90 protein-coding genes and 9 pseudogenes (1 of these 99 running past the window's edge) are annotated in these 108224 nt (G+C 65.9%); 46 read left to right on the plus strand and 53 right to left on the minus strand.

Features of this window, described 5'->3' with window-relative positions; translation table 11 throughout:
* Positions 1-665: the 3' portion of an Acg family FMN-binding oxidoreductase gene (locus ACLMAL_RS21180; protein WP_412000658.1), read on the plus strand. 337 nt of this gene lie to the left of the window's left edge; the window shows 665 of its 1002 coding nt (coding positions 338-1002); its start codon lies beyond the left edge, outside the window; its stop codon occupies positions 663-665.
* A 39-nt stretch (positions 666-704) separates the two neighbouring features.
* Here ACLMAL_RS21180 and ACLMAL_RS21185 read toward each other — a convergent pair whose 3' ends face one another.
* A complete protein-coding gene (locus ACLMAL_RS21185) occupies positions 705-1088 on the minus strand; it encodes a hypothetical protein (protein ID WP_412000659.1) in 384 nt (127 codons plus the stop codon).
* Positions 1089-1198: 110 nt separating this feature from the next.
* Positions 1199-1753 carry a CBS domain-containing protein gene (locus ACLMAL_RS21190; protein ID WP_412000660.1) on the minus strand — a complete coding sequence of 185 codons (555 nt, stop codon included), beginning with the start codon at positions 1751-1753 and terminating at the stop codon, positions 1199-1201.
* Between the two features lie 440 nt (positions 1754-2193).
* Here ACLMAL_RS21190 and ACLMAL_RS21195 point away from each other — a divergent pair, with 440 nt between their 5' ends.
* Positions 2194-3072, plus strand: coding sequence for a slipin family protein (locus ACLMAL_RS21195; protein ID WP_412000661.1), 879 nt, complete (start codon positions 2194-2196; stop codon positions 3070-3072).
* 176 nt (positions 3073-3248) lie between these two features.
* Positions 3249-4190 (plus strand): universal stress protein, encoded by a 942-nt coding sequence (locus tag ACLMAL_RS21200; RefSeq protein ID WP_412000662.1) that lies wholly within the window; start codon positions 3249-3251, stop codon positions 4188-4190.
* A 23-nt stretch (positions 4191-4213) separates the two neighbouring features.
* Here the strand turns inward: ACLMAL_RS21200 and ACLMAL_RS21205 are convergent, their stop codons facing one another.
* The 3 genes from ACLMAL_RS21205 to ACLMAL_RS21215 all read right to left on the minus strand — a co-directional run bounded on the left by ACLMAL_RS21205 (position 4214) and on the right by ACLMAL_RS21215 (position 10433).
* On the minus strand, positions 4214-6052 hold the full coding sequence (locus ACLMAL_RS21205) for an AMP-dependent synthetase/ligase (protein ID WP_412000663.1): 1839 nt from the start codon (positions 6050-6052) through the stop codon (positions 4214-4216).
* Positions 6053-6450: 398 nt separating this feature from the next.
* Positions 6451-8778 (minus strand): heavy metal translocating P-type ATPase, encoded by a 2328-nt coding sequence (locus ACLMAL_RS21210; RefSeq protein WP_412000664.1) that lies wholly within the window; start codon positions 8776-8778, stop codon positions 6451-6453.
* 296 nt (positions 8779-9074) lie between these two features.
* Positions 9075-10433 (minus strand): phosphoribosyltransferase family protein, encoded by a 1359-nt coding sequence (locus ACLMAL_RS21215; protein WP_412000665.1) that lies wholly within the window; start codon positions 10431-10433, stop codon positions 9075-9077.
* 396 nt (positions 10434-10829) lie between these two features.
* Between ACLMAL_RS21215 and ACLMAL_RS21220 the strand changes: the two genes are divergently transcribed.
* The 3 genes from ACLMAL_RS21220 to ACLMAL_RS21230 all read left to right on the plus strand — a co-directional run bounded on the left by ACLMAL_RS21220 (position 10830) and on the right by ACLMAL_RS21230 (position 13641).
* A complete protein-coding gene (locus tag ACLMAL_RS21220; protein WP_412000666.1) occupies positions 10830-11063 on the plus strand; it encodes a hypothetical protein in 234 nt (77 codons plus the stop codon).
* A gap of 55 nt (positions 11064-11118) precedes the next feature.
* Positions 11119-12543 (plus strand): wax ester/triacylglycerol synthase domain-containing protein, encoded by a 1425-nt coding sequence (locus tag ACLMAL_RS21225; RefSeq protein ID WP_412000667.1) that lies wholly within the window; start codon positions 11119-11121, stop codon positions 12541-12543.
* A gap of 183 nt (positions 12544-12726) precedes the next feature.
* The gene (locus tag ACLMAL_RS21230; protein ID WP_412000668.1) at positions 12727-13641 is read left to right on the plus strand and encodes a universal stress protein; all 915 of its coding nucleotides are present in this window, start codon (positions 12727-12729) and stop codon (positions 13639-13641) included.
* Between the two features lie 325 nt (positions 13642-13966).
* Here the strand turns inward: ACLMAL_RS21230 and ACLMAL_RS21235 are convergent, their stop codons facing one another.
* The 5 genes from ACLMAL_RS21235 to ACLMAL_RS21255 form a co-directional block, all read right to left on the minus strand.
* Complete coding sequence (locus ACLMAL_RS21235; protein ID WP_412000669.1) at positions 13967-14926, minus strand: acyl-ACP desaturase; 960 nt, start codon at positions 14924-14926, stop codon at positions 13967-13969.
* Between the two features lie 122 nt (positions 14927-15048).
* Positions 15049-15213, minus strand: a complete 165-nt coding sequence (locus ACLMAL_RS21240) for a hypothetical protein (RefSeq protein WP_412000670.1) — start codon at positions 15211-15213, stop codon at positions 15049-15051.
* Between the two features lie 161 nt (positions 15214-15374).
* Positions 15375-15578 (minus strand): DUF1918 domain-containing protein, encoded by a 204-nt coding sequence (locus ACLMAL_RS21245; protein WP_412000671.1) that lies wholly within the window; start codon positions 15576-15578, stop codon positions 15375-15377.
* Positions 15562-16287 (minus strand): hypothetical protein, encoded by a 726-nt coding sequence (locus ACLMAL_RS21250; RefSeq protein WP_412000673.1) that lies wholly within the window; start codon positions 16285-16287, stop codon positions 15562-15564. The genes ACLMAL_RS21245 and ACLMAL_RS21250 overlap by 17 nt, the downstream gene beginning before the upstream one ends.
* The gene (locus ACLMAL_RS21255) at positions 16284-16655 is read right to left on the minus strand and encodes a hypothetical protein (RefSeq protein WP_412000674.1); all 372 of its coding nucleotides are present in this window, start codon (positions 16653-16655) and stop codon (positions 16284-16286) included. Before ACLMAL_RS21255 ends, ACLMAL_RS21250 begins: the two co-directional genes overlap by 4 nt.
* A 586-nt stretch (positions 16656-17241) precedes the next feature.
* Between ACLMAL_RS21255 and ACLMAL_RS21260 the strand changes: the two genes are divergently transcribed.
* Positions 17242-17535, plus strand: coding sequence for a hypothetical protein (locus ACLMAL_RS21260; RefSeq protein WP_412000675.1), 294 nt, complete (start codon positions 17242-17244; stop codon positions 17533-17535).
* Between the two features lie 215 nt (positions 17536-17750).
* On the opposite strand, the gene ACLMAL_RS21265 is transcribed toward ACLMAL_RS21260, so the two are convergent.
* The 3 genes from ACLMAL_RS21265 to ACLMAL_RS21275 all read right to left on the minus strand — a co-directional run bounded on the left by ACLMAL_RS21265 (position 17751) and on the right by ACLMAL_RS21275 (position 20591).
* Positions 17751-18224, minus strand: a complete 474-nt coding sequence (locus ACLMAL_RS21265; RefSeq protein ID WP_406230394.1) for a DUF2267 domain-containing protein — start codon at positions 18222-18224, stop codon at positions 17751-17753.
* A gap of 9 nt (positions 18225-18233) precedes the next feature.
* Positions 18234-19184, minus strand: coding sequence for a universal stress protein (locus ACLMAL_RS21270; protein ID WP_412000676.1), 951 nt, complete (start codon positions 19182-19184; stop codon positions 18234-18236).
* Positions 19185-19247: 63 nt separating this feature from the next.
* On the minus strand, positions 19248-20591 hold the full coding sequence (locus ACLMAL_RS21275) for a phosphoribosyltransferase family protein (protein WP_412000677.1): 1344 nt from the start codon (positions 20589-20591) through the stop codon (positions 19248-19250).
* A 391-nt stretch (positions 20592-20982) separates the two neighbouring features.
* Here ACLMAL_RS21275 and ACLMAL_RS21280 point away from each other — a divergent pair, with 391 nt between their 5' ends.
* Entirely contained in the window at positions 20983-21330 is a 348-nt protein-coding gene (locus tag ACLMAL_RS21280) for a universal stress protein (RefSeq protein WP_412000678.1), read from the plus strand.
* Here the strand turns inward: ACLMAL_RS21280 and ACLMAL_RS21285 are convergent.
* Positions 21246-21902 (minus strand): annotated as a pseudogene (locus ACLMAL_RS21285) (DUF4389 domain-containing protein); the annotation flags it as partial. The gene ACLMAL_RS21280 and the pseudogene ACLMAL_RS21285 overlap by 85 nt on opposite strands.
* Positions 21903-22219: 317 nt before the next feature.
* Between ACLMAL_RS21285 and ACLMAL_RS21290 the strand changes: the two are divergent.
* Positions 22220-22774: a flavodoxin domain-containing protein gene (locus tag ACLMAL_RS21290; RefSeq protein ID WP_412000679.1), complete on the plus strand. Its 555-nt coding sequence runs from the start codon at positions 22220-22222 to the stop codon at positions 22772-22774.
* Between the two features lie 116 nt (positions 22775-22890).
* Positions 22891-25188, plus strand: a complete 2298-nt coding sequence (gene ppsA, locus ACLMAL_RS21295) for a phosphoenolpyruvate synthase (RefSeq protein ID WP_412000680.1) — start codon at positions 22891-22893, stop codon at positions 25186-25188.
* A 241-nt stretch (positions 25189-25429) separates the two neighbouring features.
* Here ppsA and ACLMAL_RS21300 read toward each other — a convergent pair whose 3' ends face one another.
* The 3 genes from ACLMAL_RS21300 to ACLMAL_RS21310 all read right to left on the minus strand — a co-directional run bounded on the left by ACLMAL_RS21300 (position 25430) and on the right by ACLMAL_RS21310 (position 27785).
* On the minus strand, positions 25430-26317 hold the full coding sequence (locus ACLMAL_RS21300; protein WP_412000681.1) for a universal stress protein: 888 nt from the start codon (positions 26315-26317) through the stop codon (positions 25430-25432).
* Between the two features lie 55 nt (positions 26318-26372).
* Positions 26373-26975: a hypothetical protein gene (locus tag ACLMAL_RS21305; RefSeq protein WP_412000682.1), complete on the minus strand. Its 603-nt coding sequence runs from the start codon at positions 26973-26975 to the stop codon at positions 26373-26375.
* Between the two features lie 96 nt (positions 26976-27071).
* On the minus strand, positions 27072-27785 hold the full coding sequence (locus tag ACLMAL_RS21310) for a SulP family inorganic anion transporter (RefSeq protein WP_412000683.1): 714 nt from the start codon (positions 27783-27785) through the stop codon (positions 27072-27074).
* A gap of 147 nt (positions 27786-27932) precedes the next feature.
* Here ACLMAL_RS21310 and ACLMAL_RS21315 point away from each other — a divergent pair, with 147 nt between their 5' ends.
* On the plus strand, positions 27933-28460 hold the full coding sequence (locus ACLMAL_RS21315) for a flavodoxin family protein (protein WP_412000684.1): 528 nt from the start codon (positions 27933-27935) through the stop codon (positions 28458-28460).
* A gap of 17 nt (positions 28461-28477) precedes the next feature.
* Positions 28478-29368, plus strand: coding sequence for a DUF302 domain-containing protein (locus ACLMAL_RS21320; RefSeq protein WP_412000685.1), 891 nt, complete (start codon positions 28478-28480; stop codon positions 29366-29368).
* 216 nt (positions 29369-29584) lie between these two features.
* On the opposite strand, the gene ACLMAL_RS21325 is transcribed toward ACLMAL_RS21320, so the two are convergent.
* Positions 29585-30481, minus strand: coding sequence for an NAD(P)H nitroreductase (locus ACLMAL_RS21325; RefSeq protein WP_328413096.1), 897 nt, complete (start codon positions 30479-30481; stop codon positions 29585-29587).
* 218 nt (positions 30482-30699) lie between these two features.
* Here ACLMAL_RS21325 and ACLMAL_RS21330 point away from each other — a divergent pair, with 218 nt between their 5' ends.
* From ACLMAL_RS21330 to ACLMAL_RS21355, 6 genes are all read left to right on the plus strand, one after another.
* A complete protein-coding gene (locus ACLMAL_RS21330) occupies positions 30700-31464 on the plus strand; it encodes an SDR family NAD(P)-dependent oxidoreductase (protein WP_412000686.1) in 765 nt (254 codons plus the stop codon).
* Positions 31461-32990, plus strand: a complete 1530-nt coding sequence (locus ACLMAL_RS21335; RefSeq protein WP_412000687.1) for an AAA family ATPase — start codon at positions 31461-31463, stop codon at positions 32988-32990. The genes ACLMAL_RS21330 and ACLMAL_RS21335 overlap by 4 nt, the downstream gene beginning before the upstream one ends.
* A 26-nt stretch (positions 32991-33016) precedes the next feature.
* The gene (locus tag ACLMAL_RS21340) at positions 33017-33667 is read left to right on the plus strand and encodes a response regulator (protein ID WP_406230407.1); all 651 of its coding nucleotides are present in this window, start codon (positions 33017-33019) and stop codon (positions 33665-33667) included.
* A 60-nt stretch (positions 33668-33727) separates the two neighbouring features.
* On the plus strand, positions 33728-35482 hold the full coding sequence (locus ACLMAL_RS21345; RefSeq protein ID WP_412000688.1) for a GAF domain-containing protein: 1755 nt from the start codon (positions 33728-33730) through the stop codon (positions 35480-35482).
* Positions 35483-35610: 128 nt separating this feature from the next.
* On the plus strand, positions 35611-36528 hold the full coding sequence (locus ACLMAL_RS21350) for a universal stress protein (RefSeq protein WP_412000689.1): 918 nt from the start codon (positions 35611-35613) through the stop codon (positions 36526-36528).
* Positions 36529-36557: 29 nt separating this feature from the next.
* The gene (locus tag ACLMAL_RS21355; RefSeq protein ID WP_412000690.1) at positions 36558-37436 is read left to right on the plus strand and encodes a universal stress protein; all 879 of its coding nucleotides are present in this window, start codon (positions 36558-36560) and stop codon (positions 37434-37436) included.
* 43 nt (positions 37437-37479) lie between these two features.
* Here the strand turns inward: ACLMAL_RS21355 and ACLMAL_RS21360 are convergent.
* The 3 genes and pseudogenes from ACLMAL_RS21360 to ACLMAL_RS21370 form a co-directional block, all read right to left on the minus strand.
* Positions 37480-37671: pseudogene (locus ACLMAL_RS21360) on the minus strand (alcohol dehydrogenase catalytic domain-containing protein); the annotation flags it as partial.
* Positions 37672-37700: 29 nt separating this feature from the next.
* Positions 37701-38708, minus strand: a complete 1008-nt coding sequence (locus ACLMAL_RS21365) for a 1-phosphofructokinase family hexose kinase (RefSeq protein ID WP_412000691.1) — start codon at positions 38706-38708, stop codon at positions 37701-37703.
* A 160-nt stretch (positions 38709-38868) separates the two neighbouring features.
* The gene (locus ACLMAL_RS21370; protein ID WP_406230412.1) at positions 38869-39327 is read right to left on the minus strand and encodes a DUF2267 domain-containing protein; all 459 of its coding nucleotides are present in this window, start codon (positions 39325-39327) and stop codon (positions 38869-38871) included.
* Positions 39328-39739: 412 nt separating this feature from the next.
* On the opposite strand from ACLMAL_RS21370, the pseudogene ACLMAL_RS21375 reads away from it, so the two are divergent.
* A pseudogene (locus tag ACLMAL_RS21375) lies at positions 39740-39880 on the plus strand (potassium channel protein); the annotation flags it as partial.
* A 29-nt stretch (positions 39881-39909) separates the two neighbouring features.
* On the opposite strand, the gene otsB reads toward ACLMAL_RS21375, so the two are convergent.
* Positions 39910-43899: a trehalose-phosphatase gene (otsB, locus tag ACLMAL_RS21380; protein WP_412000692.1), complete on the minus strand. Its 3990-nt coding sequence runs from the start codon at positions 43897-43899 to the stop codon at positions 39910-39912.
* Between the two features lie 141 nt (positions 43900-44040).
* On the opposite strand from otsB, the gene ACLMAL_RS21385 reads away from it, so the two are divergent.
* From ACLMAL_RS21385 to ACLMAL_RS21395, 3 genes are all read left to right on the plus strand, one after another.
* Complete coding sequence (locus tag ACLMAL_RS21385) at positions 44041-44304, plus strand: hypothetical protein (RefSeq protein WP_412000693.1); 264 nt, start codon at positions 44041-44043, stop codon at positions 44302-44304.
* Between the two features lie 215 nt (positions 44305-44519).
* Complete coding sequence (locus tag ACLMAL_RS21390) at positions 44520-45932, plus strand: wax ester/triacylglycerol synthase family O-acyltransferase (protein ID WP_412000694.1); 1413 nt, start codon at positions 44520-44522, stop codon at positions 45930-45932.
* 506 nt (positions 45933-46438) lie between these two features.
* Entirely contained in the window at positions 46439-47350 is a 912-nt protein-coding gene (locus ACLMAL_RS21395) for an alpha/beta fold hydrolase (RefSeq protein ID WP_412000695.1), read from the plus strand.
* A gap of 312 nt (positions 47351-47662) precedes the next feature.
* Here ACLMAL_RS21395 and ACLMAL_RS21400 read toward each other — a convergent pair whose 3' ends face one another.
* The 4 genes from ACLMAL_RS21400 to ACLMAL_RS21415 all read right to left on the minus strand — a co-directional run bounded on the left by ACLMAL_RS21400 (position 47663) and on the right by ACLMAL_RS21415 (position 50799).
* Positions 47663-47989 (minus strand): DUF1918 domain-containing protein, encoded by a 327-nt coding sequence (locus ACLMAL_RS21400; RefSeq protein WP_328401661.1) that lies wholly within the window; start codon positions 47987-47989, stop codon positions 47663-47665.
* A 407-nt stretch (positions 47990-48396) separates the two neighbouring features.
* On the minus strand, positions 48397-48537 hold the full coding sequence (locus ACLMAL_RS21405) for a hypothetical protein (protein ID WP_412000696.1): 141 nt from the start codon (positions 48535-48537) through the stop codon (positions 48397-48399).
* 75 nt (positions 48538-48612) lie between these two features.
* Complete coding sequence (locus ACLMAL_RS21410) at positions 48613-49503, minus strand: universal stress protein (protein ID WP_412000697.1); 891 nt, start codon at positions 49501-49503, stop codon at positions 48613-48615.
* 324 nt (positions 49504-49827) lie between these two features.
* A complete protein-coding gene (locus ACLMAL_RS21415; RefSeq protein WP_412000698.1) occupies positions 49828-50799 on the minus strand; it encodes an Acg family FMN-binding oxidoreductase in 972 nt (323 codons plus the stop codon).
* 25 nt (positions 50800-50824) lie between these two features.
* Here ACLMAL_RS21415 and ACLMAL_RS21420 point away from each other — a divergent pair, with 25 nt between their 5' ends.
* A complete protein-coding gene (locus tag ACLMAL_RS21420) occupies positions 50825-51175 on the plus strand; it encodes a hypothetical protein (RefSeq protein ID WP_412000699.1) in 351 nt (116 codons plus the stop codon).
* A gap of 13 nt (positions 51176-51188) precedes the next feature.
* Here ACLMAL_RS21420 and ACLMAL_RS21425 read toward each other — a convergent pair whose 3' ends face one another.
* Positions 51189-51401, minus strand: a complete 213-nt coding sequence (locus ACLMAL_RS21425; RefSeq protein WP_412000700.1) for a hypothetical protein — start codon at positions 51399-51401, stop codon at positions 51189-51191.
* Between the two features lie 372 nt (positions 51402-51773).
* Here ACLMAL_RS21425 and ACLMAL_RS21430 point away from each other — a divergent pair, with 372 nt between their 5' ends.
* Positions 51774-52229, plus strand: coding sequence for a CBS domain-containing protein (locus tag ACLMAL_RS21430; RefSeq protein WP_412000701.1), 456 nt, complete (start codon positions 51774-51776; stop codon positions 52227-52229).
* Positions 52230-52911: 682 nt separating this feature from the next.
* Here the strand turns inward: ACLMAL_RS21430 and ACLMAL_RS21435 are convergent.
* From ACLMAL_RS21435 to ACLMAL_RS21465, 7 genes and pseudogenes are all read right to left on the minus strand, one after another.
* Positions 52912-53820 carry a DUF5995 family protein gene (locus ACLMAL_RS21435; protein ID WP_412000703.1) on the minus strand — a complete coding sequence of 303 codons (909 nt, stop codon included), beginning with the start codon at positions 53818-53820 and terminating at the stop codon, positions 52912-52914.
* Positions 53821-54033: 213 nt separating this feature from the next.
* Positions 54034-54338, minus strand: a pseudogene (locus ACLMAL_RS21440) (SDR family NAD(P)-dependent oxidoreductase); the annotation flags it as partial.
* On the minus strand, positions 54266-55480 hold the full coding sequence (locus tag ACLMAL_RS21445; RefSeq protein WP_412000704.1) for an NADH:flavin oxidoreductase: 1215 nt from the start codon (positions 55478-55480) through the stop codon (positions 54266-54268). The gene ACLMAL_RS21445 and the pseudogene ACLMAL_RS21440, both read right to left, overlap by 73 nt.
* Entirely contained in the window at positions 55477-56055 is a 579-nt protein-coding gene (locus ACLMAL_RS21450) for a TetR family transcriptional regulator (RefSeq protein ID WP_412000705.1), read from the minus strand. Before ACLMAL_RS21450 ends, ACLMAL_RS21445 begins: the two co-directional genes overlap by 4 nt.
* 337 nt (positions 56056-56392) lie before the next feature.
* Positions 56393-58387 carry a prolyl oligopeptidase family serine peptidase gene (locus ACLMAL_RS21455; protein WP_412000706.1) on the minus strand — a complete coding sequence of 665 codons (1995 nt, stop codon included), beginning with the start codon at positions 58385-58387 and terminating at the stop codon, positions 56393-56395.
* 686 nt (positions 58388-59073) lie between these two features.
* A complete protein-coding gene (locus ACLMAL_RS21460) occupies positions 59074-60465 on the minus strand; it encodes an ATP-binding protein (RefSeq protein WP_412000707.1) in 1392 nt (463 codons plus the stop codon).
* On the minus strand, positions 60462-61133 hold the full coding sequence (locus ACLMAL_RS21465) for a response regulator transcription factor (protein ID WP_412000708.1): 672 nt from the start codon (positions 61131-61133) through the stop codon (positions 60462-60464). The genes ACLMAL_RS21460 and ACLMAL_RS21465 overlap by 4 nt, the downstream gene beginning before the upstream one ends.
* Before the next feature lie 76 nt (positions 61134-61209).
* On the opposite strand from ACLMAL_RS21465, the gene ACLMAL_RS21470 reads away from it, so the two are divergent.
* Both ACLMAL_RS21470 and ACLMAL_RS21475 read left to right on the plus strand, forming a co-directional pair.
* Positions 61210-63192, plus strand: a complete 1983-nt coding sequence (locus ACLMAL_RS21470; RefSeq protein ID WP_412000709.1) for a glycoside hydrolase — start codon at positions 61210-61212, stop codon at positions 63190-63192.
* A gap of 4 nt (positions 63193-63196) precedes the next feature.
* A complete protein-coding gene (locus ACLMAL_RS21475; protein ID WP_412000710.1) occupies positions 63197-64150 on the plus strand; it encodes an endonuclease/exonuclease/phosphatase family protein in 954 nt (317 codons plus the stop codon).
* A gap of 577 nt (positions 64151-64727) precedes the next feature.
* On the opposite strand, the gene ACLMAL_RS21480 is transcribed toward ACLMAL_RS21475, so the two are convergent.
* From ACLMAL_RS21480 to ACLMAL_RS21490, 3 genes are all read right to left on the minus strand, one after another.
* Positions 64728-65783 carry a DUF4185 domain-containing protein gene (locus ACLMAL_RS21480; protein ID WP_412000711.1) on the minus strand — a complete coding sequence of 352 codons (1056 nt, stop codon included), beginning with the start codon at positions 65781-65783 and terminating at the stop codon, positions 64728-64730.
* Positions 65784-66713: 930 nt separating this feature from the next.
* Positions 66714-67916: a lipid-transfer protein gene (locus tag ACLMAL_RS21485; RefSeq protein WP_412000712.1), complete on the minus strand. Its 1203-nt coding sequence runs from the start codon at positions 67914-67916 to the stop codon at positions 66714-66716.
* Positions 67909-68331, minus strand: a complete 423-nt coding sequence (locus ACLMAL_RS21490; protein ID WP_412000743.1) for a Zn-ribbon domain-containing OB-fold protein — start codon at positions 68329-68331, stop codon at positions 67909-67911. Before ACLMAL_RS21490 ends, ACLMAL_RS21485 begins: the two co-directional genes overlap by 8 nt.
* 156 nt (positions 68332-68487) lie before the next feature.
* Between ACLMAL_RS21490 and ACLMAL_RS21495 the strand changes: the two genes are divergently transcribed.
* Both ACLMAL_RS21495 and ACLMAL_RS21500 read left to right on the plus strand, forming a co-directional pair.
* Positions 68488-69279 carry a GTP-binding protein gene (locus tag ACLMAL_RS21495; protein WP_412000713.1) on the plus strand — a complete coding sequence of 264 codons (792 nt, stop codon included), beginning with the start codon at positions 68488-68490 and terminating at the stop codon, positions 69277-69279.
* 300 nt (positions 69280-69579) lie between these two features.
* Positions 69580-69930: pseudogene (locus ACLMAL_RS21500) on the plus strand (ATP-binding protein); the annotation flags it as partial.
* Between the two features lie 49 nt (positions 69931-69979).
* Here the strand turns inward: ACLMAL_RS21500 and ACLMAL_RS21505 are convergent.
* The 4 genes from ACLMAL_RS21505 to ACLMAL_RS21520 form a co-directional block, all read right to left on the minus strand.
* The gene (locus ACLMAL_RS21505; protein WP_412000714.1) at positions 69980-71011 is read right to left on the minus strand and encodes a hypothetical protein; all 1032 of its coding nucleotides are present in this window, start codon (positions 71009-71011) and stop codon (positions 69980-69982) included.
* A gap of 864 nt (positions 71012-71875) precedes the next feature.
* Positions 71876-72730: a haloalkane dehalogenase gene (locus ACLMAL_RS21510; RefSeq protein ID WP_412000715.1), complete on the minus strand. Its 855-nt coding sequence runs from the start codon at positions 72728-72730 to the stop codon at positions 71876-71878.
* Positions 72731-72740: 10 nt separating this feature from the next.
* Complete coding sequence (locus tag ACLMAL_RS21515; protein ID WP_412000716.1) at positions 72741-73115, minus strand: pyridoxamine 5'-phosphate oxidase family protein; 375 nt, start codon at positions 73113-73115, stop codon at positions 72741-72743.
* Positions 73112-73927: an NAD(P)H-binding protein gene (locus ACLMAL_RS21520; protein WP_412000717.1), complete on the minus strand. Its 816-nt coding sequence runs from the start codon at positions 73925-73927 to the stop codon at positions 73112-73114. Before ACLMAL_RS21520 ends, ACLMAL_RS21515 begins: the two co-directional genes overlap by 4 nt.
* Before the next feature lie 308 nt (positions 73928-74235).
* Here ACLMAL_RS21520 and ACLMAL_RS21525 point away from each other — a divergent pair, with 308 nt between their 5' ends.
* The 6 genes and pseudogenes from ACLMAL_RS21525 (at position 74236) to ACLMAL_RS21550 (ending at position 81187) form a co-directional block, all read left to right on the plus strand.
* Positions 74236-75123: an LLM class flavin-dependent oxidoreductase gene (locus ACLMAL_RS21525; RefSeq protein WP_412000718.1), complete on the plus strand. Its 888-nt coding sequence runs from the start codon at positions 74236-74238 to the stop codon at positions 75121-75123.
* A gap of 340 nt (positions 75124-75463) precedes the next feature.
* A pseudogene (locus ACLMAL_RS21530) lies at positions 75464-76030 on the plus strand (DUF4158 domain-containing protein); the annotation flags it as partial.
* Between the two features lie 328 nt (positions 76031-76358).
* Positions 76359-77195 (plus strand): SDR family oxidoreductase, encoded by an 837-nt coding sequence (locus ACLMAL_RS21535; protein WP_412000719.1) that lies wholly within the window; start codon positions 76359-76361, stop codon positions 77193-77195.
* Positions 77192-78097, plus strand: coding sequence for an alpha/beta fold hydrolase (locus tag ACLMAL_RS21540; RefSeq protein ID WP_412000720.1), 906 nt, complete (start codon positions 77192-77194; stop codon positions 78095-78097). Before ACLMAL_RS21535 ends, ACLMAL_RS21540 begins: the two co-directional genes overlap by 4 nt.
* Entirely contained in the window at positions 78094-78657 is a 564-nt protein-coding gene (locus ACLMAL_RS21545; protein WP_412000721.1) for a YbhB/YbcL family Raf kinase inhibitor-like protein, read from the plus strand. The genes ACLMAL_RS21540 and ACLMAL_RS21545 overlap by 4 nt, the downstream gene beginning before the upstream one ends.
* A gap of 523 nt (positions 78658-79180) precedes the next feature.
* The gene (locus ACLMAL_RS21550) at positions 79181-81187 is read left to right on the plus strand and encodes a polyprenyl synthetase family protein (protein WP_412000722.1); all 2007 of its coding nucleotides are present in this window, start codon (positions 79181-79183) and stop codon (positions 81185-81187) included.
* 68 nt (positions 81188-81255) lie between these two features.
* Here the strand turns inward: ACLMAL_RS21550 and ACLMAL_RS21555 are convergent, their stop codons facing one another.
* The 3 genes from ACLMAL_RS21555 to ACLMAL_RS21565 form a co-directional block, all read right to left on the minus strand.
* Positions 81256-82074, minus strand: a complete 819-nt coding sequence (locus ACLMAL_RS21555) for a hypothetical protein (RefSeq protein WP_412000723.1) — start codon at positions 82072-82074, stop codon at positions 81256-81258.
* Complete coding sequence (locus ACLMAL_RS21560) at positions 82071-82676, minus strand: ABC transporter ATP-binding protein (RefSeq protein ID WP_328401724.1); 606 nt, start codon at positions 82674-82676, stop codon at positions 82071-82073. The genes ACLMAL_RS21555 and ACLMAL_RS21560 overlap by 4 nt, the downstream gene beginning before the upstream one ends.
* A gap of 1158 nt (positions 82677-83834) precedes the next feature.
* Positions 83835-85067: an alpha/beta hydrolase fold domain-containing protein gene (locus ACLMAL_RS21565; protein ID WP_412000724.1), complete on the minus strand. Its 1233-nt coding sequence runs from the start codon at positions 85065-85067 to the stop codon at positions 83835-83837.
* Between the two features lie 110 nt (positions 85068-85177).
* Between ACLMAL_RS21565 and ACLMAL_RS21570 the strand changes: the two genes are divergently transcribed.
* The 3 genes and pseudogenes from ACLMAL_RS21570 to ACLMAL_RS21580 all read left to right on the plus strand — a co-directional run.
* Positions 85178-85627, plus strand: a complete 450-nt coding sequence (locus ACLMAL_RS21570) for an alpha/beta hydrolase (protein ID WP_412000725.1) — start codon at positions 85178-85180, stop codon at positions 85625-85627.
* Positions 85624-86883 carry an FAD-dependent monooxygenase gene (locus ACLMAL_RS21575; RefSeq protein ID WP_412000726.1) on the plus strand — a complete coding sequence of 420 codons (1260 nt, stop codon included), beginning with the start codon at positions 85624-85626 and terminating at the stop codon, positions 86881-86883. The genes ACLMAL_RS21570 and ACLMAL_RS21575 overlap by 4 nt, the downstream gene beginning before the upstream one ends.
* Positions 86884-87629: 746 nt before the next feature.
* A pseudogene (locus ACLMAL_RS21580) lies at positions 87630-87931 on the plus strand (HD domain-containing protein); the annotation flags it as partial.
* Between the two features lie 35 nt (positions 87932-87966).
* Here ACLMAL_RS21580 and ACLMAL_RS21585 read toward each other — a convergent pair.
* The 3 genes and pseudogenes from ACLMAL_RS21585 to ACLMAL_RS21595 all read right to left on the minus strand — a co-directional run bounded on the left by ACLMAL_RS21585 (position 87967) and on the right by ACLMAL_RS21595 (position 90286).
* Positions 87967-89052: a sulfite oxidase gene (locus ACLMAL_RS21585; protein ID WP_412000744.1), complete on the minus strand. Its 1086-nt coding sequence runs from the start codon at positions 89050-89052 to the stop codon at positions 87967-87969.
* Between the two features lie 368 nt (positions 89053-89420).
* A pseudogene (locus ACLMAL_RS21590) lies at positions 89421-89924 on the minus strand (L-asparagine permease); the annotation flags it as partial.
* A 200-nt stretch (positions 89925-90124) separates the two neighbouring features.
* A complete protein-coding gene (locus ACLMAL_RS21595; RefSeq protein ID WP_412000727.1) occupies positions 90125-90286 on the minus strand; it encodes a DUF3224 domain-containing protein in 162 nt (53 codons plus the stop codon).
* A 250-nt stretch (positions 90287-90536) separates the two neighbouring features.
* Here ACLMAL_RS21595 and ACLMAL_RS21600 point away from each other — a divergent pair, with 250 nt between their 5' ends.
* The 6 genes from ACLMAL_RS21600 (at position 90537) to ACLMAL_RS21625 (ending at position 98161) form a co-directional block, all read left to right on the plus strand.
* Positions 90537-93800 carry an AfsR/SARP family transcriptional regulator gene (locus tag ACLMAL_RS21600; protein ID WP_412000728.1) on the plus strand — a complete coding sequence of 1088 codons (3264 nt, stop codon included), beginning with the start codon at positions 90537-90539 and terminating at the stop codon, positions 93798-93800.
* 73 nt (positions 93801-93873) lie between these two features.
* Entirely contained in the window at positions 93874-94311 is a 438-nt protein-coding gene (locus tag ACLMAL_RS21605) for a DUF4267 domain-containing protein (RefSeq protein WP_412000729.1), read from the plus strand.
* 7 nt (positions 94312-94318) lie between these two features.
* Positions 94319-94771 (plus strand): DUF2871 domain-containing protein, encoded by a 453-nt coding sequence (locus ACLMAL_RS21610; protein WP_412000730.1) that lies wholly within the window; start codon positions 94319-94321, stop codon positions 94769-94771.
* Positions 94768-96231: an amidase gene (locus ACLMAL_RS21615; RefSeq protein ID WP_412000731.1), complete on the plus strand. Its 1464-nt coding sequence runs from the start codon at positions 94768-94770 to the stop codon at positions 96229-96231. The genes ACLMAL_RS21610 and ACLMAL_RS21615 overlap by 4 nt, the downstream gene beginning before the upstream one ends.
* A gap of 54 nt (positions 96232-96285) precedes the next feature.
* On the plus strand, positions 96286-96645 hold the full coding sequence (locus tag ACLMAL_RS21620) for an FAD-binding oxidoreductase (protein WP_412000732.1): 360 nt from the start codon (positions 96286-96288) through the stop codon (positions 96643-96645).
* Between the two features lie 34 nt (positions 96646-96679).
* The gene (locus ACLMAL_RS21625) at positions 96680-98161 is read left to right on the plus strand and encodes an NF041680 family putative transposase (RefSeq protein WP_412000733.1); all 1482 of its coding nucleotides are present in this window, start codon (positions 96680-96682) and stop codon (positions 98159-98161) included.
* 670 nt (positions 98162-98831) lie between these two features.
* Here the strand turns inward: ACLMAL_RS21625 and ACLMAL_RS21630 are convergent.
* The gene (locus tag ACLMAL_RS21630) at positions 98832-99848 is read right to left on the minus strand and encodes a glycoside hydrolase family 3 N-terminal domain-containing protein (protein ID WP_412000734.1); all 1017 of its coding nucleotides are present in this window, start codon (positions 99846-99848) and stop codon (positions 98832-98834) included.
* A gap of 143 nt (positions 99849-99991) precedes the next feature.
* Here ACLMAL_RS21630 and ACLMAL_RS21635 point away from each other — a divergent pair, with 143 nt between their 5' ends.
* Complete coding sequence (locus ACLMAL_RS21635; protein ID WP_412000735.1) at positions 99992-100756, plus strand: DeoR/GlpR family DNA-binding transcription regulator; 765 nt, start codon at positions 99992-99994, stop codon at positions 100754-100756.
* On the plus strand, positions 100753-101373 hold the full coding sequence (locus ACLMAL_RS21640) for an HAD family hydrolase (RefSeq protein ID WP_412000736.1): 621 nt from the start codon (positions 100753-100755) through the stop codon (positions 101371-101373). The genes ACLMAL_RS21635 and ACLMAL_RS21640 overlap by 4 nt, the downstream gene beginning before the upstream one ends.
* 202 nt (positions 101374-101575) lie before the next feature.
* On the opposite strand, the gene ACLMAL_RS21645 is transcribed toward ACLMAL_RS21640, so the two are convergent.
* Together ACLMAL_RS21645 and ACLMAL_RS21650 are read right to left on the minus strand one after the other, a co-directional pair.
* On the minus strand, positions 101576-101854 hold the full coding sequence (locus tag ACLMAL_RS21645) for a hypothetical protein (protein WP_412000737.1): 279 nt from the start codon (positions 101852-101854) through the stop codon (positions 101576-101578).
* Positions 101855-101992: 138 nt separating this feature from the next.
* Positions 101993-102559, minus strand: a complete 567-nt coding sequence (locus ACLMAL_RS21650; RefSeq protein ID WP_412000738.1) for a hypothetical protein — start codon at positions 102557-102559, stop codon at positions 101993-101995.
* Positions 102560-103038: 479 nt separating this feature from the next.
* Here ACLMAL_RS21650 and ACLMAL_RS21655 point away from each other — a divergent pair, with 479 nt between their 5' ends.
* Complete coding sequence (locus ACLMAL_RS21655) at positions 103039-103650, plus strand: hypothetical protein (protein ID WP_412000739.1); 612 nt, start codon at positions 103039-103041, stop codon at positions 103648-103650.
* 13 nt (positions 103651-103663) lie between these two features.
* Here the strand turns inward: ACLMAL_RS21655 and ltrA are convergent, their stop codons facing one another.
* The 3 genes and pseudogenes from ltrA to ACLMAL_RS21670 all read right to left on the minus strand — a co-directional run bounded on the left by ltrA (position 103664) and on the right by ACLMAL_RS21670 (position 107546).
* Complete coding sequence (ltrA, locus tag ACLMAL_RS21660) at positions 103664-105088, minus strand: group II intron reverse transcriptase/maturase (protein ID WP_412000740.1); 1425 nt, start codon at positions 105086-105088, stop codon at positions 103664-103666.
* Between the two features lie 692 nt (positions 105089-105780).
* Positions 105781-105895 (minus strand): annotated as a pseudogene (locus ACLMAL_RS21665) (SDR family mycofactocin-dependent oxidoreductase); the annotation flags it as partial.
* 94 nt (positions 105896-105989) lie between these two features.
* Positions 105990-107546 carry an APC family permease gene (locus tag ACLMAL_RS21670; RefSeq protein ID WP_412000741.1) on the minus strand — a complete coding sequence of 519 codons (1557 nt, stop codon included), beginning with the start codon at positions 107544-107546 and terminating at the stop codon, positions 105990-105992.
* Positions 107547-108224 lie beyond the last annotated feature (678 nt).

The raw sequence follows: 108224 nt of genomic DNA on the forward strand, positions 1-108224 counted from the left end.
CCGCCGAAATACGCGCCTGCAGCAACGCCATCCATCACCGGCACACCGACCGGCTGCCGATGCTCGAACCGGACAGCTGGGCCGAAATCGTGCCCGCGCTGCGAAACCTGGTGTCGGCGTGCGATATCCAGCTCGACGTGCTCGACGAGAGTGCCCGGCCGCAGCTGGCGACGGCCTCGGAGCATGCCTCGGCGCTGCATCGGTACGACATGTCGTACCAGACCGAATTGCATTGGTGGACAGGGCATTCCCAGCTGTCTGAGGGTATTCCGCGCTCAGCCATGATCTCCGATGCCGAGGCTGCCCGGGTCGGCGTCGCGCGCGCGTTTCCGTCCGTCGCGCACTCGATGCGCCGGGCCGACCTCCGAGACCGCGCCCGGCTGGTGGTGCTCAGCTCACCCGGTGAGACCGTGGGGGAATGGCTGCATGCCGGAGAAGCGCTCTCAGCGGTCCTGTTGGAATGCACGGTGGTCGGGCTGACCACGTGCGCGCTCACTCACATCACCGAAACCACGACGGGCCGAAAAGTTATGGCACGTCTAATCGCTCACCCGTCCGTGCCGCAGGTCCTCATCCGCATCGGGACCGCACCGGACGAGCCGGAGCCACCGCCCACCCCGCGACGGCCCCTACTCGACATGTTCACAATTCGTCGAGCTGGTTGACCGCGAGCCACGCCGATAACCGATCTCCGCCGCGGGCGATCAGGTCAACTGGATCATGTGCCGGTGCGCATCGATGGCATGCCCCAGCTCGGTTCGTGACAGTTCGTGCATACCGCACTCGCAGTTGGCGGGAACGAGGTCATCGCTGAAGCGGTCGCCACGCAAGATATCGGTGTAGCGGGTGCCGTGCCGACCCGCGTGGTGTGCCTCGTCGATGAAATCGCGCTGCCCATGGGCGTGCGGGGCGACCAACGACTCGTACACCGCACCCAGAGCTGTATCGAAAACCGTTGCGACGTGGTGACTACGACCGCAGCGAACCTGCAGCAGGATGTGGTCGTCTCGGTCCGAGCCGAGGTCGTCCACGGCCTTCCCGGCAACGAGCTGACGTTCAGTCGGGCTGAGATCAGAGAGGCTGCTCATTGTTCCTCCAAAGATGGGCTACTCGAATAACGACCGGGACGTACCCTGCACCGCACGGTAGTGAAATGGCTACTGCTACAACCATTCCGGGAGCGGCACAGCGGTGCCTCCTAGTCGAGCACCTTGACGTGGTCGACGCCGGGTACGGTGCGAGCAAGGGTGATGATGACGCGTTCTTCGGTGGGATCGATGCGGTTGCCGCGGATGGTGACTCGGCCGGATGCCACGTCGATGGTCCAATCTTTGCGGCTGCCCGCATAGTCATCGAGCAGGGCTCGGATCTTGGCTTCGATCGTGGCGTCGTCATTGATCAAGGTGCGCAGCAGATCTCGTCGGGAGACGATGCCGACCAGAATGCCCGCCTCGACCACCGGCATCGAACGCAGCCGTCCGGCGAGCATCTCGGTGGCGACGGTGGCGATATCGGTACCCGGGTGGACCACCTGCACCGGCACTGTCATCACCGCCTCGACCACCGCAGACTGTACGGCGGACTTCGCGGCTAGCGCATCGGATTCAGAGAGCAGGCCGATCACCCGGAAACACTCGTCGACGACCGGGAGTGCGGCGAATCCATGCTCGGTGAGCAGCCCGATGGCCGCGGTCAGAGGTGTTTCCGGCCGGACCGTGACGACCGGGCGGCTGAGGATGTCGCGTGCATGCATTCGAAGTCACCTCGCAGGTGGATGATGTCGACGGTGTTTCGGTGCCTGTCAGCATCATGTGCCGATGCGGCCTGGCACACGATGCAACGGACCTCTACTCGGGTGACCTTGGGCCCGAATGAAAGCCGGTCCGCACAACTCTGCGACAGCCGGCGATGGCGTGCGTGTGATGGGCCCGTGACCTCGGCTGCGGGGTCACAGACCTGACAGAAGGCTTGCCGGGCTTCTTCGCGCACGGCGACGAAGTACCCAGCGGGCGGTGCCGTTCGGCACTGTGAAATCGGTGTACGCGGGCTGCATTCTGAAGATGGCGAGCCGCGATCGTCGCGGGTATCCGCGTCGAGCCGGCCGCTGGTGATCGCCATGTCGGCATGGTCGGCGCCACCGTCAACCACCCCGTTTCAGATGCCGACGCGAATTCGCGTCGATAAGGAGAAGTTGTGAATGCACTCGTGATTGCTTTCGCAGTGCTCATCGTGGCACTGATCGTGGTGTGGCTGTCGATTCGGGTGGTGACCCAGTATGAGAAGGGAGTGTTGTTCCGCCTCGGACGCGTGATCGCAGTCCGAGAACCTGGGCTGAGATTCATCATCCCGGTCGTCGATCGACTGCGGAAGGTGACGATGCGCATCATCACCATGCCGATTCAATCCCAAGGCATCATCACCCGAGACAACGTCAGCGTAGACATCTCCGCCGTCGCCTACTTCCGCGTCGTTGACGCCGAGAAATCGGTCGTCGCCATCGAAAATGTCTACGCCGCCATCGACCAGATCGCCCAAACCACGCTCCGCAAAGTCGTCGGACAGCACACCCTCGACCAAGCACTCGCCGAGACCGACACCATCAACGCCGACATCCGGCAGATCCTCGACACCACCACTCTGGAGTGGGGTGTCGAGGTCACCCTGGTCGAGCTGAAGGACATCCAACTGCCCGACACCATGAAACGGGCCATGGCCCGCCAAGCCGAAGCCGAACGGGAGAAGCGAGCCAAAATCATTGCCGCCGAAGGCGAATCCATGGCCGCCGCAGCACTCGGCGACGCCTCCGACACCATGATGGCCCACCCACTCGCCCTCCAACTACGCAACCTGCAGACCCTCCTCGAACTGGGCGTCGACAAGAACACCACCGTCGTGTTCCCGGCACCACTGATGAGCGCGATCAGCGACATCGGCGCCTTCTTCGCCCGCGAAACCACCGCCTCCACGACCCTGACCCCCACCGTCCAGACGCCGCCGATGACAGCGCCGGTGTCGACACCGATACACAACGGGACGGCGAGCACCGCGGTCAAAGCGCACACGCCGGACTGACCCGCCGCAGATCCACCAGACCTTGCGGCTCCGGCGGTATGGAACACACCGGATATCAACGGCGCGCCAAGGATTTTCGACCGATGACATTCGCGAAAACACCGACCGCGTGGGGCGCAGGTGGTCGAATGACCGCTGCGATCACCGGCCGAGGGGACTGTGCCGAGGAGACGCGCATGAGCGCACACAAGAATGCGGGAATCGTGGTCACCGTCGACCAACCCCCGATCGGGCACGACGCGGCCCTGTGGTCGGCCGCTCTCGCCGAACGCCTGCACTGTTCCCTTCGCATCGTCTACATCGCACCCGAGGCCCATCCCATGGTTGCGGAGATCGTCCGGCCCCACCACGTCCCGATCCTCGTGTCGGCGCACGCGCGCGCGACAGCGGTCCTCGACGCAGCAATCGCGGCGGTCCGTCGAGGTTCCCCCGATCTCGAACTGATCGGTGAGCTGATCGAGGGACCGGCCACCCAGGTGTTGGCCACCGTCGGGAGGGGTGCCCGGATGCTCGTACTCGGGCACCCCGATGCCGGAACCACTGATGTCCTCGCGGCCACCTCGCGGGCCAGCACCGTCACCGAACACACCACATGTCCGGTCACCGTTTGGCGGGGAGAATCCGGGCAGCTACCAGATCGGCGGCCCGTGGTCCTCGGTGTCGACGAAGACGCCGACAGCGCCGAAGCCACCGGCATGGCGTTCGAGTACGCGCACCTGTTCGCCGCACCACTCGTCGCGGTGCACTCCCGCCCCGCCCGACCGCCACCAGACCTGACGACAGTCCCCGACCTGCACCCCGAGCAGGACACCCTCGACGAAACCCTGTCCGCGGCACGACAGGCGTTCCCCGACGTCGCCGTCACCGCTACCGTCGTATCCGAGCCACCACCTCAAGCGCTGATCGAACGCGCCGCGGACGCACAACTGGTTGTTATCGGAACCCATGGCCGAAGGCGCATGCCCGCTGGTGCCGGCGCGTCGGTAAGCCCGTACCTGTTTCGCCACAGCCCCTGCCCGACCATGGTCTGCCCGCCCTGCCGCCGACCGAGACCGGACGACGATATCGCGCGGCCACCGCGCATATCGGCACGCCCAGGGCAGCGGACGACACCGTGATCGCCGACATCACCCTCCGCTCCTCAGTCATAGAGGGCGTCGATGCGGTCCGCGAGATTGTCGACGACTATCCTGCGGCGCAGCTTCATACTCGGTGTGAGATCACCTGCCTCGACGGACAGTTCGCGGTCGATGATGCCGAATCTCTTGATCTGTTCCCAGCGATTGAGTTGGGCGTTCAGGTCATCGATGTAACCGGCGATCACGTCGTGGGTCTTCTTGTCCCGCGCGATTTCGGCGAGCGGCATGTCAGCCAAGTCGTGCTTGTCGGCCCATTCGGTAATGGCCGGGGCATCGAGACCGACCAAGGCGACGCAATAGGGTCGGGTCTCTCCGTAGACGATGAATTCTCCGGCGTACGGACAGAGTCCCTTGAACGTCGCGGCAATCGCGGAGGGTGCGACGTACTTGCCTTGTGAGGTCTTGAACAAGTCTTTCTTGCGGTCGGTGATGTGGAGGAAGCCGTCGGCGTCGATCTCGCCGATGTCGCCGGTGCGGAACCAACCGTCCGCGTCGAAAGCCTCGGCGGTGGCGTCGGGGCGGTCGTGATAGCCGCTCATCACCCCCGGGCTTTTGAGCAGGATCTCGCTGTCCTCGGCGATCTTGACCTCGGTGCCGGGGAACGGTTTGCCGACGGTACCGAACCGGTAAGCACCTGGGCGGTTGATGAACGAGGCGGCGGCGGTCTCGGTCAGGCCGTAGCCCTCGAGCACGATGATGCCGATCGCGTCGAACCACTGCGCGACATCACGGTCCAAAGGGGCTGCTGCCGAAACGAAGTACCGCAGCCGACCACCGAAGCGTTCACGGATGGTGGACAGCACCAGCCTGTCCGCAACTTTGTGCTGCAATGAAACGAGCAGCGGCGGATTCTCGCCGGCCTGTCTGGCACGCGAGACTTTCAGGCCCACCCCGATCGCCCAGTCGAAGATCTTCTTCTTGATCCCGCCTTCTTCGGCCACCATGCCCTCGATACGCGCATGCGCCTTCTCGAAAATGCGAGGAGCGGCCCCCACGATGGTGGGGTGCAGTATCGCAAGGTTCTCCACGATCTTGTCCACCCGGCCGTCGATTGCCGTCGGAAAGCCGATCAGCGGTGACAGTGCCAACATCACCTTGCCGAACGCGTGAGACAGCGGCAGCCACAGAAAGTTCAGGTCTTCCGGGCCGAGAACGTTCACGGCATCGATCGCGGCGGCGCTGTAGGTCCATGCGGAATGCGGTAGCCGAACCCCCTTCGGGGTGCCGGTCGTCCCGGAGGTGTACATGATGCTGCCCAGGTGCTCGGGCCGGATCTCGCGGATGCGGTCGACCACCGCATCGGGGGATCCGGCGAGCAGTTTCCGTCCCTGCTCTTCGAGGTCGTCGAGAGTGATCACCCAGTTTCCGTCGCCCTCGCCGTCGAAGATCACTACCTGTTGCACGTCAGGCAGTTCGGCGCGGTGCTCGATCAGTTTGTCGACCTGGGTCTGATTCTCGGCAACAACGACACGGCTGCCCGAGTTGGCGACGATGAACGTGACGCCAGTGGCGTTGGTGGTGGGGTAAACGGTGGTGGTGGCCGCACCGGCGCACATCACCGCGAAATCGACGAGCACCCATTCATACCGTGTGGACGACACGAGCGCGATCCGGTCCTGAGCGTCGATTCCCAGCGCGATCAATCCGGCGGCGAGGATGTTGATTCGGTCACCGACCTGCTGCCAGGACACACTGGTCCAACCCTCGCCGTCGGGGAATCGGAATGCCTCTACGTCCGGAGTTGCGGCGACGCGGTCGACCAGTATCTGGGCGACCGACGGTGCCCGATTCTCGATCTTGCCGAGGTCGGGAGGTTCCTCGGATTCCTGGAGGAACGTCATCATTCGATCCTACGAGTCCCCGGCCGATCGCCGGGGCGTTCGGATGAGAAACATGTGCGCAAAGACAGCCACTCCGCAGGTGAAGAGCGGGAGCAGTGAAAGTGGCCGGACGTGCACCGTAGATCGGGATGGCGTGCTGAGCTGGCGGCCTGGGTGAGGCGGGCGGCGAGTGACGAATTCACTCCCGTCGGCTCTTTCGGATTGCTCGGTTGGTACTTCCCGCTTGCGGGAGTATCTCGGCCGTTAGATGGGCCACCCGTGTATGTAGGCGAGAGAAATCCCCCTTCGAGGGGATGAGATCGTGTGGCTACCGGCCTGCGGTCGGGACCGCCAGGATCGGTTCCGGACGTTGTGCGAGACGCACGAGGCGGGTACGTGGTCGTCCTCGATGTCCACTCTCAGGCTGGACTCGTCGCGGAGTTGTCGGCTGGGTTGCGCGCCAGCGTGAACAGTGCCTCGTCCTCCTGCGCGAAGTGCAGGGTGAGGACCGCGTCGAGTCCGTAGAGGGTGGCTCGCAGATCATCGATCTGGTCGGCGCGGATTCCGTGTGGTGAGTCGTCGAGGTGGCGGCGGATCCGGTCGACGAGCCGTTCGATCTCGGTGTGCTCGCGGCTCATCGTCACCATCGCCTCCGGGTCGCGCAAATAGTCGGCCAGCGCTGGATACAACTGCGACTCCTCGGCATGTTCGTGCGGCAGTATGTGCTCGACGAGAAGATCGAATGCGCGGCGGACTGCCGCATCGGCGCTCGGGCCAGGGCCACGGGACAGCGCGTCGGCCGCTTGCCGAACCGAGGCGCGTGCAGTCTGCAGCCGGTCGTGCTCCCGCGCGAAACGAGCGACCAGAGGGTCGATCTCTGCGGTGCGACGCCCACGATGAATCCGTAAGGCCCGCAACGCGTTCAGGATCACCACGATGTCGATCCCCTCCTGTACCAGCGCGCCGGCAGCGGGCACGAGCAGCCCGAAGGCGGCAGCGATCATCGCCGCCAGTGACAGCGTCATACCCGCGACCGCGCTCTGCACGGCCAGCCGATGCGCCCGCTGGGCGACCTCGACCGCGTCTGCGAGGCGATCGATGCGGTCGTCTACGATCACCGCGTCGGCGGCCTGTACGGCGGCCGTGGACCCACGAGATCCGAGGGCGACGCCCACATCCGCCACTGCGAGTGCCGGTGCGTCGTTCACACCATCACCGACCATGACGGTCACGCCGTCGCCGCGTTCCGCGCGGATGGCCGCGATCTTGTCGGCGGGGTCGGCGTCGGCGACGACTTCGGTGAGCCCCAGTAAATGTGCCACCTCGGCGGCGTTATCGACCCGGTCGCCGGTGAGCAGGAGCAGCCGCCGCAGGCCCGCGGATCGCAGGCGACGCATAGTGCGTGCGGCGTCGGCGCGAATGCGGTCACGCACCAGCAGTGCTGCCATGGGCACATCATCGACGCACACCCACACGAGGACGGCCAGATCCAGCCGGGCCCGCCGCTGGGCGGCTTGTGCCCAGGGCGCGGGCTCGGTTCGCGACGGCAGCCGCCCGACCCGAACCCTATGACCGTCCACGGTCCCCGTGGCACCCAGGCCGGGTTGCTCCGAAACATCCTGCGCGGCATCGGGCTCCAGCCCGCGAGCCGTGGCCGCGGCGGTGACGGCGTTGGCGAGCACATGCGGTGAGAACCGTTCGACCGCGGCGGCCTGTCGCAGCACCCGGTCGGCATCGGCACCGGGCGCGGTGACGATGTCGATCACCGCTGGTCTGCCTACAGTGACGGTACCGGTCTTGTCCATCGCCAGACACCGTGCGTGCCCAAGGGTTTCGAGCGCTGCGCCGTCCTTCACCACCACACCCGCTCGCGCAGCCCGCGACATTCCGGCCGTGATCGCGACCGGCACCGCCAGCAGTAGCGGACAGGGCGTGGCGGTGACCACCACAGCAACAGCCCGCACCGGATCCCACGTGAGTGTCCAGGCTAGACCGGCGATCACGAGCGCGAGCGGCAGGAACCATACCGCAACTCGATCGGCCAGCCGCGCCGTCGGCGCCACCGTGGCGGCAGCCTGCCGCGCCAGCGTGACGATTCCGGCATAGGTACTCTCCTCCACGGTTGCGGAGGCCCGAATATCAACGGCTGCACCGGCATTAACCACACCGCTGCGTACCTCGGTGCTCACGCGGCGCACTACGGGGACCGACTCCCCGGTCAGTGCCGATTCGTCGAAAACCCCCGCCATGGCGAGCACTCCGTCGACGGGCACCGTCTCACCGGGCAGAACGACCACGACATCGCCCGGAGAAATCTCGGTGGCCGCAACGGTTTCGATGCCGCCGGCACGCCGCTGATGCGCCTGCATCGGCGCCCGCCCCAATAACGCGGATAGGTCGCGCCCCGCCCGGCGGCTCGCATATGCCTCCAATACCCGGCCGGTGGCCACCATCAACGCGATCAGCGCGCCCGCGAAATACTCGCCGACCGTGGCGGCACCCACCAGCGCCACCAGCGCGAGCAGATCGGCGCCGTAGCGTCCGCGCCGAAGATCCTGGCAAACCCACACTGCTGCGGGCACGAGCGCGACCACTGTGGCCGCGAGCCACAACATGTCGGCGACCGCCCCACTGAACGGACGTTCGACCAGCCCGGCCGCACCCAACACGCCGATCACGGCGACGAGGACCGCCTCACGAAGCACCCTCCGCGCCGGTGTCTTCGACGTGGTCTCTGCAGTTTTCATGGAGTCTCCTCGATCTCGAACCGCGGTGCCCAAGCACCGATCCGGGCACTGCCCGCCCGCGAGAAGGGACTACTCGGCCACGGAGCTGCGATCGACCGTGCCGTAAGTGGCTTGTGTTGCGGCTGCGCTGTGGAGACGAACGATGGCATTCGTCCGCAGCGCGCCGATCGAGCAGACCTCGATCGGCGGGGTCGCGTCCTGGTATGCGAGGGTGTCGCCCACCACGACACGACGCAGGCCGAGATCACGCAGTCAGCGGCCCGTGCGTGGCGGCCACGACGATGTCGCTGGCGTGGTCATGACCGTGTGTCCGTCGTCGAGCCGCTCCGGTCGTCGGCCGCAGGCGCGGGCGCCAGCTGGTTGACCAACCAGTCGCGGGCGAGTTCGGCGACTTTCTCCAATCCGCCCGGCTCGGCGAACAGGTGGGTGGCGCCGGGCACCACCGTCAGTGCGGTCTCACACAACATCGCCTGCGCCGCGAGACGGTTCAGCTCCAGCACGACATGGTCGTGCCCGCCGACGATCAGCAGAGTCGGCGCGCGCACCGCCGCAAGGGCCGTACCTGCCAGATCCGGCCGGCCGCCACGTGACACCACTGCGGCGATGTCCACGCCGGGGTCGGCCGCCGCCCGAAGCGCCGCGGCGGCACCCGTGCTGGCCCCGAAGTACCCGATCCGCAGGCCGGTGACGTCGTCTTGACGGGTCAGCCAGCCGGTCGCGTCGACCAGTCGTCGCGACAGCAGCTCGATATCGAAGACCAGTGCCCGATGGATCTCCTCTTCCGGAGTGAGCAGGTCGAAAAGCAGGGTGCCCAACCCGGCTCGGTTCAGCACCGCGGCCACATAGCGATTGCGCGGGCTGTGGCGGCTGCTGCCGCTGCCGTGCGCGAACATCACCATCCCGATCGGGTTCTCCGGAACGGTGAGATGCCCGGCCAGTTCGACCTTCCCAGCCCGGACTCGCACCTCGTCGTCACGCAGCGGTGGATCAACCGCAGGATCCGCCTGTGGCTCCCGCACGTCTCCGGCGGCCCGGCGCAGCAGCTCGGTGACCTCTGCATCGGAGACCTGGCCGAACCGCCGATACCAGCAGCCGACAGCGCCGAACCACGTCGGCAGCTCCAGACAGACCACCTCGTCGGCTTCGTCTTTGAGCATCGCCAGCGTGTCCCGAGGCGCCACCGGAACGGCAAGTACGACGCGCTGTGCGCCGTGTGCCCACGCGACCTGGCAGGCCGCACGGGCGGTCGCGCCGGTGGCGATGCCGTCGTCGACGACCACCACCGTGCGGCCCGACAGCGGGATACGCGGATGTGTGCGCCGCAGCCGCTCGGCCCGCCGCGAAAGTTCCTCTCGTTCGCGGCGCTCCACGGTCCCCATATCCGCACTGGTGAGTTGCGTGTACGCGACCACGACGTTGTTGATCACCTGGACGTCGTCCTCGCCGATCGCGCCGAAAGCCAGCTCCGGCTGATATGGGACACCGAGTTTGCGCACCACGATCACATCCAATGGCGCTTCCAGCGCCCGCGCGACCTCGTACGCGACCGGAACACCGCCGCGCGGTAGGCCGACCACGACAACATCCTCGTCCCGGAGATATTCCAGCCGCCCCGCCAGTCGGCGTCCGGCGTCGCGGCGATCGTCGAATAGCATCGCAGGCCTCCTCACAGATCTTCTCCAGCGTGGACATCGACGGAGCGCGGCGACAGGTCCGATCGTCGCCGAGTGGAGAGCCGTTGGTCCCGGATGCCTGCACCGGTGTCGCCGTCGTCGACGCACACTCGGCCTGCGACCAGCAGTTCGTTCAGGCACATGCTGTGCCGCGCTCAGTGGGCCCGACTGGGCCGGATGGTCGACACCGATAGCGGATGATCAACGCCCGTGCCGCGAGTGAGCAGTTGCGCGCTGGCCGAGGCACACGGCGAAACAGTGTAACCCGGACCGTCGGCGATTCCCGGCCCGCCAGGGCCAGCGGAGAGGACGAAAGGCCTCGTCATAAGGGTCTTCGTGATCGGTTGCCCGCGGTCGGGATCGAGCAGGCTTAGTGGTATGGATACCGCCGAGCATGCCGCCGTTCGGGCACGCGCGATCGAGCGAAGGCTGGTCGGCATGGTATGCGATGTCCGTTGGTCGCCACGGGATTCTGCCTATATCGCGTTCAGCGCCGAGTTCCCGGGACTGACCTGCGCCGATGCCTGGTCATCGCGGGCGGCGATCGATGGTCTGGAAGACAAGATCCGCGCGGCACTCTCGGCAGAACCGAGCCGGAAAGTGGAGGTCTGAGGAAGCAGAAGCGAAGCGGTACAACGTACAACGGCGAAGACGAAGGCAGCAGGCTATGGACCCCCGCGAATTCCACATGTCGCAATCGGACCTGTTCTCGTGGAACATGGAGCGTGATCCGATCCTGCGTTCGACCATCGTCTCGGTTCTGATCCTCGATACCGATCCGGACTGGGATCGCCTGGTGGAGACGATCGATCGCGGCACCTGCCTGGTGCCGAGGTTGCGGCATCGGCTGGTCACCGCGCCATTCGGTCTCGCCCCGCCCAGGTGGGCGCTCGATCCGGATTTCGACCTGTCCTGGCACCTGCGACGGGCCGCGCTGCCGGAACCCGCGACCATGTCCGCGGTACTCGAATTCGCGCGCACCGAGGCGATGACCGCTTTCGATCCGGCTCGTGCACTGTGGCGCTCGACGTTGCTCAGCGATTTGTCGGGTGGGAGGTCCGCACTGGTGATGACAGTGCACCACAGCCTCACCGATGGTATCGGCGGCATTCAGATCGCCACAGCGCTGCTCGATTTCGACCGTGCGGGCACTGATCATGGCCATCCGCCCCAGCCGCCGTACGACCATGACGGCGCGCTGCGCGATATCGTGGCATGGAACTGGTCAGTCGGCTCGGATCTCCTGCGCGACGGCATCCGGGCGACGCCGCAAACCGCGTGGCGAGCTGTCACTCATCCCGCGCGGACGGTACGCGACAGCGCCGCGCTCGCGACCTCGCTGGTCCGCCTGGCCAAGCCCGTTACCGCAACGCTGTCGCCAGTGATGATCGAACGCAGTCTCGGCCGCCGACTGGCGGTGCTGGATGCACCCGTCGAGCAAATGCGCCGCGCCGCGCGGGCTGCGGGCTGCACAATGAACGATGCCTTTCTGACCGCGGTGGTCATCGGACTGCGCAGGTATCACGACCGGCACGGGGCGAAGGTCGACCAGCTGCGACTGACCATGCCGATCAGTCTTCGGACGGCCGATGATCCACTCGGCGGCAACCGGATCACGCTCGCTCGTTTCGTATTGCCGGTCGGCATCGCCGAGACCACAGAGTTGATGCGCGCCGTGGACGCCGCGGTCGGCGGTTGGCGCCGCGAGCCGGCCATACCGCTGTCCGGTGCTGTCGCGGCAGCGTTCAATCGGTTGCCGGTCGGAGTGGTCACCGAGATGCTCAAGCATGTCGACTTCGTCGCCTCCAACGTCCCGGGTTCCCCGGTGCCCCTCTATATCGCCGGGGCGCGCATCGACCGTATGTACGCTTTCGGCCCTACCATCGGCACAGCCGTCAACGTGACATTGACCTCGCACGCCGGAACCTGCTACGTCGCGATCAACGCAGACACCGCCGCGATCCCCGACCTGGAGACCCTGACCGAATGCCTCGCCGCAGGCTTCGCCACCGTGCTCGGCCTCGGCGGCGAGTGCGCACCGCAAGCCGCCACCGACGGCACAGCCGAAGCATCTCGGTCGACACCGGTCTGATCGGTTCCCGAGCGATCAGAACACCCCCGCTTCTTGCGATCGTCCGACCAGGCATCGTCACATGCTCTTGGTCATCGCGGCCGATGACGTTCGGCACCTCACAGCCGAGTCGGTCGGGCGAGATGCTGTGTTCGACACACCGATACACACCGACTCGAACATCGCGACCTAAGGGGCAGCGGAATGAGCACCCGACATGATGCGGATCGACACCAGCTTGCCTCGGCTGCGGTGGTGGTGGGGACCGATGGGTCCGCGACCGCCGATGCCGCCGTCCGATGGGCGGCTGAAACGGCGGCTCGGAAGGGACGGCACTTGCTGATCGTGCACGGCCTCGACCTCGCGGTCACTCGCGCGGTCCTCGGGAGCCACCTCCCCATGATGTCCTCGGTCATCGCGGCGATGCACGGCCAGGGCGATCACATCCTCGCCGAGGCCCGTGCCCTTGCATGCGACATCGCTCCCGATCGCACCGTAGCCACCGAACTCTCCGAAGCGAACCCGGCGAAGTCGCTGATCGCGCTCTCGGAAAGTGCGCACCTCGTTGTCATCGGCGCGACCAGAGGCGACGGCATGCTCGCGCACCTCGGATCGACATTGCTCGCGGTGGCCGGGCACGGCCACGGCACCACCGTGGTCGTGCCGGGCACCGGAGAACCGAATCATCGCAGCGGTCCGGTCGTAGTGGGCGCGGACGGCAGCCCGGTCGGTGAAGCCGCCCTCGGCGCGGCATTCGCCGAGGCATCCGAGCGCAATGCCGAACTCGTCACCATGCACGCCTGGAGCGACCTGACTTTCGGCGCGTACGCCGGAAATTCATATCTCGAAATCCCTATCGTCGACCTCGAGATCGCCGAACACGCACTGCTGGCCGAGCGTCTCGCGGGTTGGCAGGAGAAATACCCTGACGTCACCGTGACCCGTAAGGTCTCCGTTACCGGGCCGCGCGAGCAATTAGCGAACTGGTCGAAGTCCGCGCAGCTGCTTGTGGTCGGCAGCCGCGGCCGCGGCGGATTCCGCGGTCTACTCCTCGGCTCGACCAGCAGTTGGCTCGTGCAGCATGCGGACTGTCCGGTCATGGTCGTGCACCCGAACTAGTTCGCACTCCCACAGCGGCGAAACAAACCGCCGCCGTCGCCATCGCGCTGATCATCGCGATCATGTGCTGGTCCCCCATGCCCTGTATCACCGAATTGCCCACGGGGCCGACAGGTCCTCGCGAGCCTGCTCGGCCATCCCGGCGTGCCGCAGGTCGTGATCCGCATCGGCACGCGCCCGACAACGAAACCGAAGCCCCGCCGGCGCTGGTCGATATCCTCACCACCTACCGGTGACCCGCGCCGTCTTCACGATGCGAGCCGACGACTACGAGACGACACCGCGGGATGCGGCGCTCGCGACCGACCCCGTCGTCGCGGTCTGATCAGGCACGGGCGCGGTCGCGAGCCAGAGCGCGGTCGCGCTGTTCCTCGAAGCGCGGGATCTTCACCTTCTCCATATCCTCTAGGAACGCGGCGAGCCGCTCTCGGATCTGTTCGCCGCGTGCACTGAAGTCGGTGCGGCCGAACAGATTCCACTGCCGCAATACCGGCTGCAGCACCTCTTCGAGGTGCTGACGCAGGTCGTAGACACCGTGTTTGGCCATGAGTACACCGTTGCGGCGGAAGTGCGGCATCCCGGCGCCGGGCATCCGGAAATTCTGTACGATGTTGGCGACAGCCTCGATCGCCTGATCCGGCACCAGATCCAGCGCCGCGCCGCACATAGTGCGATAAAAGATCATGTGCAGGTTCTCGTCGGCGGCGATGCGTTGCAACATCTTGTCGGCAATCGGGTCATTGCACACCCGGCCGGTATTGCGGTGGGTGACCCGAGTGGCCAATTCCTGAAAGCTCACGTAAGCAACCGAATGCAGGAAGCCCGCGCCGCTGTCGACCTCGGCTTCGCTGACTCCCGAGGAGAAGCCATTGGTCATATGCACCATCCTGGCCTCTTCCAACGCGACCGGGTCGACCGTGCGGGTCACCACCAGATAGTCGCGAATTACGGTGCTGTGCCGCATTTCTTCGGCGGTCCACCGCCCCACCCAGGTGCCCCAAGCACCGTCACGGGAGAAGTTCTCGGCGATCTCGCGGTGGTAGGAGGGCAGATTATCCTCGGTCAGGAGGTTCGTGACCATCGCCGCCTTGGCGACCTCGCTGAGCCCGGATTGTTCGGCCTCCCAGTCGATTCCGCCGAGGGCGGCGAAGTTGCGGCCTTCGTCCCATGGTATGTAGTCGTGCGGATGCCAATCCTTGGTCATCGATAAGTGCCGATGCACGCACTCCTCCGCCATCGGCTCCAACTCGGCGAGTATTTCGCGTTGGGTCAGCTCACGCGTCAATGATGTTGCCTACCTTCCTTCTGATCGGCGTCCATGTCACCACCGAGTTCCGGCGGCCCCCAGGGCCGAAGGTCCCGCAGAGTTCGGGACCGACTGCCTTTATCTCGAGGCCGCGAAATGGATCACACTCCCGCGATGTCGCGGCGGTCGAAGACCGGCAGGGCGGCCACAGCGCCACCGCACCCGCCGGCACCAGCCGGCAGTATGCCGCGGGCACCCCGCAGCCGGAACTTCACCACCAACACGCAGAGGTCGGGGCGGGACAGGACGGTCGATGCGCGTTTCACGGAAGACGTATGCTGTGCCCTCATCAGCTGAACGGGAGAACCCCACCGACAACCGGGTGCGGCACCCGCCGCACAGGTCGCGGGTGAGGGCACTCGGCGCGGCCTGGACGAGAAGTGATCTGCCACAGCGTTTTCCCGTGCGTGCAACTCCTCGGCGGTGATCACATGGGAGTCCGGCCCGGGGAAATCAGCGCGCGGTGCCCTTTGCCGGTCCAGTGCACGAGATACGGTGGCGATCCGTGGGCCGAAGGCACCTCCTCGATCAGTCCGCACCGAGGAGTGTCATCAATCTGACTCCCCTCGACGATCAGCCAGTTCCCGGGTTCGGGGTGCATGATCCAGTCCTCCTCAGCCGACCGACTCATCGACGTCGCGGTACTGGGTCGGTCCGGCGGCGGGACCCCGATGTGCCCTCAACTGCTCGGCGAACCACATGGCCGCCACATAGGCGGCCCGCTGCGATGTTTGTGGATCGGCCGACCCGAGACCGTGCCCGGCCAGCACGGTGACCCGGTGCTCGCACCGCATTGCCGCAGCCGCACGACGATTGACGGTATGCACGCGGATGTCGAGGCCACCGAGAACGAAAAGCGTCGGTGCCATGACATTGCCCAGCCGCGCACCAGCCAGGTCGGGCCGGGCGCCCCGCACAACCACGGCGCGGATGTTGTCGCGCGGTTCCGCCGCTGCCCAGAGCGCGGCGGGTGCTTCGGAGCCGGCACCGAAGTATCCGACCGGAAGCTCCCGGCAGATCGGTGAACTCCGCAAACATCGGCGCGCGATGGCGAGGCGACTGCCCAGCAGTCCGACGTCGAAGACCTTGGCGCCATCGATCGCCTCGGCCGATGTCAGCAGATCGATCGACAACGTCCCCAGGCGATGCCCGGCGAATACCTCGACCACGAAGGTATTACGTGGGTTGTGCCGGTTGCTTCCGCTGCCGTGCGCGAAGACGACAATGCCGATGGGGTGATCCGGTATCCGCAGATGTGCGGAGAGTTCGACCGCGCCGACGGGGATCGCCACCTCTTGGTCGCACACCGAGTGCAGTGCGGCGATATCGACTGTTGTCATGACGAGCCAACCTCTCTGTGCCGCTGCGCATTCGGCGCCGGATCGCACTCGCGGGCCAATGCGAGCAGGCGGGTACGGTATTCGAACCGGCCGATCCGGCCCGCCGGCAGTTCGGCCGGTAACGCGTTCTCCACCTCCAGCGCCCACCAAAGCTGTCCCGGATCTGCCCATTCGACGGTCAGTCGCGCGGGGAGCCGCGGCGGCGAATCATCGACCTCGGCCGATGTGCCCGGACCGGCGCTGCGGACAGCTATCCGCCCCGACCGGCCGCCGGGACCACGCTGCTCACCGCTGCCTGAACCGACAGCCCACCACAGCGCCAGCAACACCGTCGGAAACCCGATCATGGTTACGACACCTGCGATCATCATGAACCTCCCGGTCCTGCCCACCGTTCCTATGCCCCGTGCGGGAGCCATTGGGCGGACATCACCTGACTGTCGATTCCACCTGCTGGCCGAGCACCCGAGTAGGGCATCCCGTAGTCGTCTGCATCGACTGTCGGCCTGTCTCGAGTGACCAAAGTCCCTTGGCTGCGCAAAGTTCCGGCGAGGTGGCCAAGGACCTCCCATCGCGTGGGCAATGCCCGTCGCGGCAGGTATCCACGCGCTGCACACTCGGCGGTGTGAACGCAGGCGCTGGTGCGGACGCACCCCATCTCCAGATTGTGCGGGCGGGCTTGCGGCTGTCCTGCCGACCGAACTCGCCGCGGGCCGATCGGTGATCGCCGAGCTGATAACCACCCCGACGTCGCACCGGTGGTAGTCCGGATCGGTACCGCCCCGGACGAGGTCGGGCCCATCGCGCGAGCAGACGCCGATCGGGTGGTCGTCGTCGACCCGCACACGGACACGGACACGGACACGGACACGGACACACTGGAGCCGATACTTCCCGACCTGTCGAGGTGCTGACCGCCGTGCCGCTGCTGTCGGATGCGGTGACCACGGCGCGGTGGGGCGAACCGTGGTTGTCGCGCCGGATCTGGGTGCGGCGAAACTCGCAGAACGATATGCGGCGTCGCTCCAAAACTCGGTCGCGATCGTGCGCAAATTCCGGGAAAGCGCCACCGCGGTGGCAATGATCGGCGATGTCGGCGGCCGTCCGGTGGTGATCGTCGACGACACTGTCGTACAACAGGATTCGGCCGCCCCGATCGAGGTGTATTCGATCGCGCCGCTCCTGGCCGATGCGATTGCGCGCATGCATCACCATCAGCCTCTGCACGTATTGCTTCCCCAGGTGTGACGCCACGAGACAGCGACCCGGTGGACCTGGCGCCACCCCGATCGCCGACCTCGGCGATCACATTCCCGATCGGGGTGGTAGCGAGACCCGGAGCCCGCCCACACATCCCGGGATCGCGGCACGCCGCGTCGGCGGACTTCGAGCGGATAGCCGCGAAGTACCCGGTGTTCCACATCGAATCCGAGCCGGTACCGGGCTGACCGAGTGGGCGGCGGTCACACCTTGCCGACCGCGTCCTCGTCGTCTTGCTCATCGAACGGTCCCCTGTTGATACCGAACAGCAGGTTACGGAGATCGGTCGGGAATACCGCGGCGACTCGGTCCAACTGGCCCGGAGAGCAGAGGTCGCGCAGTGCGTCCGTCACCAGCCAGGCCAGACCCACGGCCTCGTCCTCGGTGACTCCGGCTTCGGCCGCGAACTGCTCCAGGAATGCCGAGACACTACGTGAGACCGGCACTTTGGCGGGTATCCAGCCCGCGAAGAAGATGCCGCGCAGTAATTCGGGCAGTTGCGCGCTCAGATGCGCGGCATCGCCAACCTCGAGCCGATCGCGCACGGTGTGCAGCCAGGCGCGTGTCACCTGGTAGGCGAAGGCACGATCTTCGGTCGCCAGGTCGTCAGTGATGCGGCGCAGCCACACATGTGCGGTGTGCACGGCGTGGGCGAAGGGATCGTCGGAGTTCGACATTGTCACCACCTAATCGGGATGTACGACCATGACCGGGCACAGTGCGTGCTGCACAAGCGAATTGCTGGTGGAACCGAACAGCAGGCCGCGGAATCCCCCGCGGCCGCGGCTGCCGACTACGATCAGCTGCGCGGTCTTCGACCACTCCATAAGGTGCGTGCGAGCATCAGAGGGATAGACCTCGCGGGTCACCCCTACATCCGGGAACTTCTCGTGCCATCCGGCAAGTCGCTGAGTAAGCAGTGCCATCTCGGCGGCCGTCATCTCCTCGTCGGGAATGTCGAGGAAGTCGTATCCGGCGAATTCGCCGAAATCGAGGTCGCTCCATGCGTGTACCGCCACCAAATCGGTTGCGCGGTCGGCCGCTTCGGCAAAGGCCGCCCCGACGGCGGCCTCGCCCGCCGCGCTGCCATCGACGCCGACGACGACCGGACCGGCACGATGCGGCCGTGTCGGACCAGCGGCTCGCGCGACCACAACGGCACCGCGGCCGTGGGCAACCACGGCCAGCAAGGTCGAGCCGAGATGACGTAGGGTGCCGACACCGGGCCTCACCCCGAGCACCACCAGATGCGCTGTGCGTGAGTGCCGTACCAGCAGTTCGGCCGGATTCGCCTCCGACACCTCGGTAGTGATGGTCAGTTCCGGGGACATCTCGTGCGCGAGCCGCCGCGCCGCGTCGACGAGATCGGTGCCACGCACACGAAATTCGTCGATCAGCGGCGACAACGCAACCCCGTGTCCGTGCACCGCCGAGGGCATCGCTCTCAGGTCCAGGCCGTGTGTTATGTGCAGGCCACGCCCCCGCCGCGCCGCGGTTTCGGCGGCCCAGCGCACAGCGAGGTCCGCGGCCTCGGTGCCATCGATACCGACGACCACCACGGCCGAGGTCAGCCGGTGCGGGTCGGCGGCGGGTAGACCGTCCGGGTCGGGACCAATTGGACTATTGCTGTCGGACATGGGATTTCGTGCCTCTCTACCGCTGATGGGCCACTGTGGGAGCGGCGGCTCCGGGGGCCGTTACTACGGCGCGCCGCCCTCGGAGTGGTCCGGGACAATCGGACCCAGTTGGGCGACGAACCAGTCACGAGCCAGCGCCGCAACCTTCTCCAGCGCACCCGGTTCAGCGAACAGGTGAGTGGCGCCGGGTACTACCGCCAGCACGGTCTCGCACGACATTGCCGCTTGCGCAAGTTGATTGAGCTCCAGCACGACATTGTCGTGACCGCCGACGATGAGCAGTGTCGGCGCCTGGACATCGGCGAGCCGGTCGCCCGCCAGATCGGGTCGGCCGCCACGGGACACCACCGCGGCGATCTCGACCTGCGAATCGGCCGCCGCCGACAATGCCGCACCGGCCCCGGTGCTGGCCCCGAAGTAGCCGATCCGCAAACCGGCGATGTGTTGTTGGCGCGTAAGCCATTCGGTGACCTCCACCAGTCGCCGCGCCAGCAGGTCGATATCGAAGACCCGCGCCCGGTGGATTTCCTCCTCGACCGTGAGCAGATCGAACAACAGTGTTCCCAGACCCGCCCGATTCAGCACGCTCGCCACGTAGCGATTGCGCGGACTGTACCTGCTGCTGCCGCTGCCGTGCGCGAATACGACCAGCCCGATCGGCCGCTCCGGAATGGTGAGATGTCCGGCGAGTTCGACCTTTTCGGCGATCACCCGCACTTCGTCGTCACGCAGTGGCGGAACACCCGTAGGAACCGTCAACGGCGCGGCCACCTGCTCGGCGGCGCGGCGCAGCAGCTCGGTCACCTCGCTATCGGAGGTCTGACCGAAGCGGTAGTACCACTGACCGACCGCGTGGAACCGTGACGGCTGTTCGAGGCAGATCACCTCGTCGGCCTCCTTCGACAGGCCGGCCAGCGCATCCGGGGCGCCGACCGGCACCGCCAGCACGATCCGAGCCGCGCCCTGTGCCCGCACCATTTGGCAGGCCGCACGAGCTGTGGCCCCGGTGGCGACACCATCGTCGACGATGATCACGGTCCGTCCCGCCAACGGAATGCGCGGGCGCTCGCGCCGGTATCGTTCGCCCCGGCTTCGAAGTTCTTCGCGTTCACGGTCTTCCACGGCCGACATCTCCGCGGTGGTGACCCCTGCCCCCTCGATGACGGGTTCGTTGAGTACCTGGACACCCGCTTCACCGATGGCGCCGAACGCCAACTCCGGCTGATGCGGAACCCCGAGCTTGCGCACCACAATCACATCCAGCGGCGCACCCAGGACGCGCGCGACTTCGAACGCGACCGGCACACCGCCGCGCGGCAAGCCGAGCACGACGGCATCCGTATCGTGTAGTTGCCGCAGGCGCGCCGCGAGTCGTCGGCCAGCGTCGTGTCGATCGAGAAATACCATCGGAACCTCCTTGCCGGACCACTCCAGATTCGCGAACCAGCACGCCACCCGAAAGGTCCCGACGTCGCCCACACAAGGGTCGTTGGTCCCTTCGGCCGACCGCCACCCTCGCAGTCGGTACTCGGGCCATCCGTCGCCTGTCCTGAGCCGCTCCGACGAATGACATTGGTCAATGCCGCCACTACCCGGTGGCCCTACCCCGCGGACACGGCTCGGCGGACAGTGAAAGGTATACGGCTACCGGCAACCACAGAACGCACGGTGCTGGTCGTGTACGCCACCGCACGGGATCTACCGCTGAGTCGACGAGTGTTGCGGCACGGATGCGTCCGCGCCGGCGCACCTCCGACGAACGCCGAGCGGCCGAGTGGGCTGCCGAGGAAGAGGACCGATGGGTACCAGGGCCGACCGCAACACCATCGTCGTCGGCGTGGACGATTCCGCGACGGCGTCGAATGTGGCGCGCTGGGCGGCCTACCTCGCCAGCGCTCTGCACGCGCCATTGCTGGTCGCCCACGCGCTGCCGCGCTCGCGCACGGCCGCGAAGCAGCTGGCCGACCGTGTCCATGCACGCCACTGCGGCGATCAATACCGCCTCGCTGAACATGCAAAGCTGCCACACTCTTTCGAAGATCACCCAGCAGCTTCATCAGGTCACGCCAGAGCTGAGTCGGAGGATTCGCGTGGGCCTTGGTCGAGGCGGAACGGCGGGTACTCGTCACGCATCAGCGCGGCGTAGGCCAGCACGCGATAGGACCAGCGGTTGATGCCGACGATGAAGTCGAACATCGCGCGCGGGTATCGGGCGGTGAACAGCAGCGTCACCATGGAGACCAGGACGAGTAGTCCGAGCAGAGAGATCCCAGCAGAACCATTGTCACCGTCGCCCCAACTCATGGTCGCCCCCGCGCTGGTCATCGCGGCGACGATCAAGTAGTGCGGGATCGCCAGTAGCCACCACTTCACCAGCACCTGGCCACGGGACAGCTTTTCCGGGTAGTCGACCTGCAAGTCCGCCGGATAGACGGTGGGGCGCAGCGTGAACGGCGGGTACTTATCGGTGCCGATCGGGGAGAACGCGTAGAACTGGACGCGCCACATCCAGCGCAGCACGCCGACGTTGAAGTCGAATATTCCCCGCGGGTAGCGGCCGGTGAACAGGATCGCGAAGCCCGCGACGACGGTGAGCACCACGAAGGCGATCCAGAGGAAGAACAGGACGACGTAGTGCGGTATCGCGAGGATCCATTTCACGAGCCAGAGCCAACGTGACAGCGGTTCGTCGAGATCACCGCGGAAGTTCACAGGGTAGACGGGGGTCTTGTCGGGGTTCATGATCGGCGCTCCTGACGGGGTGCAGCGTTATGCTCCGCGCCGGCGCCGTGCAGCGCGCACGCGGTTCGTATCCAGCGTTGCCGGATTCGATGCGACCTCCGAGGCCGAAATGTCATTCATCGGGAGGACGTTGGACCTCAGGTTCGGCTGCTGTATTGCCACAATGCCCACGATGCCGAGGCGGGGATGGCGACCCTCCTCTGATATCGGAGCCGACGCCGAGGGCCCTTGGTCCCGGCGCAACGGGCATCACGCCTCTGCCCGCCAGGTACGCGACGCGCGAGGCTGTTCACATGGAAGCGAACAAGACCCGCATCGCCGTCATCTACGCGACGGCACAAGGATCGACCCGCGATATCGCCGAGTTCATCGGCGAAACACTCACCGCTCGCGGCGTTGCCGTCGAATTGAGCGATATCGAACACGCACCGGAGCTGTCCGGCTTCGACGCGGTGATCCTGGGCAGCGCGGTGCACGACAGAGCCCTGTTGCCCGCGGTGACATCGTTTGTCAGCACACACCGCGACGCATTGGCGGACACCGACGTCTGGCTGTTCAGCGTCGGCCTCGGGCCGGCGCTGCGCGGCCCGATCGGTCGGCGCATCGGCCGCACCGTCCCGAAGAAGATCGCCGCACTGCGTGATTCGATATCACCGCGCGACTATCGTGCCTTCGCGGGACACTACGAACGCGCGGGCATCTCGTTGCAGGCGCGGGCGCTCTACCGGCTCATGGGCGGCACCCGCTACGGCGATCTGCGCGACTGGACCGCGATCCGCACATGGGCCACCGACATCGCCGTTTCGCTCGGCCTGCCGAAAGCGAAATCGACGCCGATCCACCCCTAGCCGATATCCGGCCGCGGGCCCAAGGCCGCCGGGACCTGCGGTAGTAGTGGTCGCCCCGTGGTCGGAGTGACGCTGAGATCCGAGTCCATTCCAGGTGCTAACGATGGGAAATCGACATGGGCGACTACGTAGCCGAGCTCGGCGAGCTGCGACTCACCGACGCGAATCAGGCAGGTGGCAAGGGCGCGAACCTGGGCGAGCTGGTGGCAACCGGAGTACCGGTACCCCCGGGTTTCGTCATCCTGCGCTCCTGCTACGAGCAGGTGATCACGGACGGACCGAATGGCGCGGAGCTCGATCGCCTACACAGCGAAGCGCTGCGGTCGAGCACCGATGGACCTCGGGTGGTCGAACTATGTCGCAGAATGCGGGAACTCGTGCATCAAAGCATGCTGGACGCGCCAATGCGCGAGATGATCCTGGCGGCCTATCAGGCACTCGGCGATGATGTTTCGGTGGCCGTTCGCTCGTCGGCGGTCGGCGAAGACAGCGCCACCTCTTCGTTCGCCGGAATGAACCTCTCACGGACCAACGTGCACGGCGACGAGAAGCTGCTCGCCGCCGTGATCGACTGCTGGGCTTCACTGTTCACCCCGCGCGTTGTCACCTATCGGTCGCGACGCGGAATGGATCAGCGGCCGGTGATGGCCGTGGTCGTGCAGCGCATGGTCAGCGCGCTATGTTCCGGGGTCGCGTTCACCGCCGACCCGACGACCGGGCGCCGCGACCGGGTGGTGATCGACGCCGCACGCGGGCAGGGCGAGGTCGTGGTATCCGGGGCCACCGAACCCGACACTTATCTACTCGACGCCGAGGGGCCCACCCTGCTGGAGACCCGCAACGGCCACCAGAGTTTCGCCATCGTGGCAGGCCCTGACGGCGACCGGCGAGTCGAATTGACCGGAGCCGAATCGGACGCACCGGCGCTGAGCGAGGAGCAGGCCGTCGAGGTTGCTCGGCTCGCGTTGACGGTGCAGAAACATCACGGCTGTCCGCAGGACGTCGAGTGGGCCTTCGACACGGACATGCTGTGGTTGGTGCAAGCCCGCCCGATCACCACACTGCCGGACTATCCGGCCAGACCGACCATGGCGGGCACGATGCCCCGGACTGTGCTGGTGCGTGGTCTCGCCGCGGCACCGGGTCGCGCGAGCGGACCGGTCCGCGTCCTTACCTCCCCCACCCAGGGCCAGAAGTTGCGCGACGGCGAGGTCCTGGTGGCGCCGATGACCAACCCGGACTGGCTGCCGACCATCACACGGGCAGCGGCCGTTGTCACCGACAGCGGCGGCATGACCTGTCACGCCGCCATCGTCGCACGCGAATTGGGTGTCCCGTGTGTGGTCGGCACCCGCACGGCCACAACCGCGCTGGCCGATGGAACGTCGGTGACCGTCGATGGCTCGACAGGCGAAATCCAAGCGGGGCAAGTGCCTTCGAGCACCAGTGCCGTCATCCCCACGCCCACGGTGGCCGCGGCAGAGCCGACGGCCACCCGAATCTACGTCAACCTCGCGCTGCCCGAGGCGGCCGAGCGCGTCGCGGCGAGCGACGTGGACGGCGTCGGCTTGCTGCGTGCGGAAACGCTGCTCACCGAAGCGCTCGGCGGTCGACATCCGCGGGATATGATCGCCCGCGGCGAGGGGCACACCTTCGTAGATCGGATGACGGAGTCGCTGCACCGCATCACGGCCGCCTTCCAGCCTCGACCCGTGGTGTATCGAGCCATCGATATGCGCAGCAACGAGTTTCGCGCACTGGAGGGCGGCGCCCGATACGAGCCCGTCGAGCACAACCCGATGATCGGCTATCGGGGCTGCTACCGCTATGTCCACGAACCCGAACTGTTCGGACTGGAGCTCGCCGCACTCGCCCAGGTGCGTGAACGAACCCCGAACCTGCACTTGATGATTCCGTTCGTCCGCACCCGCTGGGAGCTGGAGGCGTGTCTGGAACTCGTCGATACAAGCCCACTCGGGCGGCAGCGTGGCCTGCACCGCTGGGTGATGGCAGAGGTGCCCTCGGTGGTGCATTGGCTGCCAGAGTACGTCGGTCTCGGTATCGACGGGGTGTCCATCGGCACCAACGATCTCACCCAGCTGATGCTCGGTGTCGACCGCGATTCCGAGCAGTGCGCCGAGTTGTTCGACGAATCCGATCCCGCGGTACTGGACGCCATCGGCCGTATCGTCTCGACCGCGCGCCGTCTCGGGATCACCTCCTCACTGTGCGGGCAGGCACCATCGAATAGACCGGAGTTCGCCGAACACCTTGTGCGCATGGGTATCACTTCGATTTCGGTGACACCGGACGCGGTATCGGCAACCCGACGAGCGGTCGCCACAGCCGAGCGGCGCCTGTTGCTCGACCGAGCGTTTGCAGACGGCCAGCGGAAATCGACCGCATCGCACTGACAATCGCGACCGTGGCCCTGTGCTGGAGCGTGGGGCCACAAGTGGGTCGCTGTTGCGCGAACAGTGACGACAGTCAACGCTATTTCGCTGAGAACGAATGCTTCCCACCCGAGTTCACAGCACTCCAAAGTCCGCCGGATGCCCATCGGCTGCCCGGCGTTCGGCAAATCCGGTGGCGCGGGGTCCGATTCCGGACACCGCGCCATCGACAGATCGAATCAGCTCTTGCGGGCAGATCGAATCAGGTCTTGCGCACCACGACCATCGGGCACTCCACCGAATGCAGCAGCGCGTTGCTCGTGGAGCCGAGGACCATGCTCTCGAAACCTCCGCGTCCGTGACTTCCTACCACAAGCAGCTGAGCGTTGGCCGATTCCTCGAGGAGAGCACGAACAGGCCTGTCGCACTTCAGGATTCGCTTCAAAGATACTTCGGGGTAGCGGTCGCAGAAGCCGGCCAGCTGCTCGGCCAATCGTGCCTGTTCCGATTCGCGTTGCGCTTCCCACCCGGAATACGGCAGCTCGATCCCGCTGGCATCGCTCCAGGTGTGCAGTGCGGTCACGCCGACCTTGCGCCGCGATGCCTCCTCGAATGCGAGCTCGATGGCGGGCATGCTGTTGGCGGTCCCGTCGACGCCGACCAGAACAGCCATACTCGCCGACACCGGATCGATCGCCGCGATACCGTGGATCACGGCGACCGGGCAGTGCGCGTGGTGAGTCACCGCGGTGCTGACCGAACCGAGCAGCCCGCGGTGGAACGCTCCGATGCCGCGACTGCCCACAACGAGCATCTTGGCGCGCGCTGAGCGCTCGATCATGGTCGGGATGATCTCGACGAAGGTCAGTTCCGTCGTGAGGTCCAGCTCCTCGGCCGGTGCGGCCTGACGCGCCACCCGCGCGGCCTCGGTCAGGATCCGCTCACCGTCGCTTCGCAGCCACTCCACGGCGGCCTTGCCCAACGACATCCCGGACCCGAAGCCGGTGGAGATCGCCATCGAGGTGAGGATATGCAGCGAGTGGTGGTGCAGCGTAGCGTCGACCGCCGCCCAGGCGACCGCTTGGTACGAGCTCGCCGAACCGTCGACGGCTGCCACGATCGGCGGCAGCGGCGTGGAGGGGTTGGGCATGATTGTTCCTTTCGGTGCCACAGATGTCACGGACGCCGCAGCGGTGTCGGCGGACTCATTGAGTGTCTTCTCTGATCGGGCGATTCAGCTGCCGCCACTGCCGGGCGCATTGGGCGTCATGATGGCGTTCGAGCAGCCACCCTGAGCCTTTGACCAGCGACCACGCGGCGAACCAGGTGGCGACCAGCACCACGACCCCGACACCGATCCCGGTCATCGCGGCCACGCCGGGCGGGTGCGGTGGCGTCGTCGGAAGGACGTCGGAGTCGAGCCATACGACGACCTGATCACCAAGAGACGCTTTGCTCGACACCCGCACCGTGGCGGTGCCGGGTCGGCCATCGCGGGTCCACTGCACAGGCGCTTCGAACAAATGCGCCTTCAGCTGCCCGGGTTCAGCGGTAATTGTCGCGCTGACAGCGGTTTTCGCCGCGTCCTCGGTGCGGATCCGTGCGGCGTCGGAGGTGTAGGCGGTCGTTGCCAGCGCACCGGCAACCGGTATCGCGACGAGTACCACAAGCGTTGCGATGATCCGCAATACGGCCTCGAGCCGATCCGACGGGCGCAGCAGCGGATTGGGATTCCATGGCCGCATCCACCACAGGCGCGCCACGGGTGACCATGCTCCGCGGATCGGGAACGCCGAGTACTCGGACATCGCCGGTCACCTTCTTTCGGTGGCATCTCTCTCGACTTCGAGCATCTCGCGTCGGCGCGCGGGCAGGCAGAGACGAAAGTCATTGCTCGTGGGGGTCTACGGGCCCTGCTTTGCGGCACGCCCGGTACGCCGCGATGCCGTAGCGCCGCAACGAAAAGATCGCCACCACGCCGGTGGCGAGCAGCACCGCGAGCAACGGCCTGGCACGCGCGGCGCATACCAAGCCCCCAACAGCAGACCGGTCAGCACGAGCACGGCAAGGACCACGGTCTGCCAGCGCCACTGATCAGCATGCGCGACGAACGAACGGAGCTGCGCGAAAATCGATTCCCCATCGACCGGCACTCCGGACACCCGCCCGAGCTGGCCGACGATCATGATCACGGCGGTACCTGTCAGATAGCCGACCAGGACCGGCTTCGACAGTAGATCGGCAAGGACACCGAGCCGCCCCGCCGCTCCCACCAGGCACAGCGCACCGACCAGCAGTGCCAGCACCGCCGCCAAGGCTGCATATCGGTCAGGATCACCGAGCGCCAACGGCGCGAGTGCCACCGCCGTCAGCAAAGCCGTTGTCGATTCCGGCCCGACCGACAGCTGTCGCGAGGTGCCGAACAGTACGTACACCGCGAGCGGCCCGATCGCCGCCCACAACCCCACCACCGGTGGCAGACCAGCGACGGTCGCATATGCCATCACCTGCGGCACCAGATAGGCCGAGACCGTGACGCCCGCGAGTGCATCCGATCGGAGCCGAACTCGGTCGTAACCCTCGAATTGCCGTAGCCCCGGAAACAGAAGCACCCGCATCCCGTCAGCATGACGTGCTTCGTTACCCGATGTGACTGTCTTAGGTCCCTCGGCAAACGTCGGTTCGGCACTGTGCCGCCGCCATCGCTGGTGCGTAGCGTCGAGATCGACAAGATCTTCGCAGGTCGAGGCGCATAGGAGACCGAGATGCGTGCCCGGGTCGTCTACGAATCCATGTTCGGCAATACCGCCGCCATCGCCGAAGCCATCGCACAGGGGTTGGGCGAACACGCCGCGGTGGAAGTGCTCGATGTGGCAGCCGCCGCCGAGGTACCTGCCCCCGTGCTGGACTTGCTGGTTGTCGGCGGTCCGACGCATGCCTTCGGTCTGAGCAGAACCCGGACCCGACTCGACGCCGCGAATCGGACCGACACGCCGGTCGTCGTCGACATCGGTATCCGCGAATGGCTCGACGCGGCATTCCCAGTGGCACCGGGGTCCAGGGCCGCAGCCTTCGGCACCCGGACCGCCAAACCGTCCTGGCTGCCGGGGTCGGCCGCCCGTGGCGTCGGAAAGCGGTTGCGACGCTTGGGCTATGAGCTTGTCGAGGACCCCATGGACTTCCTGGTCGACGGCATCCTCGGACCGATCACGAAGGGCGAGCTGGAGCGCGCCCATGCCTGGGCCGAACGGTTGGCCCGCACCGAGACCGACCGCATCGCGCGCCGGGCGTGACGGTGAAGGAGCCGCCGATGGCATATCGGGTCGACGTCGTCGAATCGACGCCGCAAACGGTGCTCGAGCTGCGCCGCACGGTGCGCGCCGACCATGCGGGCGATGATATCGGCGCGGGAATGCGGGCGCTGTACGACGTGGCCGACCGCATCGGGCTCGTGCCCGAAGGACCGCCGTCGACCACCTACCGAGGCAACTTCGTTCCCGACTGCGCCACCCAGGTCGACTTCGGTCTTCCCGTCGCTGCGGGACCGCTCGACGGCACCGCCGAACACGTCACGGTCCGGCGCACTGAGCCTGCGCTGTTCGCGCGCATCACCCACCAAGGCGACTACCACCGGATCCGTGCGGCCTACCAAGCACTCGACGACGGCATCCTCGCCTTGAACCTGCGACCCGTCGGCCCGCCGACCGAGGTGTATCTCATCGCACCCGACGACGCGATCAACCCGCGAGATCTGTTGACCGAGATACGGATACCGGTGATCGCCGCCGAACAATTGGCCATCAGAGTGCAGACGATGTTCGCCGACACCGTGTCCGAACTTCGAAACGCATTGGCCGACCAGGGCTTCGGCATCATTACCGAGATCGACCTGCGCGCGGTACTGCAAACGAAGCTCGGCGTGCGAATGGACAATTACCTCATCCTAGGGGCCTGCAACCCGGTCCTCGCGCAGCGAGCACTCGCGGCCGACCCTCGCGTCGGCCTGCTGCTGCCCTGCAACATTGTCGTACGTACAGACGGCGCTGCGACCGTCGTCGAGGCGGTCGACCCGAACATGCTGCTGAACGGCGATATCCTGCACGACACCGACCGACCTCAACTCCGCGCGGTCGCCCGAGAAGCCAGAGCCGCGCTCGCGGCCGCGCTGGAGACCGTCGAGAAACGTGTGCTCCCCTCATAGGGACCTCCTTCCGGCATAGGGGCCCTCTTCCGGGCGAGAGATCGTCCCTCCAGCTCCGACTCACCTCCGACGAAAGGCGGGGAGCGGGCCTTCGGACGCGCCGCAGACTGCAGTGAGATTCAGTGAAACCGAACATCCCTGCAGTCTTGCCTCTGTTCCCAGGCCCGCCTCCGGCTCTACCGAAGGTCGATGTTCGGGTTCAGCACGCCACCATGCTCAGCACGCCCTCACCTCGATCGGGTCAAAAGGGTCCAGCATGTCCTCGATCAGGCGGCGCGGTGTGACCGGCCTCGACGCGGCGCTGGTCGGGGCCCAACCGATTCTGACGACGGCCTGCGGGTAGGCAAAATCGTCGAGTACTCCGCCGCGAACCGAGCGGCGCAACGAGGGAATCTCGAGCGGCTCGGTCAGCGTGCAGGTGGCCAAGCCGATGTTCGTCGCGGTCAGCAGCACGGCGCTCAACGCCTCTCCCGCGCGTAAGCGCGAGAGTCGATCGTCGGCCGTGGTGCCGATTACCAGCAGCTCGGCGAAGTCGGGCTCGATGGCAGTGTCCGCGTGCCGCTCGGCCGGTTCGAACCGATCGCCCGGGTCCCCTGCATGCCGTTCGGCGGCGGCACGCATCGCTATGGCCAGCCGGTCGCGTGCGTGGTCGGTCGCCAGCCGCAGGATCGCCCCCTGAGCGGCGGCGCGCTCGGTGACAAGCCCGAGATAGCCGGGCGGAACCGGCCACGACGTGTAGGGCCTGCGATCGGTCGACCTGCGCGAGATCGCCGCACATAGCGCGATGTCGAGCGGAGACGGCCGATGGCGCACCAATCCCACCGTCGCCAGATGATTCGGATTCGCCGGATTCGGCAGCCGCCGCACTACGGCCGACCAGCCCAGCGCCGCGAACGTGATACGCAGGTGATGAAGGACCGCACCACAGCTCAGCACGAGGTCTCGTGCCTCGGAATCGGTCGACGAGACCGCCCGCGACGGGTCGAGGTCGAGCCGCACACTGCGGTCCTCGATCCGCCACCGCCACGGTTGGATATTGTCGATCGACGGGGCCCGCACCGCGAGCGCCAGCGCTGTCTTCACGGTGCGGTCGTCAGGTAGTCCGCGGTCCATCACCTATGCCCTTCCTCTCGTCACGACCCACGTTCGCACCGGCGGGCTTGACGGATAAAGAGCAGGAGGACCCCAACTGGCAGGACTTCAGGCGCCGGTGCGCCAGGACGATCCCTAAGACCTTCGATATCGATGACCTTCGGCCATCACCTCACGGTCTCCGTTGCGAAATTCTGAATGTGTCAGCAGGAGCCGGAGCATATCGAAAGGTCGGCATCATGCCCGAATTCCATGGCCGTAGCGCCGTCGTCACCGGCGGCGCACGTGGCATCGGTGCGGCAATCGCGCGCACGCTCGTCAAATCCGGCCTCGGCGTCGTCGTGGCGGACCTGCTTGCCCCGGAAGGTCGGGCCGTCGCCGAATCCCTCGGCGCGACCGCGATGTTCCGACGCCTCGATGTCACCGACGAGCGCGAGTGGCGGCAGGTACTCGACGACGCGGAAGCGAACTTCGGTCCGCTGACCGTGCTGATCAACAATGCAGGCATCGTCGATTTCGGCGGCATCGAGACCGAGTCGCCGGCGATGTTCCGACACGTCCTCGACGTCAATTTGGTGGGTGCCTGGCTCGGCATGCACCTGGCCGCGCCACGACTGCGTGCCGCGGGCGATGGCGTGATCGTCAATATCTCCTCAACCGCCGGCTTGACCGGTTACCCCGGGATCGCCGGCTACGTGGCCAGCAAATGGGGCCTGCGTGGATTGACCAAGGCAGCCGCGATCGAACTCGGCGGTTCCGGAGTCCGGGTCTGTTCGGTACATCCCGGCCCGATCCATACACCGATGACGGCTGGTTTCGATGCGAGTATGACCGCGGGTCAACCGCTTCCACGCTTCGGTGAACCAGAAGAGGTCGCGGCAATGGTCGGCTTCATCGTCGACAAAGCAACCTTCTCGACCGGGTCGGAGTTCGTCATCGACGGCGGTGCGACGGCGGGCCAGGCCCTCGTCGAGCCTGTTCGAGCCCACGATTCCCAGCGATGATCGGGTCGAGGCCCGCACAGCTGCGGGAAACCCATACCGGGATCGTGGTGCTGTGCGGGGAACGAGCGTACAAACTGAAGAAGCCGATCGCCACCGATTTCCTCGACTTCAGCACACCGGAACGTCGGGAACGCGCATGTGCGCGCGAATTCGAGTTGAATCGACGGCTCGCTCCGGACGTATATCTCGGCATCGCACACCTGACCGATCCCGAAGGCGGACCCGATGAACCGGTCGTGGTCATGCGCAGGATGCCCGAGGAACGGCGCCTGTCGAACATTCTGGCCGACCCGGCAGTGCGCAGATCGGAACTGTCAGCGCTCGTGCAGGTGTTGACCCACTTTCACCACACGGCGCGCCGCGGACCCGACATCGATCGAGCGGGCACACCGGACGAACTGCGCAGCCGCTGGCGGATACTGCTGCACAGCCTCGGCGAACAGCAGGCCGACCTTGTCGACCCAGCGCAGCTGGCGCGAATCGCTGCGCTCTCGATGCGCTATATCGACGGCCGAAAACCGTTGCTGGCGACCAGGGTGGCCGAGGGCCGAATTGTCGACGGACACGGCGATCTGCTCGCGGAGGACATCTTCGATCTCGCCGATGGATTCCGGGTACTGGACTGTCTCGACTTCGACGATCGGCTGCGCTACGTCGACTGCCTCGACGACATCGCCTTTCTGGCAATGGATCTCGAATTCGTGGGACATCGCGAGCTGGGTGATCGGCTGCTCGACGACTACCTGCATACCGCCGCAGACCCGGCGCCGAGGACGCTACGCGACCACTACGTCGCTTACCGTGCGCTGGTCCGCGCGAAGGTGGACACCATCAGGTTCGGACAGGGCGAGGCGGCCGCGCGCGACTGCGCGTACCGACACCTGGAGATCGCGGCTCGCCACCTCGAACGGGGCGCTGTGCGTCTCGTGCTCGTCGGAGGCTTGCCCGGCACCGGGAAATCTACGGTGGCCGAAACCCTGGCGGCGACCACAGGCGCGGTGGTGATCTCCAGCGATCGTGTACGCAGCGAACTGCGTGCCGGTCACGAGATCACCGGCGCCATCGGAACCTTCGGCGTCGGAGCGTACGCGCCCGCCGACAAAGCCCTTGTCTACACCGAAATACTGGTCAGGGCCCGAACGCTCTTGGAGTCCGGTGTGTCGGTGATCCTCGACGCGAGCTGGATAGACGCGGCACAGCGGCGCCGTGCCGCCGCGCTCGCCGACGAAACAGCTGCCGAGCTGGTCGCCCTGTGGTGCGAATGTTCACGTGCTCTGGCGAACCGACGCATCCGGCAACGCGCAGCCTGCGAATCCGACGCGACACCGCATATCGCTGACGCCATGGCAGTCACGGCATCGTCATGGCCGGAAGCGGTCGTTCTCGATACCGCCTTGCCACTCGACCAGACGGTGGCTGCCGCCGTTCGGGCCTGGCAGCGAGCCGAGAGCGATCAATCAAAGGACTTTCGTCACCAAACCGGGGTCGATCTACGACGTGCCGAGCTCGATCGGTCAGTAATCTGAATGCACAGTTCAGGGAGGTGTATCAGGTGATCACAGTGTTTCTGGTCGATGACCATCAAATTGTGCGGCGCGGTGTGCGTGACCTGATCGACAGCGAATCCGATCTCGAGGTGATCGGTGAGGCGGGCAACGTGTCGCAAGCCTTGGCACGCATCCCGGCATTGCGCCCCGATGTAGTGGTCCTGGATGTGCGACTCCCGGACGGCAATGGCATCGAACTCTGCCGCGACCTACTGAACCAGCACCCCGACATACGCTGCTTGATCCTCACCTCCTTCACCGATGAGCAGGCCATGCTCGATGCGATCCTGGCCGGGGCCAGCGGCTATGTGGTCAAGGACATCGGAACGCTGGAACTGATCGACGCCATTCGAGACGTCGGGGCGGGCAAATCGCTGCTCGACAATCGAGCCGCCGCCGCCCTCATGGCGAAACTACGTGAGGAGGCCGAGACCAAGACCGGCCCGCTGTCGACTCTCACCGAGCAGGAACGGACCTTGCTCGATCTGCTGGGCGAGGGGCTGACGAATCGGCAGATCGCGGGCCGGATGTTCCTGGCGGAGAAAACCGTGAAGAACTATGTTTCCCGGCTATTGACCAAACTGGGAGTGGAGCGCCGTACCCAGGCGGCTGTGCTCGCCTCGAAGCTCAATACGCCCACGAAACGAGAAGGCTGACCTGCGCCGAGCAGGTAGTGCACGCCGTGGCGCTGCTCTGAACTCGGCTTTCGTGCGAAAATGTCATATATGGATCGCACATCCTCCGAGTCGGCTGTGCCCGGCCCGGCGCCGGTGTTGGAGACCTTGGCGCAGCTGCGCTTGCGCGAGTTGCTCGGCCAGGTCCAGGACCGAATCGCGGAGATCGTCGGCGTTCGCGATCAGATGGACCGCCTGATCGAGGCCATGCTGGTCGTCACCGCGGGATTGGATCTGGACAATACGCTGCGCACGATCGTGCACACCGCCATCGAATTGGTCGACGCCGAGTACGGAGCCCTCGGTGTCCGGGAAACCGACAAGACGAGCAACCAGCTCGCCGAATTCGTCTACGAGGGCATCGACGATCGGACCCGGGTCATGATCGGCGACCTGCCCCGCGGCCACGGGGTGCTCGGCCTACTCATCGAGGAGCCGAAACCCATTCGGCTGACTAATCTTTCGACCCATCCCTCGTCCGTCGGCTTCCCCCCGAATCATCCGCCGATGCACACCTTCCTCGGCGTTCCGGTGAAAGTCCGCGACGAGGTCTTCGGCAATCTGTACCTCACCGAAAAATCCGGCGGCCAGGAATTCACCGAGGACGACGAAGTAGTGGTCCAAGCGCTGGCGGCCGCGGCGGGCATCGCCATCGCAAATGCCAGGCTCTACGAGCAGTCCAGGGTCCGCCAGCAGTGGCTGGAAGCGACCGGCGATGTGGCAACTCAACTACTTGTGGGTGGGGAACCCGGGGCAGCCCTCGACCTTGTCGCCGACCGGGCTTTGACACTCACGCAATCCACGTGCGCCTTCCTCGCGCTACCCGACGACCCCGACATCCCGCACGACGAGGTCACCGAGCTGGTCGTGGCCGCCGCGGCCGGCGTCGGCGCCGACGAGATCATCGGTGAGCGAATCCCGGTGCGCGAATCCCATTCCGGTAGCGCGTTCCAGCACGGCCGGGTTGTTGCGGTCGACGAACTGAACTTCAACCCGCTGTTCCACAATCCGTCCAAGTTCGGTCCGGCACTGATCCTGCCCTTGCGGGCTGAGCATTCCGTGATCGGCGTCCTCGCCACCGTCCGGCCCCCCGGCGCACAACCACTGGACGCCGCCCTGCAAGCGATGATGGCATCGTTCTCCGATCAAGCCGCACTGGCCCTGCAGCTGGCCCACACACAGCGGCGGATGCGGGAACTCGACGTGCTATCCGACCGCGACCGGATTGCCCGAGACCTGCACGACCACGTCATCCAGCGGCTCTTCGCCGTCGGTCTCTCCCTCCAGGGCACCGCGCAACGGGCCCGGGTACCCGAGATCAAGTCCCGGCTCGGCGACACAATCCTCGATATCCAGGGGATTGTGCAGGACATTCGGCACTCCATCTTCGACCTGCACAGCAGCACGACCACAGATTCACCGACGCTGCGCAAGCGGCTGCACGGCGTGATCGCCGACATGGTCGGCGAAAGCGGCCTACGCACCACCATTCGACTTGCCGGTCCGGTCTCGGTGCTCGCGCCGCCACTGTCGGACGATGTCGAGGCGGTGCTGCGCGAGACAGTGAGCAACGTGGTGCGCCACGCGGACGCGACCAAGGTGTCGGTCTATCTGCGGGTGGATGACGATGTCACTATCGAGGTGACCGATGACGGTAAGGGCGTGCCCGATGACCTCACGCAGATGAGTGGGTTGGTGAACCTGTCGAAACGAGCCGAGCTGTCAGGTGGCAGCTTCAGTGTGGCGAAGGGCCAAGAAGGGGGCACCGTGGTGCGCTGGTCGGTGCCGCTGCCCTAGGCAATATCGCCGAGCACATGAGCGGTCTTTGGGCCCTGCGGTTCATGACCAACGATAGGCGTGCCGGACCCCCTCGAATTCCTAACCTACGGGTAACCGAAATATCGGAACCTGAAGGGACGCCGCTCATGACCGCACAGCACAACGATGACCCGCACCGACTGGCGTCGGCCGCGGTCGTGGTCGGCGTCGACGGCTCGGAAGCCGCCGACCTGGCTGTCCGCTGGGCGGCCGAAACGGCGTCACAGCGACACCGCCGACTGCACATAGTAGAAGGCATCGACCTCACCGCGGCCGCGTCCGCCTTCGGCGCGTACGACGTCATCGAGCCCTCCGTGATCGATGCGATTCGCCGACTCGGCGCCGACCGCGTGAGCGCGGCTCGCAGGCTCGCCCTCGAGGTCGACCCGAATCTGGACGTGGAAACCGAAGTCTCCGAAGCGAATCCGGCCAGGCTGCTGATCGACCGGTCCAGGACGGCGCATCTCCTCGCGATCGGCGCGGCGGGCGAGGGTGGCACGCTCAGCCATCTCGGTTCCACCCTGCTTGCGGTGGCCGCGCACGGCCACGGCGCCGTCGTGGTAGTCCGCGACACCGGTACCGAGCAGCAGACCCGACGCACGGGTCCGGTCGTGCTCGGCGTCGATGGCAGCCAGGTCTCCGACGCCGCGGCGGCGGCCGCGTTCGCCGAGTCGAGCGAACGCGGTACCCAACTCGTCGCCGTCCACGCGTGGAACGATCTGTATCTCGACCGCGTCGCCGGGGTCCCGTACACCATCCCGGACCGCGACGCGGAGGCTGCCGGCGAGGCGATCATCGCCGAACAGCTTGCCGGCTGGCAGGAGAAATATCCGAACGTCGAGGTCATCCGCAGGGTGTACCTGACAGGGCCGCGGCAGCCGCTGCTCGAGTTGTCGAAGTCGGCCCAGCTCGTCGTTGTCGGCAGCCGGGGACGGGGTGGATTCCGCGGATTACTGCTGGGCTCCACCAGCAATTTCCTGGTCCAACGCGCTCACTGCCCGGTCATGGTCGTCCACCCCAACTAACGCCCAGTCACAGAAGGGGACGAGATCACATGTCCGCCAACGCCGCCAATCCACCCGTCATCGTCGGTATCGACGGCTCCTCCGCCGCCACCGAAGCCTTGCGTTGGGCAGCCGTCGACGCCGTCCGTCACCATGCGCCCTTGCATATCGTGTACGGCATCGGAGCCCCTGCCGACTTCGGCCCGGGGATCGCTTTCAATCAAATCGACTACGACGCCTACCGAGAGGCCGGGGCAAAGGCCGTCGCCGCGGCCAGTGAATTCGCCACGGCCGCCGCCGCACCCCTCGATGATCTCGAGATCGCCACCTTCGTCGTCGAAGCACCACCGATCCCGGTACTGCTCGATCGCTCGAAGGACGCCCGCATGCTGGTTGTCGGCACGCGCGGCATGGGCGCATTCCGCCGGGGCCTGCTCGGCTCGGTGAGCACCGCCGTAGCCCGGCACGCGCACTGCCCGGTTGCCGTCGTCCCCGAGCCCCCGAAATTCGATCCGCGTCGGGTGCTCGGTCCCGTTCTCGTCGGCGTCGACGGCTCGCCGAGCAGCACCCGTGCCATCGATATCGCCTTCGACGAAGCCTGCCGTCGTGACGTCGCCGTGCGCGCAGTACTCACCTGGTCGGAATTCAACCGCTACATCCCCCGCGCCGACATGCAGAAGGAGGCCGAGGAACTACTGTCGGAAAGCCTGGCAGGCCGCGCGGAGAAGTACCCCGACGTGGAGGTGCAGCGGATCGTCGCCGAGGACCGGCCCGCCAAGCGACTGCTCGCGGAAGCCGAAACGGCCCAGCTCATCGTCGTGGGCAGCCACGGCCGTGGCGGCTTCGCCGGCATGACCCTCGGCTCGGTCAGCCAAGCCGTCATCCACAGCGCGGACTGCCCGGTCATCGTCATCCGACCACAAAGCTGATGCGCTCGGTGATGACCATCGCTGTGCGGTGGTCATGATCGATACCGACCGCTTCGTGCCCGAGTATTCGACCAGGAGCCACCTCGGGCACGTCACCTTTGCGGGTGTGCAGGTCCGTGCCGCAGATCGTGACCGCGTCCACGCGCACGATCGCATCGGCGCTTTCCAGGAGCACCGGGTCGGGTACCTGCTCCCATGAACTCACGCCCGGCCCGTGAAAAACCATGGCATACATGACGACTCCCTCTCAGACCGCGAGCACGATCAGTTCTGCTGGAAACTGTCAGCCGACGCGGCCGCCGGAGTGACGGTGCGATCGACCGTGTGGGTGCGCACCTCGCACAACAGCGTCTCCACGGTCGAGCGTTCGAATATGTCGGTGCCCGGTCTCATCACGGTCGCCGCGGCCGCGGCGACGCCGTACTCGCATGCATGCAGGCAATCTGCTCCCGCAGCGAGCTGATAGGTGAACGCACCGACCAGGCTGTCGCCCGCGCATGCGTCGCTGCTGCACGGCAGGTGCGGCAGCCGTGGCGCGGAAAGTCTGTGGTGCGAAATGGAATTCGAGCAGACCGCGCCCAGGGCGCCGACCGTGGTGATCGCGTTGGCAACCGAGCCTTTGCCGAGCACGAGTTCGTTGGCGTCTTGGGCGTCGGCGAATCGCTCGATCGGTCTACCGAGTAGTCCCGCGGCCTCGCGGCGGTCGAGCCGGATCGCGAAAGCGGTTTTCTCGAGCACCGCACGTAATTGGGCGCCGGCGATATCGAGTACGGTCCGAGTCTCGGTCGGGTCGATGCGGCGCAGGATCTCGGCGCAGAAGTCGTCGGGTAGCCCCGGAGGCACGCTACCGGTCAGTACCAGATACGGAAACTGTTGCGCGGCAGTGACAATCGTCTCCGCGCACCGTTGCCACTCGGAAATGGTCAGTTCAGCGCCCGGTGGCACGATGTGGTAGCTGTGTCCCGAGTGCGCTTCTGCGACAACAACTGCCTCTCGGGTGTCGGAACCGATTTCGATACCGCGATGCGCTAAACCCTCCTCATCGAGCAGCCGATCCAGTCGCCGACCGACCTCGAGCCCACACGTGTGCAGCGCGACCGCCGAACCGCCGAGCGTGCGCACGCAACGCGCGACATTGATCCCGCCACCGCCCCCTTGCACCGACCGCACCCGAGCGCGGTTCTTGCCTTCACCGATCAGTCGGTCCACTTCGAGGGAGATGTCGACGGTCGGGTTCAGCGTTACTGTCAAGATCGTTGGAAGCACAGGCATCGAGTCCTCCTCGAACAGGTGGGCACATTCAGATTCCCGCGCCGACGGCGCGTCACCACAGTGCCGAAAGGCCCGCACCCGAGGACATTGGTCCAGACCGGACCATAACCCCGGTTGCGCCGCAGGCGGCCCCGGCGATACCCACCACAGACCCGAGCGCTTACACAGCGACGATTGCTTCGCCCGATGGACCCGTGGACATACCGAGCAAGAGAGCGCGAAGATCGATCGGCAGCACAGCGAACACCTGCTCCAGCGCGCCAGGAGAGAACTGCTCCCGTAGCCCGTCGGTGACCAGCCACGCCAAGTCGGCCGCCTCGTCCTCGGTCACCCCGGCCGCTTCGGCGAACTCGGTGATGAACACCGAGGTTCGATGCGAGACAGGCACTTTCGCAGGCTCCCACCCTTCGAAGAAGACGCCACGAAGCAATAGGGGCAATTGCGCGCTCAGACGCGCGGCTGCGGTGACCTCGAGCCGGTCGCGGACACTGTGCAACCAGGCGCGGGCCACCCGGTAGGCGAAGGCGCGGTCCCGGGTAGCCAGGTCGTCGGTAGTCCAGCGCAACCAGACGTGTGCGGTGTGCTCGGCGTGGGCAAAGGGATCATCACGATACGACATAGTCGTAACGGTATGGACGAAGTCCACGAAGCCGCTGTTGGATATCGTCACCCGTTTTGGGGCCAAAGGACCATATCCGCCTGTCGGCCATGGCGACCGACCGCACCGAGCACGTCAGCGATGACGGGCTCGGGCAGCGGCAAGATGTGGTACCCCGAGACCGCCGCGGGCCTGACCCGTCACAGCTGCCGAGCGCTTCCATGGCGGCGGACTCCGCAACTCGCTGGAGGTCCGCTCTGCCCGCAATCGGCTTGTTCATCGATCCTTGTCCGGTCATGCGCCCCAAGTGAGCTCGGAATCCCGCCTTGCCTCGAACCATAGCCACCGACAATCGGTGGGGAGGGCAGGTCGTCGGGCGGCAGGACGTGGCGTTGTCCGGTGCTGGTGGTCGATACTGGTGCACAATCCTCGCGTGTACCCGTTGCGTCGTATCAGCCGCGTATTGCTGGCGTTCTTGCTGGTGGTGCTGGGCGGTACCGTCGGCTACCTGATCCTTGGATTCGGGGTGCTCGACGCGCTCTACCAGACGGTGACGACGATCACCACGGTCGGCGAAGACGCGAATCAGCGCATCGGCCGTCGTCACTCTCCGGGTCGGGGTGTCGAGTTCATCGGCAGGCGAACCATGTCCCCAGCCGAGAGCCGTGCGATCTGGCCTCGGCAGTCGATCTCGATCGGCGGCGACGTACCGGGATCCGAGCCGATCTCGACACTGTCGCCGCTGACGCGCACGGTAAGACCGTGACCTCGGTAGAGGATCGGAAACGATAGCACCCCGAGCGATTTCGGCAAGGACGGGCAGAAGATCAGACGGTCGCTGCGGATCTCCAGCCCGGTGAAGCAGCGCTGCAGCAGGTCGATGCTGCCGGCCATCGCGCCGAGGTGAATCCCCTCCGCGGTGGTGCCGCCCTGGATGTCGGCGACGTCGGATTGGAGCACAAGGTCGTAGAACTCCATGGCGCGGTCGCGGTTGGCCCGGGCCAGCACCCACGAATGCACCAGGGCGCTCAGCGTCGAACCGTGCGAGGTGCGGGCCAGGTAGTACTCGATGGTGCGTGGGATCATCTCCGGGGGCAGCTCGTAGCCGAGCCGCTCCATTAGTTCCCGCAGTTCGTCGGCCGACAGCAGGTAGAACAGCATCAGCGCATCGGCCTGCTTGGCAGCGCGGTATCGGTTCACGTCGTCGCCCTCGGCCTCCAGGATCCGGTCCAGCCGCTGGATGTCGCCGTAACGCTGCCGATAGCGGTGCCAATCCAGTTCCGCGAGTTGGTCGTAGCCCTCGAATTGGCTGATCACGCCGTCGTGGAAGGGCACGAACATGCGGACGGTGACATCGGCCCAGTGCACCGGCTCCGACGGCGCCACTGCCAGCGATTCCAGCAGCTGAGCCCGGGAACTCGGGGCGAGCAGCTCGAGTGCGTCGAGCGCACGCAGGATCGTCCACACGGCCATAACGTTCGTGTAAGCGTTGCTATCGATGCCGGCGCGGGGTGTGTGCGGGTATCCGGTGTGGAATTCGTCGGGACCGATCACACCACGGATGGTGTAGCGGTCCCGCGCAGCGTCGTAGGTGGCCAGGCTCGACCAGAAGCGCGCGATCTCCACAAGCAGCTCGGCACCGCAATCGCTCAGGAACTCGAGATCGCCGGTCACCTGGTAGTACTGCCACACGTTGTAGGCGATCGCGGTGCCGATGTGGTAGGCGCGTCGACTGACATCTGGATTCCAGCGCCCCGACAGTGGATTGAGATGCAGCCGCTGGCTCTCCTCGCGGCCGTCGGAGCCGGACTGCCACGGGAACATCGCTCCGGCCAGGCCGGCTTCCTCGGCCGCTTGGCGGGCCTCGGGCAGGCGGCGGTGGCGGTACCGCAGCAGCGATCGGGTCAGGGCCGGAAAGCGCAGATTGAGCACCGGAGACACGAACAGCTCGTCCCAGAACACGTGGCCGCGATACGCCTCACCGTGTAGTCCGCGCGCGGGCACACCCACGTCGAGATCCACCGTGTTCGGTGACAGGGTCTGAGCCAGGTGCAGCAGATGTAGCCGCATGATTCGCACCGCGTGTTCGCTGTGGTCGAGGTCGATCCGCAGCCGTGCCCATAGATGCTCCCAGGCCACCACATGCCCCTTGAAAAGCCCCAGGTAACCATCGACGGCACCCAGCTGACGGGCGGCTTCCTCATCGGGTCCCGCTGTCGCGTGGTCGCGTCCGGTGAAAACGGTGACGATCTTCTCCAGCGTCACCGAGTCTCCAGCGGCCATATCGACAGTGAGATCGTGCCCGATCAGTCCGTCTCGGTCGACCAGTTCGCGCGTCGTGTCGACGGTGTCTCTGCCGCGCCGCAGCGTGCTGCGAGTTGCCACCGCCACCGGAATTCCGGACGTGCTGGTCTGCACCGCGAGTAGCACCGAATCGGCGGACAGTTGCTCGGCGCGCACGGTCCTCAGGTGCGTGTTCGACAGGTCGCGGTAGCGCTCCACTCCACGATTCCGTACGGATGCGTCGATGACCGACCGAAGCCCCAGGCTCCCCGACCAGTTCTCGGCGGTGATCGTCGTCTCCAGCGCGCCCAGATGCGGCCGGTGCATGGCGACGAACCGGCGCTGAGTCACCGCGGTGATTCGTCCCGTGGTGTCGCGGAAGCGAAACTGCCGCACGAGTTCGGCGCGGCGCAGATCCAGGTGCTGCCGGTAGCACAGCAGTTCCGCGGAATCGGGGTCGAACCAGTCACCGCCGTTGATCCGGAAGGTCACTGGCAGCCAGTTCGGCAGATTCACCAGGCTCTCGTTGTCGATGGTGGCGCCGGCGAGCTCGTCGGAGAGCCGGTTGTACACCCCGGCGACATAGGTGCCGGGGTAGTGAACCGCCCCGGCCGGGCATTCCGGTGCCGCACCCCGGGTGGCGAAGTAGCCGTTGCCGACCGTGCACAGTGCCTCGCGCAGTTTCTCCCGCGCCGGATCGTAGCCATCGAAGGTGAGTGTCCAGGTATCCCGGACAGCCGTAACGGTTCCGGTGTGCAGCAGCGCCGCGACCCGATCGAGGAAGTCACCGACCTGGCGTGGCCCCGCGACCGCGTATCGAGCGGCGGTGTACCTGTCGCCGTTCTCGTTGTGGCGCACCACGATGGCGAGTCCGTCGGATTCGACGGCGTCGAAGGCATCCTCGTCGGTCAGATCGTCGCCGAGATAGACCGGCATCAGCGGGGCAGTGAGGTGTTCGAGGATCCAGCGCAGTGCGGTGCCCTTGTCCCAGTCCACATCCGGGCGCAGTTCGGTAACCCGGCGGCCGTGAGTCACACGCAGTCCGGCCGCGTGCCCGGTTTCGTGCACCGCGGCGACCACCCGGCTGACTTTTCCGGCCGCCACATTGCGGTGGTGGACGGCGACCGCGAATCGCTTGTGCTCGACCAGGACGCCTGGGATATCACGCAACCGGTGCCGCAGTTCATCGGCGGTCCGAGTGAGTGCGTGTTCGGCACCCGGTGCGGCGTCGTGCACGTATCGGGTGCCGTCGGGTGCCATCAGCTCGAAGCCGTGGCTGCCCGCGTACCAGATTCCCTGGACACCTACACGGTCGCACAGATCGGTCAGGTCACGACCGCTGATGACCGCGACGGTGCATTCCGTGGCCAGTTTCGCCAGCACCGTCGTCGCTGTGTCGATCGGCTTCGCGGCGGCCGGATCGGCGACTATCTCGGCCAGGGTGCCGTCGAAATCCATCAGCACCGCGGCTCTCTCGGTGTTCAGGAGATTCTCGATGCGCGGCCAGAACTCGAAGACATCCGGAACCTCCGACATCCGGCGGAAGCCGCCGCGCAATAGCACCCGGGCGAGGTCACCGACTACGACATCGGCGCCCTGTGCCCGCAACTGGTCGGCGTGTGCGTTCCGGTCGACGCCGACGACCAGTGCGAAACCGCCGCTTCGACCGGCCGCCACTCCTGCCTCGGCATCCTCGACGACCACGGTGCGTTCAGGTTCGGCGCCGAGCCGCCGTGTGGCCTCCAGCAGCATCGCAGGATCGGGTTTCCCCGCCAGACCCAGTTCTTCGGCGTCGATACCATCGACCCGCACCGCGAACAGGTCGGCGATACCGGCGGCCGCGAGGACCTGTGCGCAGTGGCGGCTGGCGGAGAACACCGCGGTGCGGATTCCCGCAGCGCCGAGCCGCCGGACCAACGTGACCGTCGATTCGAATACCGGGACACCGTCACGCGCGATCCGGTCCCGGAACAGGTCGTCCTTGCGATTGCCCAACCCGCACACGGTTTCGGCGCTCTCCGGATCGGAGGGATCGCCCCAACGCAATGTGATACCCCGCGCGGCAAGGAAGTCGGCGGCGCCCCGATAGCGTGGTTTGCCGTCGACGAAACGCAGGTAGTCGGCTTCGGTGAATGGAGAGCGGTCCTGTCCGGCACAGGCCGGACGTCGGGCAAGAAACTCGTCGAACAGCTCCGTCCAGGCCGCGGCGTGAATCGACGCACTATCGGTCACCACTCCGTCCATATCGAATATCACGGCGTCGTGGCGCCGGGAATCGACCTGCGCAACCGCCCGCTCACCGTTTCCCACGCCTTCAGCCTGACACCGTTCTATTCGTCCTGGCCAGGGGCGAAGGTCTCACAATCGCCCGGCGTAATGGGGTCGCTAGCGGCGATACCCGGGACCAACGACTCCTCCCACGCCGAGGTCCGATTTCCTACCGTCGTAGCTATGAACCGTCTACCGACCGGTGAAACCATCGAAAAGGCCGTACTGCGCGCGGGCCGGGCCCCGTCGCTGCACAACAGTCAGCCCTGGCACTGGACATTCGACGGCCAAACATTGCGTCTGTTCGCCGTGCCCGAGCGCATGCTCCCGGCGACGGACACGTTCGGCAGACAAATGCTGATCAGCTGCGGGATCGCCCTGAGCCACCTGAGCGCAGCCATCGCCGAGATCCTCGACATGCCCGAATCAACCGAGCAGGCGCACTGACCGGATTCGGTCCCACGCCTGGGCGATGAACGCGGCACGCGCCAGATCCGATGGCATCTCTGTCAGCCGGCGGTTAGGCGTGGGCCCAACGTCACTGGTACCGGTTACCTTGGCATCTCACGCCCGATGTCTGGTTTGCGCGAAGATTCTTCCGGCAGCAGTGGCAGTTTCAGCCATGGGCAGCAGCCCGCGGCCGCTGCCAGGACAGGTGCGCGATGACGGAATTGGGCCCGCTGGACACGGGTTTCATGGAAATGGAAGACACCGACCCCCGGGTCAGCCTCGGCATCGGGACGGTGGCGATCATCGACGGACCAGCGCCGGCACGGGACCAGCTGCGCGCGTATCTCGATCGCGGGCTGGAACGGCACAGGCGGCTGCGGCAGCGGGTCCGTCGTGCGCCTTTGGACCTGAAAGCGCCGGTGTGGGAGGACGACCCGAATTTCGATCTGGGGCACCACATCCGGTGGACCGCGTTGCCCGACCCGGGTGGCGAGACGGAGCTGCGAGAGGTTGTCGCCACTGAATTGACCGAGCGGCTGGATCGTGATCACCCGCTGTGGGAGGTGGTCGTAGTCGACCACCTGGCGCAGGACCGCTGGGCGATGATCCTCAAGGCTCACCACACCATGGTCGACGGAATCTCCGAGATCACGCTGCTCGAAAGCTTTTGCGACCCGGTCGCTGACGACGCGGGCGAGCACGGTCCGGCGACCGGAAGACGTTCGCGCGCAAGTCTTCTGAAACGAATGTTTGAAATGATCCAGGCGCCCGTAACCATACCGCGCTTGGCCATCGGAACTGTGCGTACCCTGGCGCCGGTGCTGTACGCGGCGATCGCGCCGGCCGGCGAATCCTCGCTGAACGGGCCCATCGGGCGGCAGCGCCGCTACACGGTGGCGCGAACCATGCTCCCGCAGGTGCGGGAGATATGTTCGGCATTCAGTGTGACGGTCAACGATGTCGCCGTCGCCGCCATCGCCGCCGCCTACCGTCGGTTGTTGCTGGGCCGCGGCGAACATCCCACCCCCACCACGCTGCGCATCGTGGTACCGGTGTCGACGCGAACGACCGAGGCGAAATCCGTTCTGGACAACCGGGTTTCGGCGATGATCTCGCATTTGCCGATCGAGATCGACGACCCGGTCGAGCGCCTGATGACCGTTCACCAGCAGATCCGGCGGCATCGGTCCCGAGGTGAAGTCGACGCCGAGAATTCGTTGCTCTCATTGTCGCAGCGGCTACCGTTCGGGATCGTGGCCGAGGTGTTCCGGCTGGCATTGTGGTTCCCCCAGCGCGGCGTGGGCGCCCTGGCGACCAATATCCCCGGGCCCGGGCGCCGGCTGACAATCGGCGACCAGGAAGTGGTCGAGTTGTGGCCGTGTATTCCGATCGCGCTGCGGGTGCGCACCACGATCGCGATCCTCAGCTACCTCGACCAATTGATCTTCGGCATTACCGGCGACTACGACACCACCCCCGACATCGACACGATCGCCTCAGGCGTCGCGACCGAGATCGCGGTGCTGCTGGCCCGCGCGCGCGGCCGACCGCCACCGCGCCGACCGCAACCGGTCGCGAACCGCGGCAACGGTTCACCCTCGGCCCGACCACGGCACGCACAGTAAGTCATGCATCACCCATCAACCACCACCGGACACAGACCCAACGGAACACACCGGATATCAACGGCGCCAAGAATTTTCTTCCGATGATATTCGCGAACTCCGTGTTGGAGCGGGAGCGGCGTGGAGCACAGCGACCAGGTCGGACGGCGCCGAAAGTCCCGAGATCGAGAGACCGGCGACCCGGACATGCCGGACGTTGCGCCCTTCCGACTAGATAGCGCTATCGGCGATTCTCGATATAGACCAGCTCGCTTTCTCTGGTGGCCGGAAATGCGGAACCGTCCGTGGCTCTGCGCTGACAGCGACACAGTCGAGACGACGTCAGGAGTTCGGATGCCGCAGTGGCGAGACTTTCTCCAGCGCTTGCGCCGCCTGCCGGAATTTCCGGCGCGGCGGCCGCGAATGTGTCTGCTGGTCGAATCGCCGACGCCGCAGCCGAACTGGCGCCGCTGCTCGAGGTCCGGGGACCCTCTTTACCCTGGTGCGATCGCGATGGGATGGCAGCCATGAATGCGAACCGGTCACCACAACTCCGCTCTCCTCGACTGCGGTGGCGCTCGACCGTGGTCGAGCGCCGAACCGCCCGCTACGCGGTCGGCGGGCTCGGCCCTCGCGTGCTCTTCCTGCACGGCTGGGGACTCGGCGGACAAGCCTATGCCCGCCCGCTCGAACAGCTCATCCGCAGGGGAATGCGCGTGTACACCCCCGCGCTTCCCGGGTTCGGCGGCACCGCCAGCCTGCCTGCCGAGCACCGAACCCTCGCTGGATACGCCCGGTGGGTCGGCCACTTCGCCGACGCGATCGGCCTACCCCGACCGGTGACCATGGTCGGGCACTCCTTCGGCGGCGGCGTCGCGATCAAAACCGCCCACGACCTACCCGACCTCGCCGAGCGGCTCGTACTGGTGAACTCCATCGGCGGCTCGGCGTGGACCGACGGCCGAGGCGTGGTCCGCGCACTGCGCGAACGCCCGGTGTGGGACTGGGGCCTGCACCTGCAGGCCGACCTGCTCCCCGGTCGCCAACTGACCCGGGTCCTGCCGGTGATTTTGCGCGATGCCGTGCCGAACATGCTGCGCAACCCGACCGCGGTGTGGGAAGTCGCCCACCTCGCCCGAACCGCCAATCTGGCTCCCGAACTCGCTGCGCTTGCCGGACGCCGGCTCCCCGTCTTCGTAGTGTGGAGCAAGCGGGACACGGTCATCCCCGAATCCACCTCGATGTCACTGCAGACAGCCCTCAGTGACCCACGCACCATCACCGTGCCCGGCGGGCACACCTGGCTCATGGACGACCCCCACGCCTTCGGCGAAGTCATCACCAACGTGATCCGCGAACCAGTTATCGACCCCGACGCCATCGCCGCTCGGGAAGATGTCGAGCCCCAACCTCGACGTGTGCGTCCGTGGGGAGCTTGACGGTTTCGCGACGGCGGCATCGGCGTGTCGCCGGCGGCTGCCAATATGCGGATGCCAGGCCTGGTCGGCGGGCGTGAAAATCCCTGTGTTTCGCTCGGCAGCCGTCAGGTGCTAGGGCGCGCCGGTCGCGCGGCGAGGCACACCGATGTCGAATCCGGCGGACATCGTCGGGGTACTGGGCTGCGAAGCATGGTGAGCCACTCACCGAGGCCCGGTTCGCGGAGCGTGCCACTGCGCGGCAGTCGATCAGATCACTGTGCGCCGGAAGAGGTTTCGATGGACCAGCGTCCCGCCGCGGACTGATCCGGGAGTTCAGCCTCCGGCGGACTCGCTGCAGCGCTGGCTCGGCCGGTAGTGCTTCGAGGAGAAGTGGGCCGCCGCGATGTCTTCCTGCGCGCGCAGCTGCTCGCTGGTGACCACGTGTGCGTCCGGACCAGGGTAGGTGAGTACCCGGTGTTCCGTGTCGGTCCAGTGCACCAGGTAGGGGGGTGCCCCGTCCCTCCCGTGCACCTCTTCGATGAGACCGTGCCGGACTGTGCTGCCGACACTGCGGCCCTCGACGATCAGCCAGTCCCCTGTCTTTGCTTGCATGACGCCGACCTCCTTGTTTCTGGTCGAATCCATCGTTGCGACGGGCATCGAATCAACGGTAGGGCCGTTGGTCGCTGCGTCGAGGTGTTTTGGTCGTCGCGAGGCTCTGCGCTGCCAGAATCAGCCGATGACGGTCGAACCCACGATCGCGCGAAGGAAGGAACTAATAATCACGGCCCGAAACATGATGCACTCCGGCGTGGAAACCATCACCGAGAGCGACTCCCTAGCGGGGACCCCACGCTGTCGCCGACAAGGACGAGATGGCGTGCGACGTGAACCACGCTCCCAGTACTGGCGTATCCCGGTTTGCCGCGCTCGCCCGTACCGTCGACGGTGTGCACCGCGCCGACGTGGTGGACGACGCTGCGGTGACGCCCGGTGGCTGAACGACGGCGCCTTCACGATGGCGCGCGACCTGCGCTGGTGGCTGCCTGATGTCGCATACAAGGTAATCATGGATCGACTGCGTCGAGGACCCAAACCGGCGCTGTGACCGGAATCGCCACCGTCGCTGGTCGTCCCCGCAGCCCGGCGTGCGGCGCGGCCCGGTCGGCGCCACGCGATTGCAGGCCCAGCGCGATGTCCTCTACCACGTCCGGATCATCTGTCGCCGGCGCCCGCGCCGAGTATCGCGGGCGGGAGCGAAGTCCGGCCTTGTCGAGCGTGATTCAGCGCTGACGTACCACGATGATCGGGCACTGCACCGAGTGCAACAGCGCGTTGCTCGTGGAGCCGAGCAGCATCCCGGCGAATCCGCCGCGCCCGTGACTGCCCACGACCACCAGCTGCGCACGCTCCGACTCGTCGAGCAGGCAGCGAACGGGCCTGTCACGCAAAAGAACCCGTGTCATGGACACATCCGGGTAGCGCTCCGCAAAGCCGGCGAGGCTTTCGGCCAATACCGCGTCCTCGGACTCGCGGATGGCATCCCAGCCGGAGACGGCAACATCGAGTCCGCTCGTCTGGTCACTCCACGCGTGCAGGGCCGTCAGCGAAACCTTGCGCCGCGAGGCCTCGTCGAAGGCGAGTTCGAGGGCAGGCATGCTGTTCGCGGTGCCGTCGACCCCGACCAGCACCGGTTTGACCGACGACAGCACATCGGTCGCCGACGTCGAATGCACCACGGCGACAGGACACTGCGAGTGCCGGGCGACGGCCGTGCTCACCGAGCCGAGGAGCCCGCGCCGGATCGCACCCCGCCCACGGCTGCCGACGACGACCATCCGGGCTCGGCGCGATCGGTCGATCAGGTACGGGATGATCGGATCGAAGATCAGCTTGGTTTTGATGTCCAGTGCCTCGCCGCAGGCTGCCCGAGCAACCCGTGTCGCCTCGGTCAGGACGCGCTCTGCGTCTTCGCGCAGCCATTCCGTATCGGCATCGGTCAGCACCACCCCAGGACCGTATTCCTTCGGGATGGATACCGAGGTGACGATCAGCAGTTGGCAGCGGTGCAGCCCGGCATCCACCGCTGCCCACACCGCCGCGTGACCTGCGGTCGCCGAACCGTCGACGGCGACCACGATCGGCTCCGACGGTGGCGCAATGCGCTCGGCCACGGTGTCCTCCTCGCTGAATCGGGATGTCATCGGAACCCATTTCCAATCGAACGATTGATCTGTCGCCATTCCCTGTCCCGACCGGTGTGACAACTGGTGCTCAGCTGTCGGCCCTGCACCAGACCAGCGCCGGCGCACCGCCCCAGATTCCGACCAGCAGTGCCAGACCTGCACAGGTCCTGTCGACCGCGGCAGCACCAGAACGCAGTCGGGGGTACTGCCGTCTTACCGTCACCGCAGCGCGCACCGTGTTCGATTCGATGTTTCGAGCATCCGGTGCGACGCGAACCGACAGCAGAGACCAAGGCCATCCCCTAGCCGGAATCACAGTGGCTGAACGACATCATCCAGCGGGCGCCGCGGCGTCGCCGGAACCTGGTCTGCGCTTGTTGCCGCCCAACCCATGCGGACAATGACCTGGGGGTACCCGAAGTCGGCCAGGATCTCGCTGCGGATGCCGGCCCGGATATCGGGCAGCTCGAGCGGTTCGGTCAGAGGGCATGTCGCCAGCCCCCGCGTCGTCGCGGTCAACAGGACGGCACTGGTGGCCTCACCGGCGCGCAGCCGGGATAGCCGATCGTCGGAGCTGGTGCACAGCAACAACATCCGGGCCGTGTCGTCGATGTCGTGGATCACGGCCTCCGGCAGCGTGGGACTCGCGAACACACGCGTCGTCGGATCGTCGGCGACCACCGCGTTGCGAGCCGGAACACCCTCCGCCGCGGCATGGCGTCCGCTCCAGCGTGCAAGCTCGGCACCATAGGACGAGTCGGCGGCGTGTTCCAGTGCAGCCCGTTCGAAGAATCGCAGTAGAGTCGCGCGGTCTCGAGCGGAGTCGACGTCACGGACGACCACACCTGTCGCGGCGCTGGCCGCTACGACGGCATCGACATAGGTCGACGGGACCTCCCAGGAGGTGAACCGGCGCCGGTCCGTGTGACGCTGCCCGATGGCCCGCGCCAGTCGTTCCGCCTCGGGGGTCGGGGTCGCCGGATGGAATTCGACGGCCGCCAGATGCTGCGGATCGGTCGGATTCGGCAGCCGGTGCACTTCGGTTTCCCAGCCCAGTCCGAGCGCGGCTACCTGCAGATGATGTAGTGCCGCGCCACAGCTCAGCAGCAGATCGCGGCCATCGGGGTCGGCGTGCGGCAGTTGCCGGGTGTCATCGGCATACAGATGCACGGTGGTGTCACCGACCCGCCACCGCCACGGCTGGGTGTTGTGCACCGATGGTGCACGTACGGCCAGCGCCAGCGCCGCCCGCATAGTGTCCTGGTCGGGGTACGAGTGCGACATCGCTCTCTTCTTTCACATTTGTTCGGTGCCAACAGGATTCGTCGATCACGTCGAGCCGGCGGAACATCGTCTTTGCGCCGAGCGATTCGGCCGGCGCGGCTTCGTCGTGTTCGAGCAGATCGGCGATGACGACACCGATGTGATCCTTCGCCAGCGTGGTGACCACAGCTGCGCCGATCCCCGTGCGCCGACAGTGGCGATCGCGCTTCTACACAGAAACCCGGTCACGATTGCTCCCTTTGGCTCGCGGCTCGCTGGTCTGTGTTCAGCATTGCTCGATCGTTCAGCGACGGTGACGGCCGAAGGTCACCGGATCACGGGCCATCGGACAGTGATCGAGGCCGGGACTGCGGCGTCCTTGTTCTCCACCGCCTGAGGGACCTACGACCCTATTCGTGCCTTCGCCCCGTTAGCAGAGTCGACGATCGCCCAGCTGTGCTCAGTGCCAGATCCACATAGAACGATTCCGAACCCGCTACCGGCGCCAAGGGCAGCTGCGTCTGCGCGCTGACGGCGCGAATGTCCGATCGACTGCCGTGGTCATCGATCGCCGCCCGCACCCGTTGGGTCACGATCACCGCCGCAGCCACAGATCGACTCACCCGCCTCATGATCCCGTCTCGGGGTCCGCCATGCATCTCGGTCCAGCCCTGTCACATCGTCATCGTCATCGTCGGCAGGATCCCCCACTGGCGCAAAAGCATCATCATTACGTGCAACATCCGGCCCGGCTCGCATTGCATCATCGTCGAATCTCCTCGCTGAGGTTCGACGTTTTCTTCGCGAGACCGTGCCGAACCGACCGCCTCGACCAGGGCCCAATGTCGTCATCTCAACGACCGAAGTCGCGGTGTCCCTGCGGCCCTGTCAACGGAGAAGAATCCTGCTCTGGGAGGACCTTCGCCTCTGGGCGCACGGTGCGACTCGACGAATGATGATCGTGCCAGCGAATGACCACGACATGGAGATTTATCATGACCACAGCGCAGACCATCATGCATCCTGATGTGGCATGCATCGGGGTACGGGACACCATGGACACCGCAGCGCGGCGCATGCGCCAACTGGACGTCGGCGCGCTGCCGATCTGCGACGGCGAAGGCCACCCGGTCGGTATCGTGACCGACCGCGACATCATCATCAAGGTCGTCGGTATCGGAGAGAATCCGAAGTCGACGACCGCGGGCGAATTGGCCCAAGGAGATGACCATTTGCACACCGTGGATGTCGGCGCCGATATCGACGACGCCCTGGCCCTCATGGAACAGCATCAGATCCGGCGACTCCCCGTGACTGAACACGGCAAGCTCGTCGGCATCATCACCGAGGCCGACCTGGCGCGGCGGCTGCCCGAACAGACCATCGGCGAATTCGTCGAAGCGGTGTGCGCCCAGCACCTGCCGATGTCCGCACGCGAAGCTCCGCACTAGTAGGCGCCGGTCCGAACATTCCGTGCAGCCTGTGCCGCGACCTGCTGTCAACAGCGTGCACACCGCCATGGCTGGCCGAGAACCGCAGCCACCTGGCGGACCTGGACGGATTCGCGCGGACGCCAGGGCGGCCTGTGATCGGGCCTAACACCACACGGCAATCCGACCGTTCAACGGGCTGCCATCCGGCGATCGCACCTCGCGCCCGGCCGGAGTGTCCTGTCATAGCCACAGACCGCCTCATTCGGATCAGCCAGATCGATGAGTAGCGGCTTTCCGACGAGAGTGGCCACGATGGCGATTCCGGCCCGGAGAGGTGTAAGCGAGACGACAGACAACGTGTGGCAAGCAAGATTACGACGTCGGAATTCACCGATCCAGCCAAGCGCAGGAGAATGATTCAAGGCGCCACTAGCGGGCCGGCCTGCTAACGAGGTCGACCTGGATCGCCGATGTGTTTCTGTTCTCCCCTGTTGAGGCCGATCACGACGTTGTGCGCCGTCGATCGGAGCGTGAACTCGCAGGCGTCGACGAGCCGGGTCGGATAGGTATAGATGGTGAGCTCCCGGAATCCGTAGTGCCGCACGGCTGAGCGGACCAAATTATGGACCGGACTCATTCTCCGAGGGGTGGGCACTTGGGTTGGCGAGCCGGGTCCGCAACAAGATGCGCCACACCAGGGTCATAGACCGCGAAGCTGCACGAGGACATCGAAGGCGACTTCGGCGGTGTCGGTCAGCAGATGGATTTCCGTGGTCGTCGGATCGTGCAGCGCCGAATCCCGCAATGCCAGACCGTTACCGAAAATCACCACATTGGCCCCGAGGTCCGCCAGCCGTAGCAGCGGGCCGGTCGCCACGCCGCGACCCAACAGCAGGTCCATGCCTTCGCCGACGAAGTAGAACCGCCACAGCGGACCGAGGTCACCGTGGTAGACCTGCTCGGTGCGGTCCACGATCACCTGTCCCGCGGTGGCGATGGCGTCGACGATCTTGAAGTAGTCGCGGGCGTTTTGCGGGGCACTGCATACCGCAGCCACCGAATACGCCAGATCGACGGCGAGGTGGGCGTTGTAGCCCGCCATGGCAAGTCGCGCCGCGGAGACATCGCAGCGTTGCGCCATCTCGAAGTAATTTGCCCACTGCGGTTCGACGACCCCGCCACCGAAGGCCGCATGCACGTTGTCGAGATAACGGCTCAGCAGTTCGAGGCTGATCGCATGTGCGTAGTCCCGGTCGAGAAACGCGCTCGGATCGCGCTGCAGCGGCATAACCGCGGACTCCTCTACTGCATCAAGCCCTAGCGAGAACACGCCACGCCGATCACCGTGCGCAACCAGGATCCGGGTGATCTCACGATGGCGCCACACTGCGTTCTCCAACCGCTGTAGAGAATCTCCGGCCAACGTTGCGATATCGGACGACCGGACGATGGTGTCCAGTTCAGCCGAGGAAAGCGCTGTTCCACAGGCTGCCGCCTCGACCGCGACCGGGCGCGCGGGATGCGCGACCGCCGTGGGGGCCGATCCGATGGTCGCCGCGGCGAAGGCCGAGCTGATAAGTCCGAGGACACTCATACGATCAAGAGACATGAGCCGCAGCTTAAGTGCCACCGTGACGGCGGACGGGCAACGCCATTACTGGTCGGCAACCACCGGTCGACTCACATGTGTCCGACCGGGTGGCGACCCGTCGCGGACGGCGACGAAAGTGCGGCCCGCCGTCCGGATGACCATGAGAAATTCCTACGTCCCCGCCCCGACGACGTCGGCGCACTACTTGCATGCGGATACGATGACTACCCGAACGATTCCGGCATTGTTGACCAGGACGGTCAGCCCGCCGAATTCTTCGACGACTGTTCGCACGGCGTGGTCCCAGTTGTCCTGGTCGGTGACATCGAGATGGACGAACCGTGCCGCCGTGCCCAATTCGGCCGCCGGCGCGCAACCTTCTGGCCCCGTGCTCGACCACGGGCTCCTACATGCGCCGCGCCGGTACCTCGTGCTCCGCCACTGACAAGGGCGACCTTGCCCGCTACTCGCTCGCCCGCACCTCCAGCTGTGCGGAGGACGACTCGACGACGGGTTTGTTCAGCCGGTAGAGGCATCTGGTTCCGGTGTAGATGGTGGGCATGCATTCATTGCAGTGGATGCATGCGGATCGGGTGGTGGCGTCGGATTGAATGCGCCGCAACAGGTTCGGTTCGCGCAGCAGGGCCCGGCCCATGGCGACGAAGTCGAATCCCTCGGCCATGGCGCGATTCATGGTGTCGAGATTCGTGATGCCGCCCAACAGGATCAACGGCATGGACAGTTCGCGGCGGAACTGGCGGGCCCGCTCCAGGAGGTACGCCTCCTGATACGGATACTCCTTCAAGAAGGAGCGACCCGCCAGGCGGAAACCCCAACGTGCCGGGGGTGGAAGAACTTTTGCGAACTCGCGGCGGGGCGCGTCGCCGTGGAACAGCAGCATCGGGTTCAACAGCGAACTGCCCGCGGTCAGTTCCAGCGCGTCCAGGGCTCCGTCGTCCTGCAACCAGGACGCCGCCCGGAGCGAATCCGGCACGGTGAGTCCGCCGCGCACACCGTCTTCCATATTCAGTTTGGCAGTCACCGCGAGCCGGTCCCCCACCGCATCCCGGACTGCACAAGCTATCTCGCGCGCCAGACGTGCCCGGTTCTCAGCGGAACCGCCGTAGCGGTCGGTGCGCCGGTTGAGCAGTGGGCTCAGGAACGAACTCGTCAAATAGTTGTGGCCGAAGTGGATTTCGACCGCGTCGAATCCGGACTTTTCGGCCAATCGTGCGGCATTCGCGTGCGCGGCGATCAGTTCGCGGATCTCGCTCTCGCCGGGCACCTTCATCGGGCCCATACCGAGCGGGCTGAACATGCGACTCGGCGCGAGGGCGGGCAATCGGTTGGAGGCCGCGTTGGCCACCGGGCCCGCATGCCCGATCTGCGCACTGGCCGCCGCGCCTTCGGCGTGCACGGCGTCGGTAAGCTTGCGCAGACCAGGCACGGCCTCCGGGCGCATCCAGATCTGGTGCCGGTCGGTGCGGCCGCCCGGCGCGACGGCGCAGTAGGCGACCGTGGTCATCCCGACCCCGCCGGCGGCCACCTCACGGTGGAAGGCGATCAGCTCGTCGGTCACCAATGCCTCGGGGGTGCAGCCCTCGAAGGTTGCGGCTTTGATCACTTTGTTGCGCAATGTGACAGGCCCCAATTGAGCCGGTGTGAATACCTCTGTCATTTCTGCTCTCCCGACGGTGCGGTCAATCCGGCCACCACGAAGTCACGCAGCGCGGCCACCGCCGCCTCCGACATTTCCCGCCCCTCGGTTCCCGCGCCCCCGAACCGCATAATGATCAGGTCGAAGGCCAGCGCCCAGCGGCGACGACTCTCCTGCTCCCCCACCTCCGGCAACAGCCCGACCCAGGCATCCATCCGGAACCAAGGCTGCCGCCATAACCTCGTATGCCGCCCGAGCACGAACTGCGCCAGCAGACGTAAATGCAAGCGCCCCAACGGATCATCGGCCAGTGCGACGAAGGGTTCGAGCACCGCGTCCACCACCTCCGCCACCGAGACGCGCGCGGCCGTCACTGCCGACAGTCGCTCGGCCCACAGCGGCCCGAGGCGGTCCTCGAGCAGCGACGCGACGAGTTCATCCTTCGAGCCGAAGTGGTAATGCACCGCGGCCGGATTCGCTCCTGCCTCCGCGCAGATCGCACGCACCGACACCTCGTCGTAGCGCTCGGTCAGCAACAACCGCTCGGCGGCGGCCAGCAGGCGAGCACGCGTGCCCACCGAAACCTTCTGTGCCATGCGCCCAGCGAATCACGTCTCAATCATTATTTCAATCATTGATTGAACCACCGCGCGAAGGTAGCCTTGCCCGATGCGCACAGGTCCGGCAGCGGCCCTTAGGTGGCCGGCGACCTAGACAGGTTCTCAACTCGTCGATCGACTCTAACCCGCCAGTCAGCAGCATCATTAGAGCTGAACTGAAAGACTTAGGGAACTGTGTTCGTGTCCGCACTGCCAGCGCTTTATCCGGACTACGGTTCACGGCCACTCGAAGTGGGTGGGAGGTAGAGGACCGCAGTACCGTTGCAGACTCGTTTTCTCTGGCCTTTCGAACTGGCTTCGACTGGTGTCGCAATCATCGGTGCTCCCGCCCTTGGTCGTTCGGGAGGTTCTCGACGGTGACCGGCTCGATCCTTTCGGCAGCCGGCAATTCGAATCCGAACACCTGTCCATAGAAACTCAATTCGGAGTCCAATGCCCTGCGGATGTTCTCCGCCCGCCGAAACCCGTGCTGCTCCCCCGCGAAGAGGATATAGGCGACCGGGATCTGCCGCTCCCGCAGCGCGTCGACGATCATCTGTGACTGATTGGGCGGCACCACGGCATCCTCGCTGCCCTGCAAAACGATCAGGGGACTGCGGAACCGGTCGACGTGGTGGATCGGCGACCGCTCACGGTAGAGGTCCCGCTCGGACGGGTATTCCCCGATCAGGCCGTCCAGATAACGGCTCTCGAATTTGTGGGTCTCGGCGGCGAGGGCCTCGAGATCGGCGACTCCGTAATGGTCGGCGCCCGCGGAGAAAGGTGTGTCCGCTCGGGCCAGCGCGGCGAGCGTCGTGTAGCCGCCGGCCGAGCCACCGCGGATGGCGAGTTGGCGCGGATCGACGCGGCCGTTGTCTGCGAGCCATCGGGCAGCTGCGATGCAGTCGGCCACGTCCACCACACCCCAGGCGTCGCGCAGCAGTTCGCGGTAGGCGCGGCCGTAGCCGGTGGAGCCGCCGTAATTGACGTCCACGACGGCGAATCCGCGGCTGGTCCAGTACTGGGTACTCGGTGAGAGCACGGGCAGCGCGTGCGAGGTCGGACCGCCGTGGATCATGACCAGCAGCGGCGGCAGTTTCCCGTCGGGACCGCGGTATCGGGTGCTCGCGGGCGGGTAGAACAGCGCGTGTGCGGCGCGTGGCGCACCGGCGCGATCCATCGAAGGGAACGAGATCGGCTCGGGTACAGAGACATCGGTAGATTCGAGACCGAGATCGCGTGGAGCGCGCAGGGTTTCGAGTTCGAGGGTTGAGTCGACGAATTCGATACGATAGATACCGAGTTCGGCGGTGGGTGTGCCCGCTGCCACGACCACGGCGTTCTCGTCCGCTCGCTCGACCGCGACGATCGCGGAGAAGGGCAGCTCCAGATCGGTCACCGACCCGTCCGGGCGACGCACAGCAAGTCCGTCGTAGCCATCGCGCCAACGGGCGAACACGATGCCGTGGTCGCCGAGCACTGCGTAGCGCGCCGAGCCCAACTGCCATGCGGGTACGCCGATTTCGGCGTCCACCTCGATGACGGCCTCGATGTCGCCGCCCGGTGTCCACCGGTAGAGGTTCCACCACCCGTTGCGGTCGGACAGGAACAGCAGAGAGCCGTCTTCCTGCCAGCGCGGCTCCTGCACCGACTCGCCCGGGCCGCCCGCGACAACGGTGTCCGTACCAGTCGCCAGATCACGCACCCGCAGAACAGTGTTGTCCCACGGCATCGACGGGTGATCCCACGTGACCACGGCGAGCAGGGCCCCGTCCGGGCTCAGTCGCGGTGCGACGACAAAATCCGGGCCGCTGACCAGGACTTCCGGCTGCGAAGGTCGATCGGCGGACAGCCGCACGATCTCGTTGCGCACATCGATCGCGCCGCGTCCGCCGACCGGATGGCTCTCCCGGATCGCCACGACGGTGGCACCGTCCGGACCGAATGCGCCGTCGCCGTAACGGTCACCGCGCGGCACGGCGGGCTCCGGGGTCAGCACGACCGGCACACCGCCCCGCTCGATCCGGTACAGCCGCTGATCGGCCCAGTTGACGAAATAGAGCACCCCGTCGCGCACCCACCACGCGGCGCCGCCGTATTCGTGGACCGCCGTGCGGGCGTCCATCCCCTCCGGCAGCAGGTCGGTGCGCGCTCCGTCGGGGGCGCGGCGCACGATCTGGGTCCGGCCTCCTTCGGCGGGGCGGCCCTCTGACCAGTACACCTCGGTCCCATCCACCCGCACCTCGCCGAGGCGCACCGCGGCGCTGACGACACTCTCGGAGGTAATGGAGGTCGGCCAGGACCCGAAGGGCAACTCGGTGATCGTCACCCGGACAGGTTAGTCGCCGTCGACGGCACATTCGGGTGAGCCCGAGGCCCCGGCACGCTGGCGGAGCATCCCTGAGCGGTTCAGCAGCGCCCTGATATCCATTGCTACGAAGGCGGAATCCAACGACACTCTGCCCATACAAAGGCCCGTGCGGTAGCACGACAGCCCAGAAACAGGTCATCCGCCGCGTCCAACGCCACCTGGCCTCCAAACGTGTCAGTCATCCAGCGTCTGGTGGCTGCGAGCACTCCAGCGTGCGAGGGTCAACAGCACGGGCACTGGTTGGTCCGGTTTGCGAACTGCCAAAAGCTGCAACAGGATTTGCACCGCTAGCGTGCTCTTTCCTGCACCGGGTTCACCGAGGATCGCCAGTCGGCGTCGCTCGAGTGCGAGGAAATGTGTTGTGAGGCCACAATCTGGTCGCTTCGCTCGTCAAAGAACCGTCCGCGCGCAGAGAAATGATGGCGGTGGTCTGAAATATTGCGTTCGGTGAGCAACCACCGCACCGGCAATGGCTCGGGGTCATAGCGACCCCAAATCTTCGCCTCTGCATGCCACCGCTTACCCACAGCTTCGGCCAGACGCTCCACAGCGTAGGCACGCTGCTTTGCTCGAGGCACCGCGGCTGGGGGTGGCCGGCGCATCCAGACGAACGTCGATGCGCCAGACCTGGCGAGCTGCCGAGATCAGCTGGTGCGGATGGCAGGAAGGTTCAGTTCGAGGATTGCTCCGCCGTCCGGCGCCGACCCGGCGGTGACGGTGGCTCCGTGCAGGTCGGCGACCTGTGCCACGATGGCCAATCCGAGTCCGTGGCCGGTTCGGTTACCTGTGGTGCCGGCCCGGTAGAAGCGGTCGAAGATGCGCGGCAGGTCTTCGGCGGCGATTCCGGGGCCGTGGTCGCGCACTGTCAAACGGTGATCGCGTAGGCCGATGTGGACTGTTCCGTGTGGCGGGCTGAATTTGGCGGCGTTGTCGAGGAGATTGGTGACGGCTCTGCTGAGGCGGGTGGGTGCGCCGTGGATCGTTGTCGGTTCCAGGGCCTCAGCGAAGATGATTGTGGGCCAATGCCTTCGGGCGGTCTTGACGCAGTCCGCGACGAGGGTGTCCAGCCGGAGATCCTCGAAGGGTTCGTGCATGGCATTCGGGTCGTCGGCGCGGGCGAGGTCGATGAGGTCGGTGACGAGTCCGGAGAGTTCTTCGGCTTGGACGCGCAGTGCGTCGCCGGTGTCGGCGAGTTGCTGTGGGGTGAGGCGCTCGGCGCGGCGCAACAGGTCGATATCGGTGCGTAGCGCGGTGAGCGGGGTGCGCAGTTCGTGCGAGGCGTCGGCGACCAGACGGCGCTGAGCCGCACGGGAATTGCGCTCCGCGGTCAGCGCTTGGTCGAGTTCGTCGAGCATGGTGTTGAAACTGCGGGCCAGACTGGCGAGTTCATCGGAGCCGATCACGTCGATGCGTTGGCGAGGGTCGCGGGTGGTGGCGACCCGTTCGGCGGCCCGCGTCAGCGCCGTGACCGGAGCCAGCGCGTTTCGCGCCAAGAGCAACCCGACGCCGATCGCGAGCACGGTGCCTGCCGCGGCCGCGGCGAGGAGTGCCAGGCCGACGCGGCGCAGGCCGGTGTCGACGGGGTCGGACCGCTGCGCGACCTGCACGGCGCTGCCGGGTTGCAACTGGGCGGTGTACATACGCAGCGGGTATCCGTCGAGGGTGATGTCGGTGTAGTAGGCCTGCCGCGATCCGGCTGCCACCGCGCGGGTTTCGGTGTCGACCGGCAGCGAGTCTTCGGGGTCGTGCTCGGATGCGATGCGACCGTCGGCGGCGACCACCTGAACACAGCTCGGTGCGGCCAGATATCGGCACGGTCCGGACATCGCGGCGATATCCGGCTCGGCGGCGAACTGCCGGGTGATCCGGGTGGTCTCACGGCGCAGTCCGAGATCGAGGGCACCGTTCATTTCGTGGCTGACCACGGCGTAGGCGGCCAAGCCCATGCCGGTGAGCGCCAGCGTCATCGCGAGAACAAAGAGGACAGCGATGCGTCCGCGCAGCGACCGTGTCAGCCGATCGACACGCAGCCTCATGGCGGTCCGAGCCGGTAGCCCACACCTCGGATGGTGTGGATGAGCCGTGGCTGCGCATCGACCTCCAGCTTGCGCCGCAGATAGCGGATGTAGACCTCGAGCGAGTTCGACGATTGGCCGAGCTCGTGCCCCCATACCCGTTCGATCAGTGTCTCGCGGGGCAGGGCCTGGCCGCTGTTGCGTAGGAACACCTCGAGCAGCGCGAACTCGGTCCGGGTGAGCTCGACCACCCGTTCGCCGCGCCGGACCTGATGCGCGGTGGTGTCCATGACGAGGTCCGCGCAGGACAGTACGGCTCCGTCGTCCGGATAGGTGCGGCGCACCAGTGCCCGCACCCTGGCCAGCAGTTCGTCCAAGTCGAAGGGTTTGACCAGGTAATCGTCGGCGCCTGCGTCGAGGCCCGCGATGCGATCGGCCACCGCGTCGCGTGCGGTGAGCATCAGGATCGGGGTGCGATCACCGCGCGCCCGGAGTTGCTTGCACGCGGTCACACCGTCCATGAAGGGCATCAGGACATCCAGCAGCACCACCTCGGGATGCCACCGCTGTATCTCGGTGAGCGCGGTGGCACCGTCGCGGACGGCGCGGGTCTCATAACCCTCGCTGTCCATCGCGCGCACGAGTGCGTCACGTACTGCGGCTTCGTCGTCGACCACCAAGACGCGCATGGTCACCTATGGTACGGAGCCGCCGCGGCAGATCTTTCTCACCGGATTCTCATCCGGCATCGGAAACGTGCTGGATATGAGATTGCGAAGCCTCGATCGAATCGACCGATCCACCGCGGCGGCGACAGCAACGGTCCTGTGCCTGACCGTTGCCCTGTGCCTGGCCGCGGCGCTGAGCACCACAGCATGCGCCCGCCCAACGACTGCCGAACCACCGCGGGTGCGTGGGAGCCACGTTGTCATCCCGGTCAACGGCGGCCGCGCCGATGTGGACACCACCACGCTTGCGGTTACCGCCGAGGGGGTCGGGATCGATCTGTCCGCCCCGGCCCTGAGCGAGCTCGGCCCGGTCGGCGCGATCCGGGTAGACGGTGACGTCGCCACCTGGACCTACCCCGACCAGGCGCTCACCGCCTCGGCCGCCGCCGAGCACGGCCGACTCCGGGTCACACTGCGCAGCAATCGTGACGGACGCCTCGTCTGGCCGGTGACCGGCGCTGACCCGGCCGCGGTGTCGCTGCAGCTGCCGCGCGGCGAGGGCCTTTCGCTGCCCGTCGCGGACCCGTTCTGGAATTCCCCCGCTGCCACCCTCGTCGACAGCGCGCTCGATATGACGTCCGGGCTGACCATGCCGTTCTGGGGTTATCGCATCGGGGATCGCGGCGTCGGCTACATCGTGCCCACCGACATCGGCACCGCATTGACCGTGACCTCCACCGAAGGCAGATTGCAGACCCGAGCCGCGCACGAATTCGATGCCCGCGCGGCAACCCGCGAATACACGGTGACCTTCGCATTGACCGATGCCGACCCGATCGCCGCCGCGAAGGACTACCGCAACTGGCTGATGGAGCACGACCAATTCCGGTCGCTCTCCGACAAAATCCAGCAGAACCCGTCGATTGCGCGGCTGCTCGGAGCCCTCCACACCTATGTGTTCGGCGACGGTAAGTCACCGGAGGCGATGCGGCAGCTGCACGACCTCGGCGTGAGCCGCATGTGGATCGGCTACGACGCCGACGACAACCCCATGTCAGCAGCGGCGATCGATGCCGCTGAACAGGCCGGATACCTTGCGGGACCGTATGATTCCTACGCCAACGCCCAAGATCCGGCCACTGCCGACAACCCCTCGTCCCGCTGGCCGGACCAGGTGTGGCCGGACGGTTGCGTAGTGACAGCGGACGGGACGCCGCAGACCGGATTCGGCGACCGCGGCTGCTATCTGAGTTCGCAGGCACTGGCACAGGATTCGACGCTGCTCGATGGCAGGTACGCCGCCATGACCGGCAATGGCGCAAACACCTACTTCCTCGACGTCGATGCCGCGGGCGAGTTCTTCGACGACTACAGCCCGGACCATCCGATGAACCAGCGGCGGGATCGCGAAAACCGGCTCGCCCGAATGCGCCTGCTGGCACAGGACCGGCAGCAGGTGCTCGGGTCCGAGGCCGCGGGCGCTTGGGCCGCACCGGATCTCGCGTTCAACCATGGCGCGCAGACTCCGGTGACCGACCTCCTGTGGCCGCTGGAACGCAATAGGGAGGTCTGGGGCGGCTACGCGCCCGCGGGTGCGCCGAAGGTCTTCTTCAAACCGGTCGATCTGCCCGCTGAGGTGGCCGAGGCCATGTTCGATCCCGCCTACCGGATTCCCCTGTACGAGACGGTGTTGCATGATTCGATCGTCAACGCCGACCGCTGGGAGCTGTCGTACTACAAGCTGCCTCAGCAGCGGACGATGCGTGCGTTGACCGCGATGCTGAACAATACGCCGCTGAACTTTGTGCTCGACCGCGCGACGCTCGCCGATCACGGCACCGAAATCGCCCGTCTGCAGCAGTTTTTCGCACCGTTGCACGAAAGGGCCGCCACTCTGCCGATAATGAGTTTCCAATGGCTGGCCGACGACCATTCGGTGCAGCGCAGCGTCTTCGGCGACAACGCGCTCACCGTGACAGCCAATTTCGGCTCGCAGACCTATGGCGAGTTGCCCGCAGGGTGTGTGGACGCCACGCTGGCCGGTGACACCACCCCGCGCCGACTATGCCCGGGGCAGTGAACGAATGACACTCCGGATGCACCGGATCACCCCGAGCCAGCGTCGTCGCGATCTCGTGTGTATCGGTGGCGCAGCGGTTCTCACTGTTGCGCTGATCGGACATGAGCGGGTACCCGATGTGTTCGGCATCGGGATCGTGCTGGACAGCGCGTTGCCCTGGCTCGGTGTGGGCATTCCGGTGCTCACACTGACGGCCGCGCTGTGTCGGTCCAAGGTGGGCGCACTGACGGTTCTGGTGCCGCTGATCGCTTGGACGTACCTGTTCGGGTCGTGGTGGGCGACCGGAACCGGCTCGGCCACGGTTCCGTATCCGACACAGGTGAAGGTCGTCACGCAGAACCTCTACGCGGGCAACCAGCAACCGGCCGCCACCGCACGGGCATTGTCGGCGCTCGATGCCGATCTCATCGGTCTACAGGAGTTCTCGGCAGGAAACGCGGATGCCGTGAGCTCGATCCTGGCCGATGATCACCGGTATTACGTGGTGGAAGGAACTGTCGCGCTCTGGAGCCGGTATCCGATCTCGAGGACCACCTCCGTCGATGTCGGTGTCGGTTGGCGCCGCGGCCTGCGCGCCCACGTCGAAACTCCGCACGGAGGTCTGATCGTCTACGTCCTGCACCTGCCGTCTTTTCGGCTCGGTGATACAGCGCAGCGCGATCACGGATTGAGGACTCTGTCACGGAGTTTGGCCTCCGATACGGCCGAGCGGGTCGTTGTGCTCGGAGACTTCAACACCACCGACACCGACCGCCGCTGGCAGGGATTCGCGCCCGGCTACCACGACACCCAGCGATCCGTCGGTTCCGGTCCCGGATTCACCTGGCCGGCAAGGTTTCCCGTCGTCCGGCCCGACCACGTACTCATCCGCGGTATCCGGGCAACCTCGTCGAAGGTGGACCGGACGCCCGGCACCGACCACCACGCCGTGGCGGTCACCCTCGATCTCGAGCTGTGACCGAGTCATAGTCGTTGGACCACTTTCGCCCCGCATTGTCCGAGCCCGCGCTTCTGCCGCATTCTCCAAGGATTTTCGTCAAGGTGCCGACGCGGGTTGTCAGTGCATTGTGTAAGAAATACCTTGTGTAGAAAGCGGAGTCGCAGCGCCACCTCGACGCGGTGAACATAGCCTCGACACTGGATGGCCTCGACCCACCGCGGCGTCCCCGACTCCCGGCAGGTTGGCCTGATCAACGAAGCGGGAGCTGACGGCCGCCGGGTGCTCGGTCGAACTCGTCCCCCAGAACGCTAGCCGCACGGGTGGCCGAGTCGGGCGGTGCTCTGATTCGGGATGCGACGATCGGTCATTCGTCCTTCCCACCCGATTGCCGGGTACGTGTGACCCTGATTCCCCGCGTGCGTAGTTCGATGGAACTGCCACGGGTCGGCAACCTTCCTTGCCGCACTCACCGGACCGGCCGGGTATGGCTGCAGTCATTGACCATCAGCACCCTCGCCCACGCGCTGACGCCGTACCTTCCCCAACCCGACGGCGCCTGATCGATGCCGTGTATCCGAGCTTGATGTCGGCGCGGCTACGGGGTGATGCCGTCGAATTGCATGACCCAGTAGGGGTTGTTCGTGGTGGTGTTCCATTGCGAGACATACAGGGTCACGTCGGTGGGTGAGGTGGATCGGGGGTGGATGTAGCCGCCGTAGAGTTGCGGGAAGGAGCGGACCCAGAACTGCCACCACGGTACGGCGCCGTGGATCTGTTGTCTCGGATTGGTCCATACCTGGTCGATTGCCGCTGCGGTGCGGGTGGAGATGCAGTAGCCGTTGACGTCGAAGTAGGACATGACCCAGGTACCCGCAATGTTTTTCACACTCAGCTCCCCGATGGGTCCCATCCCCGCGAACAACGGGGTGGGGGTCGGGTTGCCCCACTGCCAGGCCGAGCCGTTGTAGCCCCAGTACTGGTAGTCGGCGCGGGTGGCGATCTGTTGCCATGGCACGCGCATCAGGATCGGCCCGTCCTGGTTGTGGGCGCGCCCCCATTCCTTGGAGACGATGTACAGGTAGCCGTCGCTGTTGTTGTTGCCGATGCCCGCGAAGGACTGCATCATGAACGGGCTCCAGCCGTCGTAGCCGTCGCTGCCGTCGTTGCGCCACACCGCTGTGTAATCCGTCCAGGTGGTGCCGTCGTCGTCGGAGTAGGCGAGCCCGCAGAACAGCGCCCCGTACTGGTCGTCGGAGGCGTTCCAGTTGTGGATGCTGGTGTAGGTCAACCAGGTGCGCCCGTTCGGGTCGACGAAGGCGTCGTTGGGGATGCGGGTGACCTCGATCCCGTAGCCGTTGTCGGCGTTGTGGGTGTAGGTGAGGACCTGTTTCGCCTGCGCCCCGCCGGAGGCGCCAGTGAAAGTGGTGGTGGTGTCCGGGATGTTGGAGCTGAATAGCAGGATCGGCGAGCCGAGCCAGGTGCCGGAGCCTTGGCTGTTGCCGGTGAACGTGTCGCCGAACACGAATCCGGACCGGCCTGGTCCGAAGTGGCTGCGGTCGTAAGGTATGCCGAGGTCGGCGCCACCTACCCCGAACTGCTGCGCGGTACTGGCGCTGTACCCGTTGATCGCCGTGCCCCAATGTCTCGACATCGCCGAGGTCCTCCCTGCTCATGCATTCGTTCGTTACTGGTGTCCCTGGGCAAGCGAACGTTGTCACCCGGGCCGACGGCCGGCGTCACCGGCGGCGCGCCGGACGGAACTGGTGCCGCAGAATCGACCACGGCTGGTTAGCTTTCGGCCCCTGTGGATTCGGTCTATGTGGATTCAGCGAGGACGAATCGGGCCCATGCCCCGGCTCGACTGGAGTTGTCGGTCGTCGACCGATACTGGGAAGTCGGACACGTCGGCGAAAAGGGAATCAACCATGACTACCCTCCGAGAAGGACTACCGGACCCTTGGGGAGGACCGGAATTGCGGTGGTAGCTACCGATTTTCCGGTGCCGCGGCCGCGACGTCAGGAGTAGTGCACTACTGTGACCGCGTCGTAATCGGCGATGCCGCAACAAAGCCCCATCGCCGCCCGGCGGGCTAACGGCCGCTGGTGCCCGCCACGACGGCGTGGATCCTCAGTTGTGTGGTGGTCGCCTGCGCGAGACCACATGCTGTCTCGGCGCGTTCGAGGCAGAGCGATACGGTGTTGTCGGGCAGGTAGATTCGCAGCCCGGAGACCGACACCGGTTTGACATTGCTCGGGCGGAATGTTGTGCACGTTTGATCGCGTACGCCAGCGCCGACGCCTGCCCAGCGGGCGCCAACTGAACCGGGCCCGACGAGGCACCGTCCCGCGCGGCGGGCGCGCCGACCGGTGCGCTGTCCCGGCCGGTAGCGTTACTGGCCAAGCTTCGCCGAGAGAAGCCGGCGCCGGAGAGTGACCTGCGGGTCACACTCCACCCCATCGACCTCGGCGGCGGCCTCGAGGGCTCCGTAATGGCGGGTCAGTAGTGCTTCATCGCGGTCGATACACGAAAACCCGGACATGGCCCGGGTTTTCGGAGAGTGGACCTGGGTCGCCCCCGGGTTCAGCGGGTGGCGATGATTGCCGAGCCGTGACCGAAGAGGCCTTGATTCACCGCAATACCTGCGCGGGCGTTGTCCACTTGGCGGCCCTCGGCCTGGCCGCGCAACTGCCACGTGAGCTCGCAGACCTGGGCGATTGCCTGCGCGGGTATGGCCTCACCGAAACAGGCCAGACCACCACTGGGGTTCACCGGCACACGTCCGCCCAATGTCGTTGCGCCGCTGCGCAATAGTTCCTCCGCGCCGCCTGTCTCGCAGAGCCCTATGTCCTCGTACCAGTCCAACTCCAGCGCGGTGGAGAGGTCATAAACTTCCGCGAAGGACAGGTCGGCGGCCCCGAGCCCGGCCTCTTCGTACGCGGCGTACGCGACGGCGGAACGGAACGCGCGCGACGGAGCCTCGACGGCCACGGCGGAGTCCGTCGCGAAATCCGGCAGATCGAGCACGGTTTTCGGGAACGTCGGCGTGACCGTCGACAGCGCCCGGATGCGGACCGGATCAGTGACGCCGTGGCGACTCGCGTACTCCATCGACGTCAACACCAATGCGGCACCACCGTCACTGGTCGCGCAGATGTCCAGCAGCCGCAACGGGTCCGAGACGACCGCCGAGGCGGCAACCTCCTCGACCGAAACCTCCTTGCGATAGCGGGCATACGGGTTGTTCAGGCCGTGCTTGGCGTTCTTCACCTTGACCGCGGCGAAATCGTCTAGCGTGGCGCCGTGCAGCGCCATCCGCCGACGCGCATAGAGCGCGAAATAGATGGGATTGGTAGCGCCGAGCAGGTGGAAACGCAACCAGTCCGGATCGTCGCGGCGTTCACCGCCGACCGGCTGGAAGAAGCCCTTCGGGGTGGCATCCGCGCCGACCACCAGCGCCACGTCACACAACCCGGCCAGAATCTGGGCGCGCGCGTTGGCGATGGCCTGGGCACCAGAGGCGCAGGCGGCGTAGCTGCTCGAGATCCGCGCACCCGACCAGCCCAGCGCCTGGGCGAACGTCGCGCCCGAGACGAAACCGGGGTATCCGTTGCGGATCGTGTCCGCGCCGGCGATATAGCCGACGTCGCGGTGCTCCACTCCGGCATCGGCCAGCGCCGCACGCGCCGCGACCAGCCCGTATTCGACGAAATTGCGCCCCCACTTACCCCACTGATGCATGCCCGCACCGAGGACGGCGACATCGCGATCATTCGTATCAGTCATTGACCGGCCTCCACATCCACACCGTGTGCTCCGCGTCCTCGTCCTCGTACAGCACGCCGAGGGTCAGTTCGACCGGCATGCCGACGGCCAGGTCGTCCACTGTGATGCCGCGCACGACCTGCCCGAGAATCACCATCTGCTCGACCTCGAGCTCCACCGCCGCAACGACATACGGCTCGAACGGATCCGGCGAGACATAGGGCGGGGGCGGCTTGTACCGGGCGTCCGCATACGACCAGATCCGACCACGTGTGGAAAACAGGTACTCGACGAGCTCGGAGCCGTCTTTCGGACCTGCGCACTGCGGGTTCCGACAGGCCAACGTGTTCCGCGGGAAATACGGTGTGCCGCAGGCAGTACAACCACTTCCCTTCAGACGCACGGTGCCGTCGTCCGCAGTGAACCAGTCAGCCACGGCGGGGCGTTGTTCTTTCTGCACAAACCCGACGGTATAGGAACACGTTCTACTTTGGGGCGGAAATCTGCTCCACCGGTGCGCGGGCGGAGGTACGGTGAGACCGGATTGAGGATGCGATGACATCCTCGAGTCGATCTGGAGTACCACAACGCGATGGGCACCAAAGCCATTGAACCGCAGTCGATCCGCAACGTCACGATCATCGGGGACCCCGATGAGACAACACGAGTTGTCCACGGCCTGTTCCGCCGTTTCGCCAAGACCGGGTCCGGCACGGCGGCCACGGTCCACTGGGTGACGGGCCACATCGATCACACGATTCGTATCGCCGAGCTATCGAGCCACGCGCCCATCGCGGCCCTGGAGCGGTCCATCCGGGTAGCCGATGGGGTAATCGCGGTCGTGAACGCTGCCAAGAAGAGCGCCCCGCGACTCGAGACGATACTGCGGGTTGCCGACGACCACCAGGTCGCACGGCTGTGTCTGGTGACCGGACTCGATCATCCCGCCGCCGACTTCGACCGCTGCGTCCGCACGATCGCCGACACGCACGGGGCGGTGCCGTTGACGCTGCAGATTCCTCACGGCCTCGGCACCGAGTTCGAAGGTGTCATCGATCTGGTCCCGATGTGGGCGCTCGAACCGATGGCCGTCGAATTCTACGGGAGCCATTGGAAAGTCGCCGAGCAGTGGTATCGCAACCTCGTGGACACGGTGATGGAACAGGACGCCGCAGATTCGGACGACATCCTCGGCCTGCGAGAGATCCCACCCGAACAGTTGCGTGACCGCGTCCGCTGCCTCACGCGAATCGGCGACGCTGCGCCCGTCCTGTGCGATGCGGCGCCGAGGAGTGACGACATCGCCCCGCTCCTGGACGCCATCGTCCGGTATCTGCCGTCTCCCATGCATGTCTGCCAACCCGAACACGCCCTCGACTATTGACGGACGCTGCCTGCAATCCGACAGGGAATGGACGGTACGCAGGCAACGGGACTGCCCCGAGTTCGGTGGGCCCGAGTACACCTGTGCGCCGGAACCGCTGGCGATCACGCAGCCAGGGGTCGACCTACACGGCGATCAGGTTCGCAAATCGATTGGCCGACAACGGTATTGCGCAATCGATGGGGTCTGTCGGCGATGCCGAGGCCGACGCTGGTGAGCGAGCCGATCGGCCGACGACACACATGGGCGAAGAGAACCGGCAGCTGAAGAAGAGGGTCGCCGAACTCGTATGGCGATGCCGGGCCCGGAAAAACGTTGTCGGTCAACGCATCTCCGCGCGAGCTGGCCCCGGATCCGGTGTGCCGGGTACAGTTCCGGGCCCGGCCCACTCCGCGCGATATCCGCCATACCCTCTTCGGGGCGCTCGCGATCGGCGGTGCCCCGCCGCCGCGGCCCATCGAGTTCGACCAGATACTCGAGGGTGTGCTGGCCGAACGGTTCCGAGTGCTGGTCTGCGATGAGGCGCGGTGGACATCGCCCGAGTGCTTCGAGCACTGGCGGCACCTGTGGGACGACCGGCGTGGTCGTCTGCGACAAGCGACCAGGCCACTCACTCGCACCTGCAAGGCAGTCGGCTCGGCTGTGCAGTAGCGGCGGATAGAGGCGGGACATGTCGGCCTCGCATCCATCGCCCTTTCTGCTACTGCATAATCGTCCGCGGTAGATGGGACGGCATGCTGATACAGCTGTAGAACTGCAGGGTGTAGCCGCGTCCGATGGTCACCATGGTGGGTTCACAGGTGCTTCGGTACGGATGCTCGGCTGGTTCCTCCATGCCTTCCCCGACCGGACGCCAGCTGTAAGTGGCTCCGTCCCATTCGCTGCTGCCCACGGTGAGCAGTGCCTCCACCGGCCCGCCGCACACGCCACACTGCAGTTCGTCGGATTCCGCAGGATCGCGGAAGGTGAAGTGCGCCGGCCATCCACCCAACTTCCAGCCAGGTGCCACGGACAGGTTGTCGCAGTAGTTCACCAACCGCCCTTCGGACCAGGTCTGGTCGGACCAGGTCAGCAGGCGCTCCATCAGTTCCTCGTCAAGGAGGTGGTTCGGAGGGAACTCCCTCACCTGCTCGGGCCGCAACAGGCACGGATCCGGCACATGGTCACTGTTTTCGACGTATGCAGGCTCAGGCGGAGTGATCAGGACTTCCCGAACGTCCGAAGACAGGCGCCATCTCAGCTGTACGGCATCTGAGCACCCCTCGATCTCGTCGGACGGTGACCACAGCACCTGCAGAAGGTCGGTCCCCTCCGGGAACGAAAATCCCGGCACGTCGCGTGCGTAGAGCTGGGCGAGCGGAATCAGCGGGAGCGGCCCCGGCGGTAGCAGTTCCTGCATATGTCCCGCGCTTATCCGGTCGACGACTTCCCGCTCAGCCTCGGTCAGCGCGTTCTCCCCAGGCACCCGGGGGCGCAACCACATCTGCGTAAGAACTGTCCGCAGAGTGCGAATGTCGGAAAGCGTGGTCAGCGGCCGGTGTGGCCGGTACCTCGACTCGTACTCCGGCCAGGGCTCATCCGCCGGCCACAGCAGCGGCCCGCCCACCGAACTGTCGTGGACGGTGGGTGCACCCGGGTAGGGGTGCAGACGGGTGACCGTCCTCGCCAGGGCCGCAAGCTCGGGAAACTCCACGGCCATATCCAACGAGCGCGACGGTGTCGTCGGCGTCATGATCTTTCCTTTCCAAGGCTGGTGCCGTATCCAAGCACACGGAACCGACAGCCTGGTCCGGCTTTCCTGCCAGGGCGGGAGGTCCCACTGGGAGCAGTCCGGCCGTTCTGGCCAGCGCCCATTCCGACGGAAAACCGCCAGTGGGCGCTTCTCCGGTCACCCTCTCACTGTGGTCCACCTGCTCGAACTGCCCTCGCGTCAGCGAAGGCGTGCTCGCAACCTGGTCCGCAGGGTTGTCCTCCCCGACAACGCGCTTGCCGCGGTCGAACAGCGGGCGCGGGCGCACCACGACGAGTGTCAGCCCGGTCAGGCCAGAGAACTTCTCGGCGGCCTCACGAACAAGGCCTGCGCCTTCCGTCGCCGGCCTGTGACATTCTTGCGTCGCCTTGCACAGTGCGAGGCGGCACGAAAATGTCAGGCCTGACCTGCTGCGAGGCCGCATGAGAATGTCAGTGGCGTGAGCTGGGGAAACCGCAGAGCGCTCAGCGGTAGGCCGCACGAAAACACCAGTGGATACCGCACGAAAACGTCAGTGCCACTACAGGAATCCGCAGGTCAGGGTCTGGCGGCGCGTGGTCAGGGTCCGCGTCGACCACGGGCCCGGCCTTCCAGATCCCCCGGCTCGCAGTAGCAGGAAGGTCGCCAGAAAACCGCCGCTGCGGAGCCGGAATCGTGAGAAAGAACAGACTCCATGTGCGGCTGATTCCGCGGACGACGACCTTCCGGAGTAGGAACCCGCACCGGGATGTTCCACCGGCACCTCGCCGTACCAGCCGCCGGGCTCGTCCGGAGGACGAGTGGAATCGGATCGCGGCGGTGGCCTCGCACGGAGCTGCTGCCGGCGTTCACCGGCCGCGTGACGGGTCAGCGGAGGCTGTTGCGGTCCAGCCAGTCGGAGATGGCGGCGGCGAGCAGGTCCGGCTGGTCCTCGGGCGTATGGTGGCCGGCGACCTCGTCGTACTGCTGGATGTCGAGGGCGGAGATCGTCTTCGCGCACCAGTCGATGACGGCGGGTTCGGTCATCGTGCCGTACGACGGCGTGAAGGTCACCATGAGCTTCGGTACGTCCGGGCTGGACGCCAGCCACTCGTCGTACGCTTCGGCGCGCGCGATGACGTCGCTCGGTGTCCCGTCCAGCGGCATCGAGCGTGCCCAGCGCAGCAGCGGAAGCCGACTGTCCCGCGTCGGGTACGGCCGCTGGTAGACCTCCAGGTCGGCGGGGTCGAGTCGGTCCGAGATCGCGCGCAGGCCGTCCCGGACGAATGAGTCGTCCAGGAACATGGACTCGCCGACGCCGTCGGTCCGGATGGCTCGCCACAGGTCCCGACCTGCCTCGGGGAACTCGTCCCAGCTCATCGGCTTGACGATGGTCTCGGTGAACGCGACTCCGCGTACCCGGTCTGGATGGCGGGCCGCCCAGTCGAACGCGAGCGCGCCGCCCCAATCGTGGCCGACCAGCACCACGCGGTCCAACCTCATCGCGTCGAACCAGGCATCCAGGTACCGCGCCTGGTCGGCGAACGTGTAGTCGATCGGCGGCTTGCCCGAGTCCCCCATGCCGATCAGATCCGGGGCGAGCAACCGGCCGGGGCCGACGGCGGGCAGGACATTGCGCCACAGGTACGACGAGGTCGGGTTGCCGTGCAGGAATACGATCGGCGCGCCAGTGCCGGTCTCGCGGTGGTGCATGGTCGAGTCGAGTACGCGGGTGTTGGGCATGGGATGTCCTTCAGAGGTTGAGAGTGAGGATGCGGTTGACCGCGATCTCGATGACTACGCGTCCGGCGGGGGCGGGCGGGGCGCAGCGGTAGCGTCGGTGGTACCAGCGGACGGCGATGGCAACCCGGTCCAGGTCAGCGGACAGGGTGGCGGCGCCTTCGAGCGTCACCCAGCGGAAGCCATCCGGCTGGCAGAGGGCGACGCGCCCGCCGGTCGCCACGTTCCGTGCCTTTCGGGACGTGGCGACCGTCAGGACGCGGGCCGTGCTCGCCGTCTCGTCCCAGGTGAACCGCACCGGTGCGACGTGCGGCGTGCCGTCCGGGCGGATCGTGGTGAGGGTCGCGATCCGCGGCTCGGTGAGGAACGCCTGGACCGTGGGTTTCACCGGAAGGCGGCGGCGGTGCGGGTGGCCCAGTCGGCGAAAGTGTGCGGGGCGCGACCGAGGACATGTGCCACGTCGGGGCTGATGCGCTGTTCGGCGGGCAGCGGGTCGCCGAGGATGGCGAGGGTACCGTCGACGACCGGTTCGGGCATGAATGTGAGCATCTGGGTACGCGCCTCGTCGCGGGTCTGTTCGACGTAGCGCACCGGGGTGCCGAGCGCGGCGCCGATGGCGGCGGCCCGGTCACGCGGGGTGACCAGCTCCGGGCCGGTCAGCTCATACGTCCGGCCGACGTGTCCGTCCTCTCGCAGCGTCGCCGCGGCGACCGCCGCAACGTCGGCCGGGTCGACGGTCGGCAGTCCTACGCTGCCGAACGGTGCGGCGGCGGTGCGGTCGGCGCGGATGGACTCGGCCCACGCGAACGCGTTGGAGTCGAGGCCGCCGGAGCGCAGGATCGTCCAGTCCAGCCCGCCGCCGCGCACCGTGGCCTCGAACATCGCCGCGTGCCCGTACGCCGCCGGTCGCGTGCCGACGCCCTGGGACGACATCAGCACGACCCGCCGGACTCCATTCTCCTTGGCGATGCCGAGGATCGCATCCGGGTCGTTGCCGGCGACGAGCAGGAACAACGCGTCGGCCCCGTCGAACGCGGCCCGCAGACCGTCCGGGTCACCCAGGTCGGCTGCCCGGTGCGGCACGCCGTCCGGCAGCAGCCCGGGTCGGCGGGACACGGCGACCACATCCTCGCCGGCAGCCGTGAGGATCTGGACCAGCTCGCCGCCGACATTTCCGGTCGCGCCCGTTACCACGATCATTGTTACTCCCAGAATTCGTTAGTTAGTTGACTGACTTACACGCAGAATGCTAGCCGAGCCGCGCCGACTTGTCTAGACTCAGTCAGGCGACTCACTCAACTGCGTGAAAACCGGGCAAGCGGGAGCGGCTCACCGCCGCCGCGGCCACCGTCCTGCACCAGCAGGGCGTCGAGAAGACGTCGCTCGCCGACATCGCGCACGTCGCCGACGTACCCGACTACAGGCGCCCACAACACGTCGACCCCGAGGTCATCGATATGGTCACGGACTGACTGAAGGCGCGCTGACGCGGCTGGCATGATCGCGGTGTGAACCTACGATTCGGTATTCAGCTGGCGCCGACGGTGACCGAGCTGCCGCAGCTACGCGCGATGGCCAAGGTGGCGGACCGGGAAGGCCTGGATCTGCTCGGCATCCAGGATCATCCGTACTCGGGCGGGCTGGCCGATACGTTCGCGGTGATCGCCACGGTGCTGGCGGAAACCGAACGGCTGCGGGTGTTTCCGGATGTGGCCAGCCTGCCGTTGCGCGGGCCCGCGATGCTCGGGAAGCAGAGCGCGACCTTGGATCTGCTCAGCGGCGGGCGATTCGAACTCGCTGTGGGAGCGGGCGCGTTCTGGCCCGCGATCGGCGCCATGGGCGGCCCAGTGCGGTCGAATCCCGAAGCGCTCCAGGCGCTCGAGGAGGCCACCGCGATCATCCGGGCCATGTGGCGGCCGGGGACGAAGGCGAAAGTCGAAGGCACGCACTACACCGTGAAGGGCGTGCAGTCCGGACCCGCGCCCGCGCATCCGGTCGGGATATGGTTCGGCAGCGTCGGCCCGAAGGCCAACGCCCTCACCGGGCGTATCGCCGACGGGTGGGCCGCGCCCATCCCGCACTACCTACCGTACGAGAAATGGCAAGCGACACAGGACATCATCTCTGCCGCCGCGATCGACGCGGGACGTAACCCGGCCGACATCACCCGGATGGCACAACTCGTCGGAACGATCACCGACACTCCGGGGCCGGTCACACTGCAAGGTGAGGAACCGATTCGCACCGACGCCGCGGGCTGGGCCCGCATTCTGGTCGATCTCGCCCTGGAAACCGGCTTCGACACCTTCGTGTACTGGCCGGAATCCGCCGACGATACCCAGCTTCGCCGCTGGATCGGTGACGTCGTTCCTTCCACCCGAGCCTTGTGCGCCTGACCATCCCATGTGCCCCACCCGGCATTCGGTTTCCTACGTTGGACACATCGATACGACACCACCCTCGGCGGCACACCTGCCGGGGTGGTGTCGAATTGGCGGCCGAAACCGACGTTGTCGCCGAGCGCGGGCGAGTGACGACGTCGCGACCGCGCGCCCAGGTGGTCATCACCGTGAACGCGGTGAGGCATGCGGGGTCCAGTGGCGCGAAAAGTCGCGCTAAGCCCGTTCTGGGGGTCGGATCGACCGGTTCGGCTGATTGGTGAGCGTTGTTGCGGCGGTGGTGGTTTCATGAGCGGCTGTGCGGGATTAGGGTGCTACGCCGGGGTATGGCCGGTTCGGAGTTCTGACGCGGGTCGAGCTGGAACGGTTCTTCCAGCTCGACGACCAGGATCACGAGCTGATCGCTCAGCGTCGCCGCGACGGCAATCGATTGGGATTCGCCGTCCAGCTAGTGACGGTCCGGTACTTGGGGATGTTCCTGTCGGATCCGCTGGACGTGCCCGCCGATCTGATCGACTACCTGGCCGAGCAGCTGGGCATCGGTGATCCGTCGTGTGTGAAGGCGTACACCGCTCGCAAGCAGACCCGGTACGACCATCAGGCCGAGATCGTCGGCAAGCATGGGCTGATCGAGTTCGCCGATATCGAGGGCGAACTGTCGGCGGGGGTGGCTGATCAGGCGTGGATGACCGGTGACGGGCCCAAGGTTCTGACCGCGGGCGTGGTGCGGTGGTTGCGGGAGAATCCGGCTCGAAGGCCACTACAGCTTCCAGCTGCCAGACCTCGGTGGCCGGCACCGGCCGCTACGCGACCCGGACGCCCCCGAGGACGACGACTGAGCCCGGATCCACCTGCGGGGTTTTTCTGGCCTGCGTGCAGGCTTTACCGGTCATCGAAGTATTGATATCAACTCATCCATCGCGCCGAAAAGTTTGCATTTCGATATCAGGAAACGACTCGAGAAACAACAGATTTCGTTTTCGGCGGTCATGTCCGAGATTTGTTGTCTCTTATATTTCAATGCGAAGGCGTGCCATTCTCTCCATAATGCAAAAAAAGTATCGTGACCTCGATGAATGGCGGAGAACAAAAGTCGGAGGAATTGTCAAGGTTCTCGAAGATATTGGTTGTCCGGCCACTCTCGGTGTACCGTCGATCCGGCGGCCCGATCCCTTATCCGAGCGGGTTTCGTGCTGCCTATTTCCGGCTACCGAATCAGAGGATGTAATCGAATGACAGTCGTGGTGACGGGTGCGACCGGAGCGGTCGGCCGACATGTCGTCCAGCAGTTGATCGACGCCGGCCGGGTGGTGCGCGCGGTCACTCGAAACGCGATGGGGGCCGCGTCGGCCGCGCCGGCCGAGATCGTCGGCGCCGACCTGGACGAGCCCGACTCGTTGACCCGGGCGTTCACCGGCGCGGAGAGCCTGTTTCTGTTGTCCCGCCCGGCAACCGCCGTCGCGGTGGCCCGACTGGCGCAGCGCTGCGGGGTTAGCCGGATAGTCACCCTGACCTCCATCTTGGCCGACCGCGAGCCCGCAGGTGAGCACCACCATCTGCGGGTCGAGCACGCGGTGGAGTCGACGGGCCTGGAATGGACCCACGTCAGGCCGGGGATGTTTGCCTCGAACCTGCTCGGCTGGGGCGAGGCCATCCGCCGGACAGGCGTTGTCCGCGAGCCGTATGCGGACGCGGCACAGACCCCGATCCACGAAGCGGATGTCGCCGCGGTGGCGGCGGCCGCTCTCCTGCACGACGGGCACGCGGGCAAGATCTATCCACTCTCGGGTCCCCAGACCCTCATCAAACCCGAACAGTTGGCGGCGATCGGCGCCGCTCTCGGGCGGCAACTCGACTTCGAGGAGATCGAACCGGATGCCTGGCGCCAAGCGCAGGCTGATTCCGTACCGGGGTTCGTGCAGGACTTCCTGCTTGAGATCTGGGCTCGCAGCACAGAAGCCCCGGAGCCGGTCCTGTCCACGGTCCAGGGGGTGACCGGTCGGCCGGCGCGAACACTCACCGAATGGGCCACCGATCACCGAGAGCACTTCGGCGGTGAATTCCGGTGACATCCCGAACGATCCACGTCGAGGACGTTGAACTGTGGACCGAAAGCCTCGGCGAGCCAACCGATCCGGCCCTACTGCTTCTGTCGGGGGACACGATGTCCTCGACGGGCTGGCCGCGGCCGCTCGTGCTGCGTTTCGTGGCCGCTGGACACCGGGTACTCCGCTTCGACTACCGAGACACCGGCAGATCGACGTGGCGGGAATTCTCCCAAAACCCCTACACCTTCGACGACTTGGCCGCCGATGCTGTCGCGGTGCTCGACGGCTGGGAGGTCGGCGCCGCACACATCGTGGGTTTCGGAATGGGCGGCGGGATCGCGCAACTCCTGGCGCTGGACCACGCGTCGTGGGTGCGGACCCTCACTCTGAGCAACTGCTTCGCGCTCGGAGTCGACTTTTTCGGCAACTGGGAGCGCGCGTTGACCGGCGAGCCGACACTGGACGGGCTGCCCACACCCGATCGAGGGTTCGTCGAGCTGGCCTTCGGTCTGAGCACACCGGGTAACAACATTCGGCAGGTATTGGCCGGCGAGTTCTACGACGAGGCGGAGGTCCGGGCCGCGGAGCAGACCTCGCACAGACATGCGGGCCGGAGGGACACACGACAGTCGCACCCGCACAGCGAAGTTCGTGTCGGACTCGATGGCCGCGGTCCGGACCTGTCCAGAATCGCCGTCCCGACTCTGGTGATCCAGGGCATGCGCGACCCGATAAACCCGCCGCCACACAGTCGTCACCTCGCCGGCCGAATCCCCGGCGCGCGGCTTGTCGAGATCCGGGGAATGGGGCACTCGCTGCCCACCACCGTGCATCACGAATTCGCCGCCGCGGTCCTAGAACACATCGAGATGGCCACACCGCAGCGAAACCACCCCCACCCGACAGAGAGGCAAACACAATGACAAACCTGCTGCACCGCTTCCGTGCCGGCACCGGAAAACTTGGCTGGAACCATCCCAGTGCCACGAACGTGCCCGAGACAATAACCGTGTCCAGCCCCGCATTCTCCGAAGGCGGACCGATTCCGAGCCGCCACGCCGGGACGGGCGTGGGCGACAACATCTCACCACCCCTGAACTGGGACAACATTCCCCCCGGTGCACGGGAACTCGTACTTCTGGTCGAAGACCCCGACGCACCTCTGCCGCGGCCGTTCGTCCACTGCGTCGTCACCAACATCGGGACCGACACTTCCGGCATCGAAGCCGGTGCACTGTCGGTGCCCGCGGACGGTCCGCAGGCACCGTTCACCATCGGCAAGGCGTCGATGGGGAAAACCGGCTACCTTGGCCCCGCACCGATTCGCGGCCACGGTCCCCACCGCTACATCTTTCAACTCTTCGCCCTCGACAAGACGGTAGACCTGGCAAGGCGCCGAGTGACGAAAAGGAGAGTTCTCAAAGCCATCAGCGGCCACGTCATCGCACGCGGACAGCTCACCGGCACCTACGAACAAGCCTGAACCACTCGTGTGACCTCTGGCCGTTGTTACGGAGGGACATACCCCGGCCGGGCGGGCGCTCCCTCGTGACGTGCCCGCACGGCTCAGGCCGCGGACTGTGACTGTAGGCCGACCGGCTACGAATCACTGGGAGCGGCGCCCGTGTTCTGGGCGCTCACGGCCAGCAGCAAGTACCTCGACGGGAATCCATCCCCGACCCTGTCGGGTATCCGACTCGCCGCGCTGATCAGGCTGATCAGAGGGCCTCCGAAGGCGCATAGTCCACGTCCTGCCCTGGGGGTTCAGGGGTAGGAAACCCCGAGTATCCGCGACCCCATTCCGAGAGAACGTTCTCCCTGGCTGATCGGCTTGACCCCGGCAACGTCGATCAGGGAGGTACTAGCCCCCGACGGCACTCACCAACCGGCAGCACCCAAGTTGCTGAGGCACCAAAATTGGCTGATACCAACATCTTCCGCGCCAGTGTGGTGTCAAATTGCCATTGATCGGCCTTTGTTCGATGTAACCAGTCAGGAGTGCCCGCGTGCCACGTGAAATCGATTCGGCTGTCTTCCCGCATCTGGATGCGGACTTGGACCGCGTCCGTGACGTTCTCGGCCCCGTGCAATTGGAGGGCAGGCCCGAACTGGCCGCACTCACCGACGAAGGGCCCGACACCTCTCGCCGTCTGGTCCGCCCTACGTTGACCTTGTTGTCGTACTACATGCTGACCGATCCCACGGTCCCGGCCGAGGACCGGGTGGTGCGCGCCGCTGCTGCCGTCGAGTTACTGCATCTGGGTTCGCTCTACCACGACGACGTCGTCGATCACGCGTACGAGCGTCGAGGCCGTCCCAGCGCCAACGCGGTGTGGGGTTCGCATATGGCCGTATTGGGTGGAGACTCCGTCATACTCACGAGCGTGCGCATGCTGGCCGAACTCGGCCAGCGCGAAGTTCTCGCGGGGGCGAGCGCAGGTGAGCAGATGTGCGCGGGCATGGTGATCGAGGCCGCCGACCTCTACGTAGCCTCCCGCAGCGAGCAGTCCTACCTGGACGCGATCGACGGCAAGACCGCGGCGGTGCTGTCGCTGGCATGCCGGGTGGGCGCGATGCAGGCCGGCCGCCACGAGGATGAAGAAGAGGCATTGGCCCGGTTCGGTCGACACTTCGGGCTGGCCTACCAGCTGTATGACGACATCCTCGACCTGACCTCGACCGCCGAAGAAACGGGCAAGCCCGTCAACGCGGATCTGCCCGAAGGCATCTACACACTGCCCGTGATCCGCGCCGCTGCCCGCGACCAGGACCTTGCCAACATGCTGCGCAGAACAATGATGCGTGAGCAAGCCGTACATGCCCAAGAGCTCGTCATCGCCTCCGGCGCCGTGGACGAAGCACAAGCGAGGGCCGATGAATTCATGGACCAGGCCGCCGGCCAGCTCGCCGCCCTGCCCGTTGCACTGAGCGCCCGCCACGCAATGACCGCCTACGCCCGGTCCATACTCGACCGGCGAACTTCTGGCCCCGCGGTCCACCGGCAGTCGACACAGCCACCCGGGGCTCACAGCGATGCGCTCCCGCCGCAGGTCGCGCAACGGTTGAGGAGCTGGATGGTGGACACCGGCCTTGTCGTCTCCCCGGGCGAGGCCGACTACCACCGGTGGACAGGAGCGATCCGGATCCCGCGACACTGGGCCCCAGCAGTGGACCCGGCTGTTGAACAGACCGCCTACCGCATGGCCGTGCTGCTCCTTGCGTGGGACGACCTGTTCGAGGATCCGCAGCTGACCGACCCGGAAGCCGTGACCGCGCTGAGGCGTGGCATGGTGGCAACACTGCGCCAGGACCCGGAGAAGCCGTGGAGGCTCGGCGCGATCCCGACGTCGTGGGCGAGTTTGTGGCCGCGGCTGCGCGAAGGCCGGAGCGCCCGCTGGCAGGAGCGGTTCCTCGACGGCCTCGAGGAGTGGTGCGAAGCCTGCGAACGCGAAGCGCACCACCGCATCAACGGCTACATCCCGCCCACGGCCGACTACCTGCCGCTGCGGATGTCGACCAGCGGGATCGAAACCGCCCTCGCGTGCATGGAGGTGCACCAGGGCCGGGAACTGCCGCCGAAGCTGCGCAACCACCCCGTGATCCGCCGTCTCGAGGAACTCGCCTTCTGGGTGACCTTCGTTGAGAACGACCTGGTGGGATTGGATCAGGACGAGGCCGACCAAGTCCCCTACAACCTGGTGCGGGCGGTCCGTCACGAGACCGGCTGCACCCGCCGTGAAGCCGTCGAGCAGCTGCAGCGCCAGGTGGCGGATCAGCGTGCCCAGCTCGAGGCGCTGATCCGCTACGTCCCCGCGCTCCTGCGCGTGCTTCCCGGACTGTCGGGCCAGGGGAAGGACTACGCGGAGATATACAGGAACATGACGAACGTGGGGCTCTGGGCGCGTGAGAGCGATCGGTACGAGCAAACCTCGTCTTCCGCGGCGCCGGACTTGGAACGCTTGCGCCGTGAGATCTACTACCCGGCCACCCAACCGGCCCCTATCGCGCCGTAAGCCGCCGCAATCGGCAAAGCAGGGTGTCCCGCGCGCGATACACCGTGGTGGTCGCGCGGGACACCCTCTCAGTGCTTCGTCGGCTGTCCGGACTTCGTCGGTCCGGGGAGGCGGATCCACATCGTGGGTCGAAGAGACGAGCGGGTGCGCAGATGGAAAGCGACCAGCCCGAGCAGGGCGCTCGCGGTGAACCAGACCAGTTGCACGGCAAAACCCGCGAATGAGGTGGTTTCGGAGAAACCGGCCGCGGTCGAAGCCTGCATCGCCCCGTAGGAGGGCAGCCAGCGCACGAAGTCGCTGTCCGCCCCAGCGCTGGCGATGGGGTTCTGCACCGCCAGGTCGAAGCAGGTGATCATCGCGATGGCGAACATCCCCTCCACCTCGCGGCGCAACAGCGCCCCGAGACCGACACCCAACGCCCCGTAGGTCATCGCCGCGCCGAAAAGCGCCGCAGCGAGCAGGACAGGCCGGCGAGGCGACCAGTAGCAGCAGATCACCGCGGTGGCGTACGCGCAGACCACCACCGAGGCCACCACCAGGCAGGCAATCTTCGCCAGCCCCAAAGCAACCCGGGGATACCCGGCCATCGACAGACGCCGGTCGAATGCTCCGCTGCTGAACGTTGCCGCGAACATCATGAACCCGATGATCAAGCAGACCGCCGTCAGCGCACCACTGATCTGAGCGAGCTCATTGCCGTTGGCACGCAACACCAGACCGGTGCCGCGAAGCCGGAACGGCACCTCGATATCGGTGACGGCCACGCGAACCAGAGTGATCGAGGCGGGGATGAAGGCAGCCACCAGCAGCATGGCGAACCGGTTACGAGCATGCTCGATGAGGCCGTAGCGCGTGGCGATCAGAAACAGCCGCACACCCTCGCTCATCCGGCCTTCTCCTGTCTGCTGTGTAGGACACCCTCGTGCAACCGCCACACCTGATCCAGCTTGTCGGTGTCGTGGGCCAGATGCGAGACGATCAGAACCGACCGGCCGGTGTCACGGAACTCGGCGACCAGATCCCAGAAACGCAGATACGTCTCCCAATCGAAACCCTGATACGGCTCATCGAGCAGCAAAACCTGCGGATCATGCATCACCGACAGCGTCAAGTTCAGCTTCTGCCGCGTGCCGCCGCTCAACGTCGCGACCCGCTCACCGGCATAGTCAGAGAAACGCAAGATCTCCATGGTCGCCTCGGCCCGCCGCAAGTCCGGGATCGCATAGGCCGCGGCGAAGAAATCCAGGTGCTGACGAACCGTGAACGCATCGTTCAACACCACCTGCTGCGGGCAGTAACCGAACCGCCCACGATGCCGGACCACCCCCCGATCCGGTCGCAGCCCCCCGGAGAGGACCTTCAACAACGTCGACTTGCCCGCGCCGTTCTCACCAACGATCCCCACCAACATTCCGGCCGGCAACACGAGGTCGATACCACGCAACACCGACCGCCTGCCATATGAATGGTGGACGTCCTCCACTTCCATCAACGCCCCTTACCTGCCATCGACCCAGAAGCCTGGCAACCATCCGAATGCTACCAACAAACAACGAAAGCCCATGCCAGGACGGCCAATTCGCGGCACGCACGCCGCCGACAGGGCGGCCGGCCGCCCAGGATGTTGGATTTCAGCTCCAGCTAGTGGGCTTCGATCGATGACCCGGCGCGAACGCACACGTCAACTCTCCCAACACATCCGGCTTGACATCCGACCCAAGCCGCTTACTGAGCGGAGATGGGGCGAGTCGTATGCTTCCGACGCCAGCCGCGGACGCCACCGGCCGTTCTCCGAAACAGCCCCGGCCGCAGCGGCCCCTTCTCTTCAACCCAAGTGACGCAGCAGCCGCGGCTACCGGCAGCTCACGACGGCCGCACTGCCGGGGTGCCCAATCCCGCATAGCCAGGGAGGGCTTTCGGTGATGCACCCATACGACGAGAACGGGCCAGCAGACGCAGGCACCCACCTTCCCGTCATGGTAGGGGCGGCGGATGATGGCGCCCCCGAGTCTCGACGTCGTCCAGACGCTTGTGGAACACGCCGATCACAAACGCTATATACGAATCGATCCACATGCGTGACAGGTTCAGCAGATCGGCGGAGTACAGATACACACGTACCAGCCGATGCTCCGAACTGCCGGTATCCAGCGCCGTACCCACATGGTCGGCCCATTCCTCGAACCGCTGTGTTCGCCCCCGGCAGGGCCACTGTCGCAGAGGTCATCGGTTAGCGCGCCAACGCCACTGCGGCGGCTATGTGCGGCAGGCTCTCCGGCGGAGCCAAGCCCCACAGCGGCCCCAGCCCTCGAAATACCTGGGCAGGAGATACCGCGCTGCGGCCGAAAAATCGGCACGCGCCGTGTCGCCCTGTACTCCTGCTACATCCAGACAACGTCGCCACGTCCGCATGGACACGCCCCTGAGAATAGCTGTTACGCAAGGGAATTCGACTGTACCCAGGCATGCCCACCGGCGCTGTGGATTCAAGGATGTTTCCGGCCCAACGCGCTGAACGAGATTCACCGCGGAGAGTGCCGAAGCGCAGCTCTACCGCCGAGAGCTGAACGAAGTTTGCCGGTGCCTCGATCAGCTCCGAAATAGATTCCCGCAGCTCGACTTCAGCGCCGATTAGGCGAACTCGACGCTATGCGCTCGACCGAGAACTTGCGCGCGCCACGCTTCGGCCTGCTTCCTCTCGAATGAATTGACCTGCCTGCTGCAATGCGTCGGATGCTTCGGGCAGGAAAGACCAGAAGATGTGGAAGTTGTGGGTCTCGACCGGGTAGAGCTGAAGACGGACATCGACACCGTGTTCGCGAGCGTGGTCGACCAGCTGGTGGGCATCGACGAGATGGGGGTCGCCGGTGCTCGCCTGCACCAGCATCGGCGGCATGCCGGTCAGGTCGGCCAACAGCGGGTTGACGACCGGATCGTCGTCCGGGTGACCGGCCAGGTAGTCGCCGACGATGCGCCTGCGGAACTGGCTCGCCGAGACGGTGTCCGCCTGCGCCTGCTGCGATCGCGCCACCTCCTCGTGGCAGTGCAGATCTATTCCAGGGCAGAGCATTACCGTGGCAGCGGGCATCGGTAGCTGCTGTTGTTCGAGGCGTGTCAGCGTGGACATCACCAGGTGCGCGCCGACAGAGTCGCCCACGATGGCGATCTGGTCGGGTTCGGTGCCACCGTCGAGCAGCCATAGGTAGGCGCGCAGCGCGTCATCGACGGCCGCGGGGAACGGATGCTCTGGCGCCAAACGGTAGTCCGGCAGGAGGGTGGTGGTGTTCGCAGCGGCGGTGAGAGCACCGGCCAGCGAACGATATCCGAACGCGGATCCGGCGATATAGCCACCGCCGTGCAGGTACAGCACGGTGATGTCGGCGGGCTGCTGCGGCCTGAGCAGCAGGCTGGACACCCCGTCCGCGGTGATAGGCCGCACAGAAACCTCCGGCGGCGGTGGAAACTGCGCGTGCAACTCTTCGTATGCGTCACGGAGCACTGGCAATTCGGGATCGGGATCCCCGAGCGGCTCCCAGTACTTGGAGATCCGAGCCAACAGCTCACCGCCGACAGATCGGGTCGCCACTACCGCTTCGTCCACGTCACCGAGGATCCGCCTGGCCCGTTCGAGCAACGCGTCGCCCGCGACTGTGAGCTCGACCTGATGCGTAGTGCGGCGCAACAGATCACAGCCGACGAGTCGCTCGAGCGAACGGATTTGCCTGCTGAATGCGGGCTGCGATATATGCAGCTTGGCCGCGGCCCTGCCGAAATTCAGTTCGTCGGCCACGGTGACAAACGACCGAAGGTGGCGCAACTCGATCGCGTCCGGCGCTTTCGGCATATGTGACAGCGTCCCCGCCGCATCCTCGCTGCTCATGACATGCAGTATCGTCTATTGCCATCCGTGGGTGGTTATGTCGCTGACGCAAGACTGCCATGCCCATTCGGACCTTCCTTCTCGCCCACACCGGATGCGAACGTTGTCGGGTGACATCTTCACCAACCGTTTGCCGGGTAGCCGAGGTGCGGCTGCGCCGCACCATCGGATCCCGTAGCACTCGGATCTATTGGCCCTCCCCCACCGGGCCACCGCGGCCGCTGCTGGCGCTGTTCGACATCGGCACGCCGAGCGACACCGCGGATTTCGACGTCCACTGCCGGAATATCTGCAGCGCATCCGATTTCATCGTCTTGTCGGTGCGCTACGCACCCGCGTCCTGGAGCTTTCGGTCGGTCATCGTGCCGGACGCGATGAGCGTGCTGCAGTGGGCCGCCGATCATGCCGCGGAGCTGAACGCGGACCCGGCTCGTTTGCTCGTCGGCGGCGACCACGCGGGTGGCCCGCTCGCCGCCGCCGTCGGCGAGCTCGCCCACGAGCAAGGGTGGCCGCCGATCCTCCGAATCCATGACCTACGACAACTCAGGAGAACCCCATGAACAACCGCACCGTCCGACGCAGTGTTCTGATCTCCGGCGGCAGCATCGCCGGGCTGACGCTCGCGTATTGGCTGCGCCGCTATGACTTCGACGTCACCGTGGTCGAGCGAGCTCCCACACCGCGCCCCGGCGGGCAGGCCGTGGATCTACGCGGCGTCGCCAAAGAAGTCGCCGAGCGGATGGGCATCATGCCGGAGATCGATCGGGCGCGCGTCCACGAGAATGGGCTGGCCTATGTCGATAAAACCGGCGCATGGAGCGCGAGAATGCCCGCCGAGCTCTTCGACGGCGAAGGCGCGGTAGCGGGGATCGAGATCCTGCGCGGCGATCTGACCGAAATCCTCTACGCGGCCGCACAATCGGGTGTCGAATATATCTTCGACGACACGATCACCGATATGCGTGAAGTGTCGGATGGCGTTGTGGTCTCCTTCCGGCACCGCGCATCACGCGTATTCGATGTGGTCGTCGGCGCAGACGGTCTGCACTCAACCGTCCGCAAGCTGGCTTTCGGGCCCGAGGCCGACTTCGTCCATCATCTCGGCGCGTACATGGCCTACTTCACCGTCCCGGTGGACGGGCTCGGGCTCACGGATTGGTTCCAGCTGCACAACGCACCCGGCGGCAAACTCGTGGCCGTCCGGCCCGAAGGACCGTCCACCGCCAAGGCGATGTTCGGTTTCAAGGCAACGGATTTGGTCTACGATCGGCACGACGTCGAGGGGCAGAAGCGGATCCTGGCCGAGACGTTCGCCGAAATGGGCTGGCTCGCACCGCGATTGCTGGCCGGAATGGAGCACGCGCCGGATTTCTTCTTCGATACCATCAGCCAGACCCGAATGGACGATTGGTCGCGTGGGCGGATCGTGCTGGTCGGCGACGCGGGCTACTGCGGATCACCGCTCTCGGGCAATGGCACCGCCATGGCGATGGTCGGCGCGTATGTCCTCGCGGGCGAACTCGCCCGGTCTCGAGGCGATCATCACTCTGCATTCACCGGGTATCAGCAGCAGCTGCGGCCGTATGTCACCGAGTGCCAGAAGCTGCCGCCCGGCGGCGTCAACGGGTTCCTCCCCAGCAGTCGCGCCGCCATCCGGATGCGCAACCTGTCGGTGCGGATGTTCACCTCGACGCCGCTGCGCGGATTGATGGCCAAGTCCATGCAGAAGGCCGATTCCATCGTCTTGACGGATTACACCCTGTTCGAGCCTGCTCGACAGCCTGCAGCCTCGAACATCCCACCAACGTCTTCTTGAAAGAAGACATGCTCATCGACCCCATCGACAACTGGCTCGCAGAGGTATACGCCCGCCGAGCCGGTGTCGACAGGGGCCAGCACGCGAACGAAACCGAACGAAAACCTGCGACCGGGCGAATATCACCGCAGGTCAACAAGTGTCGGCCCCGCGCACGCGGGGATGGTCCTTCTCGACGCGGCGCGCGAGGTACAGCAGGTCAAGTCGGCCCCGCGCACGCGGGGATGGTCCGACCTGGTACAGAGGGCCGAGGATTTCCGCGCTGTCGGCCCCGCACGCGGGGATGGTCCGGAGACCGCGAATGTCGAACCGTTTCTGGCGGTGTCGGCCCCGCACACGCGGGGATGGTCCCGGTTCGCGGCGGTGGAGCAGGAGACCTCCTTCGGAAATCCATCCACACCTCACCGCGGGGCAGCCCGTGGCACGTCACCTGTGGCAGACCATCCGGCAACCTTCCCGATCCGCGGCCAACTCAATCGCTAGCTCGCATCCGGTGTCGTCGGATATCGTTGTGCACCAGGCGGTTCAGTCATCCACGCATGGTGTCTTCGCTGCGCGACGCGAGCCGCTGAGAGACCAGTTGATTGTCTTTGGATCGGGCAGCGCCCATCGAACGCAAACCGTTGGTCGCCGCCGCTTCCGACGGCCTCGGGGGCGATTTCGCGCAGCTCGTCGAGGATGGCACATTCGTCTGACTTGATCGGCATCGTTATCCCTCTGAATCCGCACACGCCCGACCGCGGCTCATGGACCGCCCCGGAGTGGATATGCAAGGTGACCTACCGTTCGGTTGCTCGCGTCGAGTTTTCTTGTTGGGCGCGTTGCAGAGCCGTCGCTGCGGACTGCAACCCGACTTGGAATGGCCCTATGCCGCGGCGATGTTCCACGACATAGGGATCACCGAGCCGTATCGCACCTCAGCCCTGCGCTCCGAGATCGATGGCGCCAACGCGGTGCGCGACTTCCTGCTCGAGCGCGGCGTCGCTGAAGCCGATGCCCGAAAGGTCTGGCTGGCATCGCATCGCACACCACACCTAATGTGCCGGAATCTGGCTAGTGGCCTGACCTGCACACCGCGATGCCTTACAGGATCGTCAGTTTGATGCGGGCCCAGGCGTTGTTGCCGTATCCGCGGGGATTCCATATGGATGCTGGGGATTCGGGTTGTGTGGCTCCGGCGTCATCCCAGGCACGCGCGGTGATGTTCAGTGGCCCGGGTCGCATGTCAACGGTCAGCGACCACGGCCGCCACGCCCACCGGCTGGGTGCCGGGTGTAGGTCGGCCTGCCGCCAGCTGCGGCCGTCGTCGACGGAGACATCGACCCGTCCGATGCCGTGGCCGTCGCCGGCGATTGCCCATCCACGAACGGTACGGGAGCCACGCGGAATCTGATCGCCCTCGGTGGGCACGAGGATGTCGCAGTTGAGCGCCAGCGACGATAGCGAGATGCCCTCACCCGGTGCGACCGCCTCTGGGTCGGCCTCGGGCGGAAGAATACGGTAGTCGAGGGCCTGAAAATAGTTCTGTGATGGGACGGATTGTACGGTGACGGCGGTGACCCATTTGACGCTGCGAGCCCCGATGTAGCCAGGCACCACCACACGCACCGGGCCACCGTGAACGCGCGGAAGTGGCTGAGAATTCATCTGCCAGGCCAACAACACCTCCTCGCGGAGCGCCTTGGACAGCGGGATAGAGCTGCCGTAGGACTGGACCGGCCGGGCCTCTTGGGCCACGTCGGGCGCAGCGAATGCGACGTGCAGTCGGTCATCGTGGTAAACCCCGGCCGCCTGCAGTACATCGGCCAGCCTGGGCCCGGCCCACTCTGCGGTCGAGATCGCGCCGTGTTCCCATGGCTCCTTGCCAGGGATCGGGCGCACCGCCAGCAGTTCAGCGCGCCGATTGCCGGCACACGCCAGCGTCGCTACCACGCTGTGTTGCTCAAAACCAGTCGTCAGCTGGGCGTAGGTCACGGTGAGCGGATTGTCCACCCGTCCATCGACGCCCAACCGCCAGCGCTCGGTGGGGATGTCGGGGAACGGACCGTGATTGCGCGCATAGAACGCGTCCACCGCGGTGATTTCGCTGCTGGCCAGCACCGATGGCGGCGGCTCGGCGTTGAACGGCAGCCGTCCCCGCACAATCATGTCCTCGCGCTTACCCCACATCTCACCGCCCCGCCAACGAGTAGTCGCGGACTGCGACTTCAATCCTATAGCCGGTTGAAGGAGATCTGCTTGTAGTCGACTCCGAGGCGGCGCGCGGTGTGCGTCGGCGCAGGAGAAGCCGCTGGCGAGCAGCATCTTGCCGCGGCCAAGGCCGGTGCCGGGCACCTGGTTCCGCTTGAAGTTGGCCACCTGCTCGATGATCATCGCCGCCATCAGCACCCCACCGACACCTAGCGGCGCGAAGGGCTTCTGCTGCCGACGGCGGTTCCGGCGGTGAACACCAGGAAGAAGGTGCCGATCGCCTGGACCGCATACTCCACAGCCGATCGTGGTGTGCAGGCGCTATCGGATGCGCATGGCCGCGAGAAACCAGCATTCAGACTGGAGAACGCGGCGGTCAGGACCACCAGGTTCATCACCGAATCCGCTCCTCCGACACCGAGTTTCGAGAAGAAGGTGACGAACGGGCCGACTCCCGGCGCAAATGCCGTGTACGGCAACAAGAGTCCCAGCAGCACCAGCGAACCGACGTAGCACACCGCGATTCTGGCGATGACCGAATGGATCGCCCGCGGCATGATCTTCGCGGGGTCGTCCGTCTCGCCTGCCGCCGTGCCGACCAGCTCCACCGCGGAGTAGGCGAAGACGAGGCCCGTGGTGACGGTCACCAGCGGCAGCAGGCCGGTCAGGAACAGACCACCGTGGTCGGCGATCACACCGACGCGCGTCGTCTGCACCTGGAGGGTGAACCGGCCCGCGAGGAAGACCTCGCCCACGATCAGGAATGTCACCAGCGCCGCGACTTTGATCAGCGCCGCCCAGAACTCCATCTCGCCGAACCACTTCACCGACACCAGATTGATCGAGACCACGGTCCGAATCTCGGTGTCAGTGACGCCGGTGTTCATCGACGGCTCCGAAGCAACCGCTGTTCGCACCGCGGACGCCTGACTATGTCAGGGCCCGTTTCCGCCAACGTCCACAGAATCTATCCCGTTAATCGGACACTCCTGCCACACTTCGGGTCGCTGGCCGATCAAGTCCAGGTGCCGACGATGGTTGCCGCCGGTGTTCAGGGTTGCCTGTCGAAGGTGTACGTGAGGGTCAGGACGCCGTGACGGGCCTCGGTGGCATGTCCGGACAGCCCGGCGAGGTCGGCCGTGCCCGAGTGCGGCACCACGGTGCCGACGGTGCTTCGGTCGTCGCCATTGGCCAGGCCGCCGTGTTGGATCACGAAGGTGCCCTGCCGGCCCTCCAGGATCGTGTTGATGTGTTCGGAGGCGACGTGCCTGCGCCCGTGGCGCCCTGTGCGGTGAGAACCTCGGCGATCCCAGTTCCCTCCAGACCCGGTCCTCGCGGCCGTCTGCCTTCGTCGGCTTCCGCCTGAGGCGGTTCGATAGCCGCAATGCGGCGAGGTCCCAGGTTCGCCCGGGTTGACGAGAGGGCCGGGCGCCACGCAGGATCGATCGTGAGATGAGCGATTCATGCTGGTAGGACTATTGGGTCCGGTGATGGTGGAGGCCGCGGACGGGACGAGGGCGTCGGTCGGGGGGCCGCGGGTACGGGCATTGCTGGGGTTGCTCGCGCTCGAAGCCGGGCGAGTTGTTCCGGTGACGCGACTGGTGGACGGGGTGTGGGGAGAGGACCCGCCGGCGGGGACAGGGAATGCGTTGCAGACCTTGGCGAGTCGGTTGCGCGCGGCGGCGCCGGGGGTGGTGCGGAGGGATGGGGGCGGGTATGTGCTCGAACTTGCGTCCGAGGACGTCGACGCGCATCTGTTCACGCGTGAGGTCGAGGCGGGGCGGACATTGCTCGCGGCCGGGGAGACAGAACGAGCCATCGCGCGCTTCGATACCGCGCTCGCGTTGTGGCGCGGGGAGCCGTTGATCGATGTGGGCGAATCGGACGTATTGCACGCTGCGGCACTGCGATTGACCGAACAGCGGCTCGAAGCGGTTGAACTGCGAGCGGACGCCTTGCGAGCCTTGGACCGAGGCAGCGAAGTATTGCGTGAGCTCCGCACGGAAGTCGCGGCACATCCGTTCCGTGAGACGCTCGCCGCGCGACTGGTGCTGGCACTGGCGGCAGCGGGGCGCACATCCGAGGCGATACAGCAGTTTCAACGCACCGAGGCCCTGCTACGGGAGGAGCTCGGCACAACACCCGCCGAGGTGCTGCGCTCGGCCCTGGCCGAACTTCACACCAACGCACCCCATGATCCCACCGTCGACGGACCTGTCTCCGAGACGACGTCCGGATCGGGTCGTACGGGAGTTGTGGCAGCATCCCGGACCACCGGGGCATCGAAGGTGTCCGCGCCACTGCTGCCCAGGCGTCGCACCAGCTTCGTCGGACGCGGACACGACGTGGACGAAGTGCGGCAGGCGTTGCGCGAGTCCCGACTGGTGACACTGTCGGGTAGCGGGGGCGTGGGTAAGACTCGGCTGGCCGCCGAGACGGTCGGGGCGCACGCCGTGGACTGGGTGGATGGCTACGCCTTCGTCGAACTGGCCGGACTCGAGCGAGAACGAGCCGGCCGACCTGCCGTGACCGCGGTCGGAGTGGCGATAGTGAACGCGCTCGCCGGGTTCGAGCGACCCGACGAACTGTGCACGGAGTGGGCCGAAGTACTGGAGCGGACGCTGTCCGGCCGCCGAATGCTGTTGGTACTCGACAACTGCGAGCATGTCGTGGAGGCGACCGCGCGCCTGATCGACGATCTATTGCAACGGCTACCCCTGCTGCGGGTCCTCACCACGAGCCGGGAGCCGATCGGCGTGGACGGCGAGCGACTGTATCCGGTCCGGACCTTGGACCTGCCCGAAGCCGACGTGGAATTCCCGGCGGCAGCCGCATCGCCCGCGGTCCGGCTGTTCCTCGACCGCGCCACCGCGGCCCTCCCGGATTTCGCGCTGTCCGAAGGCAATTCCGCGGATATCCGTGCCATCGTGCGCAGCCTGGACGGCATGCCGCTGGCCATCGAGCTGGCCGCCGCTCGCGTGCGGAGTCTGCCGCTGCCGGACCTCAGCGCGCGGCTCACCGATCGCTTCCGTTTGCTCACCAACAGCACTCGTCACGCGGTCCCGCGTCATCGCACCTTGCACGCGGCTGTCGCCTGGAGCTGGGAACTGCTCACCGATGCGGAAGCCGCAGCAGCCCGGCGTTTTTCGATTTTCGCGGGCGGCGCGACATTGGACGCCATCACCAGGGTGTGTGGTCCGGACGCCATCGACACGGTCACCTCACTGGTGACAAAGTCGCTGGTGGATTTCGACGGACAGCGCTATCGAATGGCGGAGACCATCCGAGCCTATGCGACCGCGGAATTGACCGCAGTCGGCGCGGCGGACGAGGCCGCCCGCATCCATGCCGACTGCTTCCTGGAGTTCACCGACGCCGCCGCCCCCGGATTACGCACTGCCGCACACCCCGATTGGCTTGCGCGTCTGATCGCCGAACACGCCAATTGCGAAACCGCGCTGCGGTGGGCGCTGGACGCGGGCGACGGCGAGCGCGCGGTTCGCCTGTACGGGAATCTCGTCTGGTACTGGCTGCTGCGCGGGTTGCACGGCGACATCTCCGAACGCCGCCGCGAGGTCCTCGCCCTGCTCGGCGACACACCGCCGCCGGGGTGCACCGGGGCCTACCTGGCCTGCCGGTACGGCGAGGAGCTGCTCGCGTACTTCACCAACATCTGGTGGGGCCAAATCCGGGAGAACACAGGGCAATTCGAGCGACTGACCCGTGCGGCCCTCACCGAGGATCGGCCCCCGCACCCGATGTTCGTGCTCATACTGGCGCTACGTGACCTGCTCGGCGACGACGACAGCCTGTTGACCGCCTGCACCACCTCCGACGATCCATGGCTACGTGGAAATGCGCTGATAGCACAAGGTTTCGATGAACTGGGCGGCGACCATCCGGCCCGCGCCCTGCCCACGTTGGAGGCGGCGCTGACCTGCCTGAGCGCGCACGGTGACGCCCGGTCACACAGCCGCGCCCTGATCTCCCTGGCCAGCTACCGGACCCGGATGCTCGGCCTGGACAGCGCCCGCCCGCTGATCGCGCACGCGCTGGAACTGCTCAGCGCCGACCTGGGCGCCGGTGAGCGCATCGGCGTGCTGCTCTTCGCGGCGGAGATGCACCTGGTCGGCGGCGATACCGACAGCGCGGCAACCTATCTCGACCGGGCCGAGCCCCTGATCACCCCGCACATCATCCCCGCACCTGGGCGCTTCCTGGCGGCGACGCAGGCGCACCTGGCGCACCTGCGCGGCGACAACGACCGCGCGATGGAACTGTTCCGGCGGATGTCCGAGCAGCCGCTCCCCGCCGGCCCGCCGCCCGCGGGACGCCACGATACCGTCCGCTTCGTGAACCCGGTCTTCGTGAGCACCGTGCACGCGGCGACCCTGGTCGCGGCGGGGCAGCCGGACGACGCGCTGCGAGAGCTGGCCATGCCTCGCGATCTGGCCGCCCAGACCTCGGCGGCGCTGCTGGCCGAGGTCGGTATCGGTTACGCCCTGGTCGCGCTGGCGAAGGATGCCCCGGGGCGCGCGGCCCGCATTCTCGGCGCCACCGACCGGATCAACCGCAGGGCCGGGGTGATTCGCATCGGCCCGTTCCGGCGGCGGGCGCTCGACCAGGCGGAAGCGGCGCTCGGGCCCGTGCGCCTGGGCGCGGAATTCCTCGCGGGCGCCCGGCTTCCGGACGAGGCGGTGCTCGAACTGCTGCGTACCGTTCGCTGACAACGACTGTCAGCGAACGGTACGGGCAGCACTGGATGCTCTGGACGCGTATCCCCCCGATCCAGGAGTGTTCATGTCTGTTCCCCAGAACACGGAATCAGTTGTTTCCGTGCGTAGTTCCCGCCGACCCGGCGAACGTCTCGGCACGGCCGGCGCCGTACTGGGTGCCGCGTTCATCATTGCCGTCGGCGCCGGTTATTTGCTCGCCCCACAGGCAATGGCCCCGGGGTTCGGCTTCACTGATTGGCCGCACGGTGAAGCCAACGGTTTCCTGAACGTCAAAGGCGTCCGCGATGTGGTCTCCGGCCTGATCTTGCTCGCCTTGCTCGCGGCCGGGCAGCGTCGCGCCGTCGGCGTCGCCACGCTCACCGTCGCCCTCATCCCGACCGGCGACATGCTCACCATCCTGCTGCGCCACGGTTCCACTGCCACCGCCCTGAGCGTGCACGGCCTCACCGCCGCCCTGGTGGCCGCCAGCGGCGCGCTGCTGCTACGCCGTGAAAGCCGGTGAGCGCCCGATGAAGACACTGCTCAATACCGCTCACATCTACATGATCATCGGCCTGATCTCCGGGTTCTACTACCGCGAGATCACCAAGCTCGAACATTTCACCGGGAAGTCGCAGCTCAGTGTCGTGCACACCCACCTGCTGGCGCTGGGCATGCTGTTCTTCCTCATCGTGCTGGCCTTGGAGAAGCAGTTCACGCTCAGCGCCCGGAAAAGCCTGTACGGCTGGTTCTTCCGGCTGTACAACATCGGCCTGGTCATCACCGTCACGGCCATGACGCTGCACGGCACCCTCACCGTGCTGGGCAAGAGCAGTGGTGCGGCAATCGCGCTCGTCTCGGGTGTGGGCCACATCCTCCTGACCGCCGGGCTGGTCCTGTTCTTCATCACCCTCGGCAAATCCATCGACGACAGCCGAACACCGCGCACCACAGCGGTATTCGCCGAACAGGAGGCATCGTGACCACCGGCCGGGACAGCGCGCTGTGGACGCGGGACGCGGTCTCGCTCGCTGCGCTGATCGCCGAGGGCGCCGTCACCGCGGCCCAGGTCGTCGAGGCGCATCTCGAGCGCATCGAGCAGGTCGATTCCGAAATCGGCGCGCTCACCGCGGTATTCGCCGAGACCGCGCGTGCGGAGGCGGCCGCGGCCGACCGCAGGGGGCCGACCGGGCCGCTGCACGGGGTTCCGGTCACCGTCAAGAACAACCTCGATGTCGCGGGCAGCCCGACCACCTGGGGCGTGGCGGCCCTCGGACAGGCCGTCGCGACAGCGGACGCACCCGCGGTGTCCGCACTACGGCGAGCCGGGGCGATCGTCATCGGGCGAACGAACATGCCGGACTTCGCCACTCGCTGGCACACCGACAACGACGAGGCGGGCCCGACGGTGAATCCGTGGTACCCGACCCGCAGCCCGGGCGGTTCCAGCGGCGGTGACGCCGCCGCGGTAGCGACTGGCATGACACCCCTCGGCCTGGGCACCGACTTCGGCGGTTCACTGCGGATACCCGCCGCGTTCTGCGGAGTCGCCTCGCTGCGTACCACGCCCGGCCGGGTGGCGGTGGCCTCGAGCCTGCCCGGGGCCGCACCCGCACCGACAAACCAATTGTTCGCGGCGCCAGGGCCGTTGGCGCGCAGCGTGCGCGATCTGACGACCGCCTTCGAGGTCCTCAGCGACAGCGCTGACGTGCGCGATCCCGGATGGATTCCGGTGCGTGACGCGACGGACATCGCGCTGCCCGCGGTCGCCGTCACGCTCGGTGACGATATCGATCCGCAGGTGCGGGCCGCGGTGCTCGGCTGCGCCGACGCCCTCGAACGCGCGGGATATCCGGTGGCCGAACTGGATCCGCCGCAATCGGGCGAGGTGGCGGCGGACTACGGCCGATTGGTCTCCACCGAGGTGGTGGTCCAGCGCCGCGAAGCCATGCGGCATGTCGGCAGCGCCGGATTGAACACCTTCGTGGACGCCGCGATCAACCTGTTCCCGCCGTTGGATCTGGCGGGCTACATGACCGCGCTGGGTGAGCGCCTCACCCGCCGCGCGGCCTGGTCCCGTTTCCTCGCGGAGCACCCGATCGTGCTCGGCCCGGTCTCGACCGAACTACCCTGGCCGGTCGGCTACGACCTCGGCGGCACCGCACAAGTCGCGACCATGTATGCGGCGCACCGCCTCACGATCGCCGCCAACTACCTGGCCCTGCCCGCGGTCACGGTCCCCGCGGGCGTCTCGGCCGAGGGTCTTCCCATCGGGGTCCAGTTGATCACCGCCCCATTCGCCGAACGCCGCGCGCTGACTGCCGCCGCCCATATCGAAGTGGCCTTTCCGATGCCCACACCCATCTCCCCGGCAACCGACCCGGCTACCCGGAACCCTGCCCGGGGCCACGCTCCGTCCAGTGGCTCGGGCACGACGCGGTGAACATTCCTTGTAGCGAAGGGAATCCAACTGTCACACAACACATTGCGATCCGCCGTGCGCGGACGGGTACTGCTGCCGGGTGACGAAGAGTTCGATACGGCACGGACGCCGTGGAATCTGAATATCGACCAGCCGGTCGCGGCCGTCGTGCACGTCGAAGACGCGGAGGATATGGCCGCCGTGGTCGGCTACGCACGTGACGCGGGCCTGTCGGTGACCGCTCAGCCCAATGGCCACGGCGCTTCCGGTGATACCGCCGGCACCATCCTGGTGCGCACGCGGCGGCTCGATCGAATCGAGGTGGATCCAGCGCGGCGACGTGCGCGCGTCGGTGCGGGAACCAATTGGGGCCAGGTGCAGGCGGCCGCCCTGCACGGCTTGACCGGGCTGGCCGGAGTTGTCGCTGGTCGGTGAGCATCGCCGCGGTCACGGCAGCGTGTATGCGGGGTTGGCAGACGGGCGAGTCGATGCCGATCGGCTGCGGCGCGCCCTGGTCACGGCGCCGTTGCCGCGGGCAGCCGATGGCCGGTTGGTGCTGGCGGTGGATATCACCTGCTGGCTACGCCCGGAGGCGCATACCTCACCGCAACGGATCCTGTGCCATACCTATGGTCGCGGCAAAGACCAGCATCTGATGATTCCCGGCTGGCCGTATTCGATGGTGTGCGCGCTGGAATCGGGTCGCAGTTCCTGGACCGCGCCGCTGGACGCAGTGCGCCTGGCCCCTGGTGACGACGCGGCGACCGTCACCGCTGGACAACTGCGCCAGGTCATCGCGAATCTGGTCGATGCCGGGCATTGGCAGCCCGGTGCTCCCGACATCTGGGTGGTGGCCGACGCCGGTTACGACGGACCCCGGCTGGCGTTCCTGCTGGCCGATCTGCCTGTGGCGGTGCTGGCCCGGATGCGTTCGGATCGGGTGCTGCGCCGCGCCGCCGGGCCCCGGTCGTCCGGCACCAGGGGTCGCCCGGCACGGCACGGCGACGAGTTCGTGTTCGGCGATCCGGCCACCTGGGGTGCCTCGGCGGCGGCCACCACTACCGACACACGCCTCTACGGCCCGGCCACAGCACGATCATGGAATCGGTTGCACCCCAGGCTGACTCACCGATCGGCCTGGGTCCGCGAGACCGGCTGGCTGCCGGTGATCGAGGGGACCGTGATCCGCCTCGAGGTGGCCCGCCTACCCAGCGGAGCTATTCCAAAGCCTGTGTGGCTGTGGCACTCTCGTGTCGATCTCGATGCTGCCGAGGTCGACCTGCGGTGGCAGGCGTTTCTGCGCCGATTCGACATCGAGCACACCTTCCGCATGCTCAAACAGACCCTCGGCTGGACCTCCCCGAAGATCCGCGACCCAGAAGCGGCCGACCGATGGACCTGGCTACTGCTGGCCGTCTACACCCAGCTGCGTCTTGCCAGAGGCATGACCACGGACCTGCGGCGCCACTGGGAGAAACCCGTGGTGGCACAACGACTTACACCTGCCAGGGTCCGGCGAGGTTTTCGGCACCTGCGCACGCAAACCGCCTGTCCGGCCAGTGCGCCGAAACCCTCCCACCCAGGACCGGGACGACCAACAGGCCGTCGCAACCAGCATCCGACCCCCCCGCTACAACGTGCACATCGCGACACCCAGCAGGACACAAGCAACGAAATCCGCTACCCCACGACCCCGCCGCACAGGTTTAAAGACAAGCCGGCAGCGCCACCCACAACTCCGGGCCGGTCCAGCGAACTGCAGGATCTCCACGATCCGTGTCGACATCACACCATGTACTCGCAGCGCCGTCCCCGACCTCGAGATACGCAGGTCGAGGGACGTCGCCCGAACTCCGAGCCACGCGCCCGCCGGAATTACGTGAAGGAGACGTGTCCTGGAACACCCTCGGCAAGCCGCCGATACGAACCGCCACCCGTGCACGAACGCTGACCGATGTCACTGACTGCGCCGAATAGAGCTGGGCCACTGCCCAATTCATCGGATCGCCTCGTAATACGCCATTATCGGACACGACCGATGACGCGTCCGTGTACCGCACCGGATCGCTGGTTATGGGCACCGCCGGGCGAATCGGCATAGATGGCACCTCCGGTGGCATCGACGTCGACACCATCACGGCCACATGGGATCTGCGCTTCCACGACCGCGAGCCGACGATGCACCACTTCCCTTCGGACTGGATGCACACCACGAGGTTGCCGCGCACCCAAATCCACCAGCGCGATCCCCGCGCTACGGCTGAGCGGCTCATTCTCCACCGGCGAGTCCTCGGTGGACGTGGCCGGATGGCTGGGATCGGTCGGCCACAACTGGGGAACTCAACATGCCCAGCACCGGATCTGGCTGCACAGTAGCAGTTTTCGAGAAAACCAAGCCATCTGGCTCGACATTGTGATCAGCCGCGTCCGGCTCGGTCCGATCACCACACCCTGACATCCTTCGGCTGGTTGTCGAGCAGCAATCGCTCATCAGGCGAAGACCCCGTACCGGGAGGTGCTGGTCCTCACGGGAGGCGCCAAGCACCATCCAAAAGGCGCGCAGCTCGCGGCAGGGCTGGCGCCGCGAGCACCGTGTCCCCTTACAGACGGTGTGTGGCGCATCAGTTTCGGCCGGAACCGGCCAAGTCGGCGGTGTGCCGTACGCGTTCGGCCGCCTGAGCCAACCGGATGCCGAACGCCGGATCGAGTTGGGCTTGCCGAGCGATGTCGTGAGCGATCTCGATGAGTTCGGGTCCGCCGGGCAGAAGTAGAAGGTCTGCCCCAGCTTCGAGGCTTGCCAGCACTGTGTCGAGAAGCGAGCGCCCGCGGGTTGTGCTGGGAGTGTCGAGGTCGTCGGTCACGATGAGACCTTGGAAACCAAGGTCGCGGCGAAGTATTCCGACGGTCTTGGCGGACGTCGACGCAGGTTCATCCGGATCGATCGCGTTCACGACGACCGGCCCAGTCATGATTGCACGAACTCCGGCCGCGATGACCTTGCCGAATGGCAGTAGGTCGGCATCGACCGTGTGCTGGTTGTCCAGCACTGTATCGCGCAGGGCGGGGTCGTCGGCGAGTTCGGGGTGGCCGGGAAAGTGTTTGGCGACCGCGATCACGCCCGCGCCCTGCACACCGGTGACGAACGCGGCGGCGATACGCCCCGCCTGTTCGTGCCCGCAGTCAAGGGTTCGCCCTTCCAGCCACGGGTTGGCACCGCTGAGCACATCGAGGACCGGCGAAAGGAACATATTCACGCCCAGCCGCCGCGCGGCGGCACCCACGGCCGCCGCCGATGCGGAGATCTCCTCATCCGAGAGGTTCGCCAGCGCGTCCTTGTCCGGAAACGCAGGTACTAGACCGTGCAGTCGTGCGATCCCCCATGGCTCCTGATCGACCGCGAGAAGCGGCAGTCCGTCAGTGCTACGTTCGACGTCCGCGGCGAAAGCAGTGAAGGTTTCGACCGATTCGCGGTCGTGCCGATCGGCTGACATCGCGCGGGCCACATACTCATCGCGACTCTCGCCAACCAGAACCGAACGTGTCCCCTGCTCCAACAGGCGCCGCAGCCAGGGATCAACCTCGAAATCTGACACTACCGGTAGCAGGACAGCGTGCGCGTCACGCTCGAACTCAGTCACGATCGACCTCTTCCCATTCAACGCGAAGCGGGGCGGCAGTTGCCACCCAGCCCGCTGCGGTATCTCGATGTAAGCAATGCTATCGAACAGACTCTACTTTCGTAAGATTGATTTTCGAACACAATTGATGTTCTATCGAAGGTATGGCGAGTACGAATCGACTGAGGCAGATCACTGAGGCCGTGCGCAAGGCAGGCCAAATCGGGGTCGCGGAGCTGGCCGGACTCACCGGCGCGTCAGAGATGACCATCCGCCGCGACCTCGAGACTTTGGCCGGTCAAGGTGTCCTCGAGCGCTATCGCGGTGGGGCGAAAAGCCTGCTGTTACACGGCGACGAACCCCCTTTCGCCCTGCGGGCACAGGAAGGGCTGAACGTCAAGCGGCGCATCGCCGCCGAGGTCGCCGGGCTGATCGCCGAGGGCGAGTCCGTCGTCCTCGACAGCGGCACCACCTGTCTGGAGGTTGCCCGCGCGCTCGAGCACCGTCGCCTGACCGTGATGCCGCTGTCGTTGCATGCGGTGAACGCGCTGACTGGGTTACCTCTGTTAACGCTGCTGGTGCCCGGAGGCAAGCCGCGGCCGGGCGAGCTGGCGCTGACCGGCCCGCTGACCGTCGCGTCACTGGCGGCGCTACGGTTCGACACCGCGGTTATCGGATGTTGTGGGCTGACCGCGGCAGACGGCCTGACCGCCTACGACCTGGACGATGCCGCGGTCAAGCGCGCCGCGATCGCCTCGGCCCGCCGTGTCATCGCTGTCGCGGAGGCCGCCAAGCTCTCTCGCACCGCCCTGGCCTTCGTCGCGCCAGCATCCGCTATGCATGCCGTGGTCACCGACGAGACCGCCGGGGAAGATCAGATCGACGCACTGGCGGAAGCCGGCGTCGTCGTACGGAAGGTGACTCTATGACCGGCACCGTGCTCTTCGACCTGTTCGGTGTCATTGCACACCACCAGTCTCTCGAAGGGAAGAACCGGTTGGCCCATACGGCCGACGCGACCGGCCCGGCCTTCTGGGACGCCTACTGGGCGCTACGCCCGCCGTATGACCGGGGAGAGGTGACCGGCCCCGGCTACTGGCGTCAGGTGGCCGACCATCTTGGCACCCGTTTCGATGACCGTCGGATCGCTGAACTCATCGCGGCAGACGTTGCCAGCTGGAGCGGAGTCGACGACACCATGATCGCCTTGCTCGGCGAACTCGCGGTAGCCGATCGCCGGATCGCGCTGTTATCCAACATCCCCGAGGAATTGGCTGCCCATTACGAGGAAAATCACAGCTGGTTCCGGCACTTCCACTTACACGCCTTCTCCTGCCGCATCGGCCACGCTAAACCCGAGCCGGACGCCTACCTGTGGTGCCAGAACGCCCTGCGCGAGGAGCCCGCTCGCATCCTGTTCGTCGACGACCGTCAAGACAACATTCGCGGCGCCGAGGCAATCGGTATGCACGGCCACCTCTTCACCACCCCCGCTCGGCTGAGAGAACGCCTCGCCCAGTGGTACGCCAGCCCGCTGGCATCATGAGCATGTGAGCTTGCCTTCGGCCACCAGTGACACTCCTGCTCGGCGGTTGCTGGCGGCCGCCTAGATGCTTACGAGATGCTCGAATACGGACTCTAGGTGGCTGGTGTCGAACGGCTGCCGGGGCGGCCGGAGTCGGTGTGGCGCCCGCTGATGCGCGGCGACTCGAGGGCTACGGTGACGTAGTGCGTCGGTTTCTGACAGTTCATGCGCACGGTCGGCTCCTGGGATCATCAATATCGGTGCGCATTTCAGCCCTTGCTCTCGCCCGCATCAAATCTATGTTCTCGCACCGTCGCTCATGCAGGTCGCACATCATTCTCCAGAATTCGGCGGCAGTGCAGCTCCACTTCTCTTCCAGCGCCGCCGCTTGCAATGCGGGTTTCTCCCTTTCGACTTCGTTTTCGGCGTGTGCGGCGCGGTCGATCAGTTCAGTCCACCGCTTGAAATCCTGATGCAGCTCGTAGTCGACTTTCCGATACATTTCTATCTCCTTGATATCTATCTATCTATCTATCTATCTATCTATTCGAACCTCTTGATGTGCTCTTCAGATGGCCGGCTCGGCGTGTTGCATATCGCGCCGATCGGTCTATCGCGTCGGCGACCGCTTGTAACTCAGTCACGTATTCGACGTGACGTTCCGCTTCCGTTCATACCCGATGTCACCAGCTGCGCTCCAAATTCCGCTCGAACCCAACGGCAGTTGGAGGTGCCGAGTCCGTATTTCGTTCACCATTTCTGCGTAACCTTCACGTGCCTCAGCCAGGTGGAACCAGGCATGATGCCGCGTTTCGGTGTCTGCCGAGTGCAGCACTATCCACCACGCCTCGGCGTAGGTTTTAGCGATGTGGCTGATCACTTCCCCTAGCGAGTGCGTGTGTTTGCGCGCGCTTTTCGTGCGCGGCACATGGCGGGCCGCCCAAGCATCGATCTCACCCACAACTCGATCAATTTCTGCACGAACCGGCTCGCAGGCGAGCTGCGGCGCCTGGTCGATCCGGAACGGAATTGACTCCGCGTGCATATCGCTGAGTTCTCGCGCCCACCGAACGAGGGGTACGGTACTGGTACAGCGACCCGAGATCGCTTGAAGTAGGTGTGCGGGCTCCAATAACGGCATCGCCCTCGTCGACGAGGATTCGCCGACCGGCTGCTCTCTTGTTGATGTGTATCCGTTCAGATACATCACTCACCGCCTAAACAAGTCGTCTCCTTGACGGCGACGCGTTCCGCGATCATTCCGATCGCCGTGGAACACTGGGATCTCTATCGAGGCCCGCAGTTGCGGTTCGTGACCTCATCGCCAGGCTGTCATTGCGTTGGGGGGACGTCGAGGCTGCGTCGTTGCGACCTGTCCGGAAGGCTGCGTCGTTGCAGCGGTCCGGACAATTCGGCGTCCTAGGTGCACTCATCGTTGAGTGGCGCTAGTCACAGTCTGTTACGCGGATGCGCGGGGGGTAATAGGCAAGGTGAGCAGGCCAAGCGACGCCTCATGCATATGTTGCGCAGGGGGGTATCTGCCGAAGCTCTTCACTCGAATTGATGCGGCACCGGGTAACTGCCGCGCGCCGACTGAGCTTGTCGTTAACCTCTAGCCCTCGGCGGTCGTCAAAATTGTTGCTGCTGCGCATATTCCGGTGATGGTGACTGGCGTGTCGTCGTGACATGGGACGGCCACCGTTTCATGATCTCGAGTTCCTACCACAGATCCTGAAGATGAAGACGGTGGCCGTGGCCCAGATTGTGCCCGATGCGGCTGGTTCGGGCGAGCGGACACAGTCGTCGGTGCCGGATTGCCTTGCCGGGTTTCGTTGTTCGTTCTACGACAGCCTCGCGGAGCGTCCGGATGTGCTGTTCGAGCTGGCCGATGCGGTGTTATGCGCTGAGGGGCCGGTGACTACGCTGGTCGGGCTGTCACTGACGCCGGAGTATCGCCGCAGCCATGGTGGGCTCTACCACGGTCTCGCCGCCGGCGAGATCCGCATCGAGCGGCTGTGCCGGCCCTCGGTCGGTCTCGATCCCGATCGGCACCTCCGACAGCTCGGCGTCCTCGCCATGAAAGTCGGCAACGATCTTGTGAACTTGGCGATTCCGGCGCGCCTTCTGGCAGCTTGGCCCGTGTCCTGGTCCGCCCGTCAGGGTCCATCACCGCGATGTCGTGGTGGGGTCGACGTGGAGCGCGGTGCCGGGATTGCTCCCGGTCCGTTTCTCCACGCCGCCCTCCCGAACCGGACGTGCGAGTTGTCCCCGCATCCGGCTCTCCACAAATCTCGTTGAGCTGTCGTTTATCTCACCGTGTGCTGGGCCATGGCGAGGGGATTGTCGTGCCCCGTGGTCGGTAGCGCGTCGTGACCACCGAGCCGGGATTGAACAGCACGACTTCTCGATCGTGTGGCCACCATCCGCCGTCGCAGAAGCGGCGGCGAAGCTCCTTCCATCCTGCGTTGGGATACTTGCGCCGCAGCCATCCGAATACCTGTCGCCAGACGATCATGCGCAGATATTGGAAGGCGCGGGCCGATACTCCGGGACGGAAGTAGGCGGTCCAGCCCCGCAGCACTTGGTTGAGCTTGTGCAGCAGGACTGCCAGCGACAGGCTGACGTTCATTCGGCAGATCGTCTTCGTCTTGGCCTTGATGGATCGGAGCGCCTTCTTAGCCGGGTAGTTGTAGACGAAATGCATTGTCGTGCCTCGCTTTCGGTGGCGCTGGATGCGCCAGCCGAGAAAGTCGAGACCCTCGTCGATGTGGGTGATCAGAGTCTTCTCCGGCGACAGCTGCAAGCCGACGGTGGACAAGATCTCCGAGACTTCGGGAAGCAGTGCCTCCGCTCGGGTGCCCGAGACCAGGATGACGAAGTCGTCCGCGTACCGGATCAGCCGGTAGTTGGGCAACCCCTTCTGGCGTCGGGTGAACCGTCGCTTCGGGCTGGTCTGCGGGCCGCCCTCGATTCTGGTGAAGTGCTCGTCCAGAACCGACAGGGCCACGTTGGCCAGCAGCGGAGACAGGATCCCGCCCTGCGGGGTGCCGGTGACGGTTTCCTTGGATGTGCCGACCTCGGTGAGGATGCCGGCCTTCAGGAACGCCTTCACCAGCGCGAGCACTCGCTTGTCGCCGATTCGAGCCCGCACCCGGTCCAGCAGGGCCGAATGCGAGATCTCGTCGAAGCATGCCTCGATGTCGCCTTCGAGCACCCATTCGTAGGTCTTGGATGCCAGGAAGCGCGTCTCGGCCATCGCGTCGTGCGCACGCCGGTTCGGTCTGAAGCCGTAGGAGCACGGAGCGAAGTCCGCCTCGAATATCGGCTCCAGCACCAGCTTCAAGGATGCTTGGACCACCCGATCGGCCACGGTCGGAATGCCCAGGCGACGCCGCTTGCGCGACCCCGGCTTGAGAATCATCCGTTCTCGGACCGGTGTCGGGTGAAAACTGCGGGCCTTCAACTGATCCCGCAGCTCGACGAGGAACTGGTCCTCGCCGATCCTGTCCCGGACGAAGGCGGCGGTCATGCCGTCGACTCCGGCCGAGCGCGCGCCCTTGTTCCCCGCAACCCTCTCCCAGGCCATCAGCAGAAAGCTGGGATCGGTGACGAGGTTGAACAGATCGTCGAACCGACGATGAGGATCGTCGTTCGCCCAACGATGCAGCTTGGTCTGAATCTCCAGTACCCGCCGCTCAGCACGAATCGCGTTGAGCGACAGCTCACTTGTATTCACGAGTGCCCTCCTGGTCTTCCAATACTTCCGCTGCTGATTTGCTGGCTCCCTTCGCCATGTGATCGGCTTTCCCGATCTCGGGCTACTACGGAGCCTCCGCCCCGTTCGCTGTCGTCAGCCGACGACGGGCCTGTCCCCGGTTCGTGCTGGCTGCACGAGACAGGGACGACATCGAACGGTTCCCACGTTCACTCGAGAGTCGATCGACGGATTAGGCGCCCAGCTCTACCCCTGCGGCATCGCCACGGTTACGCCGCAGGCATTCACCGTGGCCTCCTGACGGCTTGTCACATCCCCGCCAAGAGTTCCCCGACGTCCATCAGCGTCGGGTGCGCACCGCGACCAGCCCATATCTGCCAGATTTGAGCTGGAGGGCCGTTAAGGGGCGTCAAGCACTGGTTTCTCGCGTACACCTTTCCGTCTTGCTGACCGGACCCGCGCCATCTGGCAGTGCTGGCACGTCCCGGCGTTGTCAGGACTGCTCCCAACCTCACCGGCGTCTCCCGGATCAGGCTGTCCTCAGCTTCATCCGGCCGCTGCGACGGCCGGATGGCGAAGGTCTCTCACCTCCGCTCGACTTCAAGCGCCTCGTGGCGCACATGGCCTTCCGCCCAGTCGTCGCCGATGAACAGCAAGCCGTTTCTCCGTCCTGTCGCGTGGACTGACCACGACAGTCATGCGGGAGAATCGTCGAGATCCAAGCCGATGACGGCGGCGCCTTCACGGGCCAGAGTCAGGGCGTGGTTGCGGCCCTGCCCCACGCGCGATTCCGGTGAGTAACGCGACCTTGCCGTCCAGTGTTCCCATTGCTGTCTGCTGAGAGTTGCTGACCGTGGCGGATACCCCGCCGGTCCAGCGTCCGAGGCGACCTTCGTGCCGGACCGGCGGGTTTTCCAAAGGACTAGTCGGAGGAAGCTGCTGGAGTGCGGTCAGCGATGTCCTGGAGGTCACGCTGGCTGTGGTGGGCCCGCAGCACCTCGGCGATTTCGATGGCATCGCCTTCGGGTGCGATGGACTTCGTGTAGGGCTTGGCGACGACCATGTAGATCAACCCAACCGCGGCCACGATGAGGAATCCGATGAGCGCAATCCATCTGTCATAGAACGCCAGGCTGGTGTCTCCGTTGGGGCGTGCCAGCACAATCATCGACGCCACGCCGTAGATCAGGGCGCCGATTCCGACCGGCCAGCCCCACCGGCCCAGCGACCACCGGCCCGCTGGTTTCCAGCCCTTGAATCGCGCACGCAGGGAAGCGAACACAACCATCTGGAAGGCGAAGTAGCCCGCGAGGATCTGGAAGGAGGCGACCCGAAACAGTGCGTCGGGCAGGAAGTACAGCAACACGAACAGTGCGATCGGCAGCACGGTGAAGGCGATCAGCGCGTTGACTGGGACCTTGCGTGCGGAGATCTGCTTGAAGATGTGGCTTCCGGGGAACATGTCGTCGCGGGCGAAGGAGAAGACCAACCGGCTGCCTGCTGCCTGCTGACCCATCACGCAGGCCAGGAAGGACGTCAAGGCGATCAGCAGGAAGATCTTGGTGCCGACAGTCCCGAAGGTGTCGGTCAGGATGGCCATCACGGGGTTGGCCACTTCACCGTCGACGATTTCCTGCAGGTTCGGGGCGGCGAGGATGTATCCGACGAAGCCGAACAGTGCAGCGGCGCCGCCGAGAATTACGGTCAGCATCATCGATCGCGGGATCGTGCGGCTGGGGTCGGGTGTTTCTTCAGCGACTTCTCCGCATGCTTCGAATCCGTAGAACAGAACCAGGCCGATGACCGCCGCGGTGACGAAAGCACTCAGGTAGTCGCCATGCCCGGTACCCATGGTGTCGAACAGCACCGAGATGGAGTTCTTGCGGTGGAAGACCAGCAGATACAGTCCGACCGCGATGATGCCGGCGAGCTCGGCGGCCAGGCCGATCCGGGCAATAGTGGCAAGGGTCTTACTACCGGTAATGTTCAATAGCAGCGACAGCACCGTGACCACGATGGCCACGACCAGCTTCTCGCCAGGGGTGGAGGCAAGGTTGGCGTCGGAGCGAAACAGGCCGAGCACGAAGTCGGCGGAGAACATCGCGGTGGTCGTCACGCCAACAAACACTCCCACAATGTAGATCCAGGACATGATCCACGCGTAGCAGCCATTCCACAATCGGCGCGCCCATTGATACAGGCCACCCGCGATCGGGAACTGCGACACGATCTCACCGAATACCATCGCCACCAGCAGCTGCCCGAACGCGGCGATGACCAGCCACAGGATCGACGGGGGGCCAGCCGTCGTCAGCGCCTGGGCGAACATCGACAAGATCCCCACCATGGGCGACAGGTACAAAAAGCCCAGCGCGAAATTCGCCCACATATTGATCTTGCGATCGAAGCTCTCCTCGTAGCCGAGCACACGCAGATGAGCATCGTCAGCGGAAAGCTGTTTGCCCGGGTCGTCATTCATAATTGACATCCTTCTCTTTCAACAGTGGATCGCAGATCGAGTTGCAAGACCATGAGCGAACGCCCGACTACCGACCGCGCGTGATGTCCTCACACGCCTCGGCGACCTCGATGCGCTACGTGTCCCACCCGTTGAAGAGAAGGAGTAGATCATTCACGAGCCTTGGAATCCGAAGCCGTCGGAGGCTGGAACCGGGTACTGTCCCGCCACCGACTGCCCTACTGTGACTGTTGCCACAGGATGAGTGTGATCTTCCGGCAAACCCGAGCGAAGACACATCGTGTGCAGGATTGCAGGAGTCAATTTCACCGTCTGGCCAGAAGGTTTCGGCCATGTTATCGACCGTAGTCGGCCGGTGAAGTATGTGCTTGTGAACCATCGAACACAATCGGAATTCGTAACTGGTCAGGTTATGCGGGCAGCCCTGGTCGTCCCTCGACGAACATGACGAGGGTTTTCGAAGGTTCGCTGGCCGTGTTTGGCCGCGGTGGATAAGTAGCCTCGTATCGTGCAGAACTGTTGTGCGCCGGTGAGTGTGCCTATTGGCGAAGGGGACTGCTGCACGACCAGGTGACAGGTTCGATCACGCGGCCTGACTGGCCGGTGGGGTCATGATCGTCTCGTATTCGATTGGCGTCAAACGACCGAGAGCGGTCTGCCGTCGGCGGCGGTGGTAGG

The sequence above is a fragment of the Nocardia sp. CWNU-33 genome (assembly GCF_046764895.1).
GTDB lineage: Bacteria > Actinomycetota > Actinomycetes > Mycobacteriales > Mycobacteriaceae > Nocardia.

Bases quoted from the DNA above. Each gene is read 5' to 3' on its own strand.
- ACLMAL_RS21185 (WP_412000659.1), bottom strand. From the start codon at position 1,088: ATGAGCAGCCTCTCTGATCTCAGCCCGACTGAACGTCAGCTCGTTGCC.
- ACLMAL_RS21190 (WP_412000660.1), bottom strand. From the start codon at position 1,753: ATGCATGCACGCGACATCCTCAGCCGCCCGGTCGTCACGGTCCGGCCG.
- ACLMAL_RS21200 (WP_412000662.1), top strand. From the start codon at position 3,249: ATGAGCGCACACAAGAATGCGGGAATCGTGGTCACCGTCGACCAACCC.
- ACLMAL_RS21205 (WP_412000663.1), bottom strand. From the start codon at position 6,052: ATGACGTTCCTCCAGGAATCCGAGGAACCTCCCGACCTCGGCAAGATC.
- ACLMAL_RS21210 (WP_412000664.1), bottom strand. From the start codon at position 8,778: ATGAAAACTGCAGAGACCACGTCGAAGACACCGGCGCGGAGGGTGCTT.
- ACLMAL_RS21215 (WP_412000665.1), bottom strand. From the start codon at position 10,433: ATGCTATTCGACGATCGCCGCGACGCCGGACGCCGACTGGCGGGGCGG.
- ACLMAL_RS21220 (WP_412000666.1), top strand. From the start codon at position 10,830: ATGGATACCGCCGAGCATGCCGCCGTTCGGGCACGCGCGATCGAGCGA.
- ACLMAL_RS21225 (WP_412000667.1), top strand. From the start codon at position 11,119: ATGGACCCCCGCGAATTCCACATGTCGCAATCGGACCTGTTCTCGTGG.
- ACLMAL_RS21230 (WP_412000668.1), top strand. From the start codon at position 12,727: ATGAGCACCCGACATGATGCGGATCGACACCAGCTTGCCTCGGCTGCG.
- ACLMAL_RS21245 (WP_412000671.1), bottom strand. From the start codon at position 15,578: ATGAGTCGGTCGGCTGAGGAGGACTGGATCATGCACCCCGAACCCGGG.
- ACLMAL_RS21250 (WP_412000673.1), bottom strand. From the start codon at position 16,287: ATGACAACAGTCGATATCGCCGCACTGCACTCGGTGTGCGACCAAGAG.
- ACLMAL_RS21255 (WP_412000674.1), bottom strand. From the start codon at position 16,655: ATGATCGCAGGTGTCGTAACCATGATCGGGTTTCCGACGGTGTTGCTG.
- ACLMAL_RS21265 (WP_406230394.1), bottom strand. From the start codon at position 18,224: ATGTCGAACTCCGACGATCCCTTCGCCCACGCCGTGCACACCGCACAT.
- ACLMAL_RS21270 (WP_412000676.1), bottom strand. From the start codon at position 19,184: ATGTCCGACAGCAATAGTCCAATTGGTCCCGACCCGGACGGTCTACCC.
- ACLMAL_RS21275 (WP_412000677.1), bottom strand. From the start codon at position 20,591: ATGGTATTTCTCGATCGACACGACGCTGGCCGACGACTCGCGGCGCGC.
- ACLMAL_RS21280 (WP_412000678.1), top strand. From the start codon at position 20,983: ATGGGTACCAGGGCCGACCGCAACACCATCGTCGTCGGCGTGGACGAT.
- ACLMAL_RS21290 (WP_412000679.1), top strand. From the start codon at position 22,220: ATGGAAGCGAACAAGACCCGCATCGCCGTCATCTACGCGACGGCACAA.
- ppsA (WP_412000680.1), top strand. From the start codon at position 22,891: ATGGGCGACTACGTAGCCGAGCTCGGCGAGCTGCGACTCACCGACGCG.
- ACLMAL_RS21300 (WP_412000681.1), bottom strand. From the start codon at position 26,317: ATGCCCAACCCCTCCACGCCGCTGCCGCCGATCGTGGCAGCCGTCGAC.
- ACLMAL_RS21305 (WP_412000682.1), bottom strand. From the start codon at position 26,975: ATGTCCGAGTACTCGGCGTTCCCGATCCGCGGAGCATGGTCACCCGTG.
- ACLMAL_RS21310 (WP_412000683.1), bottom strand. From the start codon at position 27,785: ATGCGGGTGCTTCTGTTTCCGGGGCTACGGCAATTCGAGGGTTACGAC.
- ACLMAL_RS21315 (WP_412000684.1), top strand. From the start codon at position 27,933: ATGCGTGCCCGGGTCGTCTACGAATCCATGTTCGGCAATACCGCCGCC.
- ACLMAL_RS21320 (WP_412000685.1), top strand. From the start codon at position 28,478: ATGGCATATCGGGTCGACGTCGTCGAATCGACGCCGCAAACGGTGCTC.
- ACLMAL_RS21325 (WP_328413096.1), bottom strand. From the start codon at position 30,481: ATGGACCGCGGACTACCTGACGACCGCACCGTGAAGACAGCGCTGGCG.
- ACLMAL_RS21330 (WP_412000686.1), top strand. From the start codon at position 30,700: ATGCCCGAATTCCATGGCCGTAGCGCCGTCGTCACCGGCGGCGCACGT.
- ACLMAL_RS21335 (WP_412000687.1), top strand. From the start codon at position 31,461: ATGATCGGGTCGAGGCCCGCACAGCTGCGGGAAACCCATACCGGGATC.
- ACLMAL_RS21345 (WP_412000688.1), top strand. From the start codon at position 33,728: ATGTCATATATGGATCGCACATCCTCCGAGTCGGCTGTGCCCGGCCCG.
- ACLMAL_RS21350 (WP_412000689.1), top strand. From the start codon at position 35,611: ATGACCGCACAGCACAACGATGACCCGCACCGACTGGCGTCGGCCGCG.
- ACLMAL_RS21355 (WP_412000690.1), top strand. From the start codon at position 36,558: ATGTCCGCCAACGCCGCCAATCCACCCGTCATCGTCGGTATCGACGGC.
- ACLMAL_RS21365 (WP_412000691.1), bottom strand. From the start codon at position 38,708: ATGCCTGTGCTTCCAACGATCTTGACAGTAACGCTGAACCCGACCGTC.
- ACLMAL_RS21370 (WP_406230412.1), bottom strand. From the start codon at position 39,327: ATGTCGTATCGTGATGATCCCTTTGCCCACGCCGAGCACACCGCACAC.
- ACLMAL_RS21385 (WP_412000693.1), top strand. From the start codon at position 44,041: ATGAACCGTCTACCGACCGGTGAAACCATCGAAAAGGCCGTACTGCGC.
- ACLMAL_RS21390 (WP_412000694.1), top strand. From the start codon at position 44,520: ATGACGGAATTGGGCCCGCTGGACACGGGTTTCATGGAAATGGAAGAC.
- ACLMAL_RS21395 (WP_412000695.1), top strand. From the start codon at position 46,439: ATGAATGCGAACCGGTCACCACAACTCCGCTCTCCTCGACTGCGGTGG.
- ACLMAL_RS21400 (WP_328401661.1), bottom strand. From the start codon at position 47,989: ATGCCCGTCGCAACGATGGATTCGACCAGAAACAAGGAGGTCGGCGTC.
- ACLMAL_RS21415 (WP_412000698.1), bottom strand. From the start codon at position 50,799: ATGTCGCACTCGTACCCCGACCAGGACACTATGCGGGCGGCGCTGGCG.
- ACLMAL_RS21430 (WP_412000701.1), top strand. From the start codon at position 51,774: ATGACCACAGCGCAGACCATCATGCATCCTGATGTGGCATGCATCGGG.
- ACLMAL_RS21435 (WP_412000703.1), bottom strand. From the start codon at position 53,820: ATGTCTCTTGATCGTATGAGTGTCCTCGGACTTATCAGCTCGGCCTTC.
- ACLMAL_RS21445 (WP_412000704.1), bottom strand. From the start codon at position 55,480: ATGACAGAGGTATTCACACCGGCTCAATTGGGGCCTGTCACATTGCGC.
- ACLMAL_RS21450 (WP_412000705.1), bottom strand. From the start codon at position 56,055: ATGGCACAGAAGGTTTCGGTGGGCACGCGTGCTCGCCTGCTGGCCGCC.
- ACLMAL_RS21460 (WP_412000707.1), bottom strand. From the start codon at position 60,465: ATGAGGCTGCGTGTCGATCGGCTGACACGGTCGCTGCGCGGACGCATC.
- ACLMAL_RS21465 (WP_412000708.1), bottom strand. From the start codon at position 61,133: ATGCGCGTCTTGGTGGTCGACGACGAAGCCGCAGTACGTGACGCACTC.
- ACLMAL_RS21470 (WP_412000709.1), top strand. From the start codon at position 61,210: ATGAGATTGCGAAGCCTCGATCGAATCGACCGATCCACCGCGGCGGCG.
- ACLMAL_RS21475 (WP_412000710.1), top strand. From the start codon at position 63,197: ATGACACTCCGGATGCACCGGATCACCCCGAGCCAGCGTCGTCGCGAT.
- ACLMAL_RS21480 (WP_412000711.1), bottom strand. From the start codon at position 65,783: ATGTCGAGACATTGGGGCACGGCGATCAACGGGTACAGCGCCAGTACC.
- ACLMAL_RS21485 (WP_412000712.1), bottom strand. From the start codon at position 67,916: ATGACTGATACGAATGATCGCGATGTCGCCGTCCTCGGTGCGGGCATG.
- ACLMAL_RS21495 (WP_412000713.1), top strand. From the start codon at position 68,488: ATGGGCACCAAAGCCATTGAACCGCAGTCGATCCGCAACGTCACGATC.
- ACLMAL_RS21505 (WP_412000714.1), bottom strand. From the start codon at position 71,011: ATGACGCCGACGACACCGTCGCGCTCGTTGGATATGGCCGTGGAGTTT.
- ACLMAL_RS21510 (WP_412000715.1), bottom strand. From the start codon at position 72,730: ATGCCCAACACCCGCGTACTCGACTCGACCATGCACCACCGCGAGACC.
- ACLMAL_RS21520 (WP_412000717.1), bottom strand. From the start codon at position 73,927: ATGATCGTGGTAACGGGCGCGACCGGAAATGTCGGCGGCGAGCTGGTC.
- ACLMAL_RS21535 (WP_412000719.1), top strand. From the start codon at position 76,359: ATGACAGTCGTGGTGACGGGTGCGACCGGAGCGGTCGGCCGACATGTC.
- ACLMAL_RS21545 (WP_412000721.1), top strand. From the start codon at position 78,094: ATGACAAACCTGCTGCACCGCTTCCGTGCCGGCACCGGAAAACTTGGC.
- ACLMAL_RS21555 (WP_412000723.1), bottom strand. From the start codon at position 82,074: ATGAGCGAGGGTGTGCGGCTGTTTCTGATCGCCACGCGCTACGGCCTC.
- ACLMAL_RS21560 (WP_328401724.1), bottom strand. From the start codon at position 82,676: ATGGAAGTGGAGGACGTCCACCATTCATATGGCAGGCGGTCGGTGTTG.
- ACLMAL_RS21565 (WP_412000724.1), bottom strand. From the start codon at position 85,067: ATGAGCAGCGAGGATGCGGCGGGGACGCTGTCACATATGCCGAAAGCG.
- ACLMAL_RS21575 (WP_412000726.1), top strand. From the start codon at position 85,624: ATGAACAACCGCACCGTCCGACGCAGTGTTCTGATCTCCGGCGGCAGC.
- ACLMAL_RS21585 (WP_412000744.1), bottom strand. From the start codon at position 89,052: ATGTGGGGTAAGCGCGAGGACATGATTGTGCGGGGACGGCTGCCGTTC.
- ACLMAL_RS21600 (WP_412000728.1), top strand. From the start codon at position 90,537: ATGCTGGTAGGACTATTGGGTCCGGTGATGGTGGAGGCCGCGGACGGG.
- ACLMAL_RS21605 (WP_412000729.1), top strand. From the start codon at position 93,874: ATGTCTGTTCCCCAGAACACGGAATCAGTTGTTTCCGTGCGTAGTTCC.
- ACLMAL_RS21610 (WP_412000730.1), top strand. From the start codon at position 94,319: ATGAAGACACTGCTCAATACCGCTCACATCTACATGATCATCGGCCTG.
- ACLMAL_RS21635 (WP_412000735.1), top strand. From the start codon at position 99,992: ATGGCGAGTACGAATCGACTGAGGCAGATCACTGAGGCCGTGCGCAAG.
- ACLMAL_RS21640 (WP_412000736.1), top strand. From the start codon at position 100,753: ATGACCGGCACCGTGCTCTTCGACCTGTTCGGTGTCATTGCACACCAC.
- ACLMAL_RS21645 (WP_412000737.1), bottom strand. From the start codon at position 101,854: ATGTATCGGAAAGTCGACTACGAGCTGCATCAGGATTTCAAGCGGTGG.
- ACLMAL_RS21650 (WP_412000738.1), bottom strand. From the start codon at position 102,559: ATGTATCTGAACGGATACACATCAACAAGAGAGCAGCCGGTCGGCGAA.
- ACLMAL_RS21655 (WP_412000739.1), top strand. From the start codon at position 103,039: ATGGGACGGCCACCGTTTCATGATCTCGAGTTCCTACCACAGATCCTG.
- ACLMAL_RS21670 (WP_412000741.1), bottom strand. From the start codon at position 107,546: ATGAATGACGACCCGGGCAAACAGCTTTCCGCTGACGATGCTCATCTG.